This is a genomic window from Acidovorax sp. 99 (assembly GCF_003096455.1).
Lineage (GTDB): Bacteria > Pseudomonadota > Gammaproteobacteria > Burkholderiales > Burkholderiaceae_C > Acidovorax > Acidovorax delafieldii.
The window spans coordinates 3,656,539-3,771,059 of the sequence record NZ_QEKU01000001.1 but is presented as its reverse complement, the minus strand read 5'-3'; the positions used below and the strand labels follow the sequence as shown (position 1 = coordinate 3,771,059).

102 protein-coding genes and 1 pseudogene (1 of these 103 running past the window's edge) are annotated in these 114,521 nt (G+C 65.1%); 49 read left to right on the top strand and 54 right to left on the bottom strand.

What is annotated here, in order from left to right; genetic code table 11:
• Positions 1–127 precede the first annotated feature (127 nt).
• The 3 genes from C8C95_RS17500 (at position 128) to C8C95_RS17490 (ending at position 4,517) form a co-directional block, all read left to right on the top strand.
• Complete coding sequence (locus C8C95_RS17500) at positions 128–1,828, top strand: PepSY-associated TM helix domain-containing protein (protein WP_243415715.1); 1,701 nt, start codon at positions 128–130, stop codon at positions 1,826–1,828.
• 5 nt (positions 1,829–1,833) lie between these two features.
• A complete protein-coding gene (locus tag C8C95_RS17495) occupies positions 1,834–2,166 on the top strand; it encodes a DUF3325 domain-containing protein (RefSeq protein WP_116749407.1) in 333 nt (110 codons plus the stop codon).
• Positions 2,167–2,342: 176 nt separating this feature from the next.
• Positions 2,343–4,517: a TonB-dependent siderophore receptor gene (locus C8C95_RS17490; RefSeq protein ID WP_116749406.1), complete on the top strand. Its 2,175-nt coding sequence runs from the start codon at positions 2,343–2,345 to the stop codon at positions 4,515–4,517.
• 168 nt (positions 4,518–4,685) lie between these two features.
• Here C8C95_RS17490 and C8C95_RS17485 read toward each other — a convergent pair whose 3' ends face one another.
• Positions 4,686–5,456: a hypothetical protein gene (locus tag C8C95_RS17485; RefSeq protein ID WP_133246246.1), complete on the bottom strand. Its 771-nt coding sequence runs from the start codon at positions 5,454–5,456 to the stop codon at positions 4,686–4,688.
• A gap of 470 nt (positions 5,457–5,926) precedes the next feature.
• Between C8C95_RS17485 and C8C95_RS17480 the strand changes: the two genes are divergently transcribed.
• The 6 genes from C8C95_RS17480 (at position 5,927) to C8C95_RS17455 (ending at position 13,043) form a co-directional block, all read left to right on the top strand.
• Complete coding sequence (locus C8C95_RS17480; protein WP_116749404.1) at positions 5,927–7,129, top strand: PepSY domain-containing protein; 1,203 nt, start codon at positions 5,927–5,929, stop codon at positions 7,127–7,129.
• Positions 7,126–7,350 (top strand): hypothetical protein, encoded by a 225-nt coding sequence (locus tag C8C95_RS17475; RefSeq protein ID WP_116749403.1) that lies wholly within the window; start codon positions 7,126–7,128, stop codon positions 7,348–7,350. The genes C8C95_RS17480 and C8C95_RS17475 overlap by 4 nt, the downstream gene beginning before the upstream one ends.
• A 267-nt stretch (positions 7,351–7,617) precedes the next feature.
• Positions 7,618–8,373, top strand: coding sequence for a TonB-dependent receptor (locus tag C8C95_RS17470; RefSeq protein ID WP_116749402.1), 756 nt, complete (start codon positions 7,618–7,620; stop codon positions 8,371–8,373).
• A gap of 87 nt (positions 8,374–8,460) precedes the next feature.
• Positions 8,461–10,650 (top strand): TonB-dependent siderophore receptor, encoded by a 2,190-nt coding sequence (locus C8C95_RS17465; RefSeq protein WP_116749401.1) that lies wholly within the window; start codon positions 8,461–8,463, stop codon positions 10,648–10,650.
• A 421-nt stretch (positions 10,651–11,071) separates the two neighbouring features.
• On the top strand, positions 11,072–12,040 hold the full coding sequence (locus C8C95_RS17460; protein WP_116749400.1) for a porin: 969 nt from the start codon (positions 11,072–11,074) through the stop codon (positions 12,038–12,040).
• Positions 12,041–12,326: 286 nt separating this feature from the next.
• Positions 12,327–13,043 (top strand): formylglycine-generating enzyme family protein, encoded by a 717-nt coding sequence (locus C8C95_RS17455; protein ID WP_116749399.1) that lies wholly within the window; start codon positions 12,327–12,329, stop codon positions 13,041–13,043.
• A gap of 200 nt (positions 13,044–13,243) precedes the next feature.
• Here the strand turns inward: C8C95_RS17455 and C8C95_RS17450 are convergent, their stop codons facing one another.
• Positions 13,244–14,680: an NAD-dependent succinate-semialdehyde dehydrogenase gene (locus C8C95_RS17450; RefSeq protein WP_116749398.1), complete on the bottom strand. Its 1,437-nt coding sequence runs from the start codon at positions 14,678–14,680 to the stop codon at positions 13,244–13,246.
• A gap of 88 nt (positions 14,681–14,768) precedes the next feature.
• Here C8C95_RS17450 and C8C95_RS17445 point away from each other — a divergent pair, with 88 nt between their 5' ends.
• The gene (locus tag C8C95_RS17445; protein ID WP_116749397.1) at positions 14,769–15,941 is read left to right on the top strand and encodes a pyridoxal phosphate-dependent aminotransferase; all 1,173 of its coding nucleotides are present in this window, start codon (positions 14,769–14,771) and stop codon (positions 15,939–15,941) included.
• A gap of 953 nt (positions 15,942–16,894) precedes the next feature.
• Here C8C95_RS17445 and C8C95_RS17435 read toward each other — a convergent pair.
• From C8C95_RS17435 to C8C95_RS17420, 4 genes are all read right to left on the bottom strand, one after another.
• A complete protein-coding gene (locus C8C95_RS17435; RefSeq protein WP_116749395.1) occupies positions 16,895–18,391 on the bottom strand; it encodes an efflux transporter outer membrane subunit in 1,497 nt (498 codons plus the stop codon).
• A 100-nt stretch (positions 18,392–18,491) separates the two neighbouring features.
• A complete protein-coding gene (locus tag C8C95_RS17430; RefSeq protein ID WP_116749394.1) occupies positions 18,492–21,725 on the bottom strand; it encodes an efflux RND transporter permease subunit in 3,234 nt (1,077 codons plus the stop codon).
• A 28-nt stretch (positions 21,726–21,753) separates the two neighbouring features.
• Positions 21,754–23,016 carry an efflux RND transporter periplasmic adaptor subunit gene (locus tag C8C95_RS17425; protein WP_056061759.1) on the bottom strand — a complete coding sequence of 421 codons (1,263 nt, stop codon included), beginning with the start codon at positions 23,014–23,016 and terminating at the stop codon, positions 21,754–21,756.
• A 471-nt stretch (positions 23,017–23,487) separates the two neighbouring features.
• Positions 23,488–24,369, bottom strand: a complete 882-nt coding sequence (locus tag C8C95_RS17420; protein ID WP_192418796.1) for an alpha/beta hydrolase — start codon at positions 24,367–24,369, stop codon at positions 23,488–23,490.
• Between the two features lie 192 nt (positions 24,370–24,561).
• Between C8C95_RS17420 and C8C95_RS17415 the strand changes: the two genes are divergently transcribed.
• From C8C95_RS17415 to C8C95_RS17405, 3 genes are all read left to right on the top strand, one after another.
• Complete coding sequence (locus tag C8C95_RS17415) at positions 24,562–25,479, top strand: LysR family transcriptional regulator (RefSeq protein WP_056061756.1); 918 nt, start codon at positions 24,562–24,564, stop codon at positions 25,477–25,479.
• A gap of 108 nt (positions 25,480–25,587) precedes the next feature.
• Entirely contained in the window at positions 25,588–25,869 is a 282-nt protein-coding gene (locus C8C95_RS17410) for a VF530 family protein (RefSeq protein ID WP_056061753.1), read from the top strand.
• Positions 25,866–26,375 carry a hypothetical protein gene (locus tag C8C95_RS17405; RefSeq protein ID WP_116749393.1) on the top strand — a complete coding sequence of 170 codons (510 nt, stop codon included), beginning with the start codon at positions 25,866–25,868 and terminating at the stop codon, positions 26,373–26,375. The genes C8C95_RS17410 and C8C95_RS17405 overlap by 4 nt, the downstream gene beginning before the upstream one ends.
• Here C8C95_RS17405 and C8C95_RS17400 read toward each other — a convergent pair.
• From C8C95_RS17400 to C8C95_RS17385, 4 genes and pseudogenes are all read right to left on the bottom strand, one after another.
• A complete protein-coding gene (locus C8C95_RS17400; RefSeq protein WP_055400923.1) occupies positions 26,341–27,300 on the bottom strand; it encodes an alpha-E domain-containing protein in 960 nt (319 codons plus the stop codon). The genes C8C95_RS17405 and C8C95_RS17400 overlap by 35 nt on opposite strands.
• Positions 27,301–27,371: 71 nt before the next feature.
• Positions 27,372–27,440 (bottom strand): annotated as a pseudogene (locus C8C95_RS23880) (alpha-E domain-containing protein); the annotation flags it as partial.
• Between the two features lie 2 nt (positions 27,441–27,442).
• The gene (locus C8C95_RS17390) at positions 27,443–28,978 is read right to left on the bottom strand and encodes a circularly permuted type 2 ATP-grasp protein (protein ID WP_099729780.1); all 1,536 of its coding nucleotides are present in this window, start codon (positions 28,976–28,978) and stop codon (positions 27,443–27,445) included.
• An 85-nt stretch (positions 28,979–29,063) separates the two neighbouring features.
• Positions 29,064–31,586, bottom strand: coding sequence for a DNA internalization-related competence protein ComEC/Rec2 (locus tag C8C95_RS17385; RefSeq protein WP_116749391.1), 2,523 nt, complete (start codon positions 31,584–31,586; stop codon positions 29,064–29,066).
• Between the two features lie 136 nt (positions 31,587–31,722).
• Between C8C95_RS17385 and C8C95_RS17380 the strand changes: the two genes are divergently transcribed.
• Complete coding sequence (locus C8C95_RS17380) at positions 31,723–32,181, top strand: RidA family protein (RefSeq protein WP_008906002.1); 459 nt, start codon at positions 31,723–31,725, stop codon at positions 32,179–32,181.
• A gap of 120 nt (positions 32,182–32,301) precedes the next feature.
• On the opposite strand, the gene C8C95_RS17375 is transcribed toward C8C95_RS17380, so the two are convergent.
• The 4 genes from C8C95_RS17375 to C8C95_RS17360 form a co-directional block, all read right to left on the bottom strand.
• Positions 32,302–34,092, bottom strand: coding sequence for a methyl-accepting chemotaxis protein (locus C8C95_RS17375; RefSeq protein ID WP_116749390.1), 1,791 nt, complete (start codon positions 34,090–34,092; stop codon positions 32,302–32,304).
• A gap of 158 nt (positions 34,093–34,250) precedes the next feature.
• Positions 34,251–36,608, bottom strand: a complete 2,358-nt coding sequence (gene parC / locus C8C95_RS17370) for a DNA topoisomerase IV subunit A (protein ID WP_116749389.1) — start codon at positions 36,606–36,608, stop codon at positions 34,251–34,253.
• Positions 36,605–37,432, bottom strand: a complete 828-nt coding sequence (locus tag C8C95_RS17365) for a lytic transglycosylase domain-containing protein (RefSeq protein ID WP_116749388.1) — start codon at positions 37,430–37,432, stop codon at positions 36,605–36,607. The genes parC and C8C95_RS17365 overlap by 4 nt, the downstream gene beginning before the upstream one ends.
• A gap of 52 nt (positions 37,433–37,484) precedes the next feature.
• Positions 37,485–39,467, bottom strand: coding sequence for a DNA topoisomerase IV subunit B (locus C8C95_RS17360; protein WP_116749387.1), 1,983 nt, complete (start codon positions 39,465–39,467; stop codon positions 37,485–37,487).
• A 158-nt stretch (positions 39,468–39,625) separates the two neighbouring features.
• Between C8C95_RS17360 and C8C95_RS17355 the strand changes: the two genes are divergently transcribed.
• From C8C95_RS17355 to C8C95_RS17335, 6 genes are all read left to right on the top strand, one after another.
• Positions 39,626–40,843: an MFS transporter gene (locus tag C8C95_RS17355; RefSeq protein ID WP_116749386.1), complete on the top strand. Its 1,218-nt coding sequence runs from the start codon at positions 39,626–39,628 to the stop codon at positions 40,841–40,843.
• An 18-nt stretch (positions 40,844–40,861) separates the two neighbouring features.
• The gene (locus C8C95_RS23730; protein WP_165836555.1) at positions 40,862–41,017 is read left to right on the top strand and encodes a hypothetical protein; all 156 of its coding nucleotides are present in this window, start codon (positions 40,862–40,864) and stop codon (positions 41,015–41,017) included.
• A gap of 90 nt (positions 41,018–41,107) precedes the next feature.
• Entirely contained in the window at positions 41,108–41,662 is a 555-nt protein-coding gene (locus C8C95_RS17350) for a class I SAM-dependent methyltransferase (protein WP_116749385.1), read from the top strand.
• Positions 41,663–41,692: 30 nt separating this feature from the next.
• The gene (gene dapA / locus C8C95_RS17345) at positions 41,693–42,589 is read left to right on the top strand and encodes a 4-hydroxy-tetrahydrodipicolinate synthase (RefSeq protein ID WP_056061726.1); all 897 of its coding nucleotides are present in this window, start codon (positions 41,693–41,695) and stop codon (positions 42,587–42,589) included.
• A gap of 47 nt (positions 42,590–42,636) precedes the next feature.
• Positions 42,637–43,734, top strand: coding sequence for an outer membrane protein assembly factor BamC (gene bamC / locus C8C95_RS17340; protein ID WP_099729773.1), 1,098 nt, complete (start codon positions 42,637–42,639; stop codon positions 43,732–43,734).
• Between the two features lie 106 nt (positions 43,735–43,840).
• Entirely contained in the window at positions 43,841–44,623 is a 783-nt protein-coding gene (locus tag C8C95_RS17335; protein WP_116750337.1) for an MBL fold metallo-hydrolase, read from the top strand.
• A gap of 123 nt (positions 44,624–44,746) precedes the next feature.
• Here C8C95_RS17335 and C8C95_RS17330 read toward each other — a convergent pair whose 3' ends face one another.
• The 3 genes from C8C95_RS17330 to C8C95_RS17320 all read right to left on the bottom strand — a co-directional run bounded on the left by C8C95_RS17330 (position 44,747) and on the right by C8C95_RS17320 (position 46,939).
• A complete protein-coding gene (locus C8C95_RS17330; protein WP_082522412.1) occupies positions 44,747–45,022 on the bottom strand; it encodes a hypothetical protein in 276 nt (91 codons plus the stop codon).
• A 251-nt stretch (positions 45,023–45,273) separates the two neighbouring features.
• Positions 45,274–45,795, bottom strand: a complete 522-nt coding sequence (locus tag C8C95_RS17325; protein WP_099729772.1) for a hypothetical protein — start codon at positions 45,793–45,795, stop codon at positions 45,274–45,276.
• Positions 45,796–45,814: 19 nt separating this feature from the next.
• Positions 45,815–46,939: a cupin domain-containing protein gene (locus tag C8C95_RS17320; RefSeq protein WP_116749384.1), complete on the bottom strand. Its 1,125-nt coding sequence runs from the start codon at positions 46,937–46,939 to the stop codon at positions 45,815–45,817.
• 54 nt (positions 46,940–46,993) lie between these two features.
• Here C8C95_RS17320 and C8C95_RS17315 point away from each other — a divergent pair, with 54 nt between their 5' ends.
• Complete coding sequence (locus C8C95_RS17315; RefSeq protein WP_056061714.1) at positions 46,994–47,518, top strand: peptidylprolyl isomerase; 525 nt, start codon at positions 46,994–46,996, stop codon at positions 47,516–47,518.
• 70 nt (positions 47,519–47,588) lie between these two features.
• Here the strand turns inward: C8C95_RS17315 and C8C95_RS17310 are convergent, their stop codons facing one another.
• The 4 genes from C8C95_RS17310 to coaBC all read right to left on the bottom strand — a co-directional run bounded on the left by C8C95_RS17310 (position 47,589) and on the right by coaBC (position 50,493).
• Complete coding sequence (locus C8C95_RS17310) at positions 47,589–48,089, bottom strand: glycine zipper 2TM domain-containing protein (RefSeq protein ID WP_056061711.1); 501 nt, start codon at positions 48,087–48,089, stop codon at positions 47,589–47,591.
• A gap of 212 nt (positions 48,090–48,301) precedes the next feature.
• Positions 48,302–48,748 carry a dUTP diphosphatase gene (gene dut, locus C8C95_RS17305; RefSeq protein ID WP_116749383.1) on the bottom strand — a complete coding sequence of 149 codons (447 nt, stop codon included), beginning with the start codon at positions 48,746–48,748 and terminating at the stop codon, positions 48,302–48,304.
• The gene (locus tag C8C95_RS23875; protein ID WP_225580916.1) at positions 48,745–49,245 is read right to left on the bottom strand and encodes a hypothetical protein; all 501 of its coding nucleotides are present in this window, start codon (positions 49,243–49,245) and stop codon (positions 48,745–48,747) included. The genes dut and C8C95_RS23875 overlap by 4 nt, the downstream gene beginning before the upstream one ends.
• Before the next feature lie 24 nt (positions 49,246–49,269).
• Positions 49,270–50,493 (bottom strand): bifunctional phosphopantothenoylcysteine decarboxylase/phosphopantothenate--cysteine ligase CoaBC, encoded by a 1,224-nt coding sequence (coaBC, locus tag C8C95_RS17295; protein ID WP_116749382.1) that lies wholly within the window; start codon positions 50,491–50,493, stop codon positions 49,270–49,272.
• A gap of 91 nt (positions 50,494–50,584) precedes the next feature.
• Between coaBC and C8C95_RS17290 the strand changes: the two genes are divergently transcribed.
• From C8C95_RS17290 to C8C95_RS17265, 6 genes are all read left to right on the top strand, one after another.
• The gene (locus C8C95_RS17290) at positions 50,585–52,243 is read left to right on the top strand and encodes a CTP synthase (RefSeq protein WP_056743420.1); all 1,659 of its coding nucleotides are present in this window, start codon (positions 50,585–50,587) and stop codon (positions 52,241–52,243) included.
• A 12-nt stretch (positions 52,244–52,255) separates the two neighbouring features.
• On the top strand, positions 52,256–53,113 hold the full coding sequence (gene kdsA / locus C8C95_RS17285) for a 3-deoxy-8-phosphooctulonate synthase (protein ID WP_116749381.1): 858 nt from the start codon (positions 52,256–52,258) through the stop codon (positions 53,111–53,113).
• A 3-nt stretch (positions 53,114–53,116) separates the two neighbouring features.
• The gene (locus C8C95_RS17280) at positions 53,117–53,407 is read left to right on the top strand and encodes a DUF1330 domain-containing protein (protein ID WP_056061699.1); all 291 of its coding nucleotides are present in this window, start codon (positions 53,117–53,119) and stop codon (positions 53,405–53,407) included.
• A gap of 99 nt (positions 53,408–53,506) precedes the next feature.
• Positions 53,507–54,793 (top strand): phosphopyruvate hydratase, encoded by a 1,287-nt coding sequence (eno, locus tag C8C95_RS17275; RefSeq protein WP_056061696.1) that lies wholly within the window; start codon positions 53,507–53,509, stop codon positions 54,791–54,793.
• Between the two features lie 34 nt (positions 54,794–54,827).
• Positions 54,828–55,106, top strand: coding sequence for a septum formation initiator family protein (locus C8C95_RS17270; RefSeq protein ID WP_116749380.1), 279 nt, complete (start codon positions 54,828–54,830; stop codon positions 55,104–55,106).
• Positions 55,107–55,172: 66 nt separating this feature from the next.
• Entirely contained in the window at positions 55,173–55,754 is a 582-nt protein-coding gene (locus C8C95_RS17265) for a hypothetical protein (protein WP_133246245.1), read from the top strand.
• Here C8C95_RS17265 and C8C95_RS17260 read toward each other — a convergent pair.
• From C8C95_RS17260 to C8C95_RS17250, 3 genes are all read right to left on the bottom strand, one after another.
• Positions 55,735–56,205 (bottom strand): CZB domain-containing protein, encoded by a 471-nt coding sequence (locus tag C8C95_RS17260; RefSeq protein ID WP_116749378.1) that lies wholly within the window; start codon positions 56,203–56,205, stop codon positions 55,735–55,737. The genes C8C95_RS17265 and C8C95_RS17260 overlap by 20 nt on opposite strands.
• Before the next feature lie 198 nt (positions 56,206–56,403).
• Positions 56,404–57,396, bottom strand: coding sequence for an Hsp33 family molecular chaperone HslO (locus C8C95_RS17255; RefSeq protein WP_116749377.1), 993 nt, complete (start codon positions 57,394–57,396; stop codon positions 56,404–56,406).
• Between the two features lie 50 nt (positions 57,397–57,446).
• Entirely contained in the window at positions 57,447–57,971 is a 525-nt protein-coding gene (locus tag C8C95_RS17250) for a gamma carbonic anhydrase family protein (protein ID WP_056061680.1), read from the bottom strand.
• A gap of 113 nt (positions 57,972–58,084) precedes the next feature.
• Between C8C95_RS17250 and C8C95_RS17245 the strand changes: the two genes are divergently transcribed.
• From C8C95_RS17245 to C8C95_RS17235, 3 genes are all read left to right on the top strand, one after another.
• On the top strand, positions 58,085–58,888 hold the full coding sequence (locus C8C95_RS17245; protein WP_116749376.1) for a ferritin-like domain-containing protein: 804 nt from the start codon (positions 58,085–58,087) through the stop codon (positions 58,886–58,888).
• Between the two features lie 111 nt (positions 58,889–58,999).
• Positions 59,000–60,265 (top strand): HDOD domain-containing protein, encoded by a 1,266-nt coding sequence (locus C8C95_RS17240; RefSeq protein WP_056061672.1) that lies wholly within the window; start codon positions 59,000–59,002, stop codon positions 60,263–60,265.
• Between the two features lie 101 nt (positions 60,266–60,366).
• Positions 60,367–61,647 (top strand): HDOD domain-containing protein, encoded by a 1,281-nt coding sequence (locus C8C95_RS17235; RefSeq protein ID WP_056061670.1) that lies wholly within the window; start codon positions 60,367–60,369, stop codon positions 61,645–61,647.
• A gap of 83 nt (positions 61,648–61,730) precedes the next feature.
• On the opposite strand, the gene C8C95_RS17230 is transcribed toward C8C95_RS17235, so the two are convergent.
• The 4 genes from C8C95_RS17230 to C8C95_RS17215 form a co-directional block, all read right to left on the bottom strand.
• Positions 61,731–62,714, bottom strand: coding sequence for a tripartite tricarboxylate transporter substrate binding protein (locus C8C95_RS17230; RefSeq protein ID WP_060986431.1), 984 nt, complete (start codon positions 62,712–62,714; stop codon positions 61,731–61,733).
• 50 nt (positions 62,715–62,764) lie between these two features.
• Complete coding sequence (locus C8C95_RS17225; RefSeq protein ID WP_056061664.1) at positions 62,765–63,727, bottom strand: tripartite tricarboxylate transporter substrate binding protein; 963 nt, start codon at positions 63,725–63,727, stop codon at positions 62,765–62,767.
• Between the two features lie 75 nt (positions 63,728–63,802).
• Positions 63,803–64,702 carry a site-specific tyrosine recombinase XerD gene (xerD, locus tag C8C95_RS17220; RefSeq protein WP_116749375.1) on the bottom strand — a complete coding sequence of 300 codons (900 nt, stop codon included), beginning with the start codon at positions 64,700–64,702 and terminating at the stop codon, positions 63,803–63,805.
• Positions 64,703–64,790: 88 nt separating this feature from the next.
• Entirely contained in the window at positions 64,791–65,756 is a 966-nt protein-coding gene (locus C8C95_RS17215) for a tripartite tricarboxylate transporter substrate binding protein BugE (protein ID WP_056061659.1), read from the bottom strand.
• A gap of 187 nt (positions 65,757–65,943) precedes the next feature.
• Here C8C95_RS17215 and C8C95_RS17210 point away from each other — a divergent pair, with 187 nt between their 5' ends.
• Positions 65,944–66,849: an AEC family transporter gene (locus C8C95_RS17210; RefSeq protein WP_116749374.1), complete on the top strand. Its 906-nt coding sequence runs from the start codon at positions 65,944–65,946 to the stop codon at positions 66,847–66,849.
• Complete coding sequence (locus C8C95_RS17205; RefSeq protein ID WP_116749373.1) at positions 66,846–67,493, top strand: GDSL-type esterase/lipase family protein; 648 nt, start codon at positions 66,846–66,848, stop codon at positions 67,491–67,493. The genes C8C95_RS17210 and C8C95_RS17205 overlap by 4 nt, the downstream gene beginning before the upstream one ends.
• Positions 67,494–67,583: 90 nt before the next feature.
• Here the strand turns inward: C8C95_RS17205 and queG are convergent, their stop codons facing one another.
• Complete coding sequence (queG, locus tag C8C95_RS17200; RefSeq protein WP_116749372.1) at positions 67,584–68,633, bottom strand: tRNA epoxyqueuosine(34) reductase QueG; 1,050 nt, start codon at positions 68,631–68,633, stop codon at positions 67,584–67,586.
• A gap of 12 nt (positions 68,634–68,645) precedes the next feature.
• Here queG and tsaE point away from each other — a divergent pair, with 12 nt between their 5' ends.
• From tsaE to C8C95_RS17185, 3 genes are all read left to right on the top strand, one after another.
• The gene (gene tsaE, locus C8C95_RS17195; protein WP_116749371.1) at positions 68,646–69,164 is read left to right on the top strand and encodes a tRNA (adenosine(37)-N6)-threonylcarbamoyltransferase complex ATPase subunit type 1 TsaE; all 519 of its coding nucleotides are present in this window, start codon (positions 68,646–68,648) and stop codon (positions 69,162–69,164) included.
• A gap of 6 nt (positions 69,165–69,170) precedes the next feature.
• Positions 69,171–70,610 (top strand): N-acetylmuramoyl-L-alanine amidase, encoded by a 1,440-nt coding sequence (locus C8C95_RS17190; protein ID WP_056743447.1) that lies wholly within the window; start codon positions 69,171–69,173, stop codon positions 70,608–70,610.
• Positions 70,611–70,729: 119 nt separating this feature from the next.
• Complete coding sequence (locus C8C95_RS17185) at positions 70,730–71,071, top strand: cupin domain-containing protein (RefSeq protein WP_116749370.1); 342 nt, start codon at positions 70,730–70,732, stop codon at positions 71,069–71,071.
• A gap of 82 nt (positions 71,072–71,153) precedes the next feature.
• Here C8C95_RS17185 and C8C95_RS17180 read toward each other — a convergent pair whose 3' ends face one another.
• Positions 71,154–72,734, bottom strand: a complete 1,581-nt coding sequence (locus tag C8C95_RS17180; protein ID WP_116749369.1) for a methyl-accepting chemotaxis protein — start codon at positions 72,732–72,734, stop codon at positions 71,154–71,156.
• A gap of 245 nt (positions 72,735–72,979) precedes the next feature.
• Here C8C95_RS17180 and C8C95_RS17175 point away from each other — a divergent pair, with 245 nt between their 5' ends.
• Positions 72,980–73,219 carry a glycine zipper 2TM domain-containing protein gene (locus C8C95_RS17175; RefSeq protein ID WP_056061634.1) on the top strand — a complete coding sequence of 80 codons (240 nt, stop codon included), beginning with the start codon at positions 72,980–72,982 and terminating at the stop codon, positions 73,217–73,219.
• A 113-nt stretch (positions 73,220–73,332) separates the two neighbouring features.
• On the opposite strand, the gene C8C95_RS17170 is transcribed toward C8C95_RS17175, so the two are convergent.
• Positions 73,333–73,980: a DedA family protein gene (locus C8C95_RS17170; protein ID WP_056061629.1), complete on the bottom strand. Its 648-nt coding sequence runs from the start codon at positions 73,978–73,980 to the stop codon at positions 73,333–73,335.
• A gap of 108 nt (positions 73,981–74,088) precedes the next feature.
• Here C8C95_RS17170 and mutL point away from each other — a divergent pair, with 108 nt between their 5' ends.
• Positions 74,089–76,200, top strand: a complete 2,112-nt coding sequence (mutL, locus tag C8C95_RS17165) for a DNA mismatch repair endonuclease MutL (RefSeq protein ID WP_207780615.1) — start codon at positions 74,089–74,091, stop codon at positions 76,198–76,200.
• A 66-nt stretch (positions 76,201–76,266) separates the two neighbouring features.
• The gene (locus tag C8C95_RS17160; RefSeq protein WP_116749368.1) at positions 76,267–76,950 is read left to right on the top strand and encodes a hypothetical protein; all 684 of its coding nucleotides are present in this window, start codon (positions 76,267–76,269) and stop codon (positions 76,948–76,950) included.
• Positions 76,951–77,043: 93 nt separating this feature from the next.
• Here the strand turns inward: C8C95_RS17160 and C8C95_RS17155 are convergent, their stop codons facing one another.
• Entirely contained in the window at positions 77,044–78,207 is a 1,164-nt protein-coding gene (locus C8C95_RS17155) for a glycerophosphodiester phosphodiesterase (RefSeq protein WP_116749367.1), read from the bottom strand.
• Between the two features lie 275 nt (positions 78,208–78,482).
• Here C8C95_RS17155 and gdhA point away from each other — a divergent pair, with 275 nt between their 5' ends.
• The 3 genes from gdhA to C8C95_RS17140 all read left to right on the top strand — a co-directional run bounded on the left by gdhA (position 78,483) and on the right by C8C95_RS17140 (position 82,070).
• Complete coding sequence (gene gdhA / locus C8C95_RS17150) at positions 78,483–79,826, top strand: NADP-specific glutamate dehydrogenase (RefSeq protein WP_116749366.1); 1,344 nt, start codon at positions 78,483–78,485, stop codon at positions 79,824–79,826.
• Between the two features lie 152 nt (positions 79,827–79,978).
• Positions 79,979–81,112: a PilT/PilU family type 4a pilus ATPase gene (locus C8C95_RS17145; protein WP_056062158.1), complete on the top strand. Its 1,134-nt coding sequence runs from the start codon at positions 79,979–79,981 to the stop codon at positions 81,110–81,112.
• Between the two features lie 124 nt (positions 81,113–81,236).
• Positions 81,237–82,070 (top strand): alpha/beta fold hydrolase, encoded by an 834-nt coding sequence (locus tag C8C95_RS17140; protein WP_116749365.1) that lies wholly within the window; start codon positions 81,237–81,239, stop codon positions 82,068–82,070.
• Between the two features lie 8 nt (positions 82,071–82,078).
• Here C8C95_RS17140 and C8C95_RS17135 read toward each other — a convergent pair whose 3' ends face one another.
• The gene (locus C8C95_RS17135; protein WP_243415714.1) at positions 82,079–83,461 is read right to left on the bottom strand and encodes a serine hydrolase; all 1,383 of its coding nucleotides are present in this window, start codon (positions 83,459–83,461) and stop codon (positions 82,079–82,081) included.
• A gap of 239 nt (positions 83,462–83,700) precedes the next feature.
• Between C8C95_RS17135 and C8C95_RS17130 the strand changes: the two genes are divergently transcribed.
• Genes C8C95_RS17130 through C8C95_RS17120 form a run of 3 tightly spaced genes read left to right on the top strand, consistent with a single transcriptional unit; the run spans position 83,701 to position 86,577 of the window.
• Positions 83,701–84,942, top strand: a complete 1,242-nt coding sequence (locus tag C8C95_RS17130) for a multidrug effflux MFS transporter (protein WP_116749364.1) — start codon at positions 83,701–83,703, stop codon at positions 84,940–84,942.
• On the top strand, positions 84,929–85,930 hold the full coding sequence (gene miaA / locus C8C95_RS17125; protein WP_116750333.1) for a tRNA (adenosine(37)-N6)-dimethylallyltransferase MiaA: 1,002 nt from the start codon (positions 84,929–84,931) through the stop codon (positions 85,928–85,930). Before C8C95_RS17130 ends, miaA begins: the two co-directional genes overlap by 14 nt.
• Positions 85,927–86,577, top strand: a complete 651-nt coding sequence (locus tag C8C95_RS17120; protein ID WP_116749363.1) for an ABC transporter ATP-binding protein — start codon at positions 85,927–85,929, stop codon at positions 86,575–86,577. Before miaA ends, C8C95_RS17120 begins: the two co-directional genes overlap by 4 nt.
• Positions 86,578–86,613: 36 nt before the next feature.
• On the opposite strand, the gene C8C95_RS17115 is transcribed toward C8C95_RS17120, so the two are convergent.
• Positions 86,614–87,042, bottom strand: a complete 429-nt coding sequence (locus tag C8C95_RS17115; protein WP_110959316.1) for an Hsp20/alpha crystallin family protein — start codon at positions 87,040–87,042, stop codon at positions 86,614–86,616.
• Between the two features lie 160 nt (positions 87,043–87,202).
• On the opposite strand from C8C95_RS17115, the gene C8C95_RS17110 reads away from it, so the two are divergent.
• The 4 genes from C8C95_RS17110 (at position 87,203) to C8C95_RS17095 (ending at position 92,747) form a co-directional block, all read left to right on the top strand.
• Positions 87,203–89,878: an FtsX-like permease family protein gene (locus C8C95_RS17110; protein WP_116749362.1), complete on the top strand. Its 2,676-nt coding sequence runs from the start codon at positions 87,203–87,205 to the stop codon at positions 89,876–89,878.
• Positions 89,879–90,011: 133 nt separating this feature from the next.
• On the top strand, positions 90,012–90,374 hold the full coding sequence (locus C8C95_RS17105; protein WP_116749361.1) for a hypothetical protein: 363 nt from the start codon (positions 90,012–90,014) through the stop codon (positions 90,372–90,374).
• 106 nt (positions 90,375–90,480) lie between these two features.
• On the top strand, positions 90,481–91,557 hold the full coding sequence (locus C8C95_RS17100; RefSeq protein ID WP_116750332.1) for a PLP-dependent cysteine synthase family protein: 1,077 nt from the start codon (positions 90,481–90,483) through the stop codon (positions 91,555–91,557).
• Positions 91,558–91,577: 20 nt separating this feature from the next.
• Positions 91,578–92,747 carry a carotenoid 1,2-hydratase gene (locus C8C95_RS17095; RefSeq protein WP_207780614.1) on the top strand — a complete coding sequence of 390 codons (1,170 nt, stop codon included), beginning with the start codon at positions 91,578–91,580 and terminating at the stop codon, positions 92,745–92,747.
• A gap of 56 nt (positions 92,748–92,803) precedes the next feature.
• Here C8C95_RS17095 and C8C95_RS17090 read toward each other — a convergent pair whose 3' ends face one another.
• From C8C95_RS17090 to C8C95_RS17070, 5 genes are all read right to left on the bottom strand, one after another.
• Positions 92,804–93,805, bottom strand: a complete 1,002-nt coding sequence (locus tag C8C95_RS17090; RefSeq protein ID WP_056061594.1) for a branched-chain amino acid ABC transporter permease — start codon at positions 93,803–93,805, stop codon at positions 92,804–92,806.
• A gap of 12 nt (positions 93,806–93,817) precedes the next feature.
• The gene (locus tag C8C95_RS17085; protein ID WP_015013288.1) at positions 93,818–94,702 is read right to left on the bottom strand and encodes a branched-chain amino acid ABC transporter permease; all 885 of its coding nucleotides are present in this window, start codon (positions 94,700–94,702) and stop codon (positions 93,818–93,820) included.
• A 98-nt stretch (positions 94,703–94,800) separates the two neighbouring features.
• Positions 94,801–95,997, bottom strand: a complete 1,197-nt coding sequence (locus C8C95_RS17080; protein ID WP_116749359.1) for an ABC transporter substrate-binding protein — start codon at positions 95,995–95,997, stop codon at positions 94,801–94,803.
• Positions 95,998–96,056: 59 nt separating this feature from the next.
• Positions 96,057–96,770: an ABC transporter ATP-binding protein gene (locus C8C95_RS17075; RefSeq protein ID WP_116749358.1), complete on the bottom strand. Its 714-nt coding sequence runs from the start codon at positions 96,768–96,770 to the stop codon at positions 96,057–96,059.
• Positions 96,770–97,540, bottom strand: coding sequence for an ABC transporter ATP-binding protein (locus C8C95_RS17070; protein WP_015013285.1), 771 nt, complete (start codon positions 97,538–97,540; stop codon positions 96,770–96,772). Before C8C95_RS17070 ends, C8C95_RS17075 begins: the two co-directional genes overlap by 1 nt.
• 378 nt (positions 97,541–97,918) lie before the next feature.
• On the opposite strand from C8C95_RS17070, the gene C8C95_RS17065 reads away from it, so the two are divergent.
• Positions 97,919–99,754, top strand: a complete 1,836-nt coding sequence (locus C8C95_RS17065) for an ABC transporter transmembrane domain-containing protein (protein WP_116749357.1) — start codon at positions 97,919–97,921, stop codon at positions 99,752–99,754.
• 49 nt (positions 99,755–99,803) lie between these two features.
• On the opposite strand, the gene C8C95_RS17060 is transcribed toward C8C95_RS17065, so the two are convergent.
• From C8C95_RS17060 to C8C95_RS16990, 15 genes are all read right to left on the bottom strand, one after another.
• The gene (locus tag C8C95_RS17060) at positions 99,804–100,292 is read right to left on the bottom strand and encodes a DUF1178 family protein (RefSeq protein WP_116749356.1); all 489 of its coding nucleotides are present in this window, start codon (positions 100,290–100,292) and stop codon (positions 99,804–99,806) included.
• Positions 100,293–100,450: 158 nt separating this feature from the next.
• Positions 100,451–100,756 carry a DUF2818 family protein gene (locus tag C8C95_RS17055; protein WP_116749355.1) on the bottom strand — a complete coding sequence of 102 codons (306 nt, stop codon included), beginning with the start codon at positions 100,754–100,756 and terminating at the stop codon, positions 100,451–100,453.
• A gap of 73 nt (positions 100,757–100,829) precedes the next feature.
• Complete coding sequence (gene nuoN / locus C8C95_RS17050; RefSeq protein WP_116749354.1) at positions 100,830–102,323, bottom strand: NADH-quinone oxidoreductase subunit NuoN; 1,494 nt, start codon at positions 102,321–102,323, stop codon at positions 100,830–100,832.
• A gap of 29 nt (positions 102,324–102,352) precedes the next feature.
• Positions 102,353–103,828: an NADH-quinone oxidoreductase subunit M gene (locus C8C95_RS17045; protein WP_056061577.1), complete on the bottom strand. Its 1,476-nt coding sequence runs from the start codon at positions 103,826–103,828 to the stop codon at positions 102,353–102,355.
• A gap of 13 nt (positions 103,829–103,841) precedes the next feature.
• Entirely contained in the window at positions 103,842–105,863 is a 2,022-nt protein-coding gene (gene nuoL / locus C8C95_RS17040; RefSeq protein ID WP_056747685.1) for an NADH-quinone oxidoreductase subunit L, read from the bottom strand.
• 31 nt (positions 105,864–105,894) lie between these two features.
• Complete coding sequence (gene nuoK / locus C8C95_RS17035; RefSeq protein WP_005793248.1) at positions 105,895–106,203, bottom strand: NADH-quinone oxidoreductase subunit NuoK; 309 nt, start codon at positions 106,201–106,203, stop codon at positions 105,895–105,897.
• On the bottom strand, positions 106,200–106,865 hold the full coding sequence (locus tag C8C95_RS17030; protein ID WP_116749353.1) for an NADH-quinone oxidoreductase subunit J: 666 nt from the start codon (positions 106,863–106,865) through the stop codon (positions 106,200–106,202). The genes nuoK and C8C95_RS17030 overlap by 4 nt, the downstream gene beginning before the upstream one ends.
• Positions 106,866–106,915: 50 nt before the next feature.
• Complete coding sequence (gene nuoI / locus C8C95_RS17025) at positions 106,916–107,428, bottom strand: NADH-quinone oxidoreductase subunit NuoI (protein ID WP_010463942.1); 513 nt, start codon at positions 107,426–107,428, stop codon at positions 106,916–106,918.
• 12 nt (positions 107,429–107,440) lie between these two features.
• The gene (gene nuoH, locus C8C95_RS17020) at positions 107,441–108,523 is read right to left on the bottom strand and encodes an NADH-quinone oxidoreductase subunit NuoH (RefSeq protein WP_116749352.1); all 1,083 of its coding nucleotides are present in this window, start codon (positions 108,521–108,523) and stop codon (positions 107,441–107,443) included.
• Positions 108,520–110,652, bottom strand: coding sequence for an NADH-quinone oxidoreductase subunit NuoG (nuoG, locus tag C8C95_RS17015; RefSeq protein ID WP_116749351.1), 2,133 nt, complete (start codon positions 110,650–110,652; stop codon positions 108,520–108,522). The genes nuoH and nuoG overlap by 4 nt, the downstream gene beginning before the upstream one ends.
• A gap of 14 nt (positions 110,653–110,666) precedes the next feature.
• Positions 110,667–112,022 (bottom strand): NADH-quinone oxidoreductase subunit NuoF, encoded by a 1,356-nt coding sequence (gene nuoF / locus C8C95_RS17010; RefSeq protein ID WP_116749350.1) that lies wholly within the window; start codon positions 112,020–112,022, stop codon positions 110,667–110,669.
• Positions 112,022–112,510 (bottom strand): NADH-quinone oxidoreductase subunit NuoE, encoded by a 489-nt coding sequence (gene nuoE / locus C8C95_RS17005; RefSeq protein WP_056061558.1) that lies wholly within the window; start codon positions 112,508–112,510, stop codon positions 112,022–112,024. The genes nuoF and nuoE overlap by 1 nt, the downstream gene beginning before the upstream one ends.
• Positions 112,507–113,760, bottom strand: a complete 1,254-nt coding sequence (locus tag C8C95_RS17000) for an NADH-quinone oxidoreductase subunit D (RefSeq protein WP_056061550.1) — start codon at positions 113,758–113,760, stop codon at positions 112,507–112,509. Before C8C95_RS17000 ends, nuoE begins: the two co-directional genes overlap by 4 nt.
• Positions 113,761–113,787: 27 nt before the next feature.
• On the bottom strand, positions 113,788–114,396 hold the full coding sequence (locus C8C95_RS16995; protein WP_108497213.1) for an NADH-quinone oxidoreductase subunit C: 609 nt from the start codon (positions 114,394–114,396) through the stop codon (positions 113,788–113,790).
• A gap of 10 nt (positions 114,397–114,406) precedes the next feature.
• Positions 114,407–114,521 carry the 3' end of an NADH-quinone oxidoreductase subunit B gene (locus tag C8C95_RS16990; protein WP_007849129.1) on the bottom strand. The gene runs 365 nt beyond the window's last position, so 115 of the gene's 480 nt are visible here — the last part of the coding sequence; its start codon lies beyond the right edge, outside the window; it ends in the stop codon at positions 114,407–114,409.

Below are 114,521 nucleotides of genomic sequence, written 5' to 3'. Positions count from 1 at the left end.
CACACTCCCCTCCCGTCCACCGGCAGAACGGGCCCCTGCAGCCACCGCGGCCAACACTGCGTCTGAAGCAGCACGCTCAGCCAAGAAGCCCAAGGCGCCCAACGACCGCGAAGGATTCCGCCAGGCCATGTCTTGGCTGCACACCTGGGCCGGATTGATCCTGGGCTGGCTGCTGTTTGCAATCTTCCTGACCGGCACGCTGTCGTTCTTCAAGAACGAGTTCAACCTGTGGATGCGCCCCGAGATGCATGGGCTGCAGCCGGTGGATGCCACCGATCCGCAGGTGGCGCAAAAAGCCCTGGACGCGCTGGTACGCAGGGCGCCCAACGTCACGCAGTGGATCATGCACCTGCCCGACGACCGCGACCCTGCGGTCAACATCCTGTGGCGCGACACGGGCAATGGCCGCTTCGAGACGCTGCGCATGAACCCGCAGACCGGCGAGGCCATCGACGCGCGCCAGACCATGGGCGGCGACTTCTTCTACCGCTTCCACTTCGAGCTGCGCACCGCGCAGAAGGGGCGCTGGACCCTCGAAGGCCGCTGGGTGGTGGGCGTAGCCACCATGCTGATGTTTGTAGCGCTGATCTCGGGGGTGATCACGCACCGCCGCATCTTCAAGGACTTCTTCACCTTCCGCCCCACCAAGGGCGGCCAGCGCGCCTGGCTGGACGCACACAACGTCAGCGGTGTACTGGTGCTGCCGTTCTACCTGATGATCACCTTCAGCGGGCTGATGATCTTCCACACGCTCTACATGCCTGCAGGCATTGCCACCGCCTACAAGGGCGAGAACGGCGTGGACTCCAACGCGTACTTTGCCGACCTGCAGGGCGAGAAAGCCGAAAGCCGCCCCCGGCGCAGACCGGGCGACAAGGTAGAGCCCCTGCCCGCTATTGCACTGCCGTCCATCCTGACCGAAGCGCGCACCCGCTGGGATGGCGGGCGCATCGGCAGCCTGCAGGCGCGCCGCGATGCCAAGGGCCGCGCCGTGGTCGAGGTGACGCGCCACGAAGGCGACCGCTTGCAATACCGACCACCGCGCCTGCTGTTTGATGCCACCACCGGCCAGTGGCTGGACCAGGCCGATGCCACCGGCCCCGCCGTCAAGACCTACGGCGTGCTGTACGGCCTGCACATGGCGCGGTTTGCCGACATCGGCCTGCGCTGGGCGCTGTTTGGCTTTGGCGTGTTGGGCAGTCTGATGATCGCCACCGGCATGGTGCTGTGGTCGGTCAAGCGCAGCGCCAAATCGCAGACGCAGGCCAGCCGCACAGGGATCGCCGCCAATAAAGACAACAGGGCGGGCGTCGCACCCACCAAGGCGCCGTTTGGCGAGCGCCTGGTGGCAGCCATCAACATTGCCACGCTGGCGGGCCTGCCGCTGGCCTGCGGCGTGTACATCGCCTCCAACCGCCTGATCCCGCTGAACGCTGAGGGCCGGGCCGATGTGGAACTGGCCTGGTTCTTCAGCGCCTGGGGCCTGGCCCTGCTGTGGGCGCTGGCCTGCGCCGTGGTGCGGCCCAGCCGCATGGGCTGGTCGGTGCCGCTGGGCGCCGCGGGGCTGGTGTGGGGGCTGCTGCCTGTCATCAACGCCCTGACCACCCACACCCACCTGGGCGTCACGCTGCCTGCGGGCGAATGGGTGTGGGCCAGCATGGACCTGGCGTTCCTGACCACCGGGCTGGTGCTGGGCTGGCTGTCGTGGCGGCTGCGCCCGGGCCGTGCCCCCAAGGGCAAAGCCGCTGAGGCCAAAACACCGCGCACTGCCCCGGCGGCCGCATTGCCTGCGGCCACCGATGTGTCTGTTTCAACGTCGGGGGCCTGAACACCATGTCCGCATTTCTGCTGTGTTTTGCGGCCTGGTCGGTGATGGCGCTGGGCATGGACCGCCACCATGAAGACGCCACAGGCCGCGAAGGTGCAGCCCACCGCCTGCAACAACTGCGCCGCGCGGGTTGGCTGTTGCTGCTGCTGTCGCTGTGGCTGGCCGCACACCCGGCCGATGGCGTGCCTGTCTCGCTCGGCGTGACCGCATGGGCCGTGGCCCTGTCAGTAGCAGCCGTGGCCGTGACGGCCACTGTGACCTGGCAGCCCCGGCGCACACCGGTGCTGGCGGGGTTGACCCTGCTGGCAGGCCTCGCCGCCTGGGCCGGGGGGTGGTGAGCGGAAAGGATGCGGCGGCCCCTCTGGCTCGTCGCACTTTCTGATCCGCCTCTCACCTCTGCATTTTTTCATCCCGCTCTCTGCGCCCCCCCAGCCACCGGCCCCATAGGCCCGCGCCAGGCCCGGTGCCTGCGGAGCCGTTTTCAACCGCGTTGCGCACACACCTAGGACAAACCATGCACGCACCTTTCCGCCGCCCCTTCCGTCACCCCCAGGCCCTGCACCCGCTGGCCGCCGCCGTCCTGGCCGCGTTCTGCGGCACCGCGCTGGCACAAGCAACACCGCCCTCTGCACCGCCCCAGACGCTGGGCGAGGTCACCGTGCAATCCACCAGCGGCGATGACGGCTATTCGCCCGCCGTCAGCTCCTCGGCCACCAAGGGCAGCGCGCCGCTGCGCGATGTGCCCCAAGCCGTGAACGTGGTACCCGAGCAGCTCATGCGCGACCAGGGGGCGCGGTCGATGGAAGACGTGCTGCGCAACGTACCCGGCGTGGCCATGAGCCACGGCGACGGCCAGCGTGACCAGGTGGTGATCCGTGGCTTCACCGCCATTGCCGACCAGTTTGTGGATGGCGTGCGCGACGATGCGCTGTACTTCCGCGACCTGGCCGACATCGAGCGCGTGGAGGTGCTCAAGGGCCCCGCCGCCGTGCTGTACGGGCGCGGCTCCTCGGGCGGCCTGATCAACCGCGTGACCAAGAAACCCAAGTTCGGCGAGACATCGGGCGAGGCTTCTCTGGGCCTGGGCAGCTACGCCTTTCGCCGCGCCACGGCCGATGTGAATGTAGGCATCAGCGACACCGCAGCCTTCCGCATCAACGCCGCCGTCGAAGATTCGGGCAGCTACCGCGACCAGCAGTTCGTCAAGCGCCACAACTTCGCGCCGTCGCTCGCGCTCAAGCTCGCCGCACAGACCGACCTGCTGCTGCAGTACACCAACGCGCGCGACAAGCGCCTGACGGACTTCGGCATTCCCGCACTCAACGGCCGTCCAGTGAACGTGCCCGCCAGCACCTACTACGGCTCCAGCAACGCCGCGCAAGACGACACCACCACCAGCACTATGCAATCGCTGGCGGCCACCCTCAACCACCGCTTCAACGACGACTGGTCGGTGCGCAATGTGACACGCGCATACGACTACACGCTGGACCGCTACAACACCTTGCCCGGCGGCACCACCAACCCGGTGAACCTGACCGTGGGCCGCACACGCTCGTTCATCCTGCGCGACGAAAGCGGCCTGTTCAACCAGACCGACGTGACCTGGCGCAACCAGCTCGGGGGCCTGAAGCAGGAGTGGCTGATGGGCATGGAGCTGGGCCAGCAGAAGAAGCGCGCGGAGTCCGTGTCGGGCGGAGCAGACCGCGTCTCCATCTTCAACCCCGCAGGCGTAGCCGCTCCGGTGATACCTGCCGCCAGCTACACCGCCGACAGCGCCATCCCCAGCCACACCACCCAAGACACAGCGGCGGTGTACTGGCAAAACCAGATCACGCTGGCCCCGCAGTGGAAGGCGCTGGTGGGTGCGCGCTACGACGTGTTCAAGCAGCAGACCGAGTTTGACCGCAAGCTCTCCGCGTTGTCGCGCACCGACAAAAAGTTCAGCCCCCGCGCAGGCCTGGTCTGGCAGCCCAGCGACGCGGTGTCGTACTACGTGTCGTACAGCAAGTCGTTCCAGCCTTCGGCAGAGACTTTTGCGCTGGCCGCCAACAACACCGCCAACGAACCCGAGATCACGCAGAACAAGGAAATCGGCATGAAGCTCGACCTGCTCGATGGCCGCATGAACGTAACGGGCGCGCTCTTCAACCTGGAGCGCACCAACATCAAGAACACCGACCCCACCAACCCCTCGCGCCAGATCAACGTGGGCACGCAACGCACCAACGGCCTGGAGCTGACCGCCAACGGCCGCCTGCCCGGCCGCTGGGATGTGAGCGCCGGCTACGCCTGGCTGGATGGCCGCATGACGAAATCACTGGCCACCACCACCTCCACCCAGTTGCCCACCGCTGCCATTGCCGCCCAGGGCAAGGTGCCTGCGCTCACGCCCCGCAACTCGGCCTTCCTTTGGGCCATGAAGGACCTCGGCCACGGCCTGCGCGTAGGCGGCGGTGTGAACTACGTGGGCGAGCGCTTCACCTCACTGACCAACCTGGTCACCTTGCCCGCCTACACCACGCTCGATGCCGCCCTGCAGTACACGCTGGGCCAGTGGGATGTGGACGTGAACATCAAGAACCTGGCCAACCGCAAGTACTACGTGTCGGCGCACGGCAGCAACGACAACCTGATCCTGCCGGGCTCGCCGCGTGCGGTGCAGGTGACGTTACGGACGCGGTTCTGAGGCTCAGGTGAACGGCGGAAGGGGTCCAAGGACCCAAGTTTTAAAGGAATGTGGCCTCTTCTGCCTGATGCCCAAGAACGGCACTCCATCGGCCGCAGCCGCGTGCTGGAACAGGGCTTGGCTGTCATCAACCCGTACTACGGGCTCTTGCGGTGAACCCGCTCCGCATCACGGAGGTGTCACGCCCTTCTGGTGCACCTTGAAGTTTTCATCCAGGTAGACCGAAGAACCCGTCATGCCATAGCCTTCACAAACGAACCCATTCAAAGGAAGCACACCCGGACCATCAACGATCCGGCCTCTCGCCTCCTTGTACTTCTTGCCAGCACGCCGCGAATGAATGGCGGCGTTGGTCAGGTAGTTGAGGCTCACGCGGTGGTAGGAGTTGCTGGAATAGTCTTCGTCGTCCTGCTGCTCGCCGATATGTTCCAGGTCTTTGGTCTTGGGGTTGTAGCGGAACTGCAGCGTGAAGCCCGAGAACCGGGCGGCGTCGGCGTAGTAGACCGCCTGAACGAACAATGAATTGTTCTTGATGTCCAGGTTGTAGAACTTGCTGGGGTGGCAGAACTCGCCGGACACCGAGAGCACCTGATAGCCGCCATCCGCCTTTCCGGTCAGGACGAACAGCCGCTCCTCTTGCGGGCCTTCGCCTTTGCGTCCCATCAACAGCATGGCCCGGTCGGGAACGCCGTCACCGTTCAAATCACCTTCCGCAGCGGCCAGGACAAAGTCGAGATGCCGAAAATCGGGGGGAATTGCGAGTCGGGCTTTTCGCTCAGCAGATGTGCTTTCGTCTGCGGCGTGCACGTTGCCCGTACACACAATGGCCAGAACAGCGAGCCCGAGCAAGGCAACCTTGTGCAGCGCCCGCCACAAGGCACCACTGCAAGCCGCAAATGCGTACGCGACAGGCTGAACGATGCGGGATATCGTGAACACAGAGTTCTCCTGAAAGCGGCTCGCAGCCTGGGTTTGAAGCCGATGGGCTGATATCAAACGCCGGTGCGAGTGTCTGCCAAACCAGCGCGTTGGGGCGAGAGGAATATAGCCTGCAGGCGCCAACCCCGCCCTGCACCTGCAGCCCCTGCGCGCAGAGCCGTCTCTGCCTCAAAGCGCCGCATGGGCAGCATGGCTGAATCCATTTCGCAACACCTCTACCCCCAGCACAATCACAAATACAAACAATTCCCATTTGCAATGTAAAATTGAGTTTCCGCCAGCCATAGTCCTTGCCGCGAGCCATCGAACAGGCCTCCCGGCTGCAGCCAGCACCCACCGTCTTCCGATGTTTCCGGGTTGTCTGGCTTGATGAACCACTTTTGCGCCTTCTCTGTTGCGACAGCGTGCCCCGTGCCGTGGGCGGCGCTGGCGGTGGTCCGATTGCATGTCGGCCCTTACCACCCCGCCCCATGCTGAGCCCCACCGCCCTGCGCCGCTGGAGCTGGACCCACAAATGGTCCAGCCTGGTGTGCACCGTCTTCATGCTGCTGCTGTGCATCACCGGCCTGCCGTTGATCTTTCACCACGAAATCGGCCACCTGCTGGGCACCGAGGTGGAGGCGCCCGCCATGCCTGCCAACACGCCGCGCGCGAGCCTGGACCAGGTGCTGGCCACCGCGCAGGCGCTGCACCCCGAGCGGGTGGTGCAGTTCGCGTCGCATGCGGAGGACGATGACAACGTCTGGTTCGTCACGCTCACGCCCACCCCGGCGCCCACCGATGACTTCCGCTCTGTGGCGGTGGATGCCCGCACGGCCCAGGTGCTGGCGCAGCCACGGTTTGACGAAGGCTTCATGTACGTGATGTTCAAGCTGCATGTGGACCTGTTCGCGGGGCTGCCAGGCAAGCTGTTTCTGGGCTTCATGGGCTTGCTGCTGCTGCTGGCCATCGTCACCGGCGTGGTGTTGTATGCGCCGTTCATGCGCAAGCTGGCGTTTGGTGAGGTGCGGCGGGATCGGTCCACGCGGGTGAAGTGGCTCGACCTGCACAACCTGCTGGGCATCGTCACGCTGGTGTGGGCGCTTGTCGTGGGCGGCACGGGCATGATCAATACGTGGGCCGACCTGCTCATCAAGTACTGGCAGCACGACCAGCTCTCGGTGCTGCTCAAGCCCTATGAAGGCCAGCCCATCGTGCCCGTGGCCGAGCGCGGGCCGCTGCAGCAGGCGCTTGAGGCGGCGCAGGCCCAGGCGCCGGGCACCAGGCTGTCGTTCATTGCGTTCCCGGGCACGGCGTTCTCCAGCCCGCACCACAACACGTTCTTCCTGCGCGGCAATGAGCCGCTCACCTCCAAGCTGCTCCAGCCGGTGCTGGTGGATGCGCGCACCGCGCATGTCACCGCGTCGCCTCAGCTGCCGTGGTACCTGACGGCGCTGCTGGTGTCGCAGCCGCTGCACTTTGGCGACTACGGCGGCATGCCGATGAAGATCCTGTGGGCGCTGCTCGACATTGCCACCATCGTGGTGCTGGGCAGCGGGCTGTATCTGTGGCTGCGCAAGGGCGTGCAGGCCGCAAGCCCCGCAACACCCACCGCAGGCAGCGCCACGGGCGGTTTTGCAGGCAGCGCTTTGCCCACATCGGGTGCTGCGCGCTCCACCGAGGGGGCCACATGAAAAAGCACCGCCCTTTCTGGGCCCTGTGGGGCGGGCCCATCGTGATGGGTGTGCTCACCACCACCGGCTTGATCACGGCGCTGGTGTCCGACACCTGGGGCGACTGGTGGTCGTGGGTGGGGCTGGGCATCCCCGTCGCGGTGATGTGCTGGTACGGCCGGCCGCGCGCGCCAGGGCCGACGCCTCCAACGAAGAACCCGCGCGCAAGCGTGGAGTGGTAAGCGGTTTTTGGCTGTCGGCATGACGACCTCCTGACGACCCATGACGGCCGCTGAAGCGGCTCTCACGGCCCCCAGTTTGCGCTGGCGTCCGGTGTGAGCCGAGCGCTGCAACGTTCAGATCAAAAAGCCACCCAGCGCTCATCCATCAAGCGCAGGCAGCTATCAAAAAATGAGCTTCACTGCACCCACCCTTGCGGTGTTGCAGCGGGCTGCGCGCTGCGTTTGGAGCAGCGCTCCGGAATCCCAAACCAAAGAGAGGAAATATCCATGTCCATGTCTTGCGCTACCACCTCCCCACGCCCTTGGCTGGCTGCCGTGCTGGCCATAGCCGGCGTTTCTGCCCTGGCCCCTGCCCACGCCCACCAGGTGTGGCTGGAGAACGCCGGGGGCCAAGCGCGCCTGCACTTTGGCGAGTTCAACGACAACCTGCGCGAGACATCACCTGGCCGGCTCGACCAGTTCAAGGGCGTGCCCATCCTGGAACAACAACGCACCGGCGCCCCGGCGCAGCGCGTGGACGGCCAGCTTGGCAAGGATGCCTTCGTCTACGCCACCACCGGCACCCCAGACACGCTGTTTGCAACGCCTACCTACCCCGTGATCGACCGCAGCAAGCGCAACCTGCCCGCGATGTACTGGCAGCCCGCCGCCCGCTGGGTGGCCAGCCTGACCAAGCCCGTGGCCCCCACCGCAGCGCTGGACCTGGTGCCCACCGGCAAGCCCGGTGAGCTGAAGGTGGTCTACCAGGGCGCCCCCTTGCCCAAGGCCAAGGTGCAGTTGGCCGCGCCCTCGGGCTGGACGCGCGAGGCCGAGGCGGGTGAAGACGGCACGGTGACCTTCGTCACCCCCTGGAAGGGCCAGTACGTGGCCGAGGTGAAGCACAGCGACAAGACGCCGGGCGAGGCGCACGGCGCGCCGTACGGCGAAGCCAGCTACGTGACGACGCTGAGCTTTGTGCTGGCCGAGGGCATGCCCTCGCCGTCGTTGCCCCCAGCAGCCACGCCCGCCCCCGCGGGTCGCTGATCAGCGCCCATTTCAAGCAATTCAAGCAAAACCGGCCGCTTGCGCTAGTCGAACATGCCCAAGCAGCTATCGAATCAATAGCAAACCATGCCTCCTTTCCCATCCCGTTCGCGCGCATGCCGCGCGCCGCGCACCGCCGTTGCACAGGCCGCCGTGCTGGTGCTGTGCAGTGCCGCGGCCCAGGCGCAGACCACCACCGTCCCATCGCCCACTGCCGAGGTCACACTGGCCCCGGTCACCGTGTCTTCGGGCGCGGAGCAAGAGAACCCGACGGCCCCCGTCACCGGCTTTGTGGCCCAGCGTGCGCTCAGCGCCACCAAGACCGACACCCCACTCATCGAAACCCCGCAAGCCATCAGCGTGGTCACCCGCGACCAGATGGAGGCGCAGGGCGTGCAGACGCTGCGGCAGGTGACGGCGTACACCGCAGGCGCGGTGTCCAACTACTTTGACAGCCGCGTGGACAGCTTTGCCGCGCGCGGCGGCACGGTGAGCCAGTACCAGGACGGCCTGCTGCGCACCTACGGCACCTACAACACCAGCCGGCCAGACCCCTACACGCTGGAGCGCGTGGAGTTTCTGCGCGGCCCCACCTCCGTGCTGTACGGCCAGGGCAGCGTGGGCGGCGTGCTCAACCTGACGAGCAAACGCCCGCAGGCAGACACCCTGCGCGAGGTGCAGGTGCAGCTGGGCAACAACGCACGCAAGCAGATCGCCGCCGACCTGACGGGCGCGCTCGACCAGGACGGCCAGTGGCTCTACCGCCTGGTGGCCGTGGGCCGCGACAGCGGTACGCAGGTGGACCATGTGGACGACAACCGCGCGGTGTTTGCGCCATCGCTCACCTGGAAGCCCAATGCCGACACGTCGCTGACGCTGCAGGCGCTGCACCAGAAGGACCAAAGCGGCTCGCTCATTGGCTTCTTCCCGTGGCAAGGCACGCAGCTGCCCAGCCAGTACGGACAGATTCCGCGCAACACCTTCATCAGCGAGCCGGGCTGGGACGCGTATGACACCAGCAACAACTCCTGGGGCTACCTGTTCAGCCACCGTCTGAACAGCGACTGGACAGTGCGCCAGAACCTGCGCCGCACCGTGAGCGAGGTGGACTACCGCACCATCTACACCAGCTTCACCGCCAACGCTGGGACCGGCCGCCCTGCGCGCCCCGTGTTCAACAGCGACAACCGCACGCTGGTGCGCGACGCGGTGTGGAACCTCAACACCGGCCGCATGCTGCTCATCGACACGCAGCTCGAAGGCAAGCTGCAGGCGGGCAGTACCGCGCACACAGTGCTCGCTGGCCTGGACGTGCAGCGCAACCACACCGGCCAGCAGGCCTGGCGCGCGGTGGCGTCGTCCATCGACGTGTACAACCCGGTGTACGGCAACTTCACACCGCCCACTGCGGCGCAGCTGGTGCGCCAGCCCAGCGTGGTGCAAAAGCAGTTGGGGTTCTACGCGCAAGACCAGATCCAATGGGGTCGCTGGACGGCCACGCTGGGCCTGCGCCACGACAGTGCGCAGACCGATACCGAAGGCCGCCCTGCCGCTGCCGTGGACGACAAGGCCTGGACCAAACGCGCAGGCGTCACGTACCAGATGGATGGCGGCTGGGCACCGTATGTGGGCTACTCCGAATCGTTCCAGCCCCTGGGTGGGCTCGACGCGTACGGCACCCCCTACAAACCCCAGCGCGGTGAACAGTGGGAGGCTGGCGTGAAGTGGCAGCCGCCAGGCCAGGGCATCAGTGCGTTTGCCGCTGTGTACACCCTGCGCGAGAAGAACCGCAAGACCACCGACCCCGGCAACCCGCTCAATAGCCTGCAGATCGGCGAAGTAAAGGTCAACGGTTTCGAGGCAGAGGTGCAGGCCAGCCTGGCGCGCCAGTGGGACTTCACGGTGGGCTACGCCTTCACCGACGCCCAAATCAGCCGCAGCAACGCAGGCGACCAGGGCCAGCCCGTGGCCAGCGTGCCCCGGCACACCGCATCGGCCTGGCTGAGCCACCGCTTTGCAGCGCAGGGACGTGGCGGCTGGGTGGTGGGCGCGGGCGTGCGCTACACCGGCTCGCAGTGGACGGGCACCAGCGCCATCACCACCCCGGCGGCCACCCTGGCCGATGCCATGGTGGCCTACGACGCTGGCGACTGGCGCGTGGCCTTCAACGTGGTCAACCTGACCGACAAGGTGCACATCACCCAGTGCCTGGCACGCGGGGATTGCTTCTACGGACAGGCGCGCACCTACACGCTGACCTCGACCTACCGGTTCTAGGGGCCCGTTGACGATCCCTCAAGGGGTCGTCGCCCACTCCACGAACCCCACCAGCGGCCCTTGCAGCGCCTGCACGGCGGCAGCAGCCCGGGCAGTGCGACACGCCGATCGCAGCCCGCGCGGGCCTTGCGCTGCCTTCGCTACCTTGGAGGGGGTGCCAGGCTTCGCCCTGGGCCGGTTCTGGCATGCCCTACCAGAACCATGTTGCGCCGCAACGACATCTTGATGACAAAAAGGTGTTTACCCCGCTGGCGGCCAATCACGGCGGCCAGTAGCATCCCCTTCCGTTGCAAAGTGCAACGATCACATCACCGCAGGCACCAAACTTGCTTGTAGCGGCGGCCCGAAGGCATCACCCCTGTGCGTTTTTGGCCGGTGATTATTTGTCATCAAACAAAATTTGATTTAAGGAACCTCGCGAATGAAAACATTGAACCGCTGCGCCCTCGCCGCGCTGGCCCTGGTGGGTACGTCTGCTGCCTTTGCACAGAGCAGCGTCACCCTGTACGGCCGGGTCAACACCAGCTTTGAACACCAAAAAGACGGCGATGTCTCCAAGACCGGCCTGTTCAACAACTCCTCCCGCTTCGGCTTCAAGGGCCAGGAAGACCTGGGCGGCGGCCTGATGGCTGGCTTCCAGCTCGAAAGCGGCTTTGACTCCAGCTCCGGCGCTACCGACTCGCGCGGCATTTTTGCCCGCCAGAGCGAAGTGAACCTGTCCGGCGGCTTCGGCATGGTTCGCCTGGGCAAATTCACGTCCGAGTCGTACTACGCCACGGCCGACTTCATCAGCAACCACAACCACGACACCGGCTCGTCGGCTGACGCCCTGTACGCCTACCCCGCCCGTGACATCAACAAGATCGCTTACCGCACCCCCAGCCTGGGCGGCGCAACGTTCGAAGCCGGCTGGGCCCAGCACGAGCAGCCCAGCGGCACCGGCGGCAAGAACAGCCTGGACCTGGCTGCCAACTACGAAATCGGCAAGCTGGGCCTGGGCGCCGGTTACTCCAAGCTGGGCGACCAGAACCAGTTCGCAGTGCGCGCTTCGTACTCCACCGGTCCTTTCGTGATGGGCGCCTACGTGCAACGCGACAAGAACGTGTTCATCGCCAACGGCGGCAACCGCACCAACCTGCGCCTGTCGGCCGCCTACATCATGGGCGTGTCCGAGTTCCACGTGAACGTGGGCCGTGCTGGCAACTACTCCAACGTGTCCAACAGCGCCGCCACCCAGTACACACTGGGCTACAACTACAACCTGAGCAAGCGCACCAAGATCTACACGTACTACACCCGCATCAACAACAGCCAGGCAGCCACCTACGGCGTGTCGGCTCCGGGTAACGACTTCAGCTCCTTCGCCGTGGGCGTGCGCCACAACTTCTGATAGCGCCCCACACGCTGCTGCCCTGACTGGTGGGAGGGCAGACACACAGCCAATTACCCCGCACTCCTTTTTTTGGGAGTGCGGGGTTTTTTATGCCTGCTACCGGTTGGAAAAGGCACACAGCCCTTGGGCGGACGCGGCGCCGACCACCCAACCCGGCGCCCCCCAAAGGGCCGTTCAGCCACTGCAAACCCAGCCCCGCCCACAGGCTTTTGCAGCGGCCGATACTCTGCGCCACACAGGCCCGGCAATGGCTGCCTGGCTGTGAAACGGGGAGCACAGGACCATGCCAACACCGCGCCACGCAACCAGCGCCATCCTGGCGTTCTGGGCCCTGGCCGCATCTGCCCAGACCCCAGCGCCCGTGGTGCTGGACGACCTGCACGGCCTGCGCATCGACAAGACCGAAGTCACCATCGCCCAGTTTGCGCGCTACGCGCGGGCCACCGGCACCACCACCCGTGCCGAGCGCGAAGGCGGCGGTTTTGAATACGTGGGCGGCTGGCAGCGCCGCGCGGGCTGGACCTGGCAGCGCCCCGACGGCTCACCGCCCGACACCGACCAGTTGCCCGCCGTGCACCTCACCCACACCGAGGCCCAGGCGTACTGCCAATGGGCCGGCGGCCGCCTGCCCACCGCCGCCGAGTGGCGCACCGCCGGCTTTACCGAGCTGCGCAGCCAACCACCCACGCCCTGGGTGCGTGGCACCACCTACCCCTGGACCACGGGCCACAGCCCGCAGGGCGCCAACACCAGCGACCCCGACCCCTGGCCCCGCGCCGCGCCCGTCAACGCCACTGTGGCCGGAGTGAACGGCCTGCACGACATGGGCGCCAATGTGTGGGAATGGGCGGCCGATGCGCGTGGCGACGAGCGGCGCACGATGGGCGGATCCTGGTGGTATCCCGCCTCGCAAATGCGCGCGGATGTCGAGGCCTGGAAGCCTGCGGACTTTTATGCGGTGTACATCGGATTTCGCTGCGTGTACGACCCGAAGCCTTAGGGCCAAAAGAGGCGGCACCGTCAGTGAGGGAATCTTCTCTATGCCCGCAAGCCGTACGGCCTGCCGTTGCCCCCCTCTTGTGCGACCTTGAAAAGCTCGTGACCAGGTTCTCAGAAAGCAAAAAGGCCCCCGATGCCCATGGCACAGGAGGCCTGTGACTACCGCGCTGAGAACCTATTCAAAAAGCGCGATGGTCGCCCTCACACGTTCATGATCGACACCAGGCGCGTGTTCAGGTGCGCCTCGATGGCCTCGGGGCCACCCTCGGAGCCGTAGCCCGAATCCTTCAGGCCACCAAACGGCAGCTCGGCTGCAGGTGCGGCGGCCTGGTTGATCCAGAGCATGCCCACTTCCAGGCGCTGGGCCAGCAGGTGTGCGTTCTTCAGCGACGAGGTGAACGCATAACCCGCCAAGCCAAACGGTAGGCGGTTGGCTTCGGCTATGGCGTCTTCAATCTTCTCAAACCCGCGAATCGCGGCCACGGGGCCAAAGGGCTCTTCGTTCACGATCCGGGCCGACAGGGGCACATCGTTCAGCACGGTGGGCTGGAAGAAGTTGCCCTCGGTGCCGATGCGCTCGCCACCGGTCAGCACCTTGGCGCCCTGCTGCACCGCGTCGGCCAGCAAATCGGCCATGGCAGTGATGCGGCGCGGGTTGGCCAGCGGGCCCATCTGCGTGCCAGCCGCGAGGCCGTCGCCGACCTTCAGGCCCTGGGCATATTTGGCGAACGCGGCCGCAAAGTCGGCGCGGATGCTTTCATGCACCAGGTAGCGCGTGGGCGAGATGCAGACCTGGCCCGCATTGCGGAACTTGGCGCCGCTGCCGATCTTGATGGCCAGCTCCAGGTCGGCGTCTTCCGCCACGATCACCGGTGCGTGGCCGCCCAGTTCCATCGTCACGCGCTTCATGTGCTTGCCGGCCAATGCCGCCAGCTGCTTGCCCACGGGCGTGGAGCCGGTGAACGTGACCTTGCGGATGATGGGGTGCGGAATCAGGTAGTTGGAGATTTCAGCAGGGTCGCCATAGACCAGGCCCACGGTGCCTGCGGGCACGCCCGCATCGGCAAACGCACGGATCAGCTCGGCCGGGCTGGCGGGGGTTTCTTCGGGTGCCTTGACCAGGATGGAGCAGCCTGCGCCCAGCGCAGCGGCCAGTTTGCGCACCACCTGGTTGATGGGGAAGTTCCACGGCGTGAAGGCCGCCACGGGTCCCACCGGGTCCTTCAGCACCATCTGCGTGGCCTTGAGATTGCGCGAGGGCACGATGCGGCCGTACACACGCAGCGACTCGTCGGCAAACCATTCGATGATGTCGGCGGACGCCATGGTCTCGACCTTGGCTTCGGCCAGGGGCTTGCCCTGCTCTTGCACCATGATGGCAGCGATGGCCTCGGCGCGCTCGCGCATCAGGGCGGCGGCGCGGCGCATGGTCTTGGCACGCTCGGCGGCGGGCATGTCGCGCCAGGCTTCAAAGCCCTTTTGTGCGGCGTCCAGCGCGCGGTCCAGGTCCACCTTGGTGGCGTGGGCCACACGGCCGATTTCTTTGCCCGTGGCGGGGTTGAACACGGCAAGGGTCTTGCCTTCGGCGGCGTCTTGCCACTGGCCTGCGATGAAGAGCTGGGTGTTGGGATAGGTCATGAGCGTTGGTTGGTCAGCCAATGTGGTGAAAAAATCAAAAAAACGACTATACGCCTGCGATGATGGCTGTGTATTTCAAGGAGATTGCATGCGAGAAGTAGTCCAAAGCCTCGAAGAGTCGCGCATCCGCGAAGTGGCCAACGAAGGCCTGGGACGCAGCGATGTGCTGAAGTTCTGGTTTGGCGAGAGCGACGAGGTGACTCCCGATTTCATCCGCGAGGCGGCCATTGCGTCGCTGCAGCACGGCGAGACGTTCTACGCCCATAACCTGGGCCTGCCCGAACTGCGCCACGCGATTGCGGGCTACATGCACGGCCTGCACCCGCAGCAGCACACCGATGCGTGGTTCGACCGCATCGCAGTGACGTCCGGCGGGGTGAACGGCCTGATGGTGGCCGTGCAGGCCCTGGTGGACGCGGGCGACGAGGTGGTGCTGGTGACGCCCGTGTGGCCCAACCTGGTGGCGCAGCCGCGCATTCTGGGGGCGCAGGTGCGCACTGTGCCGCTGGTGGCCGACGTGCACGGCGCATGGCGCCTGGACATGGATGCGCTGCTGGCTGCCATCACACCCGGCACGCGCCTGCTGGTCGTCAACGCACCCAACAACCCCACGGGCTGGACGCTGACGCGCGAGGAGCAAGCCACCATCCTGGCGCACTGCCGCCGCACGGGCACGTGGATTCTGGCGGACGAGGTGTACGAGCGGCTGTACTACGCGGGCGACACGGCCAATGGCGCGGCCCCCAGCTTTCTGGACGTGGCTGAGCCCGAGGACCGGCTGATCGTGACGCACAGCTTTTCCAAGAGCTTTTTGATGACCGGCTGGCGCCTTGGGTGGCTGGTGTTGCCGCCGTCACTCACCCAGGCAGTGGGCAAGCTGATCGAGTTCAACACCTCGTGCGCGCCGGTGTTTGTGCAGCGCGGAGCCACGGTGGCGCTGCAGCGCACGGAGGAGGTGACGCCCGCGCTGGTGAACCATCTACGCAACTGCCGCGACACGCTGGTGCCGCTGCTGGCCGAGGTGCCGGGAGTGTCGGTGGCCACGCCACGTGGGGGCATGTATGCGTTCTTCCACATCGACGGGCATGACGAGTGTTTGCCGCTGGCCAAGCGGTTGGTGCGGGAGGCGGGGTTGGGGTTGGCTCCCGGCAGCGCGTTTGGGGGAGAGGCTGCGGGGTGGTTGCGGTGGTGTTTTGCGAGTCAGGATCTGGGGAGGTTGGGGGAAGGGGTGGGGAGGTTGAGGGGGTGGTTGAAGGGGTGATGGAAAGGGATTTTTGAACGATTTTGGCTGCTGGCGCTTTTGGAATAAGCGCTAGCAGCTATTGTTTTTATAGTTATTGGGGCTCTCCTTCCCGTTCGCGCTGAGCTTGTCGGAGCCGGGGGAAGCTCGTTCTCCGGTTTGGGCGGCGTGCTTGGGTTGAGGGCAGAGGCCGGGATGTCGCCCCGGCGGGCGAGTCCCTTTCTTTCGCGTCGCCGAAAGAAAGGAACCAAAGAAAGGGCGACCCTACTGTCTGCGACCCCTTCGCTGCGCGGCGGGGCAACCTGGGGTGCTCGGTCACGGGGTGCACCGCAGAACTCGCTGCGCGCCTGCGGCGCTCCGCTCGGACAACTGCGGTGAGTCAGTTCACGAAGCATGCGCGCTCCGACGCGCATGCCACCCCGCGCCCTGCGCGCCCCAGGCGCATCCAGAAGGGAACCCGCGAATCGGACATCCATCCGGGCCATCGCTTTGCTCGGCCCAATCTCGCGGGCGCAAGCGCCACGCGCTGCGAAAGCTGGGCCGAGCGCAGCGATGGCCCGTGTGGCTGTTCGGCTGTTGGATGTTTGGTTGTCCACCCCTGCTGGCTGCGCCTGCGGCGGGGCGGTTGCGGGGTGGCATGGGCGTCGGAGCGCCCATGCTTCGTGAACTGACTCGCCGTGGATGTCTGAGCGGCGCGCGCCAGCGCAGAGCGAGTTCCACGGCGCACCCCGCAACCGCCCCGCCACAGGTTTGCCCCGTAGCGAAGCGCAGGGGTCGCAGACTGGGGGTCGCCTTTCTTTTGGGTACTTTTCTTTGGCGAAGCAAAGAAAAGTACCTCGCCCGCCGGGGCGACTCCCGGCCTCCGCCCTCAACAAAGGCATGCGGCTCAATCAGCGCACAAAAACCAACACTACAAAATCAATAGCTACCAGCGCATATCCCACTAGCGCAAGCAGCCAAAGTCGCTAAAAAAACTACTGCGGCACAGCAGCCATCTTCACCGCAGGCCGATCCCCCCACCCTCCTCCGAGCGCCCGAATCAACCCCACCGTCGCCACATACTGCGCCGTCCGCACCTGCAGCTCCTGCCGCCGATTGCGCAACTCGCTGCGGCGCGCGTCCAGCAATTCGAGCTGGCTCACCAACCCATTGCGATACCGCACGTCCGACAACTGCGTGGCCCGCCGCGCAGCCGTCACCGCCCGCCCTTGCGCTTCGGCCTGGCCAGACAGCAAACGCAGCGAGGTCAGCTGATCCTCCACGTCACGAAACGCATTGAGCACCTGCCCACGGTGGTCCGCCAGCGCAGCCTCCAGGCGTGCCTTGGCGCCCTCGATCTGCGCGTCGCGCTGGCCGCCGTCAAAGATCGGCAGCGACAGCAGCGCACTCACGCCCCAGGCACGGGCCGACCACTTGAACAGGTCACCCAGCTCGGGAGACGCATGCCCCGCATTGCCCGTGAGCGTGACGGCCGGGAACCACGCCTTCTGCGCCACGCCCACGCGGGCCTGCGCGGCCAGCACGGCGGTTTGCGCGGCCGACACATCGGGCCGGCGCGCCAGCACCGTGCCGGGCACGCCCGGCGGGATCACCGGCAACGCGGCGTCGCCCGTCGCGGGCGGCAGCACAAAGCCGCTGGCCACCTCGCCGGCCAGCACAGCCAGCGCGTTGGTCAGCAGGGCCTGCTGGCGCTGCAAGGCCAGGGCATCGGACTCGGTGGCGGCCACCTCGGTCTGCACGCGGGCCACGTCCAGCTCGGCCACATCGCCGGCCTGCAGGCGGCGCTGCGTCAGGCGCAGCGTGTCCTGGTACGCGGCCAGGCTCTCTTGCACCAGCACCTGCTCGGCCTGCACGGCGCGCAGCTGCAGATAGGTTTGCGCCACGTCAGCCTGCACCATGAGGCGCGTGCTTTGCAGCAAAGCTTCGCGCGCGTCGGCGTCCAGCCGCGCGGCGTCACTGGTTTGCGAGAGGCGGCCGAACAGGTCCAGCTCGTACGATGCATTGAGCCCCGCCGTGCCCAACGTGGCAGGTGCTGCGCTGCCCGTGGTGGCAGCGCCTGCCTGACGCGTCACACCGGCCGAGGCGCCCACTTGCACCGAGCGCGCGGCGTCGGCAGAGCGCAGCAGCGTACGCGCCTCGGCCAGCCGTGCTGCCGCCTGCTGGATGCTGGTGTTGGCCGTGCCCGCACGCTGCACCAGGTCGGCCAGCACCGGATCTTGAAAGCCCAGCCACCACTCGCCGCGCGGCTGCGCCTCGGCGGGGGCGGCCACGGTCCAGGGGGCGGTGGGCAGTGCATCGCCACCTGCCGTGAAATTGGTAGGCACGGGCACGCCCGCATGCGGCGCGGGGGCCACGGGCTGGGTCATGCAACCGGCCAGCACCAGGGCGGCGGCCAGGGGTGCCAGCAGGCTGCGCTTGCGCACTGCGAGTGCTCCATCGGTGGAGTTTTTTGTCAAAAGCAAATCGGTCATGGTTGTTCTCCTGCCCCGGCCGCTGCGCCCGCTGCAATTGGCAGCGCGGAGCACGTGGCGAGGGCCACAAAGATGTTTGTTGTCAGCGTGCTCAGAAGCATCACTCGTGCTCCTTGCGCGGCGCGGCCAGCACGGGGTGGGCCGTGCCACCAGAACCCGGGGCGTGCGAGATGGGCGCCACATGCGCACCATGCTCCACCAGGGGGCGGTTGCCCGCCAGCTTGCGCAGCAGCACGTAGAACACGGGTGTGAGGAACAGGCCAAAGGCCGTCACCCCGATCATCCCGGCGAACACCGCCACACCCATGGCGCTGCGCATTTCGGCGCCCGCTCCGGTGGACAGCACCAGGGGCAGCACGCCCATCACGAAGGCCAGCGAGGTCATCAGGATGGGGCGCAGCCGCAGGCGGCTGGCCTCGATGGCGGCCTGCACGGGGGTGCGCCCGGCAAACTCCAGCTCACGCGCAAACTCCACGATCAGGATCGCGTTCTTGGCCGACAGCCCCACCAGCACGATGAGCCCGATCTGCGTGAACACGTTGTTGTCGCCCTTGGTAAGCCACACGCCCGTCATCGCGGCCAGGATGCCCATGGGCACGATCAGGATGATGGCGATGGGCAGCGTCAGGCTTTCGTACTGCGCGGCCAGCACCAGGAACACCAGCAGGATGGCCAGCGGGAACACCAGCACGGCGGAGTTACCGGCCAGGATCTCCTGGTAGGTCAGCTCGGTCCATTCAAACGTGATGCCCTGGGGCAGCGTCTCCTTGGCGATGCGCTCGATGGCTGCCTGCGCCTGGCCCGATGAATAGCCGGGCGCGGGGCCGCCATTCACGTCCGCCGCCAGGTAGCCGTTGTAGCGCATGGCGCGCTCAGGGCCGAAGCTCGGCTCCATCTTCATCAGCGCCGACAACGGCACCATCTCACCGGTGCTGGAGCGCACCTTGAGCAGGCCCACGTCTTCCGCCCGCGCCCGGTAGGCGGCATCGGCCTGCACACGCACGCTGTAGGTACGGCCGAACTGGTTGAAGTCGTTGGCGTACAGGCTGCCCAGGTAGATCTGCAGCGTGTCGAAGATATCCGTCACGGGCACGCCCAACTGGCGCGCCTTGGTGCGATCAATGTTGGCGTACAGCTGCGGCACGTTGACCTGCCAGCTGGTGAACAAGCCGGCCAGCTCTGGTGTCTGGTAAGCCTTGCCCATGAAGGCCTTCACGGCGTTGTCCATGGCTTCGTAGCCCAGCGAGGCGCGGTCTTCGATCTGCAGCTTGAAGCCGCCCGTGGTGCCCAGGCCCGCCACGGGTGGCGGCGGGAACATGGCGATGAACGCGTCCTGGATGCTGCCGAAGGCCTGGTTCAGCTGGCCCGCCACGGCGCCGCCGCTCTGGTCGGCGCGAGTGCGCTCTGCAAAGGGCTTGAGCGTGGCGAACACGATGCCGGAGTTGGAGCTGTTGGTGAAGCCGTTGATCGACAGGCCGGGGAAGGCAATCGCGTCTTCGACGTTCGGGTTCTCCTTCATGATCTCGCCCATGCGGCGGATCACGTTCTCGGTGCGGTCCAGCGTGGCGCCGTCGGGCAGCTGCGCAAAGCCGATCAGATACTGCTTGTCCTGCGCGGGCACGAAGCCGCCGGGCACGATCTTGAACAGGCCGACTGTGGCGCCCACCAGCGCGAGGTAGATCACGAACATCAGCGCCTTGCGGCCGATGACGCGCTTGACGCCACCGCTGTAGGCCTCGGAGCCGCGATGGAACAAGCGATTGAAGCCGCGGAACAGGCCGCCGAACACCTTGTCCATACCGCGCGTAAGCGCGTCCTTGGGCTCGTCGTGGCCCTTGAGCAGCAGTGCTGACAGCGCAGGCGACAGGGTCAGCGAGTTGATGGCCGAGATCACCGTGGAGATCGCGATCGTCACCGCAAACTGGCGATAGAACTGGCCCGTGAGCCCGCTGATGAAAGCCAGTGGCACGAACACCGCCACCAGCACCAGTGCGATGGCAATGATAGGGCCGGAGACTTCACGCATGGCGCGGTAGGTGGCCTCGCGCGGGGTCAGGCCCGCCTCGATGTTGCGCTCGACGTTCTCCACCACCACGATGGCATCGTCCACCACGATGCCGATGGCCAGCACCAGCCCGAACAGGGAGAGCGCGTTGATCGAGAAGCCCAGCAGGTGCAGCACGGCAAACGTACCCACCACCGACACCGGCACAGCCAGCAGCGGGATGATGGACGCGCGCCAGGTCTGCAGGAACAAAATCACCACCAGCACCACGAGGGCGATGGCTTCGAGCAGCGTGTGGATCACGGACTTGATCGACGCACGCACGAACTGCGTGGGGTCGTACGCAATCCGGTACTCCACGCCTTCGGGCATGTTCTTCTGGATCTCGTCCATGGTCTTGCGCACGTTGGCCGAGATGTCGAGCGCGTTGGAGCCCGGCGCCTGGAACACGCCCATGCCCACGGCAGGGTCGTTGTTGAGCAGCGAGCGCAGCGAATAGTCGGCCGCGCCCAGCTCCAGGCGGGCGATGTCGCGCAGGCGCGTCACCGCACCATCCGCACCGGTCTTGACGATGATGTCGCCGAACTCTTCCTCGGTCTGCAGGCGGCCCTGCGCGTTGATGGACAGTTGCAAGTCCACGCCGGGCAGGCCGGGCGATGCGCCCACCACACCTGCAGCGGCTTGCACGTTCTGGCCGCGGATGGCTGCCACCACGTCGCTGGCCGAGAGGCCGCGCTGCGCGACCTTTTGCGGGTCGAGCCACACACGCATGGAGTAGTCGCCGCCGCCAAAGATCTGCACCTGGCCCACGCCCTGGATGCGCGCAAGGCGGTCCTTCACGTTGAGCACCGCGTAGTTGCGCAGGTAGTCGATGTCGTAGCGGTTGTTGGGCGAGACCAGGTGGACCACCATGGTCAGGTCCGGCGCGCTCTTGACGGTGGTGACGCCCAGGCGGCGCACTTCCTCGGGCAGGCGCGGCTCGGCCTGCGAGACACGGTTCTGCACCAGCTGTTGGGCCTTGTCGGGGTCGGTGCCCAGCGCAAAGGTCACGGTCAGCGTCATCACGCCGTCGGTGGTGGCTTGGCTGCCCATGTAGAGCATGCCTTCCACACCGTTGATGGATTCTTCCAGCGGCGTGGCCACGGTCTCGGCGATCACCTTGGGGTTCGCGCCCGGGTACTGTGCGCGCACCACCACGGAGGGCGGCGCGACTTCAGGGTATTCGGAGATGGGCAGACCGCGCAATGCGATGAGCCCCCCGAGGAAGATGAGCACCGACAGCACCCCGGCAAAGATGGGGCGGTCGATGAAAAAACGGGACAGGTTCATGGATGCAAATTCCTGGTGTCCAGCGCGCTCAGGCGGCTGGCGACTTGGCGGCGTTCTTGGCTTCCTTGCGATCACCCGCAATCTCGGCCTTGGCGGTCATGGGCACAGGCTGTGGCGCCACCACGGCCCCGGGGCGCACGCGCTGCAGGCCGTTGACGACGATGTTCTCGCCCGCCTTGAGGCCCGAGGTGACCACGCGCAGGCCGTCAATCGGCGCGCCCAGGGTGACCTCGCGGTACTCGGCCTTGTTGCCCTCGCCCACCACCATCACGAACTTCTTGTTCTGGTCGGTGCCCACGGCACGCTCGTTGATGAGCAGCGCCTGGGTGTTGCGGGCCTGGCCCATGCGGATGCGGGCGAACTGGCCGGGGATGAGCGAGCCGTCTTCGTTGTCGAACACGGCGCGCACGCGCACGGTGCCGCTCTTGGCATCGACCTGGTTGTCGATGAGCTGCAAGCGACCGGCGTGCGGCGTGCCGCCCGTGGTGCCCGTGCCCATCTGCACGGGGATGCGCTCAATGAGCTGGCGAGCGCTGTTGCCACGCTGGCCGCTTTGCAGGTCGGCCAGGGCCTTCACCACGATCTGCTCGTCGGTGTCGAAGCTTGCGTAGATGGGGCTCACGGACACCAGCGTGGTCAGCACGGGGGCGCCCGCGCCGGCCGCCACCAGGTTGCCGACGGTGACTTCGATGCGGCCCACACGGCCCGCCACAGGGGCACGCACCTGGGTGTAGCCCAGGTTCAGCTTCGCGGTCTGCAGCGCGGCCTGGGCGGCGCGCAGGTTGGCATCGGCCTCGCGCTGGGCGTTCAGGCGCTCGTCATGCTCGCGCTGGGCGATGGCTTTTTCTTCGAGCAGGCGCGTGGCGCGCTCCAGTTCGCTGCGGGTGTACGACAGGCGGGCCTGCGCAGCGACCACCTGGGCTTCGGCGCGGTCCACCTCCGCAGCGTAGGGGGCTGGGTCCACCGTGACCAGCAGGTCGCCCTGCTTGACCAGCGAGCCTTCGCGGAAGTGCACGGCCTGCACGGCGCCCGAGACGCGCGGGCGCACGTCCACGCGCTGCACGGCTTCGAGCCGGCCGGAAAACTCGTCCCACAGGGCGATGTCTTTTTGCAGCACGGCAGCCACCGACACCGGCATAGCGGGCGGTGCTGCGGGGGCGCTATCCGCCTGCGCCACGGGTGCCTGAAACACCAGAACAGCAGCCGCCACGGTGGCCGTCACGGCCGTGGCAAGGGTGGCCAGACCCAGGGGGCGGCGCTGGGAGAACTTGGAGAAGGATGGGAAGTTCATGGTCACTTTCGATCAGTAGTTGTGCCCTTGTGGAGCACGCTGTGAAACTTGTCTGCCGTGCGCTGGCGCCTGTGGGCTGCGCTCGGCAGGTGTCAATGCAATAGGCGCGAAATGAAGTCTCGGCAATGACACGGTGGAAAGGTCAATACCCCGGCGACAGACACCGGGGCGGCCTGCGTGCCACCGTCAAAAGACGGTGCGGGCAGGTGCGCTGTGACAGCGGCCGCAGGCCAACGGGATCAGGGGTGCATGCATGGTGAGTTCTTTCCTCCGTGTCGTTTGAATGGCTAACGTGGGCTCTAGGACATGCGGAGCGGGCAACGCCGGGCAAGCGTTTCCCCTCCGGCACGCCAGGCCGGAAATCAAGATGCAAAAAGGAAATGGGGCTCGCGCCGAGCCCGCGTTTCTCTGCCTCCACCCGGGTGGAGGTCAGCGGCTGTCAGGGGTGTGAGAAGGTGTCAGGGGCCGTCGTCAGGACGGCACCGGACTTCGCGTGGAGGCAAAGAACTGCCGGAACTGCTCCTGCGCACCCGCCGCACACGGACATTCGTGCGGGCCGGTCTGCAGCAGGGCATCGGGCCATTGCGGGTTCTTGGAGAACACGTGACGCGTGACCGGCAGGCCGGCAGCCTCCAGCCGGGCCGCGTAGGCCAGCGCCTCGTCGTGCATGGGGTCGGTGTCGCCCACCAGGATCAGAGTGGGGGGCAGCCCCGCCAGGCGCTGCGCACCGGCAGGCACCGCATAGGGGTGCTCGGCATCGCGCGGGCAGCGCAGAAAGTTGCGCCAGCCCTCGGTCCACTTGCAGCCCGTGGAATCCCCCGTGGCCTCGCGCAGCGACGCGGTGCCCACACAGGGGTCCAGCATGGGCGACAGCAGGATCTGCCCGGCCAGCGGGGGGTGAGACTGGTCACGCGCCATCAGTGCCACGGCCGCCGCCAGGTTGCCACCGGCCTCTTCGCCCGCCAGGTACACGGCGGCGCCTTGCCCGCCGAGCTTGGTGCGGTGCTTGTGCACCCACTTGAGCACACCGTAACCCGTGTCCACCGGCTGTGGAAAGGGCGTGAGCGGATACGCGACCGACACCACCACGGCCCCGGCACTCTCCAGCAGAGAAGCCACCGTGCAGCCGTTATCCAGATCGCCCGACATAAAGGCCCCGCCGTGGAAGTGCACGACCACCGGTGACGCCTGACCGGTCTTCTTGCGGCCGTACATGCGCACTTCCACGTCCTGCCCCTGGGCCACCTCAATGGTGGAATCGGTGCAGACGGACGCAGCCACCCCGGACGCCTTGGCGGGCGCCGCAGCGGGCTGCGTGGGCAAAGAGGATGAAGACGGGCGGTCGGGCTGCATGGCAGGTACCCAGTAGGTAGGTGGATAGGTGGAAGGTCGGTTGACGATGGATGAAATGTAGTGGGTTGGGCCTTTCTGATAAACAGGTCAAACACCACCGCACTGTTTCCAAAAGCTCAACAATCAAACCGGGGCGCCCGTGTGAGAATTCCTCAGCACCCAATCTGGGTGCTGATGACTCAAGGAGAAGCCATGGACCAGATACAGGCCATGCGCATATTCGTGCGGGTGGTGGAGGCCGGCACGTTTACCCGGGCAGCGGACTCGCTGAGCCTGCCCAAAGCCACGGTGACCAAGCATGTGCAGGCGCTGGAGGAGCGGCTGCGCGTGAAGCTGCTCAACCGCACCACCCGCCGCGTGACCGTGACACCCGATGGCGCGGCCTACTACGACCGCACGGTGCGGCTGTTGACCGACCTGGACGACATCGAGGCCAGCATGACCAACGCGCGCGCCAACCCGCGCGGGCGGCTGCGCATCGACGTGGGCACGTCGGTGGCCCAGTTGCTCATCATTCCGCAACTGGCGGAGTTCCATGCCCGCTACCCGGACATCCAGGTGGACCTGGGTGTGAGCGACCGCACGGTGGATCTGATCGGGGACAACGTAGACTGCGTGATCCGGGGGGGCGAGCTGAGCGACCAGTCACTGGTGGCCCGCCGCATTGGCAACCTGGAGTTCATCACCGTCGCCGCACCCGCCTACCTGGAGCGCAAGGGCACACCCACACACCCGCTGGAGATCGAGGAGAAACATGCCAGCGTGATCTACTTCTCGCCGCAGAGCGGGCGGCACTATCCGCTGGAGTTTCGCCGGGGTGATGAGTCCATCGACATCACCGGCCCCTACCAGCTGAGCGTGAACGAGGCCAACGCCTACGTCACCTCCATCGTGGCGGGCCTGGGCATTGGCCAGATCACCAGCTGGCAAGCCCAGCGCTACCTCGCCAGCGGAGCCCTGGTGCAACTGCTGCCCGACTGGACCCAACCCCTGCTGCCCGTGTATGTGGTGTACCCGCCCAACCGCCACCTTAGCGCCAAGGTGCGCGCGTTTGTGGACTGGGCGGCCGAGCTGTTCCAGCGCGAGGCCCATCTGCAGCGCAAAGCCTGACGCACCCTGAATCGGTTCTATGGTGGCGGTGGTGGGGTTAACGCCCGATGCAAACGACAGGATTGCCCTCAGGGCGTGGTCATGCTCCCAGTCTGTATGCTTGGAGCCATGAGCACTCCAGAGACCCCGCCACCCGCCCCACCGGCCAACAAGCCCACCCAGCCACGCAATCCGTTGCACGGCGTGACACTCGAAGCCATGGTGGTGGGCCTGGCCGACTACTTTGGCTGGGATGAGCTAGGGCGGCAGATTCCCATCCGCTGCTTCCAGATCGACCCCAGCGTGGGCTCCAGCCTCAAGTTCCTGCGCAAGACCCCCTGGGCGCGCGAGAAGGTCGAAAGCCTCTACCTCTTCATGCTGCGGGACCAGCGGCGCAACGCGCAAGAATGAGCAGCGATGCGCGCAGCCATACCGCAACAACGCCCAATCAGGCGGCGCATTCGGCACAGCTGAGCGCGCGGTATCGCAACTTTCTGGTACCGCTGCTGGCGCTGGGCGCCATGGGTGGTTTCAATGCGCTACTGGTGGCCCGGTCTGGAGCCGGTGATGCAGGCTGGTGGCCGGTGGCCTGGCTGGCCACCGTGTTCCTGGGGGTGTTCTTCAGCGCAGCCTTCATGGCGATGGCGGGCCGCCGCAAGCTGCCGGTCGCCTACGGCATCGCGGTAGGCACGCTGGTGGGCCTGGGGCTTACCGCCTGTGGCCTACTGCAGGCCCACCTGCACGCGTCGTGGGGTGCAACCCTGCCCGCCTGGTTAGCGTGGTTCAGCAGCCCCCAGGCAAGGGCCTGGCTGGGCTCTCCCTGGGCACCGCTCATTCCCTACGCAGCAGCGCTGGCCTGGCATGGCGCCGCCCTGCTGGTTTTCAATCGCCGGACGTCACCAGAAAATCGCGGCTGATGCCGCCACCCAGGTCGTTCACCCGGTCCAGGAACTGCGTGAGGAACGCGTGCAGCCCGGTCGCCAGGATTTCGTCGATGCGGCCGTACTGCAGGTCGGCCAGCAGGCGCCCTGCCCTGCGGCTGGTCTCGGCGGACTGCCCGTTGGCCAGCACGGCCAGGTTGTCCACCACCTCGCGCAGGCACGCGTGCAGCGAGCGCGGCATGTCGCGGCTCAGGATCAGCAGGTCGGCCACGCGGCCCGGCGTGATCACGTCGCGGTAGACCTTGCGGTACACCTCGAACGCCGACACGCTGCGCAAGATGGCGCTCCAGTGGTAGAAGTCGCTTTCCTGGTTGCGGTCACTGGGGCGGCCAAAAAAGTCGTTCTTGACCGCGTGGAACTTCACATCCAGCAGGCGCGCGGTGTTGTCCGCGCGCTCCAGGAAGGTGCCCATGCGCAAGAAGTGAAACGCCTCGTCCTGCAGCATGGTGCCCAGCACCACGCCGCGTGAGAGGTGCGAGCGGTACTTCACCCATTCAAAGAACTGGCCTGGGTCGCGCTCAAACGCGCCGCCCTCCAGTTGCCGGTGCAGTTCCAGCCAAGTCTGGTTCTGCGTTTCCCACACCTCGGTGGTGAGCGCGCCGCGCACGGCCCGCGCGTTCTCGCGCGCGGCGCGCAGGCACGACAGGATGGACGACGGGTTATTGCCATCGTGCACCATGAACTCCAGCACGTTGGCGGGCGTCACTTCACCATGCTTGGCGGTGTAGGCAGGGATCAGCTCGCTGATGGACAGCAGGCCCTCCCAGCCTTTTTGCGCCACATCGGCAGCCTGGGGCAACAGGGAGGTCTCGTAGCTTACATTGAGCATTCTTGCTGTGTTCTCTGCCCGCTCTGTATATCGGGACATCCAGAACAGATGATCGGCAGTGCGACTTAGCATTTTTCCTCCCCGGGCAGAGAACCCCGCGCGTGCTGCGCACGCTGGCTGTGTTGTGCTGAAACCCCGCTTTCGGCGGCGTTTTCAGCCCGCTCGGTGTAGCGGGACATCCAGAACAGATGGTCGGCGGTGCGGCTCAGCATGTTCAGAGGCTCCCTTGCGATTGACTTTGCGACTGACCTTGTCCCTGCGATTGCGACTGGGATTGCACGGCCTTGGGTTGCGCTGCGGGCGTACCCTCGCCCAGCACCCAGGTGTCCTTGGTGCCCCCGCCCTGCGACGAATTCACCACCAGCGAGCCCTCTTGCAGCGCCACGCGCGTGAGGCCGCCGGCGGCCATCTGCACCTCGCGGCCGCTGAGCACAAAGGGGCGCAGGTCGATGTGGCGCGGGGCAATGCCGCTTTCCACATAGGTGGGGCAGCTTGACAGGCTGAGCGTGGGCTGCGCGATGTAGCCCGCCGGGTTGGCCAGCAGCGCGCGGCGAAAGTCCTCGATCTCGGCCTGCGTAGCGGCAGGGCCGATGAGCATGCCGTAGCCGCCCGCGCCGTGCACTTCCTTCACCACCAGGTCCTTGAGGTTGGCTAGCACGTGCTGCAGGTCGTCCTGCTTGCGGCACATCCAGGTGGGCACGTTCTTCAGGATGGGCTCCTCGCCCAGGTAAAAGCGGATCATCTCCGGCACATAGGGGTAGACGGACTTGTCGTCCGCCACGCCCGTGCCCACAGCGTTGCAGATGCCCACGTTGCCCGCGCGGTAAGCCTCCATGAGGCCGTAGCAGCCCAGGGTGGAATTGCGGCGGAAGACTTGGGGGTCGAGGAAGTCATCGTCCACGCGGCGATAGATCACGTCCACCCGCTGCAGGCCACGTGTGGTGCGCATGTACACGAACTTGTCCTTGACCACCAGGTCCTGGCCCTCCACCAACTCCACCCCCATCTGCTGGGCCAGGAAGGCGTGCTCGAAGTACGCACTGTTGTGCATGCCTGGCGTGAGTACCACCACCGTAGGCTCATCCGCCGTGGCGGGGGCGCTGGCGCGCAGGGTTTCGAGCAGCATGTCGGGGTAGTGGGCCACCGGCGCCACCTTGTGCAGGCTGAACAGCTCGGGGAACAGCCGCATCATCATCTTGCGGTTTTCGAGCATGTAGCTCACGCCGCTGGGCACGCGCAGGTTGTCTTCGAGCACGTAGTACTCACCATTGCCCTGGGCATCAGGGGCGCGCACGATGTCGATGCCTGCGATGTGCGCGTAGATGTCCTGCGGCACATGCACGCCGGCCATCTCGGGGCGGTACTGCGCATTGTTCAGGATGAGATCGGCGGGCACGATGCCGGCGCGGATGATGTCCTGGCCGTGGTACACGTCGTGGATGAAACGGTTGAGCGCCGTGACACGCTGCACCAGCCCCTGCTGCATGCTGGCCCACTCGTGGGCCGGAATGATGCGAGGGATCAGGTCGAACGGGATCAACCGCTCGTTGCCTGCGCCGCCTTCATCCTTGGCGCCGTAGACGGCGAAGGTGATGCCCACGCGCCGGAAGATCATCTCGGCTTCGGCCCTGCGGGCCTGCATCACGTCAGGGGGCTGTTTGCTCAACCACTGCGCATAGCGCTTGTAGTGTTCCCGCACGTCGCTGCCATCAAACGGCAGCATGGCGTACATCTCGTCAAATTTCTGCATGAACGGGCCTCCTGCGATCAGGATAGCAAGTTGTGAGCCCACCCCCGCCCAACACCCCTGGCGGCGCTGCGCCATCGGCCCCGAATCAGTCGTCCCGTGGCACCATGCGGTGCTGCCAATAGCGCTCGCCGGTGTCGCGTTCGCAGGCCACCTGCCCAGGCTGCGACGAGGACCAGCGGGCGGCCCCGCAGCGCGACGATTCCACCACCGCAATCTGGCGCGCACGGTAGCGCTGCAGCACATCCGGCGCCGGATGACCGAACCGGTTGCGATAACCAGCCTGCACCAAAGCGGTGCGCGGCTGGACAGCTTCCAGAAAAGCCGCCGACGACGAGGTCTTGCTGCCGTGGTGCGGCACCAGCAGCAGGTCGGCCCGCAAGGGCGCGCTGCGCGCCAGCAAGGCTTGCTCCTGCGGTGCCTCGATGTCGCCCACCAGCAGGGCCGTCCCGCCCTCGGGCCCGGCGGCCGTGATGCGCAGCACGCAGCTGAGTGCATTGGGACGCGGGGCCTTGGCCGCCACAGGGGCGTCGTCACCGGGCAGCGGATGCAGCACCTCGAAAGCCACGCCATCCCACTCCCAGCGCTGGCCTGCCAGGCAGGGCCTGCTGGGGCGCAAGCGCTGCAGGGCGTGCTCGGCTTCGATGGAGCCGGTCAGTTCGGCGCGCGGCTGCTGGGCCAGCACGGCCGCTGCGCCGCCCGTGTGGTCGGCATCGCGGTGGCTGAGCATGAGCACATCCACCTGCTCCCCCAGCGCCCGCAGCAGCGGCACCAGCACGCGGTGGCCCGCATCGCTCTCGCGGCTGAAGCGCGGCCCCGCGTCATACAGCAGGGTGTGCGTGGCCGTGCGCACCAGCACGGCATTGCCCTGGCCGATGTCGGCGGCCAGCAGCTCCAACTGCCCCGCAGCCGGCCGCTCGGGCTGCCACCACAACACCGGCAGCAGCAGGGGCAACGCCAGCAAACGCAGGCGCCAGGGCAGGCGCATGGCCAAGAGCGCGCCCCCTGCCACCGCCGCCACACCCGCCCACAGCGGCGCGGCAGGCAAAAACACAGCGGCCCAGGGCCACTGCGCCAGCCACTGCAGCAACGCGGTGAACGGCTGCAGGCTAAGAGCCGCAGCGCTCCACAATGGGGCCCACAGCACGCCACCCAGCGCCAGCGGCGTGACCACCAGCGTCACCCAGGGGATGGCCACCAGGTTGGCGACAAAACCCACCAGCGACACCTGGCCAAACAGCAGCAAGCCCAGGGGCGTGAGCGCCAGCGTGACCACCCACTGCTCGCGCACCAATGCATAAAAATGGCCTGTAGCGCTAGTGCTACTTGACCCTGTAGCTATTGGATTAGTAGCAAATAGCACCCCCACAGCCACAAAGCTCAGCCAGAAACCTGCCTGTGCCAGCGCCCAGGGGTCCAGCACCACCACGGCCCCACAGGCGAGCAGCCACACCTGGGGCCAGGGCCAGCGGCGCCCGCTCAGCTGCAGCAGCCCCACGATGGCCAGCATGATCACGGTGCGCTGCGCGGGCACGCCCCAGCCGCTGAACAGGGCGTAGGCCGTGGCCAGCAGCACACCCGACACCAGTGCAGCGGATTGCGCAGGCACCGCCAGGCTCAACCGGGGCGAGCGCCGCCACAACGCCCGCACCACCAGCGCCGCCAGCCAGGCGAACAGCGTGATGTGGAGACCCGAAATGCTCATGAGGTGGGCCACCCCGGTGGCACGGAACACATCCCAGTCTGCACGGTCAATAGCACGCTGGTCGCCGGTGACCAGCGCCGCCACCACGCCCGCCGTGCGCGTGCGGGTGGGGTCGGCGATGTCATTGCCCGAGCCATCCTGCCCGAATACCAGGCGCTCCAGGATGGCGTCCCGCACACGCTGGCGCAACTGCTCCACCGGGTACTGCCAGGTGGCGGCCACACGCACCGGCGGCTCGTCCTTGGGGCCCGCGCGCACGTAACCAGTGGCCTGCAGGCCCTGCTCCCACATCCACAGTTCGTAGTCAAAGCCATGCGGGTTGCGCAGGCCATGGGGCGCCTTCAGGCGCACGGTGATCTGCCACCGCTCGCCCGCACCGCCGAAAGCGCCGCCATACCAGGCCACATCCACCAGGGGCGGCAAGGACACCGGCGCGCCTTGCAGCGTCGCTCCCTCCACCACCATGCGCCAGCGGGTGCCCGCCTCGTTGATCTGCGGCATGGCGGCCACCACGCCAGTGATGCGCAGGTCCTTGCCCTCCAACGCTGCCGGCAATGCCTGCGCCTGGTAGGCCACGGCCCGCAGGCCGGTGCCTCCCGCCATGGCCAGCGCCCCCGCCAGCAACATCAGCCAGGGCGCCATGGCGATGGCACTGCGAGCCCAGCGAAGCCCTGGGCGCCGCCGCGCGGCGGCCTCCGCACCACCGCCCAGCAGCAGACCCGCCCCCAACAGCCACCCATAGGCCGCAGCGGACCACAGCATGGGCTGCTGCAGCTGCAGCGCAGCCCCGGCCACCACGCCCAGCAACACAGCGGGCAGGAGCCACGGACGCGGGGGCAATGGCCCCTCCACGCCCCAGCCTGTGGCGGACAGCGGCGTGGCATTAGAGGCGCTTATGGCGGACATGCGCTGATGCTAATGCGCCGCCAGGGCCTGCCACGTCGGCGCGATGGTGGGGTGCTGTGTAACACTTACCGCGCTCGGCGGCCTGCGCACCAGACCGCTCTCGTCTATCCACCCACACTTCCTAACGAGGACCACCATGAGCGTTTACGACAAGCTGAAAGAACTCAACATCACCCTGCCCCCCGTGTCGGTGCCTGCCGCCGCCTACGTGCCCTATGTGCAGACGGGCAACCTGGTGTTCCTGAGCGGCCACATCGCTCGCAAGGACGGCAAGCCCTGGGCTGCACAGTTCGGCCGCGACATCGGCACCGAAGAAGGCAAGCAGGCTGCGCGTGCTGTGGCCATCGACCTGATGGGCACGCTGCAAGCCGCCTGCGGCGGCGACCTGAACCGTGTCAAACGCATCGTCAAGGTCATGAGCCTGGTGAACTCCACGGGCGACTTCACCGAGCAGCACCTGGTGACCAATGGCGCCAGCGAACTGCTGGGCCAGGTGTTTGGCGAGAAGGGCGTGCACGCCCGCAGCGCCTTCGGCGTGGCCCAGATCCCCATGGGCGCGTGCGTGGAGATCGAACTGATCGCCGAACTGGCCTGACAGACCGCGCGCGCCAGCAAAAAACCCATGGCATCACTGCCATGGGTTTTTTGTTGCCTGTGCAGCGCAGGGTCCCGCCGCCGAGGCCCGCGGCAGCCGGTGGGCGCCCACCTCAGCGTGTCAGAAAGATTCCCAGTCCTCTTCCGCCCCGGCCGTGGCACCGTGCTTGGCACCTTGCTTCACGCCTGCCGATGATGCAGGCGATTTCGCCGGTGCCGCCGGGGCACTCGCAGCGCTGATGCGGGCTGCAGGGGCACCGCCCGCAGTGGCGGACGCTGCGGGCTTGTTGCGGGTGGCGGGCATGGTGGTTGTCGCCTTGGCCGCGCCGCGCGCGACCCCAATGGCGGCCTGTGCAGGCCCGTAGCTGGCGGCGTTGACCTTGAACATGGACACCTCGCGCGCCAGGTGATCGGCCTGCTCGCGCAGGCTTTGTGCTGCCGCAGCGCTTTCTTCTACCAGGGCGGCGTTCTGCTGGGTCATCTGGTCGAGGTTGCTGATCGCCTTGTTGACCTGCGACACCCCCGCGCTCTGCTCGGACGATGCGGCGGTGATCTCGCCGATCATGTCGGTCACGCGCTGCACCGACTGCACGATGTCGGTCATGGTCGTGCCCGCATCGGACACCAGGCGCGAGCCGGTCTCCACCTTCTCCACCGACGCGCTGATGAGCTGCTTGATCTCCTTGGCCGCCTCGGCACTGCGCTGGGCCAGGCTGCGCACCTCACTGGCCACCACGGCAAAGCCCCGGCCTTGCTCGCCGGCACGCGCGGCCTCCACCGCCGCATTGAGCGCCAGGATGTTGGTCTGGAACGCAATGCCGTCGATCACGCCAATGATGTCTGCGATCTTCTTGCTGCTGTGGTTGATGTCCTCCATGGTGGCCACCACCTGGGTCACCACCTCGCCGCCCCGGCGGGCCACGCCAGTGGCCCCCGCAGCCAGGCTGCTGGCCTGCTGGGCGCTGCCCGCGCTTTGCTGGATGGTGCTGGTGAACTCCTCCATCGCGGCCGCCGTCTCCTGCAGGTTGCTGGAGGTCTGCTCGGTGCGGGCCGACAGGTCCTGGTTGCCGGTCGCGATCTCTGCGCTGGCAATGGCAATGCTGTCCGTGCTTTGGCGCACCTGGTGCACCATGCGCCCCAGCGCGTTGCTCATGGCATAGAGCGAGCGCAACAGATCGCCAAACTCGTCGCTGCGCGTGACAGCCTCCTGCAGGCTCAGGTCGCCACCCGCAATGCGTTCGGCCAGTCCATTGGCCTGGGCCAAGGGCCGCTGGATGCTGCCAATCAGGTAATACGCCCCCACGATGATGGCCAGCAGCAGCAGGCCCACGGCCACCGCGGCAATCTTGACGGTGAGCATGCGTGAGGCTGCCATCTCCAGCTGCTTGGCGGCCGCATTCTGTTGCTGCTGCTGCACAAAGTCGCGCAGGGCTTGCAGGTAGGTGGCCACGGCCGGGTTGTAGGACTGCTTGACCAGTGCAATGGCCTGGTCCTGTTGCCCATCCGCCTTGAGCTTGCGGGCCTGGCCGCGCAAGTCGATCATGGCCTTGCGTGCTTCGGCAATCTTGGCCATCTGCGCCTTGTCGGCATCGGACAGGGCCATGGCCTCCAGCGACTTTTGCACCTCGCTGATCTGCGCCGTGGTGGCCGCAATCACGTCCTTGAACTCGGCCTCCACCGCGGCGTCACCACTGACGATGAGCGCCTGGGTACGCGCCGCGTTGGTTTCCGTCAGGCCCGACCAGCGGATCGCGGCCTGCACGCGCGCCTCCATGTCCTTGGCCATCGCATCGGCCTCAGCCTGCACCTTGGCCGAGCGGTAGCCGGAGAAACCCACCACGGCAACCAGCAGCACCACAATCAGCACCACCGCCAGCCAGAGTTTGTGCGCCATCCGGAATTGCTTGGGCATGGATGTCTCCTGAAGCGTTGTGTTTGTGTACAGATGTTGCTCTTTTTTTCACCATCGCACAAACAGACCGCCTCGGCATCAGGGTCTGCCCTCGGCGCCGCGCGTCGAGAGGTACCGGCGCGGCGCAGGGCCACCGGCCGAGCCCCCGCCGAAAACAACTACTCGACGCGCGTCACTGTCGTGGGCTTGAAGCCCAGGTCTGCTGCCTTGCCCTTGCGGCCGCGCGCGGCACGGGCGTTGTTGAGGCTGCGGATCTCCAGCGTCTCATCACGCTGCTTGCCACCCCGGCCCACGCCATCGAGGCGAATGCTGCGCGTGTAGGCCGCCGCGCCTGCGAGCTGGTCCTTGTCTTCCAGGTCGATCAGCATCAGCCCCCGGCCGCCATTGGCCATGGTTTTCAGCTCGGTGATCTCGAAGGTCAGGATGCGCCCGCCCGTGGACGCGCAGGCCACGTGCGTGGCCGGCAGCACCGGTTTGCTGCCCGTGGTGCCCGCAGCGTGTGATGGCACACACACGGTTTCGCCCTCGCCCAGGGTGAGGAAGGCCTTGCCTCCCTTTTGGCGCGAGACCATGTTTTCCACCGCCGCCAGAAAGCCGTAGCCGCCCGAGTTGGACAACAGCAGCGTGGCGTTGGCGGGCCCCGCAAAGTAGTGCAGCAGTTGCGTGCCCGATTCCAGCTCGATGAGCGTGGTCACCGGCTGGCCGTCGCCACGCGCACCGGGCAGCAGCGACACGGCCACCGAGTAAACGCGGCCGTTGCTGCCAAAGGCCAGCAGGGTATCCACCGTGCGGCACTCGAACGTGCCGTACAGCCCATCACCTGCCTTGAAGGCAAAGCTGGCGGCCTCGTGGCCATGGCCGGTGCGGGCGCGCACCCAGCCTTTTTGCGAGACGACCACGGTCACAGGCTCGTCCACCACCTTCACCTCGGCCACAGCCTTTTTCTCGGCCTGGATGAGAGTGCGGCGGGCGTCGGCAAAGGTCTTGGCGTCCGCCTCGATCTCCTTGACCATGGTGCGGCGCAGCGAGCCGGGGTTGTTCAGGATGTCTTCGAGCTTGCCCTGGCTTTCGCGCAGTTCTTTCAGCTCTTGTTCGATCTTGATGGCTTCTAGGCGCGCCAACTGGCGCAGGCGGATTTCGAGGATGTCCTCGGCCTGCCGGTCGCTGAGGTTGAAGCGAGCGATGAGCGCGGCCTTGGGCTCCTCGGCCGCACGGATGATCGCGATCACCTCGTCGATGTTGAGCAGCACGGTCTGCCGCCCTTCGAGGATGTGGATGCGGTCCAGCACCTTGTCCAGCCGGTGCTGGCTTCGGCGGGTGATGGTGGTCTGGCGGAAGGCAATCCACTCTTCCAGCATCACACGCAGCGACTTCTGCACGGGCTTGCCATCGAGCCCCACCATCGTGAGGTTGATGGGGGCCGAGGTTTCCAGGCTGGTGTGGGCAAGCAATGCGGTGATCAGCTCCTGCTGCGGGGTCTTGCCCGTCTTGGGCTCGAACACCAGGCGCACGGGCGCGTCTTTGCTCGATTCGTCGCGCACCACATCCAGCACAGCCAGCATGCTGGCCTTGAGCTGGGTCTGGTCTTGCGAGAGCGCCTTTTTGCCGGCCTTGACCTTGGGGTTGGTGATTTCCTCGATCTCTTCGAGCACCTTTTGCGTGCTCACGCCGGGCGGCAACTCGTTCACCACCAGCTGCCACTGGCCACGCGCCATGTCTTCGATCTTCCAGCGCGCGCGCACCTTGAGGCTGCCACGGCCCGTGCGGTAGGCATCGGCAATGTCGCCCGCGCTGCTGATGATCTGGCCGCCGCCGGGGTAGTCCGGGCCGGGCACCAGCGCGAGCAGGTCTTCCTGGCTCAGCGAGGGCGTCTTGATGAGCGCAATGCAGGCGTCTGCAATCTCGCGCAGGTTGTGGCTGGGGATTTCGGTGGCCAGGCCTACGGCAATGCCGCTGGCGCCATTGAGCAACGCGAACGGCAAGCGCGCTGGCAACTGGCGCGGCTCCTCCGTGCTGCCGTCGTAGTTGGGCATGAAATCGACCGTGCCTTCGTCGATCTCATCCAGCAGCAGGCTGGTGATGCGCGACAGGCGGGCCTCGGTGTAGCGCATGGCCGCAGCGCCGTCGCCGTCGCGGCTGCCGAAGTTGCCCTGGCCGTCGATCAGCGGGTAGCGCTGGGCAAAGTCCTGCGCCATGCGCACGAGCGCGTCATAGGCCGACTGGTCACCGTGCGGGTGGAAGCGGCCCAGCACATCGCCCACCACGCGGGCGCTCTTGACCGGTTTGGCAGCCGTGTTGCGCGTGGGGCCGCTGTAGCCCAGGCCCATGCGGTCCATCGAATACAGAATGCGCCGCTGCACGGGCTTGAGGCCGTCGCACACGTCGGGCAGTGCGCGGCCCTTGACGACCGACAGTGCGTACTCCAGGTAGGCACGCTGGGCATAGCCCGCCAGGCCCAGGGAGTCGCCCCCGTCATCGCCTGCGGTGGTGAAATCAAGAGTGGGTTGGTCGCTCATTCGTTCGGAATCGTCGGTAAGGGTTCAAACGCGGTCTGCGGCGCGCTGCGGGTCTGTGCCACCTGGGTGGGCGGCAGGTTGCCCCGGTTCTGCGCGCCGCCCGATAGCTCCATGCGCACACGGCCCGGCAGGGCGCGCTGTGTCAACACGGGCGCTGGCGGCTTGAGCTGGGCGTACAGACCCAGCACGGTGCGCACGTAGTTTTGGGTTTCCTTGAAGGCCGGGACCTGGTTGCCCGCCTTTTGCACGGCGCCTTCGCCCGCGTTGTAGGCGGCCACGGCCAGGTCCATGCGGCCGGGGAACAGGTCCAGCAGGTAGCGCAGGTAACGGGTGCCGGTGGGCACGTTCACAGCGGGGTCGGCCAGTTTTTGCTCCACCGTGCGCTTCTTGTCCGCACTCACGCCAAAGCGGCTGGCCGTAGCGGGCATCACCTGCATCAGGCCCACGGCGCCCTTGGGCGATACGGCGGCGGCGTCAAAGCCGGACTCGGTGGCGATCACGGCCTGCAGCAGCTCATAGTCCACGCCATGCTGGGTGGACGCAGCGCGCAGGTGGTGCTTGACGCGCTTGTAGTCGGGCGCAATGTCAAAAAACGCCAGCAGGCGCGCACCCGCTGCGGGCAGCGCATAGGGCATGGGCGATGCATTGGCCGGTGCATCCCGCGTGGAGTCGAAGTCGTTGCCCCGAAAAAACAGCTGGTAGCGCGCATCGACCTGCTCGGACGCAAAGTGCGTCACGCCGCGCTCATCCACATGCGCCCACAGGTCTGCATGGGCCGTTTGCTGCAAAAAACAGAGCAAACAACCCAATAAATACCAGCGCATGACGCCATTCTTGTTTGGATTCCTCATGGCAGACCTGTCGGACAGCCCTCGGTCAGATATCGATCTCCACCGCGTCGCCATGCAGCTCCATGAGCTCGCGGCGCGCGGCGGCCTCGCCCTTGCCCATGAGCTTGGTGATGAGGCCTTCGGTGGCGGCAAAGTCCACATCCCCCAGCTGCACGGGCAGCAGGCGGCGGGTGTCGGGATTGAGGGTGGTTTCCCACAGCTGCTCGGCGTTCATTTCGCCCAGGCCCTTGAAGCGGCTGATCTGGCACTTCTCGCGTGCCACGCCATCCTTGGCGCATTTGTCGAGGATGGCCGTCAGCTCCCCATCGTCCAGCGCATACATCTTGGCCGCAGGCTTCTTGCCGCGCGCAGGCACATCCACGCGAAACAGCGGTGGGCGCGCCACGTAGATATGGCCGGTCTCGATGAGCTTGGGGAAGTGGCGGAAGAACAGCGTGAGCAGCAGCACCTGGATGTGCGATCCGTCCACGTCGGCATCTGACAGGATGCAGATCTTGCCGTAGCGCAGACCGCTCAGGTCCAGCGTGTCGTTGGGGCCATGCGGGTCCACGCCAATCGCTACCGAGATGTCGTGGATTTCGTTGTTGGCAAACAGGCGGTCGCGCTCCACCTCCCAGGTGTTGAGCACCTTGCCGCGCAGCGGCAGGATGGCCTGGCTTTCCTTGTCGCGGCCCATCTTGGCGCTGCCACCGGCCGAATCGCCCTCCACCAGGAAGACCTCGTTATGGGCGATGTCCCTGCTTTCGCAGTCGGTGAGCTTGCCCGGCAGCACAGCCACGCCCGAGCCCTTGCGTTTTTCAACCTTCTGCCCGGCCTTCTGGCGCGTCTGCGCGGCCTTGATGGCCAGCTCGGCCAGCTTCTTGCCGTAATCAACGTGCTGGTTCAGCCACAGCTCCAGCGCCGGGCGTACGAAACCGCTGACCAGGCGCACGGCGTCGCGCGAGTTCAGGCGCTCCTTGATCTGGCCCTGGAACTGCGGGTCGAGCACCTTGGCCGAGAGCACGTAGCTGGCGCGCGCAAACACGTCCTCGGGCAGCAGCTTCACGCCCTTGGGCAACAGGCTGTGCAGCTCGATAAAGCTCTTGACCGCGTTGAACAGGCCGTCGCGCAGGCCACTTTCGTGGGTGCCACCCGCGCTGGTGGGGATCAGGTTGACATAGCTCTCGCGCATGGGCTGGCCGTCTTCGGTAAAGGCCACCGCCCAGGCCGCCCCTTCGCCCTCGGCAAAGCTCTCGTTGCCGCTTTCGGCAAAACCCTCGCCTTCAAACAGCGGGATCACCGGGTCGCCGTTGAGCGTCTGCATCAGGTAGTCCCGCAGGCCGCCCTTGTACTGCCAGGTCTGCGTGTCGCGGGTTTTTTCGTTCACCAGCTGCACCGTCACGCCGGGCATGAGCACGGCCTTGCTGCGCAGCAGATGGGTCAACTCACCCATGGGCAGGGCACTGGATTCGAAATACTTGGCGTCGGGCCACACGCGCACCGAGGTGCCCTGCTTGCGCTCGCCCGCCTCCAGCGGGCGGGCGACCAAAGACTCGATCACGTCACCGGCGGAGAACACCAGGCGCGCCGCCTTGCCTTCGCGGTAGCTGGTGGCCTCCAGCCGGGTGGCCAGGGCGTTGGTGACCGACACGCCCACGCCGTGCAGGCCGCCCGAGAAGCTGTAGGCACCGCCCTTGCCCTTGTCGAACTTGCCACCCGCATGCAGGCGGGTGAAGACCAGCTCGATCACCGGCGCGTTTTCTTCCGGGTGCAGGCCAAACGGGATGCCCCGGCCGTCGTCCTCCACACTGACCGAGCCATCGGCATGCAGCGTGACGCGGATCTTCTTGCCGTGGCCGGCGAGGGCCTCATCGGCGGCGTTGTCCAACACCTCCTGGATGATGTGCAGGGGGTTGTCGGTGCGGGTGTACATGCCCGGGCGCTGCTTGACGGGCTCCAGGCCCTTGAGCACGCGGATTGAGCCTTCGGAGTATTCGCTCGCGGAAACAGAAGAGGGTTTGGCTGCCATGGGGCGGATTGTAGTGCGGCACCGCAACAATAGCTGGATAAATAACCAGCCCTTCAAACCGCTGCGCCAAGCGCTGCATTTTCTGCCGCCCCCACCGCCAACTGTATTGGTCGCGGGTGTATCAGCGCGTTTCGCCCAATCTGGCTACATTCCTGCGCATGCATATGAATCCTCCCAAACTATCCATGTTCCAGGTGCTGGCGTGCGGCGCGGCCATCGTGACCCTGTCCATGGGCACCCGCCACGGGTTCGGGCTGTGGCTTCTGCCCATCACCCAGGAAATGGGCTGGACGCGCCAGTCGTTCGCCCTGGCCATCGCCATCCAGAACCTGTCCTGGGGCGTGATCGGGATTTTTGCGGGCATGGCGGCCGACCGGTTTGGGGCCTTCCGCGTGCTGCTCGGCGGTGCAGCCCTGTATGCCCTGGGCCTGGCGGGCATGGCGCTGTCGCCCACGCCCATGCTGTTTGCGCTGACGGCCGGTGTGCTGATTGGCGCGGCGCAGGCGGGCACCACCTATGCGGTGATCTATGGTGTGCTGGGGCGGCAGATTGCGCCCGAAAAACGCTCCTGGGCCATGGGCGTGGCAGCGGCGGCGGGTTCGTTCGGGCAGTTCCTGATGGTGCCGGTCGAAGGCTGGCTGATTGCAGGCCTGGGCTGGCAGCAGGCCTTGCTGGTGCTGTCGATGGCCGTGCTGCTGATCGTGCCGCTGGCCTTTGGCCTGCGGGAGCCGGGCTTCAAGGGTGCGGCCCCGGTCAGGCGCGAGCAGACCATTGCGCAGGCGCTGGGCGAGGCCTTCCGCTACCCCAGCTTCAACCTGCTGATGGCCGGTTACTTTGTGTGCGGCTTTCAGGTGGTGTTCATTGGCGTGCACATGCCCAGCTACCTCAAGGACCATGGCCTGTCGCCCCAGGTGGCCAGCTATGCGCTGGCGCTGATCGGACTGTTCAATGTGTTTGGCACCTACATCGCGGGCACGCTGGGCCAGCGCATGCCCAAGCGCCACATCCTCGCTTTCATCTACTTTGCCCGCGCGGTGGCGATCAGCATCTTTTTGCTGGTACCGCTGTCGCCGCTGTCGGTGTACGTGTTCTCGGCGGTGATGGGCGCGCTGTGGCTGTCCACCGTGCCGCCCACCAACGCCACCATTGCACAAATATTCGGGGTGCAGCACCTGTCCATGCTGGGCGGCTTTGTGTTCTTCAGCCACCAGATCGGCAGCTTCCTGGGCGTCTGGTTGGGCGGCTATCTGTATGACGCCACCGGCAGCTACGATATCGTCTGGTACATCGCGATCGGCCTGGGCATTTTTGCCGGGCTGGTGAACCTGCCAGTCAAGGAAAGCCCGATCGCGCGCCACACCCCACAACCCGCCTGACCTATTTGTCCCCCCTGCATGAGCGACACCACCCCGCCCCGCAAACCCGCGCCGCGTGCCCTGCGCTGGCTGGGCGGTGCCGTGGCCGTGCTGCTGTGCCTGGTGGTGTTTGGTTTGTACACCGTGCCCGAATTCATGGTGCTGCTGGCCGACCAGATGTGGGCGTGTTTTTGACACCCTTGGCGGGATTTTCAAGCGTTTTTGGCCGCAAGCGCTAGTGGATCATGCGCAGGTAGCTATCATTTTTATAGTTTCATGCACGGTATGCACGGTACAGAAGCCCCTTCGGATTGGGTGCGGCGCTGGAGCCACCTGATCGCCCCCCACAGCACCGTGCTGGATGTCGCCTGCGGCGCAGGGCGCCACCTGCGCCATCTGCGGGAACGAGGGCACACCGTGGTCGGCGTGGACCGGTCGGCCGAGGCGCAGGCCGCCTGCGGAGGGCTGGGCGAGCTGGTGCAGGCTGACATCGAAAACGGCCCCTGGCCTTTTGCAGGCCGCCAGTTTGGCGGCGTGGTTGTCACCAACTACCTGTGGCGCCCCTTGCTGCCCACCATCGTGGCCAGCGTGGCGCCGGGCGGGGTGCTGGTCTACGAAACCTTTGCCCAGGGCAACGAAACCGTGGGGCGCCCGGCGCGGGCGGAGTTCCTGCTCGCGCACGGCGAACTGCTGCAGGCATGCCAGGACCTGCGAGTGGTGGCTTATGAGGACGGCTTCATCGACGAACCCGCGCGTTTCGTGCAACGCATCACGGCCGTACGGGAACTCCCGCAGGCGGGTGGACCCTCACGACATCTTTTGTCTACCGGGGCTAGTTAGAATGCCCTTTTACCGTTTACCACTGCGGACATGACTTCTTCTTCCGTGCCACTCACCGGCAGCATCGTCGCCCTCGTCACTCCCATGCACGAGGACGGTAGCGTGGACTACCCCACCTTGCGCAAACTGATCGACTGGCACATCGCCGAAGGCACCGATTGCATCGGCGTGGTAGGCACCACGGGCGAGTCCCCCACGGTGAACGTGGAAGAACACTGTGAAATCATCCGCGTGGCCGTGGAACAGTCTGCCAAGCGCGTGCCCATCATGGCCGGCTGCGGCGCCAACTCCACCGCCGAAGCCATTGAGCTGGCCAAGTTCGCGCGCGGCGTGGGTGCCGACAGCCAGCTGCAGGTCGTGCCCTACTACAACAAGCCCACCCAAGAGGGCCAGTACCAGCACTTCAAGGCGATTGCAGAAGCCACGGGCGACCTGCCTATCGTGCTGTACAACGTGCCTGGCCGCTCGGTGGCCGATATGCAGCACGACACCGTGCTGCGCCTGGCCCAGGTGCCCGGCGTGATCGGCATCAAGGAAGCCACCGGCAACATCGAGCGTGCCCAGTGGCTCATCCGTGACGTGCCCAAGGGCTTTGGCGTGTACTCGGGCGACGACCCGACCGCCGTCGCCCTGATGCTGTGTGGCGGCCACGGCAACATCAGCGTGACGGCCAACGTGGCCCCGCGCCTGATGCACGAGCTGTGCGTGGCGGCACTGGCCGGCAACGTGCAACGCGCCATGCAGATCCAGTTTCAGCTGATGCCGGTGCACAAGCACCTGTTTGTCGAAGCCAACCCCATCCCGGTCAAGTGGGCCATGTCCCGCATGGGCCTGTGTGGTGGCACCATGCGCCTGCCCATGACGCCCCTGGCCAGCAGCAACGAGGCTGTGGTCGAGTCGGCACTGCGCACCAGCGGCCTGATCTAATCCGGGCTTTGCGCCCGCTCTCAGAGACACTTCCCAAGGATTTCCGCGTGAAAGCTGCTACCACCCGCCTGAGCCTGCTGGCTCTTGTCATGGCCCTGTCCGCCTGCTCCACCAGCATTCTGGAGGGCGACAAGATCGACTACAAGAGCGCCGCCAAGGGCTCGTCACTGGAAGTCCCCCCGGACCTCACCCAGCTGTCACGCGACTCGCGCTACGCCATGCCAGGTGGCTCGGTGTCTGCCGCTGCCATGCAGGCAGGCCAGGCCGCGCAGCCGTCGGGCAACGCCAACGCGGCGGCCCTGTCGCTGGGCGACGTGCGGATCGAACGAGACGGCAGCCAGCGCTGGCTGGTGGTCAATCGCCCCGCCGACAAGCTGTGGGAGCCCGTGCGCGACTTCTGGCTGGAAAGCGGCTTCACGCTGGCCCAGTCCGAGGCCAACGTTGGCATCATGGAAACCGACTGGGCAGAGAACCGCGCCAAACTGCCCCAGGATTTCATCCGATCCACCATCGGCAAGCTGATGGAGTCCCTGTACTCGACCGGCGAACGGGACAAGTTCCGCACCCGGCTGGAACGCAATGCCAATGGCAGTACCGAGATCTACATCACCCACCGCGGGATGGTCGAGGTCTATGGCAACGTCACCAAGGACAGCACCGTCTGGCAGCCCCGCCCATCCGACCCGGAACTCGAAACCGAATTCCTGCGCCGCCTGATGGTCAAGCTGGGCGTCAGTCAGGAGCAATCCAAGGCAGTGGCCGCAGCACCCGCAGCGCGTGCCCAGGCCGCCCGCATGGCCACGGTCAACAACGTGCCGGTGGTCCAGCTGGACGAGGGCTTTGACCGGTCCTGGCGCCGGGTGGGCCTGGCCCTGGACCGCACCGGTTTCACCGTGGAAGACCGCAACCGCAATGAGGGCACGTACTTCGTGCGCTACGTGGCTCCGGACACCGTGAAGAAAGAGCCTGGCTTCTTCAGCAAGCTCTTCAGCTCCACCTCCGCAACACCTCCGCTCAAGTACCGCATTGTGGTGCGCAGCCAGGGTGAGTCGACCACCGTGTCGGTGCTCAATGAGGCTGGCGCCCCCGAGTCCTCGGCCAATGCCGAGCGCATCGTGCGCGTGATTGCTGACGATCTGAAATAAGAGCCGGCCGCAGGCCGCCACCCACACCTCTGGAGCCCCCTCCGCCTTCTGGTGGACGGTGGCTCTGGTTTTTTGGGCCGCCACAAACCCACCCTTTCGCTCCGCCATGCTTCGATTCAAGAACCTGGGCAGCGGCAGCACTGGCAATGCCACGGTCGTCGAAGGCCGCAGTGGCAGCCAGGTTCGCCGCCTCCTGATCGATTGCGGGCTCGGCATCCGGCAGCTGCAAGCCCGTCTGGCGCAAGCGCAGTTGCAGGTGGAAGACCTGGACGCCCTCTTCATCACCCACGAACACTCGGACCACATCGGCTGTGCCCAGACCGTGGCGCTGCGTTTTCGCATTCCCGTGTGGATGAGTGAGGGCACGTACGCGGCCCTCGGTGCGCCAGACTTGGACGGCTTGCTACGGGTGGCGCACGACATGGAAGCGATTGACATGGGCGCATTCGAAGCCCGCCCCTTCACCGTGCCCCACGATGCCCGGGAGCCGCTGCAGCTGCGGTGCTCCGACGGCGCCGCACACCTGGGCGTGCTGACCGACCTGGGCCACGCCAGCCCCCATGTGCTGCAGCAGCTGCAGGGATGCCACGCCCTGTTGATCGAGGCCAATCACGACCCCGACATGCTGGCCGCGTCCCGCTACCCGCCCTTCCTGAAACGCCGCGTAGGCGGGCTGTACGGCCACCTGGCCAACCCGGCGACGGCGGAGATTCTGCGTGCGGTGCAGCACAACGGCCTGCGGTGCGTAGTGGCAGCGCACCTGAGTGCGCAAAACAACCTCCCCGCACTCGCCCGCCAATCGCTCGCCGCCGCGCTGGGTTGGGCGGACAAGGAGATCCAGGTCGCCAGCCCCACCGAAGGCACTGATTGGCTCGACGTCAACCCTTGATGGCCCGGACCGGGCGTCCATAAATGTCTCACCCTGGCGAAGGGCATAAAAAAAGCCCCGGACCTTGCGGTGCGGGGCCGTGGCACAGGCCGACCTTGAGGTCAGCGCAGAGCCTGCAGCGATTTACTTGGCTGCGGAAGCGCCGGTAGCGGCGGTGGCAGCAGCGTCAGCAGCAGCCTTGGCAGCGTCAGCGGCAGGAGCAGAAGCGTCAGCAGCAGGTGCAGCGGCGGCAGGAGCAGCAGCGTCGGAAGCGGCAGGTGCTGCTGGCTCGGCGGCGGGAGCAGGTGCTGCGGCAGGAGCTTCCACAGGAGCGGGTGCTGGAGCGGGTTCTTCCTTCTTGCCACAAGCGGCGAGTGCAGCAGCAGCGATCAGGGCGGCCAGAACGAGAGAGTTCTTCATTTCGATTTTCCTATTTGGACAGACAGAATCTTGAAAAGCCACGGCGTCAGGCTTCCTGAGCCCATGCACGCATTGGCACAATGCACTTGGTTGCACCTTTTTGGGCACAGCCGCAGATTATATTGGTATTTAGTCAATACTGACTAACACTGACGAAAGCTTTACGCCAGCTTGACTTTGCGCAGTATCCCTCCGGGCGCGACTGCCGCGTGGCGCCATGCCAACGGGCGCTCCCCAAAGTGGGGCAAAGGCTACAGACCCAGTGTGGTGGAGGGAAAGCCGGGTGCGCTCTTGCTGCGCACCCATTCGTTGAGTGTCTCGTGCAGCAGCACCCGGCGATCGGCCTCGCTGCCGGTCACCCCCACGCAGCGCTCAGGATCGAGCCGGTGCAGCACCCATTGCGGCGACCACAGCGCGCTGGGCAGGTCCAGCGGGTCGGCGGCCGGGCTGCGGCGGCAGGTGATGATGTGGTCCCAGGTACCGCGCCAGCGCACAAAGCGGGCATGGCGGCGGATCACGTCGTCGTAGCTGCAGGCCAGCATGGTGAAGCGCCGGCCGCTGCGGGCCCAGTCCTGCAAACACTCGACCACCGCACGCTCGCCCAAGGGCCAGTCATGAAAGTGGGCATCGCTGATAAAAATCTCGTGCCAGCCGTCCCGCGCCGCCGTTGCAATGGCGTCGCGCACCAGTTGCTGAAACGCCTCACGTCCGCTGAATCGCCCACTGGGCAAGTCACGCAAAGGCTCGGCGGAGGGGGTTGCTGTGTCGGTCATCACTGGCTCCTGGTCAGTATCAGCCGGCCCAGGCATGGGCCCAGCCCGCATCGCACCACGACGAAAGCAGCTCCAGCGCGTCGTCGCTGGCCCGTGCCAGATCGCGTGCCGACAGTTGGCGCTCATCGGCCAGGCGCCGCATCAGTGTGGCGTCGCGCCCCGCTGCGCGGTAGCTTTCGCCGTTGATGAAGATGTGCTGTGTGTCGTACATCATGCGGCTCTTACGGTCCAGCCGCACCCCTTCCAGCATCACCTTGGGGTCACCAGGCTCAAACCACACGCTGGGCTTGGGCTCGGTCAGGTACTCGCCCAGCGCGCGTTCCAACACCAGGGGCTGAGCCAGCGCGCGCGACAGCACCTCACGCGCAAAGTCCTGCAGCCCGGCAGGAATGTGCGCCGGCTGCGCCACAGCGTCTTGTCCGGCATCACGGTACAGCAACGGGTGGTCATCCTCCCCGGCATCTTCCGCCAGACGCACCAGCAGCTCTTGCGCCAGCTCGGCGCGGGCCGGTGCGCGAAAACCGATGGAGTAGGTCATGCACTCGCCTTCGGCAATCCCGTCGTGGGCATAACGCGGGGGCAGGTACAGCATGTCACCCGGCTCCAGCACAAACTCCTCCTCGGGTTCGAACTGGGCCAGCACCTTCAAGGGAATGCCGTCGCGCAGCGACAGATCCTTTTGGCGCCCGATGCGCCAGCGCCGCTTGCCGTGCGCCTGCAGCAAAAAGACGTCATAACTGTCGAAATGGGGCCCTACGCCACCGCCGTTGCTGGCGTAGCTGATCATGAGATCGTCCAGCCGCGCCTCGGGCACAAAACGAAACTGCTGCATCAGCGCGTGCACCGCGTCGTTGTGCAGATCGACGCCCTGTACGAGCAGCGTCCAGTCGGGCTGCTGCAACGCAGGCAGCGCACGGCGGTTGAAGGGCCCGTGGCGCAGCTTCCAGGCGCCTTTGATCTGTTGCACCAGGCGGGACTCCACCCCCTCCTGCCCGGCCAGCGCAAACAGCTCGGCCCGCAGCACCGGCGGCGCAAACTGCGGGACGGCTTGGCGCACCAGCAAGGGCTTCTTCTGCCAGTGGCGGCGCATGAATTGCGCGGGAGTGAGGCCGCCGAACAGGGCCAAGGGTTGCTGAATGTCCATGGGGAAAGTGTTGCCCTTTTGCGGGGCCGTTGGTCAAACTGCGACAATTCTCCTATGGAAATTACCCAACAATGTGTGGTCGCACTGACCTGGACCCTGAAAGACACCCTGGGCGAAGAACTCGACGTACTCGACGAGCCCGTGGAGTTTCTGGTGGGCGGTGATGATCTCCTGCCCCGTATCGAAGAGGCCCTGCAAGGCCACGGCCCTGGTGCCACGCTGGCACTGCACCTCGAACCCGAGGACGCTTTCGGTGACTTCAATGACCAATTGCTGTTTCTGGAGCCCCGCGCCCTCTTCCCCGCCGAGATCGAAGAAGGCATGACGTTTGACGGCATGGCCCTGCCCGAGGGCTGCAACCCCGACGCCCCCCGCACGGCCCTCTACACCGTGGCCGAGATCTATCCTGAACATATCGTGCTCGACGGTAACCACCCGCTGGCGGGCATTGCACTGCGCCTGCAACTGACGGTGCAGGCCGTGCGCGAAGCCACCGAAGAAGAAATCGGACGTGGCACGGCCGGAACCGGCTTCTTCCGCGTCCAGCCCCAGGCGCCAGGCAGCTCGTTGCTGCACTAAGTCCTACCAAAAGCACAACGGGCGCCCCGAGGAAACTCGGAGCGCCCGTTTGTGAGGGCAGTGCGTCAGGTCACATGCGCGAAATCTGACCGTTGTACAGACGCACGCGATCGCCGATGCGCAGGTCACCCGGGCTGCTCACGTCATACACGCGATACCCCCCCTGGTCCAGCTGCACGGACAACCGGTATCCCTGCACATATTCCTGGTTGTTGCGCCCCTCGATGGCGTTGCCAGCCACCGCGCCACCCAACACGCCTACAGCGGTGGCTGCAGCACGACCCGTGCCCTTGCCCACCTGGTTGCCCAGAACGCCGCCCACCACCGCGCCCAGAACGGCACCAGTGCCGGTGGTCTGGCCCTGGCTGCGGCCCTGCAGGACCTCGATGTTGGACACGCGACCATATTCGGTGCCTGCCTGATTCTGCGGATAGGCAGGAGCCGTCTGGTAGCCACTCGAATAACCGCCGGAGTATTGCGGAGCAGGTGCCGGGCGGCTGTGGCCGCAAGCAGCCAGCGAAGCAGCCAGAACCACGGTGCCCACGAGGGCGAGGGGACGGGTGAATTGCATGTTCAATCTCCAGAAGTTGTTGGGGCAGGCACTGAAAAATCTCCGACGACCCAGAGCTCAATGCCCATGTACCGATTGGAACAACGCCTGAGGATGCCGCGGCGTAGACAAGGGGCCATCGCCATGTCGGTAACAGACCCATCGAAACGTAAGCGGGGTCTTACAACCCGGCCACTCACCCATCACGCGCTTGGAGCCCCGAGCGGTCCACCTCAGGACTTGCCTGTGGATCCGTAGCCCCCCTCACCCCGCTGCGTGGCCGCAAACTCGGTGACGACGTTGAACCGGGCCTGCACCACCGGAACAATCACCAATTGGGCCAGCCGCTCCATGGGCTCCAGCGTAAACGCCACATTGCTGCGGTTCCAGGCGCTCACCATGAGCTGCCCTTGGTAGTCACTGTCGATCAACCCCACCAGATTGCCAAGCACGATGCCATGTTTGTGCCCCAGGCCCGAGCGCGGCAAGATCAGCGCGGCATAGCCCGGGTCTTGCAGATAGATCGCAATGCCCGTAGGCACCAGTTGCCAGGCGTTGGGCTGCAGGGTCAGCGGCGCATCCAGGCAGGCACGCAGGTCCAGCCCAGCGCTACCGGGTGTGGCGTAGGTGGGCAATTGGTCCGCCATGCGCGGATCGAGAATCTTCACATCTATCTTCACGGTTTTTTCTTTCCTGTTCCTATTCCTGTGCCACTGCGCTGCTGCGCCATTTGTCGCAGGCGATCCTGCAACGATTCCATCCCTGCACGCCCACCCGGGGCCTGCGCACCCCCAGCCTGTGCGGCCGATTGCATCAGCCAACCCAGTCCCCACCACACCGCCCCCATGACCACCAGGCCTGGCAGCGAGCCCCGACCAAGCAGGAACAGCGCAATGCCATGCAACACCATCATTACCAGCAACACCGATCGCACCGTGCGCAGTACGCCCGCCAGCGGCTGCATCAGCTGCAGCACATCGGGCGGCAGGACCTGAGGCAGGGAAGTCGCTGGCGCACTGGCCTTGGATGACTGAACGGCACCGTTGGTAGCGGCAGCACTTGCCTGTGCCGCTCGGGCCTTTTGCAAAGGCGCCTGGGCTGTCAGCCGTTCCACATAAGCCGCAAAGTCGCCATCGGGTGGCGTGTCCCAATCAGGCTTGGTGGCACCAGTTGTCATCACACCTCCCCACGGTGGTGGCCGTCAAGAACGCAAAGGTGGCAAACGCGCGGCGATCTCAGCGATAAGCTGCTGCGCCAGCACACGCTTGGACGCGCGGGGTAACTCGCGGTGGCCCTGCGCGTCCACCAGCAGCAGGGCGTTGTCGTCCTGCCCAAAGGTAGCGGGGCCAATATTGCCCACCAGCAAGGGGACGCCCTTGCGCGTCCTTTTGGCTGTGGCATGGGCCAGCAGGTCATGGCTTTCGGCGGCAAAACCCACGCAGAAAAGATCCCCTTCCAGCGCATGCGGCGACCGGGCCACGGTGGCCAGAATGTCGGGGTTCTCGACGAACTCCAGCGACGGGGACTGGCCCGAGCCGTCTTTCTTGATCTTTTGGTCGGACTGGTGGGCAGGGCGCCAGTCGGCCACTGCGGCCGTGGCAACAAACACCGAGGCGGCCTGGACATGCCGCTCCACGGCCGCCAGCATCTCCTGGGCGGACTGCACATTGACACGCCGCACGCCGCGTGGCGTGGGCACATGCACCGGCCCTGCGACCAGGGTGACATCGGCACCCGCCTCGCGCGCCGCCCGGGCCACAGCAAAGCCCATCTTTCCGCTCGACAGGTTGGTGATGCCACGCACCGGGTCAATGGCTTCAAACGTGGGCCCCGCCGTGACGAGTACCGACCGGCCCACAAGGGTCTTGGGCGTAAAAAAAGCGATCAGCTCGTCCAGCAGCTCCAGCGGCTCCAGCATGCGGCCGTCACCCGTCTCGCCACAGGCCTGGTCACCATTACCCACACCCAGCACCACTGCACCGTCCTGCGCCACCTGGGCCAGATTGCGCTGCGTGGCCTGGTGCGCCCACATTTCGCGGTTCATCGCAGGGGCCAGCAACAGGGGCACGCGCTGGGCGGGACGCGCCAGGCACAGCAGGCTGAGCAACTCGTCCGCCCTGCCCTGCACCAGGCGCGCAATGAAGTCCGCACTGCAAGGCGCGATCAGGATCGCATCCGCCTCGCGACTCAGGTTGATGTGGGGCATGTTGTTGGGCTCGCGCGCATCCCATTGCGAGCCGTACACCGTGCGGCCAGACAGCGCCTGCATGGTGACCGGGGTGATGAACTGCTCTGCCGCCTCGGTCATCACCACCTGCACGGTGGCGCCCTCCTTGATGAGCTGGCGGCACAGGTCGGCCGCCTTGTAGCAAGCCACGCCCCCACTCAGACCCAGAACAATGTGTTTGCCAGCAAGCTCATTCATGGCGCGAATTTAGCAGACGGGGGTGACCCTGCCCTCGGGGGTGTCGCCGGGGTGCCATCTATAATCCCAATTTCCCACCACCAAAAAAGACATGACCAAATTTGTCTTCGTCACCGGCGGTGTGGTGTCTTCCCTCGGTAAGGGAATCGCCTCAGCCTCCCTTGCCGCGATCCTCGAATCGCGGGGACTCAAAGTCACCCTCATCAAGCTTGACCCCTACATCAACGTAGACCCGGGCACCATGTCGCCGTTCCAGCACGGCGAAGTGTTCGTGACCGATGACGGCGCAGAAACCGACCTGGATCTGGGCCACTATGAGCGTTTCATCGAAACGCGCATGAAGAAAACCAATAACTTCACGACGGGCAAGATTTATCAGTCCGTGCTGGAGAAGGAACGCCGTGGCGACTACCTGGGCAAGACCGTGCAGGTCATTCCCCATGTCACCAACGAAATCCAGGAATTCATCAAGCGCGGCGCCGGCATTGGCACGCCCGATGCCGTGGATGTGGCCATCGTCGAGATCGGCGGCACCGTGGGCGACATCGAATCGCTGCCGTTCCTCGAAGCCGTGCGCCAGATGAGCCTGCGCATGGGACCCAACAACGCGGCCTTCGTGCACCTGACCTACCTGCCCTGGATCGCGGCAGCGGGCGAGCTCAAGACCAAGCCCACCCAGCACACGGTGCAAAAGCTGCGCGAAATCGGCATCCAGGCCGACGCCCTGCTGTGCCGCGCCGACCGCCGTATTCCTGAGGAAGAGCGCGCCAAGATCTCGCTGTTCACCAACGTGCCCGAATGGGGCGTGATCAGCATGTGGGACGTGGACACCATCTACAAGGTGCCGCGCATGCTGCACGAGCAGGGCCTCGATGGCCTGATCTGCGACAAGCTGCGCCTGAACACCCCGCCCACCAGCCTCAAGCGCTGGGACGATCTGGTGCATGAGACCGAACACCCCCAGGGCGAAGTCACCATCGCCATGGTGGGCAAGTATGTGGACCTGTCGGACAGCTACAAGTCGGTCAACGAAGCCCTGCGCCACGCCGGCATGCGCAACCATGTGCGCGTGAAGATCGACCATGTCGATTCCGAGACCATCGACAGCGCCGATGCAGCCGCCAAGCTCGCCAAATACGACGCCATTCTGGTGCCCGGCGGCTTCGGCCAGCGTGGTGTGGAAGGCAAGATCGCCACGGCCCAGTTTGCCCGCGAGCGCAAGGTGCCCTACCTGGGCATCTGCCTGGGGATGCAGGTGGCCACCATTGAATACGCGCGCCACGTGGCGGGCCTCGCCCACGCCAACAGCACCGAGTTCGACCCCACCACGCCCCACCCCGTGATCGCCCTGATCACCGAGTGGAAGGACGCGGACGGCACCATCAAGAAACGCGACGAAAACTCCGATCTGGGCGGCACCATGCGCCTGGGTGCGCAAAGCTCGGACGTGGCCAAGGACACGCTGGCCCACAGCATCTACGGCGATGTGGTGACCGAGCGCCACCGCCACCGCTACGAAGCCAACGTGAACTACCTGGACCAGTTGCGCAAGGCGGGCCTGGTGATCTCGGCGCTGACCCAGCGTGAAGAACTCACCGAAATCGTGGAGCTGCCGCAAACCGTGCACCCCTGGTTCATCGGCGTGCAGTTCCACCCCGAGTTCAAGTCCACTCCGTGGAACGGCCACCCGCTGTTCAATGCCTTCATCAAGGCGGCCGTGGAACACCAGCAAGCCGCAAAAAAAGCATAAGGGGACTCAACCATGCAGCTGTGCGGATTCAACGTTGGCCTGGACCAGCGCTTCTTGCTGATCGCAGGCACCTGTTCCATTGAAGGCCTGGAGATGTCGCTCGATGTCGCAGGCCAGCTCAAGGAAGCCTGCGCGCCGCTGGGCATTCCGCTGATCTACAAAGGCTCGTTCGACAAGGCCAACCGCTCCTCCGGCACCAGCAAGCGTGGCGTGGGCATCGACGCCGGGCTGAAGATCCTCGACGAAGTGCGCCGCCAGCTGCAGCTGCCCATCCTGACCGACGTGCACGACACCTCGCACGTGGCCGAGGTGGCCAGCGTGGTCGATGTGCTGCAGACGCCTGCCTTCCTGTGCCGCCAGACGGACTTCATCCGCGCCGTGGCGCAAAGCGGCAAGCCGGTGAACATCAAGAAGGGCCAGTTCCTGGCGCCCTGGGACATGAAGAACGTCATCGACAAGGCCCGGTCTGCAGCGGCCGAAGTCGGCCTGTCGGAAGACCGGTTTCTGGCCTGCGAGCGCGGCGTGAGCTTTGGCTACAACAACCTCGTCGCTGACATGACCAGCCTGGCCGAGATGCGCAACTCCGGCGCACCCGTGGTGTTTGACGTGACCCACTCGGTGCAAAAGCCCGGCGGCCTGGGCGCCGTGAGCGGTGGTGCGCGCGACATGGTGCCCGTGCTGGCGCGTGCCGGCGTGGCTGTGGGCGTGGCGGGCCTGTTCATGGAGACCCACCCCCGCCCCGCCGAGGCCTGGTCGGACGGCCCCAACGCCGTACCGCTCAAGCACATGAAGGCGCTGCTGGAGACCTTGGTGGCCCTGGACGATGTCACCAAGAAAAACGGATTCCTCGAAAACAACTTTGGAGCTTGAGACATGAGCAGTGGTTACGTCATCGCATCCGTCACCGTCACCAACCCCACGCAGTACGACGAGTACCGCAAGTGGAGCACCCTGGCCATGCAAGCCCACGGCGCTGAAGTCTGCGTGCGTGGCGGCAAGGTCGAAGTTCTGGAGGGCGACTGGAACCCCGGTCGTACCGTGATCCTCAAGTTCCCGAGCTTTGAAGCCGCTCGCGCCTTCTACGACACGCCCGAGTACCAGAAAGCCAAGGCCGCCCGCGAAGGCGCCGCCGTCATGCGCATGGTGTGTGTCGAAGGCGTCTGAGCGCACACACCCAAATCGCTCACCAATTAATAGCTGCTAGCGCTTATACAGAAGGCGCTAGAGACTGATTTGATTTAAAACTTCTGCAAAAGGAAAACCATGAGTGCCATCGTTGACATCGTCGGTCGCGAGATTCTGGACAGCCGCGGCAACCCCACCGTCGAATGCGACGTGTTGCTCGAATCGGGCGTGATGGGCCGGGCCGCCGTGCCGTCGGGTGCCTCCACCGGCAGCCGTGAAGCCATTGAAATGCGCGACGGCGACAAGGGCCGCTACCTGGGCAAGGGCGTGCTCAAGGCCGTGGAATACATCAACACCGAGATCAGCGAAGCCGTGCTGGGCCTGGATGCCTCCGAGCAGGCCTTCCTGGACAAGACCCTGATCGACCTCGATGGCACCGAGAACAAGAGCCGCCTGGGCGCCAACGCCATGCTGGCCGTGTCCATGGCCGTGGCCCGCGCCGCCGCCGAAGAGTCTGGCCTGCCCCTGTACCGCTACCTGGGCGGCATGGGCAGCGTGCAACTGCCCGTGCCCATGATGAACGTGATCAACGGCGGCGCACACGCCAACAACAGCCTGGACCTGCAGGAGTTCATGATCATCCCGGTGGGCGCGCCCACGTTCCGCGAAGCCGTGCGCTGGGGCGCCGAAGTGTTCCACGCGCTCAAGAAGATCCTGCACGACAAGGGCATCAGCACCGCCGTGGGCGACGAAGGCGGCTTTGCCCCCAGCGTTGAAAACCACGAAGCAGCCATCCGCCTGATCCTGCAAGCCATTGAAGCTGCGGGCTACACGGCGGGCGATCAGATCGCCCTGGGCCTGGACTGCGCTGCGAGCGAGTTCTACAAGGACGGCCACTATGTGCTGGAAGGCGAAGGCGGCCTCAAGCTCACCGCCCAGCAGTGGACGGACATGCTGGCGGCCTGGGTGGACAAGTACCCGATCATCAGCATCGAAGACGGCATGCACGAAGGCGACTGGGACGGCTGGAAGCATCTGACCGAACGCCTGGGCGACAAGGTGCAGCTGGTGGGTGACGACCTGTTCGTGACCAACACCAAGATCCTGAAGGAAGGCATCGACAAGCGCATTGCCAACTCGATCCTGATCAAGATCAACCAGATCGGCACGCTGACCGAGACCTTCGCTGCCATCGAGATGGCCAAGCGCGCCGGCTACACCGCCGTGATCTCGCACCGCTCGGGCGAGACCGAAGACAGCACCATCGCCGACATCGCCGTGGGCACCAATGCAGGCCAGATCAAGACCGGCTCGCTGTCGCGCTCGGACCGCATCGCCAAGTACAACCAGCTGCTGCGCATTGAGGAAGATCTGGGCGAGATCGCGCAGTACCCTGGCCGCGCTGCGTTCTACAACCTGCGCTGAGCCCCTGGCAGCCCTCGCCTGAGCGAGCCCTCCATTGGTCTCCCGCATCGTCCCCGTCGTCCTGCTGGCCTTGCTGGCAGCGCTGCACGCCCAGCTCTGGCTGGGGCGGGGCAGCGTGCCGCGTGTCAATGCGATGCAGCGGCAGATTGATGTGCAGAAGGCGGCCAACGAACAGGCCCGCCAGGCGAATGCGCGGCTGACCTCGGAGGTGCACGACCTCAAGGAAGGCCTCGATATGGTGGAAGAAAAGGCGCGCAGCGAGCTGGGCATGGTCAAGCCCAACGAGGTGTACGTGCAGTTCACACCCCGCTGACCTGCCGTGCGGGGTCACTCAGCCGCCTTGGACCACCCCGCACCGTCCACACCCACAACGCAGCCCTTGACCAAGGCCTGCGCTTCATTCATCCCCGTGCGGCAGTCCTCTCCCCCCACTCCCTTGATTGCCCTGCTGGGCGCGCCCTACACGGGCGTGGAGGCGTTGGCACAGGCGCTGCAGCAGCAGATCACTCCTGGCACGGTACATATCGCCCTGCACCACCCGCACCTGGCCCACACCGCGCCCGCGCCCACGCCGCAGGCAGACTCCGGCGCGGTGGCATTGACCCTGCTGATGGGACTCGATCAGCCCTGTCCTGCCGAGGAACGGACTGCGCAGGAGGCCTGCGATACCCGGCTGCGTGCGGCCCTGGCGGCTGCGGCGATACCCTACCGCGTGGTGTACGGAACGGGTGAGCAGCGCACTCGCAATGCGCTTATTGCTATACAAAATATAGCATCACAGGCATATTCCACTAGCGCAAAAGCCGCATGGGACACTGAAAATACCGCCAGAGCAGCCCGGCTGCGCGCCTGGAACTGCGAAAAGTGCAGCGACCCGGCTTGTGAGCATCGACTGTTCACGGCGCTCGTGGAGCAGCGGGATACGACACCGCCGCAAGCCATCACGCCAGACCGCGCTTGAGTTCCTTGAGAAGCAACACCACCTGGCTGGAACCATAGCGGTAACCACCGTTGAGCACCTGCACAGCCCGGTCCCATTCGCCCTGCTGGGCCAGTTCCACCAGGGTGGCCGCCTGCTCATGAAAGTATTGGTAGCGCGCCACCAGCAGCGGATAGGCCGGCTGGTCGCCCAGCAGCTCGCCGCCTACGCCGTGCAACCAGCGGCCCAGCGCACTGTGGTCAGCGCGGCGCACCAGCGCCGGGTCCAGCCCGGCGGAGGTGCGGCCCTCCAGGTAGTCCATCAGGCGGTTTTTCCAGCGCTCGTGGGCATTGATGGCGGCGTCGATGTCCAGCGCGGCGAGCAGGGTATCGGCACGCCGCGAGTCGGGTGCCGCCGCGCTGTCGTACAGCGCCAGCGGAGGCGTAGCCGGGCTGGCCCGGTGGCCCCCCAGAACACGGCGAAGAAACTGCATGACACCCCTCGTTCATTTCCTGCGCGACCGGATGTGATCGCTTGAACGCACACAGGCCTTGCGATCGGACCTTGTGCGCCGGCCCCTCGCAGCGGCAAGCGCTGCTGCAGGGTGACCCAGGAATCTTAGGCGGGGATGGCGGGAGCGATTGTCAACGATGGTCAGCCGACCACCGCGCCCGATGGAGGCTGCAGACGGCTACTGGATGCCTGTGGGCCCCGGGGGCTGAGCAGCGGCGGGCGAGACAAAAATCTGCGCAGCATCCACGGCATCAAACCGGTACTGCTGGCCGCAGAACTCACAACCCACTTCGATGTCGTCGCGCTCGGCGAGGATGCTCTCGGCCTCTTCAGCGCCCAGGTTGCGCAGCATGTTGCTCACGCGCTCGCGGCTGCAGGTGCATGCAAAACGCGGGCCGCTGGCGCCCTGCTGGGGTTCAAAGCGCAGCAACTTTTCTTCCCAGAACAGGCGGCGCAGGATGGTGTCCACGTCCAGCGTCAGCAGTTCTTCGCGGGTCAGGCTGGCAGCCAGGTGGGCGATGCGGTTGTAGTCCTCGTTGTGGCCGATCTGGTCTTCGTTCTCGCGGTGCGAGAGGCCCGCGGCCAGGTTGCCCTCGCCCTTGATGGGCATGCGCTGGATCAAGAGGCCTGCCGCCACCTGGTCGTTGGCGCCGAGCACCAGAATGGTGTCGAGCTGCTCGGACTGCAGCATGTAATGCTGCAGCACGTCCGACAGACGCTCCAGCTTTTCGTGGTGGTCGCCGTGCAGAGGCACCACGCCCTGGTAGGGCTGCTGACCGGGGTGGCGGTCCTTGGGGTCCAGGGTGATGGCGCAGCGGCCACCGCCGCCCACATTGACCATCTGGCTCAGCTTCGCGTCCGATGACACCTCGCCATTCACGGTGGCGGTGGCGCGCAGGCTCAGGTCCGACTGCACCTCGGCCACGGCCAGCTTGACGGGGCCGTCCCCAAACACCTGCAGCACCAGCGCACCGTTGAACTTGATGTTGGACTGCATCAGCACACCGGCGGCGGCCATCTCGCCCAGCAGCTCGCTCACGGGCGCGGGGTAGGCGCCGGTGGCGGTGTTGCCCGCCCGGCGTTTCAGGATCTCGGTCCAGGCATCGGTAAGGCGCACGATCATGCCGCGCACGGGCAGACCATCGAAAAGAAACTTGTGGAGTTCAGACACGCAGGGATTCCAGGAGAAAAAAAGCAGCAGAGAGCGCCAGTGGGCGGCGTTCAGCCGATCTTGTGCAGGCCGTGTTGGAAGCGGCGCGCATTGTCGATGTAGTGCTGGGCGCTCTGGCGCAGGCCTTCGATCTGCTCAGGGGTGAGTTCACGCACGGCCTTGGCCGGGCTGCCGATGATCATGGAGCCATCGGGGAACTCCTTGCCCTCGGTGACCAGCGCACCCGCGCCCACCAGGCAGTTCTTGCCGATCTTGGCGCCGTTGAGCACCACAGCGCCAATGCCGATCAGCGATTCGTCGCCGATGGTGCAGCCGTGCAGCATGACCTGGTGGCCCACCGTCACCCGCTCGCCCACCACCAGGGGCTTGCCGATGTCGGCGTGCAGCACGCTCGCGTCCTGGATGTTGGAGCCAGCGCCGATGGTGATGCTCTCGGTGTCGCCGCGCACCACGGTGCCAAACCACACGCTGGCGTCTTCACCCAGCACCACATTGCCCATCACCTGCGCGCTGTCGGCCACCCAGGCCGACGCCGCCACTTGGGGAGCCACACCGTCGAGTTCGTAAATTGCCATGCACCCACTCCGCTGAAACAAAAGAAGCGGCACGCCATGGCGCGCCCTGAGAGGTCGCCAATCGTTACAAAGCGCAAGCCTTGGTGCCGATGGCAAGGCCTAGAATTGTAAGGATGGAGCTTCGCCACCGTGCACTGCAGGTCTTGTGCCTGGCAGACCCCGAACAAAAAGCGGCTGCAGCGCTAGACCTGTATGCCCAAGCAGCTACGCTTTCGATAGCAGATACTGCCCCTGCGGCCCCCACCGACCCGGACGCCCTGCCCGGCCGTCCCGAGCGCCCCGAACTGCTGCGCCACACCCAGGTGGCCCGCCGCTCGCCCGCCACCCCCGAGGGCCGGGCCATCCTCATCCACGCCATCGCCCACATCGAGTTCAACGCCATCAACCTGGCGCTGGACGCCGTGTGGCGCTTTGATGGCATGCCGCGCGACTACTACCTGGACTGGATGCGCGTGGCGGCCGAAGAGGCCAAGCACTTCAGGCTGCTGCGCAACCACCTGCGCAGCCAGGGCCACGACTATGGGGACTTCCCGGCCCACCAAGGGCTGTGGACCATGTGCGAGAAAACCCGGCACGACGTGCTGGCCCGCATGGCCCTGGTGCCTCGCACGCTGGAAGCCCGGGGGCTCGACGCCACGCCGCAGATCCAGGCCAAGCTGCGCCAGGTGGGCACGCCCGACGCCCTGGCCGCCGTTGCCATCCTGGACGTGATCCTGCATGACGAGGTGGGGCATGTCGCCATCGGCAACCACTGGTACCGCTGGCTGTGCGAGCGCGCGGGCCAGGACCCGGAAACCCTCTACGGCACGCTGGTGCAGCGGTACGAAGCCCCCCGCCTGAAGCCGCCGTTCAATGAGTCGGCGCGACGCAGCGCCGGTTTCAGCGACGCCGAGCTGCGCTGGCTGCAGCAGGCCTAATCACCAAGCCATGTGTTGACGATCTGAGGGGAATACGATGGCTCCTACAATTCTTGGCGATGCCCCCAGCGGGCCAGCGCACCCTCTTTCAAGAACACCAAGCCCACACCCATGACCCAAGCCTTCACCCCTGGCACACCGCCCGCGCCACCACCGGGCAACCAATCGTCGGTCGCCATGATTGCGCGCCAAGCCATCGTGAATGCGCAACAGGTGGTGGTGGGCTACGAGCTGTTCAACCGCTCGCGCAGCGGCGCCGCCCACACGGCCGCCACCGACGTGATCCTGGTGTTCACCGCCCTGTCGCACGCCGGCACCGAGGAGCTGGTGGGCAAGAAGCTGATCTTCGTCAACTGCACCCACGAAAGCTTGTCGGGCGGCCACCTGGAGCTGGTAGACCCCGACAAGGTGGTGCTGGAGATTCCGCCCCTGGGCCATGCGGCCGCCGAAGAGGTCGCCACGCGCCTGCCCATCCTGACCGAGCTGCGCGACCGGGGCTTTCACCTGGCCTTCAACCACACGGTGCTGCAGTCGGCGTATGCGCCGTGGCTGCCGCTGGCGGACTACATCAAGCTGGACCTGTCGGTGCTGGCGCCCGACCAGCTCGCGGTGCTGATCAGCTACGCGGGCCGCCACTGCAAGGCCGAACTGATCGCCGAGAAGGTGGAGACGGCCCAGCAGTACGACATGGTGTCCAGCCAGGGAGTGCAGCTGTTCCAGGGCTACTGGTTTGCCCGCCCTGCCCTGGTCGAGACCAAGCTGCTCACGCCGTCGCAGGCCAGCATCATCGAGCTGATCAACCAGGTGCGCAAACAGGCCAGCACCGACGAGATCGAAGAAGTGCTCAAGAAGGATGCGGGCCTGGCCTTCAACCTGATGCGCCTCATCAACTCCGCCGGCTTTGGCCTGTCGCGCGAGATCACCTCCTTCCGCCAGGCCGTGATGCTCATGGGCCTGAAAAAGCTGTTCCGCTGGGCGGCGCTGCTGCTGACCGCGTCGCGCAACAACGGTACGCCGTCGTCGGTGGGCCACACCGCCGTGGTGCGCGGGCGCCTGATGGAGCTGCTGGCACTGGAGACACTGCCCCCCGAGGAAGCCGACCAGGCCTTTGTGGTGGGCATCTTCTCGTTGCTGGATGTGATGCTCTCCATGCCCATGGAGTCGGCGATTGGCCTGCTCAACGTGCCCGAACCCGTGGCGGCCGCGCTGCTGCGGCGCGAAGGTTTCCTGGGTGACCTGCTGACCCTGGCGGAGGCCTGCGAGTCCAGCGACGACGCCGTGTTTGACCGCGCTGCCGGCCTGCTGCACCTGACCAGCCAGCAGATCAACTTTGCCCACCTGCAGGCGCTGGCCTGGGCCGACCACATCAGCGACTGACAGGTATCGCCGCCACACTGGCGGCCCCCGGTCAGACTTTGGTTCTCTGGCAACGCCCGGCGGTCTAGAATGATCGTCAGCCCTTCATTTCAGTGGACCCCATGTCGAGCACACCCGAACAAGACACCCCGGACGCCGCAGCGCCTGTGGTCGATCCCGTGGACGAGAACCTTGCCATCATTGCGCGCCAGGCCATCGTGGACGAAAGCCGCGCGGTCTATGGCTACGAGCTGTTCGACCGCTCCACCGCGTCCGACTCACACACCGCCGCCAGCGATGCAGCCCTGCTGTTCAATGCCCTGTCCTACGCGGGCACCGAGGCTCTGGTCGGCAAGAAGACGGTGTTCATCAACTGCACGCATGACAGCCTCTCGGGCGGCCACCTGGAGCTGATCCACCCCGAAAAGGTGGTGCTGGAGGTGCCACCGCTGCCCGACAGCGCCACCCCCGAAGAAATCGAAGGCCGCGTGCCCACGCTGGAGGCGTTGCGCACACGCGGCTTTCGCCTCGCGTTTGACCAGCAGGCCCTCAAGCGCGCCTACACCAGCTGGCTGCCGATGGCGGCGTTCATCAAGCTGGACATGCAGGCCTTCAAGCCCGAGCTGGCGGCCCCTTTGGTCAAATTTGCCACCACCCACAGCAAGGCCACGCTGGTGGCCGAAAAGGTCGAAACGGCTGCGCAATACGAGCTGATGCGCGATCTGGGCGTCAAGCTGTTCCAGGGCTACTGGTTTGCGCATCCCTCGCTGGTCAAGGCCACCACCATCCGCCCCTCGCAGGCCACCATCATTCAGCTCATCAACCTGGTGCGCAAACAGGCCAGCACGGCGGAGATCGAAGACCTGCTCAAGAAAGACCCCACCCTGTCTTTCAACCTGCTGCGTTTCATCAACTCGTCGGGTTTTGGCCTGTCGTGCGAGATCACCTCGTTCCGCCATGCGGTGATGATCCTGGGGCTGAAAAAGCTGTTCCGCTGGGCAGCCCTCTTGATGACCACCTCGCGTGCCGGTGGTGCACCACCGGCCGTGGGCCAGACCGCCGTGGTGCGCGGCCGCCTGATGGAGCTGCTGGCTGCCGAGCTGCTGCCGCCCGAAGAATGCGACAACGCCTTCGTCGTGGGCGTGTTCTCGCTGCTGGACACCATGCTGGGCGTGCCGCTCGAAAAGGCGCTGGAGTCCGTGGCCCTGCCCGAACCCGTGATGGACGCCCTGCTGCGTGGCACCGGCGTGTTTGCCCCGTTCCTGGAGCTGACCAAGGCCTGCGAAAGCGGCGATGAAGTGGCCTTTGCCAAGAACGCCGATGCGCTGCACCTGTCCAACCGCCAGGTGAACTGGGCCCACCTGCAGGCGCTGACCTGGGCCGAGAGCCTGAACGAAGAATAGTCCCGCCCTTCCCCTTAAAAGCCCACAGGCCCTGCTTTGACAGGGCCTGTGGCGTTTCTGGGGCTCAACACCCCTGCACACGGTCAGTTGCCCTGAATTCCTGCCGCGCGGATGATGCGCGCGTTATTTTCGGACTCCAGTGCAATCTGGCGCGCGAACTCGGCCGTGGTGCCACCTGTGGGCACGTTGTCGGTGGCATCGAGCTTGGCGCGAATGTCTGGCAGGGCCAACGCCTTGTTCACCTCGGTATTGATGCGTGTGATGACCGTCTTGGGCGTCTGGGCCGGGGCATAGAGGCCAAACAGGGACGAGAGGTTGGCCGCTGGCTGACCCAGCTCGGCCAGTGTGGGCACCTGGGGCAGCGAATCCAGCCGCGCCGGAGCCCCCACCGCCAGCGGCTTGAGCTTGCCCGCCTGGATGTGCTGCAGCACCGCTGGGCCGGCGTTGGTCGATAGCACCTCAAACTGCCCGCCCAGCGCGTCATTCATCTGCTGCCCGCCGCCTTTGTATGGGATGTGCGTGATCTGCACCTGCGCCACCGACTGGATCTGCTCCAGCATGATGTGTCCCAGCGACGCCTGCCCCGACGTGGCCCAGCGCACCGTGCCGGGCTGGGCCCGCGCGCGGGCAATCAGGTCCTTGAAGTCGGTCGCCCGGCTCGCGGGCGTGCCCAGCAGCAACACCGGCGAATACATCACGCTGACCACTGGCGCGATGTCCTTCTGCGGATCGAAGGGAGACTTACCCAGGTGCGGGTTGAGCGCCAGGGGACTGACCGCTGCAAAGCCCAGCGTGTAGCCGTCCGGCGCGGCTTTGGCCACCGCGTCCACGCCCAGGCTGCCACTGGCGCCCGCCTTGTTTTCAATGACCACAGGGGTGCCCAGCTGCACCGCCAGCTTGTCGGCCAGCGCGCGGGCGATGTTGTCGCTCACGCCCCCTGCCGGGTAGGCCACGATGATGCGGATGGGTTTGGCGGGCCACGCCTGGGCCGACGCCACGACGGGAGAGACCACCAGGGCGACAGCAGCAGCGGCCACCCACTGGCGGCGAGAAAAAAGCAGATTCATGGTGAGAGCCAATGGTGAGGAGTTCGATGGGCAGCCGTCAGGTCCGCCCGTCAATCCAGTTCGAGCTTGCGCTCGCGGATCAGCTTGGCCCACTTGTCGTTCTCGCCCTTCACAAAGCCGAAGAATTCCGTGGGTCCCAGAGAATGTACCTCTGAACCTGTGGACGCGAACTTGGCCTTCACCTCCGCCTGTGCCAGAACCTTGGCCAGTTCGGCGGCCAGCTTGTCCACCACCTCCTTGGGCATGCCTGCGGGGCCTACCAGCCCCTGGAAACCGACGGATTCCATGCCGCCGAGCCCAAGTTCAGCGACCGTTGGCACGTCGGGCAACTGCGGGTCGCGGCGCGGGCCCGTCACTGCCAGCGCCTTCAGCTTGCCGCCCTTGACCTGCGGCAGCAGCACCGGCCCTGCATCGATCAGCAACTGCGTCTGTCCGCCGATCAAGTCCTGCACAGCCGGGGCGCTGCCTTTGTAGGGCACATGCGTCACGTCCAGCCCTGTCGCCTGGCTCATCAGCTCGCCATTCAGGTGGGTGGAGGTGCCCGCGCCGCCCGATGCGAAGTTCACCTTACCAGCGTTGGCCTTGGCCCATGCCACCCATTCCTTGAGGTCCTTGGCAGGGTGGTCCGGCCGGGTGACCGCGATGTAGCTGCCCTGGCTGATCTGGCCGATGTAGCTGAACTGCTTGAGCGGGTCGTACGGCATCTTGCGCTGCAAGTACGGTGCGATAGCGAACGGGCCGGTATTGGCCAGCAGCAACGTATAGCCATCGGGCGCGGCCCGGGTCAGCTCGGTCGCCGCCAGCATGCCGCCGGCACCGGGCTTGTAGTCCACCACGATCTGCTGCTTGAGAAGCTCCTGCAGCGGCACCTGCACGGTGCGCGCGGCAAAGTCGATGCCGCCGCCCGGCGGGTACCCCACGATGAGGCGGATGGGCTTGGCCGTGGGCCAGGCCTGCGCCATGGCCAGGGTGGCAGCCCCCAGCAGCAGTGCACTGGTGATGAGTTTTTTCATGCAATGTCTCCTTGTTGTGGTGTGGGAAAACCGGTCTGGCGCGCCGATCAGCCCGCGCCAGTGTGGTGTTGCACGCTATCCACGGGGGTGATGCTGCGCGTGCAGGGACTTGAGCCGCTCGCGCGCCACGTGGGTGTAGATGGTGGTGGTGGAGATATCCGCATGGCCCAGCAGCAGCTGCACCACGCGCAGGTCGGCGCCGTGGTTGAGCAGGTGCGTGGCAAACGCGTGGCGCAGCGTGTGCGGCGACAGCGGCACCGTGATGCCCGCCACCTGCGCCCACTTCTTCACAATGACCCAGAACATCACGCGCGTCATGCCGCTGCCGCGCTGGGTGACGAACAGGTCGTCGGTCTGCTGCCCGCCCAGGATGGCGCTGCGGGCTTCGTTCAGATAGCGCTCCAGCCACGCCCGCGCCTCTTCGCCAAACGGCACCAGGCGCTCCTTGCTGCCCTTGCCCATCACGCGCAGCACGCCTTCGTTCAGGCCGACCTGGTAGGTCTTGAGCGTGACCAGCTCGGTCACGCGCAGGCCGCTGGCGTACATCAGCTCCAGCATGGTGCGGTCGCGCAGGCCCAGGGGGTTGCCCAGGTCGGGCGCGTTCAGCAGCGCCTCCACCTGCGCTTGCGACAGGGTCTTGGGCACACGCAGCGGCTGGCGCGCCGCCTGCAGCCGCACCGTGGGGTCGGCAGTGATGCGCCGCTCGCGCAGCGCCCAGTGAAAGTAGCGGCGTAACACCGTGAGGCGCCGGTTGGCCGAAGTGGCGCGGGTCTGCGCATGGCGGGCGGCAAAATAGGCCTGCAGGTGGTGTTCGGCCGTGTCGTCCAGCGCCAGGGCGGGCTGCTGGTCGGCCAGCCACTGCGCATACAGCGTCAGGTCGCGCCGGTAGGCGGCCAGCGTGTTGCGCGACAGGCCATCTTCCAGCCACAGGGCGTCCACAAAGGTGTCGATGGCGTTCAGACTGGGGGCAAGCATCCAAAAACCATAGCATGCATCGCGGGCATTCGACTCCACGGGCACAAAAAAGCCGCCCGAAGGCGGCTGGGGACGGAGGCGGTGGCTTTTATTCCAGCGTCAGCTTCTGCTTGACGACCACATCCTTGTAGACCGCGAACTCGGCCTTGATCTGCTCGGCAAACTGCTCGGGCGTGTTGCCGATCACGAGCGAGCCCGTGTCTTCGATGCGCTTCTTCACGGCCGGGTCTTCCAGGGCCTTGCGCACACCGGCGTTGATCTTGTCCACCACATCCTTGGGCAGGCCCTTGGGGCCCACGATGCCGTAGTAGGCCATGCGGTTCACCGGCTCCAGGCCCAGTTCCTTGAAGGTGGGCACATTGGGCAGGGCCGCTACGCGCTGGGGCGCTGCCACGACGATGGGCACCAGGCGGTTTTCCTTGATGAAGGGCAGCGCCGAGGGCAGGTTGTCAAAAATCATGGGCACCTGGCCGGCCACGGTGTCGTTCAGGGCCGGGCCCGCGCCGCGGTAGGGGATGTGGGTCACAAAGGTGCCCGAGAGGTTCTTGTACAGCTCCATCTGCAGGTGGCCGATGCCGCCCGTGCCGGACGACGAGTACGAATACTTGCCAGGCGACTTCTTGAGTTCCGCCACAAACGCCTTGTAGTCCTTGGCCGGGAAGCTGGGGTTCACCGCAATGATGTTGGGGGTGGCCGCAATGTTGATGATGGGCGAGAAGTCCGTCAGCGGGTTGTACGGCGTCTTGGGGTTGATGGCGGGGTTGGCTGCGGTGGTGGACACAGTGGCCACGCCCAGCGTGTAGCCGTCGGCCGTGGCACGGGCGAGTTCGGCCGCACCCACAATGCCGCCGCCACCGGCCTTGTTGTCCACGATCACGCTTTGGCCAAGCACGCGGCCCAGGGGCTCGGCGATCACGCGCGCAATGATGTCGGTGGTGCCACCGGGTGCAAAGGGCACCACCAGCCGGATCACCTTGTTGGGGTAGCCTTGTGCGGCAGCCGATCCAGCTGCGGCAGCCAGTACGGTCAGCGCAAGCCATTGACGACGATGCATGGAAATCTCCTTCGTGCGGGGTAACAACAAACAGCGCAGATGGTATGCCCAACGCACGCCAAACCGCCCTGCGGATTCCACATAAGGGCTAACCCTAGAAACAAAGTGGGGGTGGGCAGTCCCCCTGCCCCATTCAGCCTGCCGGGAGCCCCCGGGCAGCTTGCCATGCATCAAGTATTCTCGGTGTGTGAACTACGCCCAACTCCTGCTCCCCGACTTTTCACTCATCTTCCTGGGCTACCTGATCTGCCGGTACACCGCCCTGAACCGCTCGGTCTGGCAGCCGGTGGAGAGCCTGGTGTACTACCTGCTGTTCCCGGTGCTGCTGTTCCAGTCCATCGTCAAAAGCCCGATGGATATTGGCGCGGCGTCGGGGCTGATCGGCGCGGGCATGCTGTCGGGCGTGATCGGCATCGCTCTGGCCTACAGCCTGCCGCACTGGCCCTGGGTGGGCAAGCACATCGATGTGCGCGACCATGCGGCCAGCGCGCAGGTGGCGTTCCGCTTCAACTCCTTCATTGGCCTGGCGATTGCCGAGCGGCTGGCAGGTACCCAGGGCCTGTTGATGATCGCGGTGCTGATCGGCGTGTGTGTGCCGCTATTCAATGTGGCTGCGGTGTGGCCCATGGCCCGGCACGGGCAGCACAGCTTTGCGCGCGAGCTGTTGCGCAACCCGCTGATCATCGCCACCGCCTCGGGGCTGGTGGCCAATCTGCTGGGCTTTCAGATCCCCGAATGGGCAGTGCCCACGGTCAGCCGCATCAGCTCCGCGTCGCTCGCGCTGGGCCTGATGGCGGCCGGCGCGGGGCTGCAGTTTGGTCTGCTCACGCGGGGCAAGACGCTGAGCGTGTCGGTGCTGGCCATCCGCCACCTGGTGCAGCCGCTCGTGGCGTTTGGCATGGCCCGCATGTTCGGGCTCGATGCCGTGCAGACCACGGTGCTGCTGGCGTTTGCAGCCTTGCCCACGGCATCGACCTGCTATGTGCTGGCGGCGCGCATGGGCTACAACGGGCCGTATGTGGCGGGGCTGGTCACGCTGTCTACCTTGCTGGGCATCGTGAGCCTGCCGTTTGCACTGGGGGTGCTGCGATGAGCCGGGGTCTGAACCGCAGGCGGCTGCTCGGCGCCAGCCTGGCCACCGCGTTCGGCCTGGTCGCCTGCGGCCGCAAACCTGCGCGTGCCCAGGCCGTCCCGGCAGGCGCCACGGTCCTGGCGCTGGGCGACTCGCTCACGTCGGGCGTGGGAGCCTCGGCCGACACCGCCTACCCCGCCGAACTGGCGCGCCTGACGGGCTGGAAGGTGGTCAACGGCGGTGTGTCGGGCGACACCTCGGCCCAGGCGCTGGCGCGCCTGCCGGGCCTGCTGCAACAGCACCAGCCCGCGCTGGTCATCGTGGGCATTGGCGGCAATGACTTTTTGCGTCGCCAGAGTGCTGCCACCGCGCGCACCAACATCCTGCGCATCTGCACCGAGGCACGGGACAACGGCGCCCAGGTGCTGCTGGTGGCTGTGCCGGAGCTGTCGCTCATGGCCGCTGCCGGCCGCCTGAGCGACCACCCACTGTACGAGGAAGTTGCCGAAGAGCTGAAGATCCCGCTGCATGCCAAAGGCTGGTCGAGCGTGCTGGCGCAAGAGCGGTTGCGGTCGGACCAGATCCACGCCAATGCTGCCGGATATGCGGAGTTCGCCCAGGGGCTGGTGGGCACCTTGCGGCAGACGGGGCTGCTGGTGCAGTGAGGACCCGGAGCAACGGCGATCACTCCTATTTTGATAGCTACCAAGGTATATTGCACTAGCGCTACCAGGCAATTTCTTCCAAAAACGCCCTCAAGCAGCGTCCAGAGCCCAGGCCACATGCTCCCGCACCAGCGCGCTGGCATCCTCGGCCCGCGACTGCAGCGCAGCGCGCAAGGCCCCATCGCCCGTGGCACGCAGCGCATTGCCCAGTGCCACGGCCACATTGCGCAGCCAGCGCTCATGGCCGATGCGGCGGATGGGGCCGCCCTCGGTCATGCGCAAAAAGGTGGCTTCGTCCCACGCAAACAGGTGCACCAGCTGCTGGCCCGACAGGCCCTTGCGCTCGTCAAAATCCGGCAGGCGGCTGACCTGCGCAAACTTGTTCCAGGGGCAAATCAGCTGGCAGTCGTCGCAGCCATAGATGCGGTTGCCCATCAGCGGGCGCAGCTCCACAGGGATGGGCCCGGCGTGTTCGATGGTGAGGTACGAGATGCAGCGCCGCGCGTCAACGCGGTACGGCGCGACGATGGCCTGTGTGGGGCAGATGTCGATGCACGCGCTGCAGCTGCCGCAGTGCGGGGTGACGGGCTCGCTCTGGGGCAGCGCCATGTCCACATAAATCTCGCCCAGAAAGAACATGGACCCCGCCTCTCGGTTGAGCACCAGCGTGTGCTTGCCGCGCCAGCCCTGGCCGCTGCGCGCGGCCAGCTCGGCCTCCAGCACCGGCGCGGAGTCGGTGAACACGCGGTGGCCAAACGGGCCGATGGCCTCGGCGATGCGGTCGCTGAGCTTTTGCAGACGGGCGCGCAGCACCTTGTGGTAGTCCCGGCCCCGGGCGTAGACGGAGACGATGCCCTCGTGCGGGCGCTGCAGGCGTGAGAGTTCGGCCGCCTGCCAGCCCCCGGGCGCATCCCTGGCGGTATCGCGCGGCAAATAATCCATGCGCGCCGTGATCACACTCACGGTGCCGGGCACCAGTTCGGCCGGGCGCGCGCGCTTCATGCCGTGGGATGCCATGTAATGCATGTCACCATGGAACCCCTGCTCCAGCCAGGCCGCAAGACCCGGCTCGGCCGCAGACAAGTCCACCCCCGCCACGCCGATTTGGGAAAATCCCAGCTCGCGGGCCCACTCCTGCATTTGAGGAACGAGTTGACTGTTGCACCACATACCGGCCAGATTGTAGAAAGCGGCACCGATGCTGCGGCCAAAGCCACGCGCCATTTCACCTGGCACAGCGAGGAAGACACCGCCGCCTTTGCCCAGCGCCTGGCCGCCCAGCCCCTGCTGGCCAACGCCTTCGTGACCCTGCACGGCGACCTGGGCGCGGGCAAGACCACCCTGGTGCGCCACCTGCTGCGCGCGCTGGGCGTGCAGGGCCGCATCAAGAGCCCCACCTACGCGGTGGTGGAGCCCCACGAGGCGCCGGGTCTCTCGATCTGGCACTTCGACTTCTACCGTTTTGACGATCCGCGCGAGTGGGAAGACGCCGGTTTCAGGGACATTTTTGCCAACCCCGGTCTCAAGGTGGCAGAATGGCCGGAAAAGGCCGCAGCGCTTACCCCGCTTGCAGACCTTGCTATCCACATTGAAGCAATGGATGACACCGAAAGGAAGGTCACGCTGCATGCCCCCACCGCCAAGGGGCGCAGCCTGCTGCAAGCTCTCTGAGACACCGTGAACGAACCCACCCTGCCCGACCGCCACGCCGCTTCCCAGCCATCGCGCCGTGCCGTGCTGCGCGCCAGCAGCCTGGTGCTGCTGCTGGGCGCACAGCAGATTGCACGCGGCGCCACCATCGTGGCCGTGCGCGTCTGGCCCGCACCCGAATACTCGCGGGTGACCATCGAGTCCGATGGCGCGCTGGTGGCCAAGCAGTTCTTCGTGACCTCGCCGCCGCGCCTGGCGGTGGACATCGAGGGCATCGACCTGAGCCCCGAGCTGCGCGAACTGGTGGCCAAGGTCAAACCTGACGACCCCAACATCGCGGGCATCCGCGTGGGCCAGAACGCACCGGGGGTGGTGCGCCTGGTGGTGGACCTCAAGCAGCCCGCCATGCCGCAGGTGTTTACCCTGCCACCCGTCGCCGCCTACCGCCACCGGCTGGTGTTTGACCTGTACCCCGCAGCGCCTGTGGACCCGCTGGAGGCACTGATTGCCGAGCGCCTGCGCGATGCCAGCGGCCCGGCCGCCACGCCTGCGCCATCGCCCGCACCGGCCACAGCCCGCGCCGCAGAGCACGACCCGCTGGGCGACCTGATCGCGCAACGCGCCAACGGCCCCGCGCAGTCCGGCACCACAGCCCAACCGCCCGTGGTGGCCGCAGCACCCGCGCCCAGCGCCGCCCCTGCCGCACCCTCAAGACCTGGCAACCGCCCCACAGCCACCGAGACCGACCGCATCATCATCGTGGCACTCGACCCAGGCCACGGGGGCGAAGACCCCGGCGCCATTGGCCCCTCCGGCACCCGCGAAAAAGACGTGGTGCTGCGCGTGGCCCACCTGCTGCGCGACCGCATCAACGCCACCACCGTGGGCGGCAACCCCATGCGCGCCTACCTCACGCGCGACGGCGACTACTTTGTGCCCCTGGGCACCCGCGTGCAAAAGGCCCGGCGCGTGCAGGCCGACCTGTTCGTCTCCATCCATGCCGATGCCTTCACCACGCCCGAGGCGCGCGGCGCCAGCGTGTTTGCGCTGAGCCAGGGCGGGGCCTCTAGCACGGCCGCCCGCTGGCTGGCCAACAAGGAGAATCAGGCCGACCTGGTGGGCGGCATCAACGTGCAGTCCAAGGACCAGCATGTGCAGCGCGCGCTGCTGGACATGAGCACCACCGCGCAGATCAACGACAGCCTCAAGCTCGGCACCGTGCTGCTGGGCGAGATCGGCAACGTGGGCAAGCTGCACAAGCCGCGCGTGGAGCAGGCGGGCTTTGCCGTGCTCAAGGCGCCTGACATCCCGAGCGTGCTGGTCGAAACCGCCTTCATCAGCAACCCCGAAGAAGAAAAGCGCCTGCGCAGCAGCGCCTACCAGGAGCAGCTGGCCGACGCGCTGATGCGCGGCATCACGCGCTACTTTGCCAAGAACCCGCCACTGGCGCGCAGCCGGTCGGTGTAGGCAGGCAGGGACATAGCGCGCGGGACGGCCAGCCCACCTTGCGCGCACTGCCAACTGCAGGCACAGTAGCCTGCATCGGCCGGGCGCGCACCGCGCCTTGGCAAGCAAGGAGAACTGCCATGGCCCTGCCCCACGCCCAATCTGGTCAGATCGTCAGCGTGCGTCCCCTGGGAGCACGACTGGCCGACACCATCACCACCGCCGTCCTCAAAGCCGGCCAGCTCGAAGTCATGCGGGTGGTCCTGCCCGTGGGCAAATCCATGAAAGAACACCAGACGCCCGGCGAGGCCACCGTTCAGTGCATCGAGGGTGTGGTGGAGTTTGCGAGCGACCAGGGCGTGCAGCAGCTGCACCCTGGCGACTTTGTGCACCTGGCACCGCGCGCGCTGCATTCGCTCAAAGCGGTAGAACATGCCTCATTGCTGGTGACGATGTGCCTCAAGCCTGCGGAGAAAACCTGAGGCCTCTTTGGCTGCGTTGGCTTCTTTGCACTCCGGGCCCCGAAGGACTGAGGCGGTGAAGACCGTGCGGCACTGAAGGCGGTCAGCGCCCCAGCCGGAACACGCTCACGATCTCTGACAACCGCGCCGCCTGGTGCTTGAGGCTGTCGGCCGCCGCAGCGCTCTGCTCCACCAGGGCCGCATTCTGCTGGGTGACCTGGTCCAGCTGCATCACCGCCTCGCCCACCTGGCTGATGCCGATGGTCTGCTCGCCCGTGGCGCTGGAGATTTCGCCAATCAGGTCGCTCACCCGCTGCACCTGGGCGACGATGTCTTCCATGCTCTGCCCGGCGTTGCTCACCAGCTGGGTGCCGTTCTCCACCTTCTCCACACTGGCGCTGATCAGGGCCTTGATCTCCTTGGCCGCCTCGGCGCTGCGCTGGGCCAGGCTGCGCACCTCGCTGGCCACCACGGCAAATCCACGGCCCTGCTCGCCGGCACGGGCTGCCTCCACGGCCGCGTTCAGCGCCAGGATGTTGGTCTGGAACGCGATGCCATCAATCACGCTGATGATGTCGGTGATCTTTCGGGACGCGGCCGAAATGTCCTGCATGGTGGTCACCACCTGTCCCACCACCTCGCCGCCCTTGACCGCCGCCTGTGATGCCGAGCCGGCCAGCGTGGCCGCCTTGCGAGCGGTGTCGGCATTGTTCTTCACGGTGCTGGTGATCTCTTCCATGGAGGCGGCCGTTTCCTCCAGGTTGCTGGCCTGCTCCTCCGTGCGCTGGCTCAGGTCGGCATTGCCCATCGCGATCTCGCTGGAGCCCGTGGCAATGCTGTCGCTGCTGTGCCGCACGTCGCCCACGATGCGCACCAGCGAGCTCTGCATGCCCTGCATGGCACGCATCATCTCGGCCACCTCGCCACGCCCTTGCACCTCGATGGGTTGGGACAGGTCACCCTCGCCAATGCGCTGCGCCACCGCGCTCACCGCCCCCAGGGAGCGGCGGATGCGCTGCACCACCACCCACGACAGCACCACCAGCAGCGCCAGCCCTGCCAAACCCGCCACCAGCACGGTCATGCGGTAGGACTGGATGAGCTCTGCCGCCTCGGCCGCCTGCTCGGCCGAGCGGCGCACCTGGTAATCCACCATCTTGTCGGCGACGGCGTTGTACTTGTCCAGCACTGGCGCAAACGTGCCCAGCGCATAGGCCCGCGCCTGGGCCATGTCACCCGCCTTTTTCAGCTCCAGCGACTTGTCCCGCGACTCCAGGTACGACTTGCGGATGGTGGCCAGTTCTTCCTGGATGCGCAGGCCCTCCGGGCTGTTTTCCAGCTCGGTATAGCGCTTTTGCACCTTGCTGGTGTCGGCGGTGGTGGCGGCCACTGCCTCCTTGAAATAGTTCTGGAGGTCATCGCCCTCGGTCTGGGCGATGGAGAACACACGCGTGGAATTGACGGCGATGTTGCTGCGCCAGCGCAGCGCCAGTTGCAGCCGCTCCACCTGCTCGGTGGCCAGCTGATCCACCGTGGCACCCAGGCGCTGCACACGCACCAGGCTCAGCGCCAGGACGACCACCAGCGCCAGCACCGCCACGCCCACAATCAACCCGATCTGCTGCGCCACCGTCAGCTGGGTGCCCACGCCGCCACGGCCGGCTTGCTGGATGTGCTGGGTCATCGCGTGTCCTTGTGTAAGTTTTGTATGACAAGGAAATGATCTGCCTGCGCAACCCGGTTGGCAACAGCGACAGGCGCAGGGAAACCCTTAGTTCCGCCTGTGCCGCCTGTCCTACACCCAGCACCCTTGCCTGCCTACAGCCACCGCGCGGCCGGGCAGCCACAGTAGAGGCACAGGTCGAGCTTCAGCCGCTACCGCGGATTGGGGACCACGGCCTGACTCCACAACCATCAAGGAATCTCGCCATGAACATCCGTCACATTCTTCTTGCGACTACCTGCACTGCGGCCCTGGCACTGGGTGGTTGTGCATCCAACCCCACCAACGCCCAGGTCGGCACTGGCGTCGGCGCCGTGGTCGGCGGCGTTGCCGGTAACGCCATCTTCGGCGGCCCTGTGGGCACCATCGGCGGTGCCGCTGCCGGCGCCCTCATCGGCCATGAAGTGGGCGAAGACCGCGACCAACGCCGCCCTTACCGCCGTTAAGCCTCTGGGACTTCCCTCCCCGCCCAGAGCGTTGATCTGGGCATAAAAAGAGCGGAAGGCGCATGTAAATCATGCGCCTTCCGCTCTTTTATTTGTAGCAAATTCGCTGTCTGTCAGGCTGTGCGGGCCTGGCGCCCGGCGCGCCAGGCGCCAAAGATGGCGATCAGGCCCGGCACAAAAATCATCGCCCAGATGATCTTGTCCAGGTTCTCCTTGACCCACGCAAAGTTGCCGAAGAAGTACCCGGCCGTGGCAATGCCCAGCACCCACAGCAGCGCCCCGCCCACGTTGTAGGCGGTGAACTTGGCGCGATTCATTTCCGCCACGCCTGCCACGAAGGGCGCAAACGTGCGGATGAAGGGCATGAAACGCGCGATCACGATGGTGATGCCACCGTAGCGCTCGTAAAACTCGTGCGCCTGGTTGAACGCCCGGCGGTTGAACCAGCGCGAATCCTCCCACTGGAACACCTTGGGGCCAAAGTAGCGACCGATGGAGTAGTTGCACTGGTCGCCCAAGATGGCCGCCGCCAGCAGCACCGCGCACGCCAGCGGAAAGCTCATCATGCCGGCACCACACAGCGCGCCCACGATGAACAGCAGCGAGTCGCCCGGCAAGAACGGCATCACCACCAGGCCTGTCTCGACAAACACAATGGCAAACAGCAGGGCGTACACCCACATGCCATAGGCCTGCACAAACGCCTCCAGATACTTGTCCACATGCAGGATGAAGTCGATGAGAAAAGTGACAAGTTCCATGAAAAGGCGGGCCTGGGCGCGGCGCGGAAAAAAGGTGGGCGCATTATCCCCATCACGCCCCACCTCAGCCCGATACCCCTGCGCAGCCCCCGCCCTAAAATCCGGTGGGTGAACGACACCACCCCCTTCCTCGCAGCGGCGCAGCCCGCCTCCAGCCCCCCCACCACCACGCGCCGCCCCATCCGCGATCTGCCCGATGAACTCATCAGCCAGATCGCTGCAGGTGAAGTGGTGGAGCGCCCCGCTTCGGTGGTGCGCGAGCTGGTAGACAACGCGCTGGACGCGGGAGCCACGCAAATCACTGTGCGCCTGTCGGCAGGCGGGGTGCGGCTGATCACGGTGGAAGACGATGGTGGTGGCATTCCGCAAGAAGAGCTGCCCGTGGCCCTGCGCCGCCACGCCACCAGCAAGATCACCAACCTGAACGACCTGGAGACCGTGGCCACCATGGGCTTTCGGGGCGAGGCGCTGGCGGCGATTGCGTCGGTATCGGAGATGGCCCTGCTCTCGCGCCCGGCGGCCCAGGCCAGCGCCTTCTTGCTGGACGCACGCAGCGGCGAGCTGCGCCCCGCCGCACGCAGCACCGGCACCACGGTGGAGGTGAAGGAACTGTTCTTCTCCACCCCCGCGCGCCGCAAGTTCTTGAAGACCGACGCCACCGAGCTGGCGCACTGCATTGAATCGGTGCGCCGCCACGCGCTGGCGCGGCCCGATGTGGGCTTTGCCATCTGGCACGAGGGTAAGCTGGTGGAGCAGTGGCGCGCCACCTTCGTGCCCGGCCAGAGCGATGTACAGGACGCCCATGACGCGCTGGCACGCCGCCTGTCGGATGTGCTGGGCGAAGACTTTGTCACCCAGTCGGTTGCTGTGCAGCACCGCGTGGGGCCTGTCACCGTCACCGGCCGCGCAGGGCTGCCCGACGCTGCCCGCTCGCGGCCCGACCACCAGTACTGCTACGTCAATGGCCGCTTTGTGCGCGACAAGGTCCTCACCCACGCGGCCCGCAGCGCCTACGAAGACGTGCTGCACGGCCACAAGCAGCCCATCTACGCGCTGTATGTGGAGATCGACCCGGCGCGTGTGGACGTGAACGTGCACCCCACCAAGATCGAGGTGCGCTTTCGCGACAGCCGCGAGGTGCACCAGGCCGTACGCCATGCGGTAGAGAACGCGCTGGCTGCGCCCCGGGCCGCCGCACTGGCAGCTGCAGCTGCAGCGGCGGCGCCCAGCCCCTCCACAGCCGGTGATGCGGAGCATTTCAAGCCCCAGGCGCCCCAAACGCCGGTGTGGAAAGCCCAGGCCGCTATCAAATTTGAAGAAAGGGGCCACCGCGTGGAGGATCTGGCGGCCTTGTGGGCGCCGCGCGGTGCGCCCTCCGCCAACCCGATGGCAGAGCCAGCGTCTGGTGCGGCGGTGGGTGGGCTGTGGGCGCCCTCGGCCCAGGCCGGTGCGAGCGCAACATCCTCCGGACCCACAACGCCCGCAATACCCGATGCATCTGGCGCTCCTGCCACGGGGTGGGACGGCGCGCAGCCTGCAGAGGTAGCGGCGCCCTCTGCAGCATCCACGACCGCCCCCCTTGCCAACAACCCGTCCACAGCCTGGCCCGTGGGCCGCGATGGCCAGGAAACCGCCTGGCCCCTGGGCAAGGCCGTGGCACAGTTGCACGGTGTGTACATCCTGGCCGAAAACGCCCAGGGCATGGTGGTGGTGGACATGCATGCCGCCCACGAGCGCATCGTCTACGAGCGCCTGAAGGCCCAGGTGGACAGCGGCGCGCGCATTGCGAGCCAGCCCTTGCTGATCCCTGCCACCTTCGCCGCCACGCCGCAGGAAGTCGCCACGGCCGAAGAGTCTGCCGAAGTGCTGGCCACGCTGGGACTTGAGGTGGTGCCCTTCTCCCCCAAGACGCTGGCCGTGCGCGCCGTGCCCACCACGTTGGCGCAGGGCGACCCGGTGGAGCTGGCTCGCAGCGTGCTGGCCGAACTGGCCGCACACGACGCCACCACCGTGGTGCAGCGCGCCCGCAATGAAATCCTGGGCACCATGGCCTGCCACGGCGCAGTGCGGGCCAACCGCAAGCTCACCATCGATGAGATGAACGCCTTGCTGCGCCAGATGGAAACCACCGACCGCTCCGATCAGTGCAACCATGGCCGCCCCACCTGGCGGCAGCTGAGCATGAAGGAGCTGGACGCGCTGTTCCTGCGTGGACGGTAGCGGCGGGCACCACCCCGCCCGCGACATAGCCAGAGCCCTCTCCTCCAGCCATTGCCATCGCCCTCCATGACCCCTCGTTGCAGCACCACCGCCCCTACACCCGCCCTGAACCTGCTGGCGGCCACCACCGCCCTGTGCCTGGCCTGGCCCGCCCACGCCGGGCGCCCCCTGTCCGTGGACGATGCGGGCGTGGACGAGGTGGGCCAGGGTCACGTCGAAGTGTGGTGGGAGGGCCAGCGCGGCCAGCCCGGCACGGTGTCCATGGCCCCTGCGTTCACCCCCATGGCTGGACTGGAGCTGGGCGCCGTGTTGGCACGTGACCGCAACGAGCGCCATACCCTGCAAGGCCTGCAGGCCAAGTGGCTGTGGAGCCCCGCGCAAGAACAAGGCTGCAATGCAGGCAGCAGCGCTGGCGTCGTGCACCGACGCCAAGGTGCCGGGCAGAGCGCAGGCAGCGTGGTCGCGCTCAATCTCATCGGCACCTGCGCCGCGACCTGGGGCGTGGTCAATGCCAACCTGGGCAGCCAGCGCGAGCGCGGCCAGTCCTGGCGCGCCACCTGGGGCGCCTCGGTGGAACGCAGCTGGGGCGCCATCACGCCGCACCTGGAAGCCTTTGGCACCCAGCACAGCGCCCCGACGTTCCAGACCGGCGCCCGGTGGGAGTGGGCGCCCGGCAGGCAGCTCGACGCCACCATAGGCCGACAGCAGGGGCGCACCTTGCTCAGCGTGGGGTTTGCGCTGGGGTTCTGACCCCGCACCACACCGTCGCATGAAAAAAGCCCGCCGAAGCGGGCTTTTTGACGGGTGCGCAGAACGCTACTTGGTAACGCGAAGCTACCTGTTTCAGTTGTCCCGCGCTGCCTTGGCCGTGTCGGCAAAGTCGCTGAACACGCCGTCCACACCCAGGTTGTAGAACAGCTTGTATTCGGCCTTGGGGTCGCCCTTGAAGTCCGAGGCCAGGCGCTTGGCTTCGTTGCGGAAGGTGTAGGCGTGCACGAACAGGCCTTCGGCGTGTGCGTTCTTCACCACGTCGGTGGGCGCCATCATCACGCGGTCGCGTTCGTCGATCTTGCCGTCGCCATTCAGGTCGTCGGGCTTGCCGTCCTTGTTGGCATCCACTTGCTTGGAGGGGATCAGGTAGGGCTTCCAGGGGCCAATGCCGTCGGCATAGGTCTTGACTTCCTTGAGGCCCGCGGGGGTCAGCAGGCTGGCGAAGGTGCGCGAGTCGCCGGCCACGGCAAAGTCATAGGGCTTGTCGTACGGAGCCACCAGCGACATGGTGCCATCGGGGTTCACATCGTCTGCGTCAACCAGCTGCACCAGGCGCACCTGGGTCTTGGTGCGCAGGTACTTGAGGTTGGAGACTTCGAACGACTGGATGATGACGGGTGAGCTCTTGGAGGTGTAACCGTACTTGGCCAGGATGGTCAGCAGGCGGTCTTCCAACGGCAGGCCTTGCTTGACGTGGTAGGTGGGGTGCTTGGTCTCGGGGTACACGCCCACGGTGCGGCCCGCCTTGGCGCCTTCGGTCTTGGCCAGGTCCAGCACTTCTTCAAAGGTGGGGATCTGGAACTTGCCGTTGTACGACTGGTCGCGGTCGGACAGGGGCTGGATGGCGCGCAGGGTCTTGAGTTCGGCCAGGGTGAAGTCGGTGACAAACCAGCCTTCTTCCTCTACGCCGTCCACCACTTTCTTGGTCTTGCGGCTGGCGAATTCGGGGCGGGTGGAGACATCGGTGGTGCCGGTGATGTTGGGCTCGTGGCGGGCGACCAGCACACCATCCTTGGTGGCCACCAGATCGGGCTCGATAAAGTCGGCGCCCATGTCGATGGCCAGCTTGTAGCCTTCCAGCGTGTGGTCGGGCCGGTAGCCCGCCGTGCCCCGGTGGCCGATGACCAGGGGCTTGTCGCCGTTCAGGGTGGGGTACGGATAGTTGTCGCTGCCGCCGCAGGCTGCCAGCGTGGCCACCATGGCCAGCGCGCCCCATTTCACACCAGGGATGTGCATGCTCTTCTCCTCGCTATGTTGTTGGTAGAACCGCCGAACTGTGGCGTCGGCATGTGACAAGGCCATGACGTTGGCTTGACCAACGGATGACGGCCCAACCACCCGCCAAACGCACCAATATGTGGCAAATATCCCGACCACATTCCCCACCATTGTGCATAGACATCGGCATGAACGTATAACTTTTGGACATAATTCGATGTTGCAGTGCGCCAAACCGGTGCATAGCTGCCTTCGATTTTGTTGACCCCTTACTGCTGAAAGCCCTTTGAACCATGAAACACGCGACCGCCGAGAGCTTCCTTTCCCACGTGGCGCTCCGCAATCCCGGCCAGCCGGAATTCCTGCAAGCTGTCACCGAAGTGATGGAAAGCCTGTGGCCGTTCATCGCGCAGCACCCCCGCTATGCCGAGCACGGCCTGCTGGAGCGGCTGGTGGAGCCCGAGCGCGTCGTGATGTTCCGCGTGTCCTGGGTGGACGACCATGGCGCCGTGCAGGTCAACCGCGGCTACCGCATCCAGCACAGCATGGCCATCGGCCCCTACAAGGGCGGGCTGCGCTTTCACCCGTCCGTCAACCTGTCGGTGCTCAAGTTCCTGGCTTTTGAGCAGACTTTCAAGAACGCACTGACGACGCTGCCCATGGGCGGCGGCAAGGGCGGCTCCGACTTCGACCCCAAGGGCAAGAGCCCTGCCGAAGTCATGCGCTTTTGCCAGGCCTTTGTGACCGAGCTGTACCGCCACGTGGGTCCGGACACCGATGTGCCCGCCGGCGACATCGGCGTGGGCGGCCGCGAGGTGGGCTTCATGGCGGGCATGTACAAAAAGCTGGCCAACAACGCGGCCAGCGTGTTCACCGGCAAGGGCCTGTCGTTCGGCGGCTCGCTGATCCGCCCTGAAGCCACAGGCTACGGCACGGTGTACTTTGCGCAGGAAATGCTCAAGACCCGAGGCCGTTCGTTCGACGGCCTGCGCGTGTCGGTGTCCGGCTCGGGCAACGTGGCGCAATACGCCGTGCAAAAGGCGATGGAGCTGGGCGCCAAGGTGGTGACGGTGTCGGACTCCAGCGGCACCGTGGTGGACGAGGATGGCTTCACTGCCGAAAAGCTCGCCATCCTGATGGATGTGAAGAACCACCTCTACGGCCGCGTGAGCGACTACGCCGCCCGCACGGGTGTGAAGTTTGAAGCCGGTGTCCGCCCCTGGCATGTGAAGGTGGACGTGGCCCTGCCCTGCGCCACGCAAAACGAGCTGGACGAGAACGACGCGAAAACGCTGATCCAGAACGGCGTGCTCTGCGTGGCCGAGGGCGCCAACATGCCCTCGACCATCGAGGCCGCCAAGGCCTTTGAGGCCGCAGGCGTGCTGTACGCCCCCGGCAAGGCCAGCAACGCAGGCGGCGTGGCCACATCCGGTCTGGAGATGAGCCAGAACGCCGCCCGCCTGTCCTGGCCCCGCGAGGAGGTGGACGCCCGACTGCTGCAGATCATGCAGGGCATCCACGCAGCCTGCCTGCACTACGGCAAGCGCGCCGATGGCAGCGTGAGCTACATCGACGGCGCCAACATCGCCGGCTTTGTGAAGGTGGCCGACGCCATGCTGGCGCAGGGCGTGGTGTAAGGGGAAGGGCCGGGCCTTGGAACGTGTTTGCGTTCCAACAGCCTGTTCACACAGCAAATCACTGGGGCTTCGGCCCCTTTGTTTTTGGCGCACAGCGCAGTGCAGGCTATGCTGCACTTGGAAACCAATACGCACACTTTCGGGAGTCCGCCGTGGAAATCTTCAGCTTCTTGAACGTCATGGTCGAAAAAGGAGGCTCGGACCTCTTTTTCAGTGTCGGTGCGCCGGTCAATCTCAAGATCGAAGGGGTCACGCACCCGTTGAAGATGCCCGCCTTGCTGCCCGGCCAGGTCAAGCAGCTGGCCTACGCGGTGATGAACGAAAAGCAGATCGGCGAGTTCGAGGCCAAGCAGGAGATGAACCTGTCGATCTCGGCCGAGAACCTGGGGCGCTTTCGGGTCAACGTGTTCGTGCAGCGCGGCGAAACCGGCATGGTGGTGCGCTACATCAAGAACAAGATCCCGCCGCTGGCCGCGCTGGGCCTGCCCCCGGTGCTGGAAAAGCTGGTGCTGCGCAAGCGTGGCCTGGTGCTGGTGACCGGGGCCACGGGCTCGGGCAAATCGACCACGCTGGCGTCGATGATCAACTACCGTAACGAGAACGTCACGGGCCACATCCTCACCATCGAAGACCCACTGGAGTTTTTGCACGCGCACAAGCGCTCGGTGGTGGACCAGCGCGAGGTGGGCATCGACACGCAGTCGTACGAAGAGGCCCTGAAGAACGCGCTGCGCGAGGCGCCGGACGTGATCATGATCGGCGAGATCCGCGACCGCAACACCATGAAGCAGGCCATTGCCTATGCCGAGACCGGCCACCTGTGCCTGTCCACGCTGCACGCCAACAACGCCAACCAGGCCATGGAGCGGGTCATCAACTTCTTCCCCGAAGACGCCCACCACCAGCTACTGATGGACCTGAGCCTGAACCTGGCCGGCGTGATCTCGCAGCGCCTGATCCCCGGCCTGCACGAAAAGCTGGTGCCTGCGGTGGAGGTGATGCTCAACTCGCCCTACATCGCCGACCTGATCGCCAAGGGCGAGTTTTCGGGTATCAAGGAGGCCATGGGCCACAGCACCGAGATCGGTATGTGCACCTTTGACCAGGCGCTGTACCAGCTCTACACCGACGGCCGCATCTCGCTGGACGAGGCCCTGCACAACGCGGACTCGCGCACCGACCTGGCGCTGCGTGTGCGCCTGGCGGCCGGCGTGACCACGCAGGATGCAGGAGAGCTTTCCATCGATACCTCCTCGCCCATGCAGTCGGCCTCGCGGCTGTCGTGAACGGCGTGCTGGCGCCAGCGCCGGGACAGCGCCAGGGGTACCGTCTGCTCTACCACAGCAAGCCACCGGCTCCCGTGCTTGACCCTCACCGAACTTTTGTACCTGCGCCAGAATCAGTCGGACGATGAAACGAATTCCTCTTCTTGCATCCCTGGGGCTGGTGGTGGCCGTGAGCGTGGGTTGCGCCACCCTTGATGCCAAGCAGCGCGAATGGATCTTCCAGCCCAGCGACCGCAGCTGGGGCGGCGCGCCGTCCACCGAAGGCATGCAGGACGTGTGGATCGAGTTCGCCTCCGACGCCAGCGGCAAGGCCGAGCGCCTGCACGGGCTGTGGCTGCCCCACACCCAGGCCGGCGCGCCGGTGCTGCTGTACCTGCACGGCGCGCGCTGGAACGTGGCAGGTTCGTCGGGCCGCATCCGGCGCATGCAGGAGCTGGGCTTTTCGGTGCTGGCCATCGACTACCGGGGCTTTGGGCGCAGCAGCGCAGGCCTGCCGTCCGAAGCCACCGCCGCCGAGGACGCCCGCGCCGCCTGGAACTGGCTGGCCGAGCAGCACCTGGACAAGCCGCGCTACATCTTCGGCCACTCGCTGGGCGGCGCCATCGCCATCGACCTGGCGCGCCAGGTGCCGGATGAGAGGGGCACCATCGTCGAAGGCACTTTCACCAGCATCCCCGACGTGGTCAGTACCTTCAAGTGGGGCTGGCTGCCCGTGTCGCCCCTCATCACGCAGCGGTTTGAATCCATCCGCAAGGTGGCCGACATCGGCTCGCCGCTGCTGGTGGTGCATGGAAGCGACGACAGCCTGATCCGCCCCGCACTGGGCCGCCAGCTGTACGAGGCAGCGCGGGAGCCCAAGCAGTTTGTGCTGGTGGAAGGCGGCTCGCACCACAATACCAACTCTGTGGGGCAGCGGCAGTACCGCGAGGCCGTGGCCTCGCTGTTCCACCTGAAGTAGGCGTATCGTCAACGGCGCACCGCCTGCGCCAGCGCCGCCCAGGCCTTGAGGGTGAGCGGGTGGGTAAAGCCTGCCCCGGCCACAGGGTGCGACGACAGCTTGACCACCACCATCTCGGCGGCAGGGTTCACATGGATGAACTGGCCGTGGATGCCGGCGGCCTCATAAGCCCCATCGGCGTTGTGCAGCACCCACCACTGGTTGCGGTAGCTGTAGCCGGGCCGAAAGGCCATGCCACCCATCTTGAACTTCTCGCGGTCGCCGCCCTTGGCGGTGTCGTCGATCACGGCCTTGTCAAAAATCTTCTGGCCGTTGAAGCTGCCGCCCAGGCGCAGCATCTCGCCAAACCGCGCCAGGTCGCGCGCCGTGGCGTTGAGGCCTGCGCCCTGCAGCGGCGTGCCCACGCTGTCCACCATCACATGGGCATCTTCCTCGGTGCCCAGCTTTTGCCAGATGTTGTCGCTCATCAACTCCGCCCAGTGTTTGCCAGTGGCGCGCGACACGATCCAGCCCAGCACCTCCGAATGCACGGTGCGGTACACAAACCCGGCGCCGTGTTCGCCTTCCTTCTTGAGCGTCTTGAGGAAGTCGTACACATTGGTCGGCCCCTGGTAGCCCGGCGGACGGGGCAGCAGACCGCTGGACCAGCTGTAGCCAAAGATCTCGGTGGTCGGGTCGGTGTAGACCTCGCGGAAGCGCACGGCGCCCGTCATGTCCATCACATCGCGCACCTTCATGTCGCCCCAGGCCGATTCGGCCAGCTCCGGCACGTACTTGGTCACCAGCGCCTCGGGGTCGATCTTGCCCTCGTGCGCCAGCTGCGCCGCCATGAGCCCGGTGAACGACTTGGTGACCGAGAACAGCAGATGCGGCGAGTAGGGCTTCATCTGGTTGTCGTAGCGCTCGTACACCACGCGGCCCTTGTGCATCACCACCAGTGCATCGGTGTAGGTGCGGGTGAACCATTGGTCCACCGTGATGGGCTGGCCCTTGTCGTCATCGAATGCCACTGCGCCCAATGGTCGCGGGTCGGCCGGCAACGCAGATGGTGCGGCACCGCCCCGGCGGATATTGCGTGTGGGCTGCAGCTCGCGCAGGTGCTGCACGGCCCAGCGCAGCTGCGGGTATTTGTACGAGTTGCTCAGGTCCACACGCTGCGCCCCTTCGGGTGGGAAGGTGCTCATGTAGCCCAGCTTGTCCAGCGTCACGGTCTCGGGCGCCGGTAGCGCCGGGGCCTGCGCCTGGGCTGGGGCCGCAAAGGCCACACCCAGTGCCGCCGCAGCGCAGGCAGCCCGCCACAGCGCGGCGGGGAATGCGCCAGAACGCCGGGCCTGCGCAGGATGCAAAGGGTGAGCGGTTTGCGCCGCAGAGGCGCTGTAAGTCTTGTGCATGGCTTGTCTCCTTGTTGTGTTGTGTTGCTTGGTGCAGCATCCGGGCGAAGCGTCCCTCAGAACAGCGTCCAAGGCATGACGGGCTGCCAGCCACCGCCCCACCATGGTGCTGCGCCCCGCGCAAGGCAGGATGTCACCCGCGCGACCTTTGTCATACATAAATTTGCGCAAGTTCTCACCGCCTGGGTCCACCGCCCTGCCTGCAGCGCGCCCACCCCTTCTGGTACGCTCAGACAGATATGTCTGCCCCCTCCGCCACCGCAGCGTCTGCGGCCGCCCCTGTCTCTGTCCAACCCGGCCTGGCCATTCTGGTACTGGCCCTGTTGCTGTCCATCCAGCCCGTCACCACCGACCTGTACTTGCCCGCGCTGCCCGCTCTCACCCGCAGCCTGGGTGCGCCCATGGCGGCAGCGCAGCTCACGCTCAGCGGGCTGCTGCTGGCGTTTGGTTGTTCGCAGATGGTGTGGGGCCCGCTGTCTGACCGCTTTGGCCGCCGCCCCATCCTGCTGGCGGGCCTGACCATCTACACCGTGGCCTCGCTGGGCAGTGCCTTTGCGCCGACCATGGGTCTCCTCATTCTGTGGCGCATCGCCCAGGGTGCTGCCATGGGTGCCGTGGTGATGTGCGCGCGCGCCATCGTGCGCGACCTGTACACCCCGCTGGAGGGCGCCCGCGCCATGTCCAAGGCGCTCACGGGGCTGGGCATCGTGGCCTGCATCTGCGCGCCCATGGGTGGCCTGCTGAGCGAATGGCTGGGCTGGCGCGCTGCGCTGCTGGCACTCACGGTGTATGCCGTGGTCACGCTGGCGCTGGTGGCGTTGCGCTTGCCCGAGACCCTGGCCCACCGCAACCCCCAAGCGCTGCAGCCCCGTGCGCTGGTGGGTACCTGGCAACAGGTGTTGCGCAGCCCCACCTTCTGGGCGTTTTCGCTGCAGACCACGGCCACCTATGGCGGGCTGTTCACCTTTCTGGCGTCGTCCTCGTTCGTCTACATCGACGTGCTGGGCCTCACGCGCACCATGTATGGCTGGGTCATGGCGTCTGCCTGCGTGGCCTACTTTGCGGGCACCTTTGTGTGCCGCGCTCTGCTGGCACGGTTTGGCCTGCAGCGCACGGTGGCCATTGCCGGAGCCTTGAGCGCCAGCGGCGGCACGCTGATGGCGCTGGTGGCCTGGATGGGCTGGCACCACCCCTGGGCACTGACGCTACCGTTCTACCTGTTCATGGTGGCGCACGGCATCCACCAGCCCTGCGGGCAAAGTGGCGCCGTAGGGCCCTTCCCCAAAGCAGCAGGCGTCGCATCGGCTCTGAACGGTTTCATGATGATGCTGGCGGCCTTTGCCATTGGCGGCTGGCTGGGGCTGCGGCTCGATGGCACGGTGTGGCCTCTGGTCAACGGCATCTGGTTCTGGTCGGTGGTGCTGGCCGTGATCTCGTGGACGCTGGTGCAGAAGTTTGGAGCGCCCCGTGAGCACGCCTGACACCCTCCCCACCATTGCCCTGGCGGGCCCCACGGCGTCGGGCAAGACCGCCGGCGCGCTGGCGCTGGCCGCCGTGCTGGGCAAACAGGGCCGGCCGGTCGAGATCATCAGCGTGGACTCGGCCCTGGTGTACCGGGGCATGGACATTGGCACCGCCAAGCCCACGCCCGACGAGCGCGCCGCCGTGCCGCACCACCTCATCGACATCCGCGATCCGCTGCAGGCCTACAGCGCCGCCGAGTTTGTGCAGGACGCCACCCGGCTCATTGCCGAGATCCGCGCGCGCGGCGCACTGCCACTGCTGGTGGGCGGCACCATGCTGTACTTCAAGGCGCTGTTTGATGGCATTGACGACATGCCCGCCGCCGACCCCGAGGTGCGCGCCAAGATCGAAGCCCAGGCGGCCGAGCAGGGCTGGCCCGCCCTGCATGCCGAGTTGGCGCGTGTGGACCCAGTGACGGCCGCGCGCCTGGCCCCCGGCGACAGCCAGCGCATTCAACGTGCGCTGGAGGTATGGCATGTGTCAGGCCAACCGTTGTCGAGCTTTCACACTATCAAAAAAGTAGCAGACAACACAAATAACACCGGCGCCAGTGCGCTTTTTTCCTTGGAACCTGACAACCGGGCCTGGCTGCACGAGCGCATTGCCCAGCGTTTCGACGCCATGCTGGCTAGCGGCTTCATTGATGAGGTGGTGGCCCTGCGCGCACGCGGCGACCTGCACCCCGACCTGCCCTCCATGCGCTGCGTAGGCTACCGGCAGGTGTGGGAAGAACTCGACTTCCAGGCCAGCCGTCCTGCGGGCACCCCGTTGAACACGGCCTTCCTGCACGAACGCGGCATCGCCGCCACACGGCAACTGGCCAAGCGCCAGATCACCTGGCTGCGCAGCATGCCCCAGCGCCACGCCATCGCCTGCGACCAGCCCCATGCCGTGGCCACGCTGGTGCAGGCCGTGCTGCAGCGCCTGGAGCAGCCCACGCCATGACGCTGCTGCGTGTGGAGAACCTGGGCAAGCACTACGGCAGCACGCCGGTGTTCGCCAACGTGCAGTTCGCCGTGGCACCCGGCGAGTTTGTGGCCATCGTGGGCGATTCGGGCGTGGGCAAGTCCACCCTGCTCAACTGCCTGGCGGGGCTGGATACCTGGGACACCGGCAGCATCACCCACGGCACCACCGACCTGGGCCAGCTGGACGACACTGCCCGCGCCCTGTGGCGCCGCGCGCAGGTGGGTTTTGTGTTCCAGGCCTTCCACGTGTTGCCGCACCTGGACGTGGCACAGAACGTGGCCCTGCCGCTGATGCTGCTGGGCCAAAGTGATGCGGCCCGCGTGCAGCACATGCTGGCCGCTGTGGGCCTGGAGGCCTTCAGCGCACGGCTGCCGCAGCAGCTCAGCGGCGGGCAGCTGCAGCGTGTGGCCATCGCCCGCGCGCTGGTGCACCGCCCCGCCCTGCTGCTGGCCGACGAGCCCACCGGCAACCTCGACCCCACCACCGCCACGCGCGTGATGGACCTGCTGCTGGCGCAGACACGCGAGCACGGCGCATCGCTGGTGCTGGTCACCCATTCCGACGCCGCCGCGGCGCGGGCCGACCGGGTACTGCGGCTCACGGCCGGCGGCATCGCCGAATAGGCGGAGCCCCATTGCAGCCAAAGCGGCTGCGGGCTCTTACTCGATGTTCAGCCGCTGGGCGGCCTTGTTCACCTTCTTGGGCAAGGTCAACGTCAGCACGCCGTTGTCGTACTTGGCCTTGGCCTGCGCGGCGTCCACGTCGGCAGGCAGCTGGAAGCTGCGGGCCACGGCGCCAAAGTAGCGCTCGCTGCGCAGCACCTTTTCGCCCTCGCGCTTTTCATCGTGCTGGCGCACCTCGGCGCGCAGGCTCACCACATTGCCTTCGAGCGAGACATGGATGTCCTCCTTGGCCACGCCGGGCACTTCGGCCTGCACCGTGTAGCCGCTTTCGGTTTCCTTCACATCCACCTTGATCTGGCTGGGCGAAGGCAGGTTGTCGCCATGCAGCGGGCGCACGTAAAAGCCGGGGGCAATGTCCTTGAAAAAGTCGTCAAACAGACTGCCACGGGTCACGAGAGAGTTCATGGTTTTGGCTCCTGAAAAGGGGTTGAAACAGACAACTGAGCCAGCGCAGGAGGGCGGGCCCTGACTCCAAGATAGGCCTGCGGTATCGCGGCTTCAAGGGGGGTTGAAATGCAAGGTTGATGTGCGTCAAAAACCCAGGCTCCCAACGCCTGCGGCCACAATGCAGGCCATGCTCGCCCTGCTCCGCACCTTCTCCTGGCAAGACCTGCGCCACCACCCCTGGCGCAGCGCCGCAGCGGTGGCGGCCGTGATGCTGGGTGTGGCGCTGGCGTTTGCGGTACATGTGATCAATGCGTCGGCGCTGGACGAGTTCTCGCAGGCCGTGCGCGCCGTCAACGGCCAGCCCGACCTGGAGCTGCGCGCCATGCAAGGCGGCCTGCCCGAGGCGCTGTACGCACGCCTGGCCACCGACCCGCAAGTGGCCCGCGCCAGCCCGCTGCTGGAGCTGTCGGCCGTAGCGCAAGCAGATACAGCCGCGGGCGCCAAAGGCCAGTCCCTTCGCACGCCCATCCGCGTGCTGGGCGCCGATGCACTGCTGCTGCCCACCATGGCCCCGGCGCTGGTGCCGCGCCCCTGGGACAGCGCCGACCGGTTCGCCCTCTTCGCACCCGCCACGGTGTTCCTCAACACGGCAGCGCTGCAGGCACTGGGGCTTTCTGCCGCCGCTCCAGCACCATCGTCGCCCCTGCCCCGCCTCACGCTGCAGGTGGGTTTGCAACAGGCGCTCATGGTGCAGGTGGCAGGCACCGTGACCGCCGGCGGCGCGCCGCTGGCCGTGATGGACATTGGCGCTGCACAAGACCTGTTTGGCCGCACGGGCGCAATCACCCGCATGGACCTGCAACTGCAGCCCGGCACCGACCGCACTGCGTGGGAGACCACACTGCGCGCGCAGCCCGGCTGGCCTGCCAACCTGGTGCTGGCGCAGCCCGGCGATGCCACCCAGCGCATCAGCAACCTGTCGCGCGCCTACCGGGTCAACCTGACGGTGCTGGCGCTGGTGGCACTGTTCACCGGGGCGTTTCTGGTGTTCTCGGTGCTGGCCCTCAGCGTGGCGCAGCGCGGGCCGCAGTTTGCGCTGCTGGCCGTGCTGGGCGCCACACCGCGCCAGCGGCTGGCACTGGTGGTGGCAGAGTCGGCAGCGCTGGGCGTGCTGGGCAGCGTACTGGGCATAACGCTGGGCACCGCTCTGGCGGCCACGGCACTGCAACTGCTGGGCGGCGACCTGGGCGGTGGCTACTTTGCGGGCGTGCGGCCCGCGCTGCAATGGAGCGCCCCCGTCGCCCTGGTGTACGGCGCACTGGGCGTGGCGGCCGCCTTGGCGGGTGGCTGGTGGCCCGCCCGCGCCGCGCAGACCCTGCCCCCGGCCCAGACCCTGAAGGGCCTTGGCGCCGCAGCCAGCCAGGCGGACAAGGGCACTGTTGGTATCGTTTTGATAGCTGCCGGGGCAATTTTGACTAGCGCTCCACCCGTATTTGGCATTCCACTGGCCGCGTACGTCGCCATTGCGCTGCTGCTGGTGGGTGGCATCGCCCTGCTGCCCTGGGGCATGGCGCGGTTGCTGGCATGGCTGCAGCCTCTGGCCGCACGCCATGCGCTGCCACTGCTGGCGCTGGAGCGCGCGCGGCGCATGCGGGGCAGCGCGGCCATCGCGGTGGGCGGCGTGGTCGCATCCCTCAGTCTGGCCGTTGCGCTGACGGTGATGGTGTCCAGCTTTCGCGGCTCGGTCACACAGTGGCTGGACGCGGTGCTGCCGTCGCCGCTGTACGTGCGCTCGGCCCTCAGTGCGGGTGGAACGGGCGGCAGTGAGGCCGCGTTGCTGCCCGCGGGCTTTGCAGAAGCGGTGGGCCAGTTGCCAGGACTGGACCGCGTGCAGCCCCTGCGCGCCAGCCCGCTGCAGCTGTCCCCCACCCTGCCCTCGCTTACGGTGCTAAGCCGCCCCCTGGGCGATGAGCCGGCGCAGACCCTGCCCCTGGTGGGCGAGGCCCTGCCCGTGCCCCCCGGCCGCACCGGCGTCTACATCAGCGAGGCCGTGGTGGACCTGTACGGCCTGCGCCCCGGCATGGAGTGGCCTGCACTTTCCAAGGCTTTTAGCCCTCAAGCGCTAGAGAATCATGCGCCAGCAGCTATCTTTTACATAGCAGGCATCTGGCGTGACTATGCCCGGCAAACCGGCGCCGTGGTGATGGACCGCGCTGTGTGGCTGCGCCTGACCGGCGACGCCCGCACCAGCGACCTGGCCCTGTGGCCCAGCGAGGGCACCGACCTGTCGGCCTTGCAGGCGTCCATCCGCGCGCTCGCTGCGACGCAAGCCGGCCGCCAGCTCTCCACTGCGGCGGGCGCCACCACGGGCGACGGCAACGAGGCCCTGGTGGAATTCAGCTCGGCCGCCACCATCCGCGAACGCTCGCTGCGCATCTTCGACCGCAGCTTTGCCGTCACCTACTGGCTGCAGGCCGTCGCCATCGGCATTGGCCTCTTTGGCGTGGCCGCCAGCTTCAGCGCCCAGGTGCTGGCACGCCGCAAGGAGTTCGGCCTGCTCGCCCACCTGGGCCTCACGCGGCGGCAGATTCTGACCGTGGTGGCAGGCGAAGGGGCCGCGTGGACAGCGTTGGGTGCAGCGGCGGGCGTGCTGCTGGGGCTGGCTGTGTCCGTGGTGCTGGTGCACGTGGTCAACCCGCAGAGTTTTCACTGGACGATGGATTTGGCGGTGCCGGGTTGGAGGTTGCTGGGGCTGTGTGCTGCCGTTGTTGTGTCGGGCACGGTCACCGCATGGCTGGCGGGCCGGGCGGCGGCAGGGCGTGATGCGGTGATGGCGGTGAAGGAGGATTGGTGAGCCATCCCATCGGAAAGCTATGAGCAGCTTGAGCTGCGAGGCCGTTGACCGATTGCACTAGGGCTGGTCAGCATTGACCGGCTCGAAGTTTTGCCTTTATCGTCATTGGACGCCCTCAACCCAGGAGTTTCCAATGAACCTTCGTCAAGGACTGCTCTGCGTCACCATGTTGGCCGCACTTTCTGCAAACGCGATGGATGGCGCCATCACCAAAGAAGAGTTCGATCAGATCGTGGTCAGCCCCTTCAAGGCGACTCACGCCAAGAATGGCACTGTGATTGAGGTACACCTCAAGGCAGACGGCTCGGTGGTGGCCCGACAGGGCTACAACGATGTGGGTACTTGGCGAAGGGAAGGCGATGCAGGCTATTGCGTTCGGTGGAACAAGCAACGCTTCGATGATCGCTGCTCGACCTTTGTGAAGCGTGAAGGGAAGTTGGCTCTCAACTCCCCCACCGGAGAGCTGACTTGGTGGGTTGATTCGCTACCGAAATAACGCCAAGGCGTGCCACGCCAGTTGCCGATTGCGTGAGGGCAATGCACCAGAATTGGGGGGTAGTACCGTTGCGAGCACAAGGCGTATGGACTGCGACAATGCATGCATGCAGACTCAGCCTCCTTCACTCTCCGCCAGCGCCCCTTGGCTCCACGAAGCCATCGCCCGCATCGAAGCAGACTACCAGCGCAGCGCTGACACCCACCTGATCCCGCTGCGCCTGCCCGCGTTTGCCGCGCATGGCATTGACCTGTACCTCAAGGACGAGTCCACCCACCCCACGGGCAGCCTGAAGCACCGGTTGGCGCGGTCGCTGTTTTTGTATGCGCTGTGCAATGGCTGGGTGCATGAGGGCTCGACCATCGTCGAGTCGTCCAGCGGCTCCACGGCGGTGAGTGAGGCTTACTTTGCCCGGCTGCTGGGGTTGCCGTTTGTGGCGGTGATGCCGCGCAGCACGTCGCCCGAGAAGGTCGCGCAGATCGAGTTCCATGGCGGGCGTTGCCACTTTGTGGACAGCGCGGGCGCTGTGTATGACGCGGCCCGTGCGATTGCCGAGGAGACCGGCGGCCACTACATGGACCAGTTCACGTATGCCGAGCGTGCGACCGACTGGCGCGGCAACAACAACATTGCCGAGAGCATGTTCACGCAGATGGCGCGCGAGCCGCACCCTGTGCCGCGCTGGATCGTGGTGGGCGCGGGCACCGGCGGCACCAGCGCCACCATTGGCCGCTATGTGCGCTACCAGCGCCATGCCACGCAGGTGTGTGTGGCCGACCCGGCGGGGTCGGTGTTCAGTGCCTACCACCGCACGGGCAATGCGCAGCTGACGGCGCCAGGATCCCGCATTGAAGGCATTGGGCGCCCACGGGTGGAGCCGAGCTTCATCCGCACGCTGGTGGACCGCATGGTGGATGTGGCGGACTGCGAGTCCATCGCCGCCATGCGTGCGCTGTCGCAGTTGCTGGGGCGGCGCGTGGGCCCGTCCACAGGCACCAACTTTGTGGCCATGCTCACGCTGGCCAGCGAGATGCGCGAACGGGGCGAGCGCGGCTCCATCCTGTCGCTGCTGTGTGATGCGGGCGAACGGTACTTGCCCACGTATTTCGACACCGAATGGGTGGACCGCACGTTTGGCGACTGCTCAGCCGCGCAGCAGAAGATAGACGCACTGATCGGCTGACGCCCGCTACCCTCCGCACCATGCCCTTTTCTGCTTTGCCTCCTGGCCCGTTGACGCAACCGAGCGGCCCTCTGGCCACCCGACGCCAGTGGCTGGTAACGCAGATGCCCGTGGGCCTGGCAGCCGTAGGTGCTGCAGGGTGGTTGCCCGAGACAGCGCATGCATTGCCTGCACGGGTGTTGAGCTTTCCCCGTGACCACGGCAGCCACCCGGAGCTGCGTACCGAGTGGTGGTACATCACCGGCCATGTGCAGGCGCAGGGACAACCGTGGGGCTTTCAGATCACATTCTTTCGCTCGCGGGTCGATGCGACGCAACAGCTGCAGTCGGCCTTTGCGGCCAAACACCTGCTGTTTGCGCACGCCGCCATCACCGATGTGCGCGGGCAGCGGCTGGTGCATGACCAGCGCATTGCGCGTGCTGGTTTTGGGGTGGCGCAGGCCAGTGAGGCCGACACCCGAATCCGCCTGCAGGACTGGACGCTGGAGCGCAGCGACACCGCACGAGGAAATCTGGACTTTACGGCCAGCCGCTACACCACACACATCGTGGGCAGCGAGTTTGGGCTGGACCTGGTGTTTGACAGCACCCAGCCCTTGCTGCTCCAGGGGCAGCAGGGGCTGTCCCGCAAGGGGCCGGACGCCGAGCAGGCCAGTTACTACTACAGCCAGCCACAGTTGGCCGTCAGCGGCACCTTGCAGGTGGGCAACAAACGCATGGCGGTGACGCCCGACACCGGCTGCGCCTGGATGGACCACGAGTGGAGCGAGGCACTGCTGCACCCTGACGCCCAGGGGTGGGACTGGATCGGCATGAACCTGCACGACGGCAGCGCGCTCACAGCCTTTCGCCTGCGGCGGGCTGATGGCACTGCGTTGTGGGCGGGAGGATCGTGGCGAGCGCCCGGGCAGCCGGTGCAGGTGTTTGGGGCGCAGTCTGTGACGTTCACCCCCTTGCGGTGGTGGACCAGCCCGCGCAGTGGCGCGCGCTACCCGGTGCAGTGGCAGGTGGAAACGCCCGCAGGCAGCTTTGAAGTGAACGCGCTGCTGGAAAGCCAGGAGCTGGACAGCAGCGGATCAACGGGGGCGATCTATTGGGAAGGCCTGTCTGACCTGATGAGCGCCAGAGGCCAACCTATAGGTAGGGGCTACCTGGAGATGACTGGATACGCAAAGCCGCTGCGCCTGTAAAAGCAGCAGCGGCTTGATGTCAGAAAGATACCGCCAGATCGGGCGGTGTCACATCTTCAATGCTTGGCGGAGCTGCCTGCGCGGCGCTGCGCCAGCCAGGCAATGATCTCGCCCATGATGCCGCGGCGGAAAGCCAGCACGCAGATCACGAAAATCAGGCCCGTGACCATGGTGACGGATTCGCCCAGGGTCTTGAACCATTCCACGCTGGTCAAGGCGGCCAACAGGTTGCCGAATTCACCGATCTTGTTCTCCAGCAGCACCACCACGGCCGAGCCAATGAGCGGGCCCGACAGCGTGCCCAGGCCGCCTACCAGCGTCATCAGGATGACCTGACCCGACGCGGTCCAGTGCACATCGGACAGCGTGGCAAAGCCGAGCACCAGGGTCTTGAGAGAGCCGGCCAGGCCCGCCAGAGCCGCCGACAACACAAAGGCCAGCAGCTTGAAGCGGTGCGTGTCATAGCCCAGCGAGATGGCGCGGGGCTCGTTCTCCTTGATGCCCTTGAGCACCTGGCCGAACGGCGAGTGGATGGTGCGCACGATCAGCAAGAAGGCCGCGACCACGATGACCAGCGCGACGTAGTACATGACGAGGTCGCTTTGCAGATCGATCAAGCCAAACAGCTTGCCGCGCGGCACACCCTGCAAGCCGTCCTCACCACCCGTGAAGGGGGCTTGGAGACAGGCAAAGAACAGCATCTGCGCCAGCGCCAATGTGATCATGGAGAAGTAAATGCCCTGGCGGCGAATGGCCAGCCAGCCAAACAGCAGGCCCAGCAGCGCGCCACCGGCGGTGCCGAGCAGCAGACCCACTTCAGGCGTCAGGCCCCACACCTTGATGGCGTGGCCAGCCACATAGGCTGCGCCACCGAGGAAGGCCGCATGGCCAAAAGACAGCAGGCCGGTGTAACCGAGCAGCAGGTTGAACGCAGAAGCAAACAGTGCAAAGCACATGAGCTTCATCACGAAGACGGGATAGGCGCCGAGAAAAGGCGCGGCAATGAGGGCCAGCAACAGCAGGCCGTAACCAATGGTGGCAGTGTTCTTGGAATTCATGCTGGCGGCCCCTTATTTTTCTTTGCCGAACAGGCCGGCGGGGCGAATGAGAAGAACGATGACCATGATGACGAACACCACGGTGGAAGATGCTTCGGGGTAGAACACCTTGGTGAAACCTTCGATCACTCCCAGGCCCAGCCCGGTCAAGATGGAGCCCATGATGGAGCCCATGCCGCCAATCACCACCACGGCAAACACCACGATGATCAGGTTCTGGCCCATGAGCGGGGTGACCTGGTACACGGGGGCGGCCAGCACACCGGCAAAAGCAGCCAGTGCGGCACCAAAGGCGTAGGTCAGGGTCACCATCACCGGCACGTTGATGCCGAAGGCCTCCACCAGGCGCGGGTTTTCAGTACCGGCGCGCAGATAGGCGCCGAGCTTGGTTTTTTCGATCACATACCAGGTGCCGATGCACACCACCACCGAGGCCACCACCACCCACGCACGGTAATTGGGCATGATCATGAAGCCGAGGTTGGTCGCGCCTTCCAGCAGCTCGGGAGTGTCGTAGCCCAGGCCCGACACGCCATAGATGGAGCGAAACACGCCTTCGATCAGCAGGGTCAGGCCCAGCGTGAGCAGCAGGCCATACAGGTGATCGAGTTTGTAGATCCAGCGTAGCAGCAGGCGCTCGATCAGCACCCCGAACAGCCCCACCACCAGTGGTGCCAGCACCAGCATCAACCAGTAGTTGATGCCGAAGTAGTTCATGGCCATCCATGTCAGCAACGCCCCGGTCATGAACAGTGCGCCGTGCGCAAAGTTGATGACGTTGAGCAGGCCAAAGATCACAGCCAGCCCCAGGCTGAGGATTGCGTAGAACGATCCGTTGACCAGCCCCAGAAGGAGCTGGCTCAACAGGCCGGGCAGTGAGACACCAAAGATTTCCATGGGAGGCAGCAGCAGGTGGAGAGAGTTCAGGTCAGAGGGCCACACTGGGCCCGGCGTCCCGCTGGGACAGCCAGGCCGGCGTGGGCCCTCTCAGGGGTTTACTTCCAGAGCGGGCACTTGCTCTCGGCCTTGGTGGTGAACACCGAGTCACCAGGCAGCTTCTTGATCAGCTTGTAATAGTCCCAGGGCTTGGTGGACTCTGCAGGCTTCTTCACTTCCATCAGGTACATGTCGTGCACATAACGGCCGTCGGCGCGCAGCTGGCCCGAGCCGAAGAAGTCGTTCATCTTCATGCCGCGCCATGTGGTCATGACCTTGTCGGCGTCCACCGACTTGGCGGCTTCCACGGCCTTGAGGTAATTCATGGTGGCCGAGTAGTCAGCCGCCTGGATTTCGGTTGGCATGCGCTTGGTCTTCTCGAAGAAACGCGCCGAGAACTTGCGGGTTTCGTCGTTCAGGTCCCAGTACCAGCTGGTGGTGAACTGCAGGCCTTCGGTGTTGCGCAGGCCCAGGCTGTGCACATCGGAGATGAAGATCAGCAGGCCGGCGAGCTTCATGCTCTTGCCGATGCCGAACTCCTTGGCAGCCTTGATGGAGTTGATGGTGTCACCACCTGCATTGGCCAGGCCCAGGATCTGCGCCTTGGAGTTCTGTGCCTGCAGCAGGAAGGACGAGAAGTCGGACGCGTTCAGCGGGTGGCGCACGGCACCCACCACGTTGCCGCCCTTGGCCTTGACCACGGCGGTGGTGTCGGCTTCGAGCGCATGGCCGAAGGCATAGTCTGCCGTCAGGAAGTACCAGCTCTTGCCGCCGCCATCCACAATGGCCGAGCCCGTGCCCTTGGCCAGTGCCACGGTGTCATACGCGTAGTGCACGGTGTACGGTGTGCACTGGTCGTTGGTCAATGCCGAACTGGCAGCGCCGTTGTTGATGTAGACGCGCTTCTTCTCGGCGGCTACCTTGGCAATGGCCAGTGCGGTGCCGGAGTTGGTGCCACCAAACACCATGGTCAGGCCCTGGGTGTCGATCCACTCGCGGGCCTTGGAGGCTGCGATGTCGGCCTTGTTCTGGTGGTCGGCGCTCATCAGTTCGATGGGCATGCCCAGCACCTTGCCGCCAAAGTCATCAATGGCCATCTGGATGGCGACTGCGCCGTTCTTGCCTTCCACGTCCGCATACAGGCTGGACATGTCGGTGATGAAACCGATCTTGACTTTGTCCTGTGCGTGCGCGGCCGAGGTGGCCAAGCCTGCAACGCCCAGCATCAGTGCCAGCACTTTGAGTTGTTTCTTCATGGATTTGTCTCCTGTGGGTGTGGTGGAAGAAAGCGGTAGGGAAAGGGTGTGGGCGTGACTCAGACGCCCAGCAGTTCGTTGAGCACAGGCATCTTCGCTTCCAGCTCGGCAGCGCCGAACTTCTCCACGATGCGGCCGTGCTCCATCACGTAGAACCGGTCGGCCAGCGGTGCGGCAAAGCGGAAGTTCTGCTCAACCATGACCACGGTGTAGCCTTTTTCGCGAAGCATCTTGATCATGCGGGCCAGGGCCTGGACGATGACGGGCGCCAGGCCTTCCGAGATCTCATCCAGCAGCAGCAGGTTGGCACCCGTGCGCAGAATGCGGGCCACGGCCAGCATCTGCTGCTCGCCGCCGGACAGGCGCGTGCCCTGGCTGTTCTTGCGCTCGGCCAGGTTGGGGAACATGGCGTAGATCTCCTGCACCGACATGCCCGGCGTGCCCGTCTTGAGGGCGGGTGGCAGCAGCAGGTTTTCTTCGCACGACAGGCTGGAGAAAATGCCACGCTCTTCGGGGCAGTAGCCCACGCCCAGGTGCGCAATACGGTGCGTGGGCATGTTCACGGTTTCCACGCCGTTGATCTTGACCGAACCCTTGCGCGCACCGGTCAGCCCCATGATGGCGCGCATGGTGGTGGTGCGGCCTGCGCCGTTGCGGCCCAGCAGCGTGACCACCTCGCCCGGCTGGACGACGATGTCCACGCCGTGCAGCACATGCGACTCGCCGTACCAGGCTTCGAGGTTCTTGATTTCGAGTGCAGGAACGCCAGCCATCAGTGCGCTCCCTGCAGTTGGCCGTCGGTCGTGCCCATGTAGGCTTCCATGACTTGGGGGTTGTTGGACACTTCTGCGTAGGGCCCTTCGGCCAGCACGGCGCCGCGCTGCAGCACCGTGATACGGTCTGCGATGGTGGAGACCACCTTCATGTTGTGCTCCACCATCAGGATGGTGCGGCCGGCAGAAACCTTCTTGATGAGCTGCGTGACGCGGTCCACGTCTTCGTGGCCCATGCCCTGGGTGGGCTCGTCCAGCAGCATCAGCTCGGGCTCCATCGACAGCGTGGTGGCGATCTCCAGTGCGCGCTTGCGGCCATAGGGCAGGTTCACGGTCACTTCATCGGCCAGGTCTTCCAGCCCCACCTCGGTCAGCAGTTGCATGGCGCGGTCGTCCAGCTGTCGCAAGGTGCGCTCGCTGCGCCAGAAGTGGAACGACGTGCCCAGCTTGCGCTGCAGGCCCAGGCGCACGTTCTCGATAAGTGTGAGGTGCGGGAACACCGCCGAAATCTGGAACGAACGGATCACCCCGCGGCGTGCGATCTGCGCGGGCTGCTCCCGCGTGATGTCATGCCCGTTGAAGCGGATGACACCCGAAGTCGGCTCCAGAAACTTGGTGAGCAGGTTGAAGCACGTGGTCTTGCCTGCACCGTTGGGGCCGATCAGCGCGTGGATGGACCCGCGCCGAACGGCCAGGTTCACGTCACTGACAGCGGTGAAGCCCTTGAACTCTTTGGTCAGGCTGTTGGTTTCAAGAATGACGTCGCTCATTGCGCCTTGGCCGCTCCGTAAGGTGCTGAAATGAGGAGCCTTGCAACAAGGTCTCCGGGGAGGTTGGATCGCAACGCATCGTATGTCTCCCTACCCTGTGGTAGATACTGGGACTAATGCCTATGTATAAATGCCTACGTACCCGCCCTGAGGACGCACAGCGCCCGTGTTGTGCGGGCGTGGGCAGCGCGCCAGTGCTCAGTCTGGCGCCGTGGCAGGGTCAGAAGCTCGCAACCGGTGGTGGTGCAGCGCCGCGCCCCTCACTGACTTTTTGCTGACAGCCCTTGGCATTCACCGCCGTGGGCACCACCTACAGTCATAGAGGTGCTAGACCTCGCCCCTTCTGCAGCGCCCGTCTGCGCCGCCTACACTGCCACAATGCCCTCCCTCCCCTCCTCCACGCCCGCCCGTGGCGCCCCCCGCTCGCTCACGGGACTGCTGCCCTTCTTGCACCCGTATCGTGCGCGCATTGCGCTGTCGCTGATATTCCTGGTGCTGGCGGCATTGGCCACCCTGGCGTTTCCCATGGCGCTGCGCAATCTCATCGATGGGGGCCTGGTTTCTGCGACGGGTGACCGGGGCGCTCAGGCCATGGCCCTGCGCGGACATTTTGAAGAGCTGTTTGCCGTGGCGATGGCGCTGGGTGGGTTTTCAGCCGCACGCTTTTACATGGTGAGCTGGCTGGGCGAGCGCGTCACCGCCGACCTGCGTAACGCCGTCTACAGCCATGTGCTGCAGCAAAGCCCCCAGTTCTTTGAGACCACCCAGACCGGCGAGGTGCTGTCGCGGCTGACGTCAGACACCACGCTGGTGCAGACCGTGGTCGGCTCGTCGCTGTCGATGGGGCTGCGCAATGCCGTGCTGGGCCTGGGGGCCCTCGTCATGCTGGTGTGGACGAATCCCTATGTGATGTCGGTGGTCTTGCTGGCCGTGGTGCTGGTCGTGCTGCCCACCATGTGGATTGGGCGCAAGGTACGCCGGCTGTCACGCGACAGCCAGGACCGCGTGGCGGACTCCAGTGCCATCGCTGCCGAAGTGCTCAACGCCATCCCGGTGGTGCAGAGCTATACCGCCGAGCCCCGCGAGGCCACCCGGTTTGCGCGGGCCACAGAAGACGCGTTTCGCACGGCGGTCAAGCGCACCAAGGCACGCGCCTTGCTCGTGGCTTTCATCATCATTGCGAACGCAGCGCTGCTTCTGTGGGGGCTGTACCGGGGCACAGAGGCTGTGCTGGCCGGACAGATGAGCGCGGGCCATCTGGGCCAGACCGTGGTGTATGTCATTCTGCTGGCCAGCGCCGTGGCCGTGCTAGGCGAGGTCTACGGGGACCTGCTGCGTGCGGCGGGCGCCACCGAGCGGCTGATGGAGCTGCTGTCCAGCCAGTCCCCCGTGTCGAACCCCGCAACACCCCAACGGCTGCCCACTTCGGATCAGGGGCTGGAGGTGCAGTTTGACAACGTGCAGTTTCACTACCCGTCGCGCCCGGACCAGCCAGCGCTGCAAAACTTCTCACTGCACCTGGCGCCCGGCGAGACGGTGGCACTGGTGGGTGCCAGCGGCGCGGGCAAAACCACGGTGTTTCAGTTGCTGCAGCGCTTTTACGACGTGGATGGAGGCGGGCAGACCGGCAGACAAAACGCACCGGCCGGACGCATCTTGCTGAATGGCGTAGACATCCGGGACCTGACGCTGGACACGCTGCGCGCCCATACGGGCACCGTGCCCCAGGATGCCGTTATCTTCTCCGCCTCGGCCATGGACAACATCCGCTATGGCCGTCCGGATGCTTCGGACGATGAGGTCATGGCAGCCACCAAGGCGGCCTTTGCGCATGACTTCATCATGGCCCTGCCCGAGGGCTACCACACGTTTCTGGGCGAGCGGGGGGTACGTCTTTCGGGCGGCCAGCGCCAGCGCATCGCCATCGCCCGCGCCATGCTCAAAAACCCGCCGTTGCTGCTGCTGGACGAAGCCACCAGCGCGCTGGATGCGGAAAGCGAGCGCATGGTACAGGCAGCGCTGGACACCGCCATGCAGCGCCACACGGGCAGAAGAACCACTCTGGTGATCGCCCATCGCCTGGCCACCGTACAAAATGCCGACCGCATCGTGGTGCTGGACCACGGTCAGATCGTAGAGCAAGGCACCCACAGTGCGCTGATGGCGCAAGGTGGGGTGTATGCGCGCCTCGCGGCGCTGCAGTTCACCAGCTGATCGCGGCGCCTCTCGGCAGGGCATCCACACCCAGAACACCCACACAGGGCTACTGCAAGGTTTCCTTGGCTGCCGCTGGCAGGGGCAACGGCATGACGGCAATGCCCTCGTCCAGGAGCTGCAATGCCTCCTGCGCGGTGGCCTGGCCACGAATGGCACGCTCCTGGATCTCGCCGTGGTGCATGCGCCGGGCTTCGTCGGCAAAACGGGGGCCTACATCCTCCGTATTCGCAATGACTTTGCGGGCCAGCTGCAGCCAGGCTGCCTGTAGCGCGGTTGGGAGCGTCGATGCCTCGACCGGTGTATCGGAAGCAGCGTGTGAAACGGACGATGCACCGGAAGGAGTCACTGGGGCCGCAGTGGGCTCGCGGGCACCCAGATTCAGGCGCGGCGCGCTCAGACGCTTGTCAATGCGGATGTCCGCACACAAAGGGCACTGCACCAGGCCGCGCTGCTTTTGGCTCTGAAAGTCATCTTCAGAACCAAACCAGCCTTCAAAGACATGGCCGTGCTGACATTGGAGATCCAGTACCTTCATAAGATGCATCGTACGCCGGTCCGCACCGTCAAGAGATCGAGGAAACCGGGCACACCAAGGTGCAGGGTTACATACAAGAGTGCTTCGCCCAAACAGCGAAACCGGTAGAGCAAAGGTCGCGGAAGCCCCGACGCTTCAACACGATCCAGCCAAGGCCATCACCCGTGGCGACGCAGCAGATACCGGTAGACGAAGCCTGGAAAGGCCAGCGTCAAAAACATGGTGCCGGTGATGGCGTAGAACTCCCATCCCTGCGGTGCAATCTGGCCTGCACGCCGCTCCAGCAGCAAGGCCAGACCGCCCACCAAAAAATACAACAGGATCAGTTCAGCCAACCGTCCGACCAAGGGCTTGCCGTGAGCCGTTGCAGGCCCCACTACCAACCACCGCTGGTTGATGAATGGGAGATTGGCAGCGATCAACGCTGCCACAATCACGAGCCAAACCGATCCGGTAAGTGACACAGGGAAACTGATCGAAGAGAAAAATTTGGCGGATGAACAGTTGCCCGCACGGTGCGAGCGCCTGCTCTCCCGATCAGGTCGCCAGTGCGCGCACCACGGCGTCTGCGCACAGGGCCATCAAACCACCTGGCAGCAAGCCCAACACCAGCACCAGAGCGCCATTGATGGTCAGCACCACGCGCACATCCACCGGAGCAGACACATTGGTTGCGGTCAAAGGAGCGTCGAAGTACATCACCTTCACTACACGCAGGTAGTAGAAGGCACCGATCAGCGACATGATCACGGCGAACACGGCCATCGCCATGTAAATTGTCTGACCCGAGGCCACCAGGGCCTGCAGAACCGCCAACTTGGCGTAGAACCCTACCAGGGGAGGAATGCCCGCCATGGAGAAGAGGCAGACGGCCATCACACCAGCGTACAGGGGGCTGCGCTGGTTGAGGCCTGCGAAATCGGAGATTTCTTCGCTCTCGAAACCTTCGCGGGCCAGCAGCAGGATCACGCCAAACGCTGCGAGCGTGGTCAGCACATAGGTGATGACGTAGAACATCGAGGCACTGTAGGCGTTCTCCACCGCTGTGGCGTCCACATTGCCGTTGATGACCCCGGACATCAGGCCCAGCAGCACAAAGCCCATCTGGGAGATGGTGGAGTACGCCAGCATGCGCTTGAGGTTGGTCTGCGCAATGGCTGCCAGGTTACCCACCAGCAACGAACCAATCGCCAGCACAGCCAGCATCTGCTGCCAGTCGATGGCCAGGGGCAGCAGGCCATCCACCAGCAAACGGATGGTGATGGCAAAGGCAGCCAGCTTGGGCGCGCCGCCAATCATCAGCGTCACGGCCGTGGGCGCGCCCTGGTACACATCGGGAATCCACATGTGGAAGGGCACCACGCCCAGCTTGAACGCCAGACCGGCCACCACAAACACCAGACCGAACACCAGCACCTGGTGCTTGATCTGACCGGAGTTGACTGCCTTGAACACCTGGCCGATGTCCAGTGAGCCCGTGGCACCGTACACCATGGACAAGCCATAGAGCAGGAAGCCACTGGCCATGGCGCCCAGCACAAAATACTTCATGGCTGCTTCCGTGGCCGTGGCGTTGTCACGGCGCAATGCCACCAGGGCATAGCTCGACAGTGTCAGCAGCTCAAGGCCCAGGTAGATCACCAGGAAGTTGTTGCCCGAGATCATGATGAACATGCCGAGCAAGGCGAACATGGCCAGCGTGAACAGTTCACCCCCACGCAGCATGTCGCGGTCCGCAGCGTAAGGGCGGCCGTATACCAGGGTGACCATCATGGCCACGGTGGCAAAGCACTTGAGCCAGTTACCCATGGCGTCGCTCACCACCATGTTGCCAAAACCATAGAAGGTGTTACCGCTGCTGGCGTACATGCCCTGCAGGGCAGCCACCACGGCGAGCGTGAGCATGGTCAGTACGTAGGTGCTGGTGCGGCGAGGGCTGTGGACACCCAGATCGACCAGCGCAATCACGCAGGCCATGGTCAACAGCACAATTTCGGGGTAAATCGCTAGCCAGCTGATGTTGTCAATCATCTCGAATCTCTCAGTTCAGTCTGGTCTGTTCAGTTCAGCTTGGTCTGCGCGACATGCTTGAGCAGTTCTGCCACCGAGGTGTCCATCACATCGGTGAACGGACGGGGGTAGAGGCCCATGGCCAGCACCGCGATGCCCAGAACAGCCAGCACCAGGAACTCGCGGCTGTCGATGTCCGTCAAGCCCTTGACGTTGTCATTGCCCACGGGGCCCAGGTACACACGCTTGAACATCCACAGGGTGTAGGCAGCACCAAAAATCAATGCCGTGGCAGCAGCCAGACCGATCCAGAAATTGGCCTTGACAGCACCCAGGATCACCATCCATTCGCCCACAAAACCGGCTGTGCCAGGCAAGCCGCAGTTGGCCATGGCAAACAGTAAAGCAAACGCCGTGAAGTTCGGCATGGTGTTGACCACGCCACCATAGGCGGCGATTTCACGGGAGTGCACGCGGTCGTACAAGACACCGATGGACAAGAACATCGCACCGGACACAAAACCGTGCGCAATCATCTGGACAATACCGCCGGACACGCCCAGGTCGTTGAAGATGAAAAAGCCCAAGGTCACAAAACCCATGTGCGCCACCGACGAGTAAGCCACCAGCTTCTTCATGTCCTTCTGGACCATGGCCACTAGGCCCACATAGATCACGGCGATCAGCGACAAGGCAATCATCAGCCAAGCCCACTGGCGTGCAGCGTCAGGAGCGATTGGCAGCGAAAACCGCAGAAAACCGTAGGCACCCAGTTTCAGCATGATGGCGGCCAGCACTGCTGAACCGCCCGTAGGCGCCTCCACGTGCACATCGGGCAGCCAGGTGTGGACGGGCCACATGGGAACCTTCACAGCAAAGGCGGCAAAGAATGCGAAGAACAGCAGGGTCTGTGCACGTCCGCTCAACGGCAGCTGATGCCAGGTCGCAATGTCAAAGCTGCCACCCGACTGGTTGTACAGGTAGATCAGCGCGATGAGCATCAACAGCGACCCGAGCAGCGTATACAGGAAGAACTTGAACGCTGCGTAGATCTTATTGGGGCCGCCCCAGATGCCGATGATCAGATACATCGGGATCAGCGTTGCCTCGAAGAACACATAGAACAGAATGCCGTCGAGTGCGCTGAACACACCGATCATGAGCCCCGAAAGGATCAGGAAAGCGCCCATGTACTGGTTCACGCGCTCCGTGATCGACTCCCAGGAAGCAATCACCACAATGACGGTGATGAATGCTGTCAGCGGCACGAACCAGAAGGAAATGCCGTCCACCCCAAGGTGGTAGTGGACGTTGAAGCGCTCGATCCAGTCAGCCTTCTCCACAAACTGCATGGCTGCTGTACCCAGCTTGAAGCCATCGTACAAAGGCAGCGTGACCAGGAAGCCGATCAGCGCGCCGACGAGCGCCAGCCAGCGCACGGCACGCGCGTGCTCATCGCGCCCGATGGCGAGCAACAGCACGCCAAACGCAATCGGTGTCCAGATTGCAAGACTCAACAGACCCATTTTTATTCTTCTCCTACTTGTTGAGCCAGACGAAATACGTCATGAGCACGAAAACACCCAGGATCATGACCAGCGCATAGTGGTAGATGAAGCCCGACTGCACCCAACGCACAGCACCGGCCACCCACCGCACCAGCTTCCAGGACCCGTTGACCAGGGCACCATCGATCACAGCCTGATCCCCGCCCTTCCAGAGACCCACGCCCAGCGCACGTGCACCACGGGCCAGAATGTTCTCGTTGATCCAGTCGAGGTAGTACTTGTTTTCAAGCAATGTGTAGATGGGCTGTACGCGCGCCTTGATCGCCGTGGGCAACGCAGGATTGACCATATACATGTAGTACGAAAGCGCAACACCTGCCAATGCGAGCCAGAACGGCGCCGTCTGCAGACCGTGCAATGCCATGGCCCAGGCGCTGTGGAAATGCTCCGCCATGTGTGCCATGGAAGGATGCTTGGCCGCATCCACAAAAATGACATCCTTGAAGAAGTCCCCAAACAGCATGGGCTGGATGAACAGGAAACCCACCACCACCGAAGGAATGGCCAACAGCACCAGAGGCACCGTCACAACCCAGGGAGACTCGTGCGGTTCGTGGTGATCATCGTGGCCGTGGCCATGGTGATCGTCGTGGTGGGCATCCGGATTCTGGTCGTAACGCTCCTTGCCATGGAAGACCAGGAAGTACATGCGAAAGGAATAGAACGCCGTGATGAACACACCTGCGAGCACTGCGAAATGTGCAAAACCGGCTGCTGGCAGATGGCTGAAGTGCACCGCCTCAATGATGCTGTCCTTGGAATAGAAACCCGAGAACAGCGGCGTACCGATCAGGGCCATAGAGCCCAGCAGCGAGGTGATCCAGGTGATGGGCATGTACTTGCGCACACCGCCCATCCAGCGGATGTCCTGGTTGTGGTGCATGCCCATGATGACCGAGCCTGCGCCCAGGAACAACAAGGCTTTGAAGAACGCATGGGTCATCAGGTGGAACACGGCCACCGAGTACGCCGAGGCGCCAAGCGCTACTGTCATGTAGCCGAGCTGCGAGAGCGTCGAGTACGCCACCACACGCTTGATGTCGTTCTGGATGATGCCAAGGAAACCCATGAACAATGCTGTGATGGCACCAATCACCAGGATGAAGTTGAGCGCAGTGTCCGACAGCTCGAACAGAGGCGACATGCGCGACACCATGAAGATACCGGCGGTCACCATGGTGGCAGCGTGGATCAGCGCGGAGATGGGAGTCGGACCCTCCATCGAATCAGGCAGCCAGACGTGCAGGGGAAACTGCGCTGACTTGCCCATAGCGCCGATGAACAGGCAGATGCAGATCACCGTGACGAGCATCCAGCTGGTGCCGGGGAACGACAGAGAGCCCAGTTCACCCGCCTTGGCGAAGATCTCGCCATAGTTCAAGGTGCCGGTATACGCTGCGATCAGGCCAATGCCCAGAATGAAGCCGAAGTCGCCGACACGGTTGACCAGAAATGCCTTCATGTTGGCGAAAATGGCAGAAGGCTTGTTGAACCAGAACCCGATGAGCAGGTAGGACACCAGACCCACCGCCTCCCAACCAAAGAACAGCTGCAGCAGGTTGTTGCTCATGACGAGCATGAGCATGGAGAAGGTGAACAGCGAAATGTAGGCAAAGAAGCGGTTGTAGCCCTCGTCTTCTTCCATGTAGCCAATGGTGTAGATGTGAACCATCAGCGACACAAAGGTCACCACCACCATCATCATCGCCGTGAGGCTGTCGATCAGGAAGCCCACTTCCATCTTCAAGCCACCCACCACCATCCAGGTGTACAGGGTTTCATTGAACCGGGCACCATCAAGCGCCACGCTCTTGAGCGTCATCGCCGAGAGGATGAAAGCAACCAGCACCCCGAGGATGGTCAGGGTATGGCTCAGGCGACGACCGATCCAGTTACCACCGAAGGTCGTACCGAAGACGCCGGCCAGTAAGGCGCCTGCCAGCGGTGCCAACGGCACTGCCAGGAGGGTTGAAGCAGAGAGGGTTTGACTCATTCTTGAGAACCTTGGGAATACTCGCGACCCATCAACCCTTGAGGGTGTTGAGGTCTTCCGCGTTGATACTGGATTTGTTGCGGAACAGCAGCACCAGGATGGCCAGGCCAATCGCCGATTCAGCGGCTGCCACGGTCAGGATAAAGAACACGAACACCTGGCCGTGCATGTCTCCCAGGTAGTGGGAGAACGCCACGAAGTTCATGTTCACGGCCAGCAGCATGAGCTCGATCGCCATCAGCAGCACGATCAGGTTCTTGCGGTTCAGGAAGATGCCGATCACAGCGAGCGCAAACAGCATGGCGCCCAGCGACAAAAAGTGGCCCAGTGTCAACGTCATGCTTTTTTCTCCTCGGCAGCAGCTTGCGCAGCCTCTTCAGCAGGCTTTTGGGTGGCGGTCACCTTGACCACCGCCAGACGATCGGCCGCACGCACTCGGATCTGCATTGAAGGATTGATGGCCTTGCTGTCCTTGCGCTGACGCAGGGTCAGTGCGATGGCAGCCACCATGGCCACCAGCAAAATGACTGCAGCGATCTCAACGGGATACAGATACTGGGTGTACAGCAGCTTGCCCAACGCCTTGGTGTTGGAGTACGGGACCACATGACCAGCGGCATCGACCATGGCAGCGACGGCCTTGGGCTCTTCCATGCCGCGGAATCCGCCCATCAACACGGCAGCCATTTCCAAGGCGATGACCGCCCCAATGAGGGCCGCCAAAGGGAAATGCTTCCAGAACCCCTTGCGTACGGTATCGATATGAATGTCCAGCATCATCACCACGAACAGGAAGAGCACCATGACCGCGCCCAGGTACACCAGCACCAGCGCAATTGCCAGGAACTCTGCCTTGAGCAACAGCCAGACAGCCGCCGCCTGCGAGAACGCAAGGATGAGATACAGCACTGCATGCACAGGGTTGCGTGCAGTGATCACCCGGAAGGCTGCAAACAGCAACACCACCGAGAAGAGATAGAAGAAACCAGTCTTGGCGTCCATGAATCGGGTCTTTATAGAAAGTCTGGCAAAGAGGCTGAACCCCGTACCGTTCAGCGGTACTTGGCGTCTGCAGCCTTGGCTGCCGCAATTTCACCTTCGTACCGGTCGCCCACGGCCAAGAGCATGTCCTTCGTGAAATACAGGTCACCACGCTTTTCGCCGTGGTATTCAAAGATGTGTGTCTCGACAATCGAATCGACTGGGCAGCTCTCTTCGCAGAACCCGCAAAAGATGCACTTGGTCAGGTCGATGTCATAACGCGTGGTGCGACGCGAACCATCTGCACGCACATCCGATTCGATGGTGATGGCCATCGCAGGGCATACGGCTTCGCACAGCTTGCAAGCGATGCAACGCTCCTCGCCGTTGTCATAACGGCGCAGTGCATGCAGGCCACGGAAGCGTGGCGACAAAGGCGTCTTCTCTTCGGGAAACTGCACGGTCACCTTACGGCGAAACGCGTAGCGGCCAGTCAGGGCCATCCCCTTGAGCAACTCCACGAGCATGAAGCTCTTGAAGAAATCCTTGAACGAAAAAGGTGCAGCAGCAGCAACAGCAGTCATTTGTGTCCCCGCTTATTTCCAGATATTCCAAGGCGAGAGCAACCACCCGCCAACAATCAACAAGTACACCAGCGTGACCGGAATGAAGATCTTCCAGCCCAGACGCATGATCTGGTCGTACCGGAACCGCGGGAAGGTAGCCCGGATCCAGATGAACATGGATACCACAAGGAAGGTCTTGAGACCCAGCCAGATCCAGCCTGGAACCCAGTTGAACACCGCGCTATCAATGGGAGACAGCCAGCCGCCCAGGAACATGAGAGCCGCCAGGATGGACACGAGCCACATGCTGGCGTACTCGGCCAGGAAGAAGATCGCGAAGCCCATACCGGAGTACTCGACCATGTGGCCGGCCACGATTTCTGCCTCGCCTTCCACCACGTCGAAGGGATGGCGGTTGGTTTCTGCCACGCCGGAGATCAGGTACACAAGGAAGATCGGCAGCAGGGGCAGCCAATTCCAGGACAGGAACGTCAGGCCCTTGTCTGCGGCCATGCCCCGCCCCTGACCCAGCACGATTTCCGTCAGGTTCATACTGCCCGACACCATGATCACGACGAGGAAACAAAAGCCCATCGCGATTTCGTAGCTCACCATCTGTGCCGAGGCCCGCAGTGCACCCAAGAATGCGTACTTGGAGTTGGAAGCCCAGCCTGCAATGATCACGCCATAGACTTCGATGGAAGTGATGGCCATCACCAACAACAGACCAGCATTCACATTCGCCAAGGCCACATCGGGGCCGAAAGGAATGGCCACCCAGGCAGCAAGGGCCGGCATGATGGCCATGACGGGCCCGAGAACAAACAGGCCCTTGCTGGCTGCCGTAGGCTGGATGATTTCCTTGGTCAGCAGCTTCAGTGCGTCAGCAATGGGCTGCAGCAGCCCCATCGGTCCCACGCGGTTGGGACCGTGGCGCACTTGCATGAAGCCCAGCAGCTTACGCTCCCACAAAGTGAGGTAAGCCACGGCACCCATGAGCGGCGCCAAGATGCAGACGATCTTGATCAGGATCCAGAGCACTGGCCAGACGATGCCGGTCCACCACCCAAAGGAGAGCAGGTTCAGGCCCGCGTTGTAGATCGCGTCGATCATGCGGCCACTCCTTCGCGTGCCATGCGTGCGTCGGCAGTGAGCTGCAGCGACGTAGAACGGCGCACCAAGCCGTCCAGTTGATAGATGGATGCCACGACCGGATCACCAACTGCAGCCGTTGCGGCTGGCGACGCCTTCACTGCATTCGACAACTGTGCGGCGGGCACCTGCGTAACGGCGCCGGCGGCGGCGTTCGTCGCACGGGCCAGAACGTCCTGGGACGTCTCAAAGTCGAAGCCTGGCACACCCAGCAGGTTGGCCAGCACGCGCAGAACCTTCCAAGCGGGACGGGTATCGCCCAGCGGGCGCACCACGGCGTGGAAACCCTGTATGCGTCCCTCGGCGTTGACAAAGCTGCCCGAGGTTTCCGTGAACGGAGCAATTGGCAACAAAACGTCACTGAACTCCATGTTGGCCTTGAAGGGGCTCAACGTGACCACCATTTCTGCACCAGCAAGAGCAGTTGCAGCTTGAGCACCCGTCGCAGAATCATGGACGGGCTCGGTGTTCAGCAGCACCGCCGCCCTCAAACCACCGGAGAGCATTTGAGCCGCATTCAGTCCACCGTTGACAGGGTGAGCGCCCGCAAATTGCGCGCCCACCGTATTGGCGGCCTCTGTCAGGTAGCCCACCGTTGCACCAGTGTTCTCTGCAATCCAGTTGGCCCATGCCAGCAACTGCGTAGCTTGCGCGTGGTGCGCCGCCGCATTGCCTAACAACACCGCCTTGCGCTCCCCGCCCAGCAGCGAGCGGGCGATGGCCTGGGCAGCCGCGCTGGCCGCGCTGGCACCTTGCGGAGCGGGAATGCCCTTTTCATGGGCGATGGCGGAAGCAATGCCTCCGAGCATATCGACCCACTGGCCGGCACCTTGTGCCACAAATGTCTGCACCGGCATGGCCCAGTCATGGGATACCGAAGCGATGGCACTGACCTGGCAGCCATGGCGGGCCGCCTGACGGATGCGCTGCGCAAACAACGGATGGTCCTTGCGCAGGTTGGAACCCACGACCAGCACACGCTGGAGCGTGGACAACGAAGCGATGGACGTACCGAGCCAGCGAATACCTTCGGGAGCAGCAAACTCGGCGTTGCGCAGACGATAGTCGATGTTGTCGCTACCAAGACCGCGCACCAGGGCGCTGGCCAGATACAACTCTTCCAACGTACTGTGCGGACTCACCAGCGCACCAATGCTGGCAGCGCCGTGGTCGTTCTTGATGTTCTTGAGGCCATTGGCCACGTATTCCAACGCAGTCTGCCAGTCCACTTCCTTCCACACCCCGCCCTGCTTGAGCATGGGCTGGGTCAGGCGGTCGTCACCGTTGAGCGCTTCATAGGAGAAACGGTCGCGGTCGGCAATCCAGCATTCGTTGACAGCCTCGTTTTCAAACGGGACCACGCGCATGACCTTGTGGTTCTTGACCTGAACAATCAGGTTGGCACCGGTGGAGTCATGTGGACTCACCGAGCGGCGGCGCGACAGTTCCCAGGTGCGGGCGCTGTAACGGAAAGGCTTGCTGGTCAATGCACCCACGGGGCAGATGTCGATCATGTTGCCCGACAGTTCAGAGTCCACCGTGTCGCCGGTGACCGTGGTGATTTCAGAATGCTCGCCACGATGGATCATGCCGAGTTCCATCACGCCCGCCACTTCCTGGCCGAAGCGCACGCAACGGGTGCAGTGGATGCAGCGGCTCATCTCCTCCATGGAGATCAGCGGGCCCACGTCCTTGTGGAACACCACGCGCTTTTCTTCCTCGTACCGCGAGGAGGAGCCACCGTAGCCCACGGCCAGATCCTGCAACTGGCACTCGCCGCCCTGGTCGCAGATGGGGCAGTCCAGAGGGTGGTTGATGAGCAGAAACTCCATGACCGACTGCTGCGCCTTGATGGCTTTGTCGCTCTTGGTACGCACGATCATGCCCTGCGTGACCGGCGTGGCGCAGGCTGGCATGGGCTTGGGAGCCTTCTCCACGTCCACCAGGCACATGCGGCAGTTGGCGGCGATCGAAAGCTTCTTGTGGTAGCAGAAATGCGGAATGTAAGTGCCAGCCTTTTCAGCCGCATGCATCACCATGCAGCCCTCGGCGACTTCCACTTTCTGACCGTCCAGTTCAATTTCAACCATATGTTTTCTCGCGATCAGACGGAAGTCGCGGCTTGTGGAGCCTTGTTCCGGATCAGTGCCTCAAACTCGGGACGGAAGTGTTTGATCATGGCGCGCACAGGCATGGCAGCAGCATCACCCAGCGCACAGATGGTGCGGCCCTGGATGTTGTCCGCCACCGAATTGAGCAGATCCAGGTCACCCTCACGACCCTGGCCATGCTGGATGCGATCGATCACGCGCCACATCCATCCCGTGCCTTCACGGCAAGGCGTGCACTGGCCGCAGGATTCATGCGAATAGAAATACGACAGGCGTAACAGGCTCTCAACCATGCTCCGGGAATCGTCCATGACGATCACGGCACCAGAGCCCAGCATGGAGCCAGCCTTGGCGATGGAGTCGTAGTCCATCGTGCATTCCATGATGACGGATGCAGGCAGGACAGGGGCCGATGAACCACCAGGAATCACCGCCTTGAGTTGACGGCCTTTGCGCACGCCACCGGCCAGTTCCAGCAGCTTGGCAAACGGTGTACCCAACGGCACCTCATAGTTGCCTGGCTTTTCGACGTCACCAGACACCGAGAAAATCTTGGTGCCGCCGTTGTTGGGCTTGCCGCACTCCAGATAAGCCGCACCGCCATTGCGGATGATCCAAGGCACGGCCGCAAAGGTTTCCGTGTTGTTGATCGTAGTGGGCTTGCCATACAGGCCAAAGCTGGCCGGAAACGGTGGCTTGAAACGGGGTTGCCCCTTTTTGCCTTCCAGCGATTCGAGCAATGCAGTTTCTTCACCGCAAATGTAGGCACCAAAACCGTGGGCTGCGTGCAGCTGAAAACTGAAACTGCTGCCCAGGATGTTGTCGCCCAGATAACCTGCTGCCCGCGCTTCTTCCAGAGCGGCTTCAAACCGTTCGTAGGTCTGGAAGATCTCGCCATGGATGTAGTTGTAGCCCACCGAGATGCCCATCGCATAGGCTGCGATGATCATGCCTTCGATGACGATGTGCGGGTTGAACTGCAGGATGTCACGGTCCTTGCAGGTACCAGGCTCACCCTCATCGGAATTGCACACCAGATATTTTTGGCCTGGGAACGAGCGGGGCATGAAGCTCCACTTGAGGCCCGTAGGAAAGCCTGCACCACCCCGGCCACGCAAGCCAGACTCCTTGACAGTGGCAATGACCTGATCCTGCGTCAGGCCCTCTTCACCATCCTTGCCCAGGATACGACGCAGCGCCTGATAGCCACCACGCGCTTCGTAGTCCTTGATGCTCCAGTTGTTGCCATTCAGGCCCACATAGATTTGGGGATTGATATGGCGGTCGTGGAAACAGGTCTGAACGCCCGTAGCCTGGAACTGGGAGAGTATTCGTGCTGCCGTCGTCATCACTGGCCCTCCGCGGCCCGCAGGCCGTCAACGAGCTGGTCGAGCTTGTCGTTGTCCATGAAGCTGCACATCGTGCGATCATTCACCAGCATCACAGGCGCATCAGCGCAAGCCCCCAGACATTCGCATTGCTGCAGAGTGAACAGGCCGTCAGGTGTGGTCTCACCCATCGAAACACCCAGCTTCTTTTCCAGGTGATGCAGCGCCTTTTGCCCGTCGCGCAGCTGGCAGGGCAGATTGGTGCACACGTTGAGCTTGTACTTGCCCACCGGTTGCTGGTTGTACATGTTGTAGAAGGTCGTGACTTCGTGCACAGCGATCTGAGCCATGCCCAGATAGTCGGCGATAACTGCCTCGCTCTCGGCGCTGACGTAGCCTTGCTCCTGCTGAACAATGGACAAGCACGCCATCACCGCAGACTGCTTCTGGTCTGCGGGGTACTTGGCCACTTCGCGCGCAAACCGCGCCTTGGTCGCTTCGGTAATCATCGGTCAATCTCTCCGAACACGATATCCATGGTGCCAATGATGGCGACGGCATCCGCGATCATGTGGCCACGCGCCATTTCGTCGAGCGTCGCCAGATGCGCAAAACCCGGTGCTCGGATCTTGAGGCGGTAAGGCTTGTTGGCACCATCACTCACCAGATAAATACCGAATTCGCCTTTGGGATGTTCCACCGCCGCATAGGCCTCGCCTTCGGGGACGTGGAAGCCTTCCGTGAAGAGCTTGAAATGGTGGATCAGCTCTTCCATGTTCGACTTCATGGATTCACGCGCGGGCGCAGCCACCTTGTGGTTGTCCGTGATCACAGGACCGGGGTTGGCCTTGAGCCAGTCCACGCATTGCTTGATGATGCGATTGGACTCGCGCATTTCCTGCACACGCACCAGGTAGCGGTCGTAGCAGTCACCGGTCTTGCCCACTGGCACATCGAAATCCACACGGTCGTATACGTCGTATGGCTGGGTCTTGCGCAAGTCCCAGGCGATACCGGAGCCACGGAGCATAGGGCCGGTCATACCCAGATTCAGGGCTCGCTCGGGGGGCACCACGCCGATGCCTACCGTACGCTGCTTCCAGATGCGGTTGTCTGTGAGCAGCGTTTCGTATTCGTCCACACAGCCTGGGAAACGCTGGGTGAAATCGTCGATGAAGTCCAGCAGAGACCCTTGACGATTCTGGTTCAACGCCTCCAGCGCCTTGGCATTCTTGATCTTGCTGACCTTGTACTGCGGCATGCTGTCGGGCAGATCGCGGTAGACGCCGCCCGGACGGAAATAGGCCGCATGCATGCGCGCGCCAGAAACCGCCTCGTACATGTCAAACAGGTCTTCCCGCTCGCGGAAGGTGTAGATCAGGATGGTGGAGCTGCCGCAGTCGTTACCGTGCGAGCCCAACCACATGAGGTGGTTCAGCAAGCGCGTGATCTCGGAGAACATCACGCGGATGTACTGCGCGCGCACCGGCACTTCCAGTCCGAGCAGCTTCTCGATGGCTAGGCAGTAGGCGTGCTCATTGCACATCATCGATACGTAGTCCAGCCGGTCCATGTAGGGCAGTGACTGGATGTAGGTCTTGTGCTCGGCCAGCTTCTCGGTGGCGCGATGGAGCAGACCGATATGCGGGTCAGCGCGTTGCACAACCTCGCCGTCCAGCTCCAGCACCAGGCGCAACACACCGTGCGCCGCAGGGTGCTGCGGACCAAAGTTCAGGGAGTAGTTCTTGATTTCAGCCATGATGGATCACATGAGGCGCGAGGCGGCTCAGTGCAGGCCTCCGTACTTGTCTTCGCGGATGATGCGGGGCGTGATTTCCCGCGGCTCGATGGACACGGGTTCATACACGACACGGCGCTGCTCGGCGTCGTAACGCATTTCGACATGTCCAGACAGGGGGAAATCCTTGCGGAAAGGGTGCCCGATAAATCCGTAGTCCGTGAGAATGCGGCGCAGGTCGTTATGGCCATCAAACACGATGCCAAACAGATCGAAGGCTTCGCGCTCGTACCAGTTGGCTGCATTCCACAACTCAGCTACAGAAGCAACAACCGGGAAATCATCGTCTTGGCAGAACACCTTCACACGCACACGCTGATTGAGGCTGACCGACAACAGGTGCGATACCACACAGTAGCGTGCACCCTCGTGGGCTGCATCGCCATATGCAGAATAGTCCACACCGCACAAATCGATCAGCTGCTCGAAACGGCAACCTTCCGAGTCGCGCAGCAAGCGCATCGCATCCAGATAGTCCGCAGCAGCGACCACCAGGGTAACCTCATCGAGAGCGACCGAAATCTGGCGCACTTTGGCACCCAGCGCCGCAGAGATATTCTCTTTAAGCTTCTCAGGCCGAATGGCAACAGCTGTCATCATCAACCCTTCAGACACGAGCAATGGTGTTGGTGCGGCGGATCTTCTGCTGCAGCTGGATGATCCCGTAGATCAGAGCTTCTGCCGTCGGAGGGCAACCTGGCACATAAACATCTACCGGCACG

Coding starts and splice junctions, on each gene's coding strand:
- C8C95_RS17045 (WP_056061577.1), bottom strand. CDS start 103,828: ATGGGTCTGTTGAGTCTTGCAATCTGGACACCGATTGCGTTTGGCGTG.
- C8C95_RS17415 (WP_056061756.1), top strand. CDS start 24,562: ATGGACCAGATACAGGCCATGCGCATATTCGTGCGGGTGGTGGAGGCC.
- C8C95_RS23875 (WP_225580916.1), bottom strand. CDS start 49,245: ATGACAACTGGTGCCACCAAGCCTGATTGGGACACGCCACCCGATGGC.
- dapA (WP_056061726.1), top strand. CDS start 41,693: ATGACTTCTTCTTCCGTGCCACTCACCGGCAGCATCGTCGCCCTCGTC.
- C8C95_RS16995 (WP_108497213.1), bottom strand. CDS start 114,396: ATGACAGCTGTTGCCATTCGGCCTGAGAAGCTTAAAGAGAATATCTCT.
- C8C95_RS17000 (WP_056061550.1), bottom strand. CDS start 113,760: ATGGCTGAAATCAAGAACTACTCCCTGAACTTTGGTCCGCAGCACCCT.
- C8C95_RS17460 (WP_116749400.1), top strand. CDS start 11,072: ATGAAAACATTGAACCGCTGCGCCCTCGCCGCGCTGGCCCTGGTGGGT.
- C8C95_RS17490 (WP_116749406.1), top strand. CDS start 2,343: ATGCACGCACCTTTCCGCCGCCCCTTCCGTCACCCCCAGGCCCTGCAC.
- C8C95_RS17135 (WP_243415714.1), bottom strand. CDS start 83,461: ATGCACAAGACTTACAGCGCCTCTGCGGCGCAAACCGCTCACCCTTTG.
- C8C95_RS17075 (WP_116749358.1), bottom strand. CDS start 96,770: ATGGCTGGCGTTCCTGCACTCGAAATCAAGAACCTCGAAGCCTGGTAC.
- nuoK (WP_005793248.1), bottom strand. CDS start 106,203: ATGACGTTGACACTGGGCCACTTTTTGTCGCTGGGCGCCATGCTGTTT.
- nuoI (WP_010463942.1), bottom strand. CDS start 107,428: ATGACTGCTGTTGCTGCTGCTGCACCTTTTTCGTTCAAGGATTTCTTC.
- gdhA (WP_116749366.1), top strand. CDS start 78,483: ATGAAACACGCGACCGCCGAGAGCTTCCTTTCCCACGTGGCGCTCCGC.
- C8C95_RS17225 (WP_056061664.1), bottom strand. CDS start 63,727: ATGAAAAAACTCATCACCAGTGCACTGCTGCTGGGGGCTGCCACCCTG.
- C8C95_RS17155 (WP_116749367.1), bottom strand. CDS start 78,207: ATGCACATCCCTGGTGTGAAATGGGGCGCGCTGGCCATGGTGGCCACG.
- C8C95_RS17420 (WP_192418796.1), bottom strand. CDS start 24,369: ATGCAGCCCGACCGCCCGTCTTCATCCTCTTTGCCCACGCAGCCCGCT.
- nuoE (WP_056061558.1), bottom strand. CDS start 112,510: ATGATTACCGAAGCGACCAAGGCGCGGTTTGCGCGCGAAGTGGCCAAG.
- C8C95_RS17360 (WP_116749387.1), bottom strand. CDS start 39,467: ATGGCAGCCAAACCCTCTTCTGTTTCCGCGAGCGAATACTCCGAAGGC.
- nuoG (WP_116749351.1), bottom strand. CDS start 110,652: ATGGTTGAAATTGAACTGGACGGTCAGAAAGTGGAAGTCGCCGAGGGC.
- C8C95_RS17115 (WP_110959316.1), bottom strand. CDS start 87,042: ATGAACTCTCTCGTGACCCGTGGCAGTCTGTTTGACGACTTTTTCAAG.
- C8C95_RS17110 (WP_116749362.1), top strand. CDS start 87,203: ATGCAGGCCATGCTCGCCCTGCTCCGCACCTTCTCCTGGCAAGACCTG.
- C8C95_RS17180 (WP_116749369.1), bottom strand. CDS start 72,734: ATGACCCAGCACATCCAGCAAGCCGGCCGTGGCGGCGTGGGCACCCAG.
- C8C95_RS17500 (WP_243415715.1), top strand. CDS start 128: ATGTCTTGGCTGCACACCTGGGCCGGATTGATCCTGGGCTGGCTGCTG.
- C8C95_RS17175 (WP_056061634.1), top strand. CDS start 72,980: ATGAACATCCGTCACATTCTTCTTGCGACTACCTGCACTGCGGCCCTG.
- C8C95_RS17495 (WP_116749407.1), top strand. CDS start 1,834: ATGTCCGCATTTCTGCTGTGTTTTGCGGCCTGGTCGGTGATGGCGCTG.
- C8C95_RS17280 (WP_056061699.1), top strand. CDS start 53,117: ATGAGCAGTGGTTACGTCATCGCATCCGTCACCGTCACCAACCCCACG.
- xerD (WP_116749375.1), bottom strand. CDS start 64,702: ATGCTTGCCCCCAGTCTGAACGCCATCGACACCTTTGTGGACGCCCTG.
- C8C95_RS17060 (WP_116749356.1), bottom strand. CDS start 100,292: ATGAAGGTACTGGATCTCCAATGTCAGCACGGCCATGTCTTTGAAGGC.
- C8C95_RS17385 (WP_116749391.1), bottom strand. CDS start 31,586: ATGTCCGCCATAAGCGCCTCTAATGCCACGCCGCTGTCCGCCACAGGC.
- nuoH (WP_116749352.1), bottom strand. CDS start 108,523: ATGATCGACGCGATCTACAACGCGGGCCTGAACCTGCTCTCCTTTGGG.
- nuoN (WP_116749354.1), bottom strand. CDS start 102,323: ATGATTGACAACATCAGCTGGCTAGCGATTTACCCCGAAATTGTGCTG.
- C8C95_RS17325 (WP_099729772.1), bottom strand. CDS start 45,795: ATGACCGACACAGCAACCCCCTCCGCCGAGCCTTTGCGTGACTTGCCC.
- C8C95_RS17235 (WP_056061670.1), top strand. CDS start 60,367: ATGTCGAGCACACCCGAACAAGACACCCCGGACGCCGCAGCGCCTGTG.
- C8C95_RS17095 (WP_207780614.1), top strand. CDS start 91,578: ATGCCCTTTTCTGCTTTGCCTCCTGGCCCGTTGACGCAACCGAGCGGC.
- C8C95_RS17205 (WP_116749373.1), top strand. CDS start 66,846: ATGAGCCGGGGTCTGAACCGCAGGCGGCTGCTCGGCGCCAGCCTGGCC.
- C8C95_RS17470 (WP_116749402.1), top strand. CDS start 7,618: ATGTCCATGTCTTGCGCTACCACCTCCCCACGCCCTTGGCTGGCTGCC.
- C8C95_RS17475 (WP_116749403.1), top strand. CDS start 7,126: ATGAAAAAGCACCGCCCTTTCTGGGCCCTGTGGGGCGGGCCCATCGTG.
- nuoL (WP_056747685.1), bottom strand. CDS start 105,863: ATGAGTCAAACCCTCTCTGCTTCAACCCTCCTGGCAGTGCCGTTGGCA.
- C8C95_RS17445 (WP_116749397.1), top strand. CDS start 14,769: ATGCGAGAAGTAGTCCAAAGCCTCGAAGAGTCGCGCATCCGCGAAGTG.
- kdsA (WP_116749381.1), top strand. CDS start 52,256: ATGCAGCTGTGCGGATTCAACGTTGGCCTGGACCAGCGCTTCTTGCTG.
- C8C95_RS17120 (WP_116749363.1), top strand. CDS start 85,927: ATGACGCTGCTGCGTGTGGAGAACCTGGGCAAGCACTACGGCAGCACG.
- coaBC (WP_116749382.1), bottom strand. CDS start 50,493: ATGAATGAGCTTGCTGGCAAACACATTGTTCTGGGTCTGAGTGGGGGC.
- C8C95_RS17230 (WP_060986431.1), bottom strand. CDS start 62,714: ATGAATCTGCTTTTTTCTCGCCGCCAGTGGGTGGCCGCTGCTGCTGTC.
- C8C95_RS17355 (WP_116749386.1), top strand. CDS start 39,626: ATGCATATGAATCCTCCCAAACTATCCATGTTCCAGGTGCTGGCGTGC.
- C8C95_RS17455 (WP_116749399.1), top strand. CDS start 12,327: ATGCCAACACCGCGCCACGCAACCAGCGCCATCCTGGCGTTCTGGGCC.
- C8C95_RS17400 (WP_055400923.1), bottom strand. CDS start 27,300: ATGCTAAGTCGCACTGCCGATCATCTGTTCTGGATGTCCCGATATACA.
- C8C95_RS17170 (WP_056061629.1), bottom strand. CDS start 73,980: ATGGAACTTGTCACTTTTCTCATCGACTTCATCCTGCATGTGGACAAG.
- C8C95_RS17375 (WP_116749390.1), bottom strand. CDS start 34,092: ATGCCCAAGCAATTCCGGATGGCGCACAAACTCTGGCTGGCGGTGGTG.
- C8C95_RS17100 (WP_116750332.1), top strand. CDS start 90,481: ATGCAGACTCAGCCTCCTTCACTCTCCGCCAGCGCCCCTTGGCTCCAC.
- C8C95_RS17465 (WP_116749401.1), top strand. CDS start 8,461: ATGCCTCCTTTCCCATCCCGTTCGCGCGCATGCCGCGCGCCGCGCACC.
- C8C95_RS17105 (WP_116749361.1), top strand. CDS start 90,012: ATGAACCTTCGTCAAGGACTGCTCTGCGTCACCATGTTGGCCGCACTT.
- C8C95_RS17090 (WP_056061594.1), bottom strand. CDS start 93,805: ATGAATTCCAAGAACACTGCCACCATTGGTTACGGCCTGCTGTTGCTG.
- C8C95_RS17380 (WP_008906002.1), top strand. CDS start 31,723: ATGAGCGTTTACGACAAGCTGAAAGAACTCAACATCACCCTGCCCCCC.
- C8C95_RS17240 (WP_056061672.1), top strand. CDS start 59,000: ATGACCCAAGCCTTCACCCCTGGCACACCGCCCGCGCCACCACCGGGC.
- C8C95_RS17315 (WP_056061714.1), top strand. CDS start 46,994: ATGGAAATTACCCAACAATGTGTGGTCGCACTGACCTGGACCCTGAAA.
- eno (WP_056061696.1), top strand. CDS start 53,507: ATGAGTGCCATCGTTGACATCGTCGGTCGCGAGATTCTGGACAGCCGC.
- C8C95_RS17160 (WP_116749368.1), top strand. CDS start 76,267: ATGACCCCTCGTTGCAGCACCACCGCCCCTACACCCGCCCTGAACCTG.
- C8C95_RS17070 (WP_015013285.1), bottom strand. CDS start 97,540: ATGAGCGACGTCATTCTTGAAACCAACAGCCTGACCAAAGAGTTCAAG.
- queG (WP_116749372.1), bottom strand. CDS start 68,633: ATGCAGGAGTGGGCCCGCGAGCTGGGATTTTCCCAAATCGGCGTGGCG.
- C8C95_RS17310 (WP_056061711.1), bottom strand. CDS start 48,089: ATGCAATTCACCCGTCCCCTCGCCCTCGTGGGCACCGTGGTTCTGGCT.
- C8C95_RS17250 (WP_056061680.1), bottom strand. CDS start 57,971: ATGGCAATTTACGAACTCGACGGTGTGGCTCCCCAAGTGGCGGCGTCG.
- C8C95_RS17080 (WP_116749359.1), bottom strand. CDS start 95,997: ATGAAGAAACAACTCAAAGTGCTGGCACTGATGCTGGGCGTTGCAGGC.
- C8C95_RS17350 (WP_116749385.1), top strand. CDS start 41,108: ATGCACGGTACAGAAGCCCCTTCGGATTGGGTGCGGCGCTGGAGCCAC.
- C8C95_RS17290 (WP_056743420.1), top strand. CDS start 50,585: ATGACCAAATTTGTCTTCGTCACCGGCGGTGTGGTGTCTTCCCTCGGT.
- C8C95_RS17335 (WP_116750337.1), top strand. CDS start 43,841: ATGCTTCGATTCAAGAACCTGGGCAGCGGCAGCACTGGCAATGCCACG.
- C8C95_RS17410 (WP_056061753.1), top strand. CDS start 25,588: ATGAGCACTCCAGAGACCCCGCCACCCGCCCCACCGGCCAACAAGCCC.
- C8C95_RS17405 (WP_116749393.1), top strand. CDS start 25,866: ATGAGCAGCGATGCGCGCAGCCATACCGCAACAACGCCCAATCAGGCG.
- C8C95_RS23730 (WP_165836555.1), top strand. CDS start 40,862: ATGAGCGACACCACCCCGCCCCGCAAACCCGCGCCGCGTGCCCTGCGC.
- C8C95_RS17085 (WP_015013288.1), bottom strand. CDS start 94,702: ATGGAAATCTTTGGTGTCTCACTGCCCGGCCTGTTGAGCCAGCTCCTT.
- C8C95_RS17140 (WP_116749365.1), top strand. CDS start 81,237: ATGAAACGAATTCCTCTTCTTGCATCCCTGGGGCTGGTGGTGGCCGTG.
- C8C95_RS17435 (WP_116749395.1), bottom strand. CDS start 18,391: ATGACCGATTTGCTTTTGACAAAAAACTCCACCGATGGAGCACTCGCA.
- C8C95_RS17065 (WP_116749357.1), top strand. CDS start 97,919: ATGCCCTCCCTCCCCTCCTCCACGCCCGCCCGTGGCGCCCCCCGCTCG.
- C8C95_RS17215 (WP_056061659.1), bottom strand. CDS start 65,756: ATGCATCGTCGTCAATGGCTTGCGCTGACCGTACTGGCTGCCGCAGCT.
- C8C95_RS17450 (WP_116749398.1), bottom strand. CDS start 14,680: ATGACCTATCCCAACACCCAGCTCTTCATCGCAGGCCAGTGGCAAGAC.
- C8C95_RS17390 (WP_099729780.1), bottom strand. CDS start 28,978: ATGCAGAAATTTGACGAGATGTACGCCATGCTGCCGTTTGATGGCAGC.
- C8C95_RS17330 (WP_082522412.1), bottom strand. CDS start 45,022: ATGAAGAACTCTCTCGTTCTGGCCGCCCTGATCGCTGCTGCTGCACTC.
- C8C95_RS17245 (WP_116749376.1), top strand. CDS start 58,085: ATGGAGCTTCGCCACCGTGCACTGCAGGTCTTGTGCCTGGCAGACCCC.
- parC (WP_116749389.1), bottom strand. CDS start 36,608: ATGAGCGACCAACCCACTCTTGATTTCACCACCGCAGGCGATGACGGG.
- C8C95_RS17030 (WP_116749353.1), bottom strand. CDS start 106,865: ATGGACGCCAAGACTGGTTTCTTCTATCTCTTCTCGGTGGTGTTGCTG.
- C8C95_RS17185 (WP_116749370.1), top strand. CDS start 70,730: ATGGCCCTGCCCCACGCCCAATCTGGTCAGATCGTCAGCGTGCGTCCC.
- C8C95_RS17130 (WP_116749364.1), top strand. CDS start 83,701: ATGTCTGCCCCCTCCGCCACCGCAGCGTCTGCGGCCGCCCCTGTCTCT.
- C8C95_RS17365 (WP_116749388.1), bottom strand. CDS start 37,432: ATGCGCTGGTATTTATTGGGTTGTTTGCTCTGTTTTTTGCAGCAAACG.
- C8C95_RS17480 (WP_116749404.1), top strand. CDS start 5,927: ATGCTGAGCCCCACCGCCCTGCGCCGCTGGAGCTGGACCCACAAATGG.
- C8C95_RS17260 (WP_116749378.1), bottom strand. CDS start 56,205: ATGCAGTTTCTTCGCCGTGTTCTGGGGGGCCACCGGGCCAGCCCGGCT.
- nuoF (WP_116749350.1), bottom strand. CDS start 112,022: ATGACGACGGCAGCACGAATACTCTCCCAGTTCCAGGCTACGGGCGTT.
- C8C95_RS17430 (WP_116749394.1), bottom strand. CDS start 21,725: ATGAACCTGTCCCGTTTTTTCATCGACCGCCCCATCTTTGCCGGGGTG.
- C8C95_RS17425 (WP_056061759.1), bottom strand. CDS start 23,016: ATGAACTTCCCATCCTTCTCCAAGTTCTCCCAGCGCCGCCCCCTGGGT.
- C8C95_RS17320 (WP_116749384.1), bottom strand. CDS start 46,939: ATGGACATTCAGCAACCCTTGGCCCTGTTCGGCGGCCTCACTCCCGCG.